Annotated in this window: 110 protein-coding genes, 1 other RNA gene and 2 other annotated features; of the genes, 86 read left to right on the top strand and 25 right to left on the bottom strand. The window is 35.1% G+C overall.

Going from position 1 to position 99,250, the window contains the following annotated elements; all coding sequences use genetic code 11:
- Window positions 1-478: transposase (locus tag G4Z05_RS08965; RefSeq protein ID WP_205597402.1), on the bottom strand; the 478-nt coding region annotated here is incomplete at its 3' end.
- Window positions 479-675: 197 nt separating this feature from the next.
- On the opposite strand from G4Z05_RS08965, the gene G4Z05_RS08960 reads away from it, so the two are divergent.
- From G4Z05_RS08960 to G4Z05_RS08940, 5 genes are all read left to right on the top strand, one after another.
- Entirely contained in the window at window positions 676-1,236 is a 561-nt protein-coding gene (locus G4Z05_RS08960) for an SLOG family protein (protein WP_163251622.1), read from the top strand.
- A gap of 89 nt (window positions 1,237-1,325) precedes the next feature.
- Window positions 1,326-1,628, top strand: coding sequence for a cell division regulator GpsB (gpsB, locus tag G4Z05_RS08955; RefSeq protein ID WP_038535789.1), 303 nt, complete (start codon window positions 1,326-1,328; stop codon window positions 1,626-1,628).
- Window positions 1,629-1,708: 80 nt separating this feature from the next.
- An RNA gene (rnpB, locus tag G4Z05_RS08950) (RNase P RNA component class B) lies at window positions 1,709-2,103 on the top strand.
- A gap of 130 nt (window positions 2,104-2,233) precedes the next feature.
- Window positions 2,234-3,370 carry a THUMP domain-containing class I SAM-dependent RNA methyltransferase gene (locus tag G4Z05_RS08945; protein WP_163251620.1) on the top strand — a complete coding sequence of 379 codons (1,137 nt, stop codon included), beginning with the start codon at window positions 2,234-2,236 and terminating at the stop codon, window positions 3,368-3,370.
- Window positions 3,371-3,425: 55 nt separating this feature from the next.
- Complete coding sequence (locus G4Z05_RS08940; protein ID WP_163251618.1) at window positions 3,426-5,357, top strand: ATP-dependent DNA helicase; 1,932 nt, start codon at window positions 3,426-3,428, stop codon at window positions 5,355-5,357.
- A 396-nt stretch (window positions 5,358-5,753) separates the two neighbouring features.
- On the opposite strand, the gene G4Z05_RS08935 is transcribed toward G4Z05_RS08940, so the two are convergent.
- The 5 genes from G4Z05_RS08935 to G4Z05_RS08915 form a co-directional block, all read right to left on the bottom strand.
- A complete protein-coding gene (locus G4Z05_RS08935; protein WP_163251616.1) occupies window positions 5,754-6,053 on the bottom strand; it encodes a metal-sulfur cluster assembly factor in 300 nt (99 codons plus the stop codon).
- A 13-nt stretch (window positions 6,054-6,066) separates the two neighbouring features.
- Entirely contained in the window at window positions 6,067-7,311 is a 1,245-nt protein-coding gene (locus G4Z05_RS08930; RefSeq protein ID WP_163251614.1) for a hypothetical protein, read from the bottom strand.
- A 15-nt stretch (window positions 7,312-7,326) separates the two neighbouring features.
- Window positions 7,327-7,533: a DUF2249 domain-containing protein gene (locus G4Z05_RS08925; RefSeq protein ID WP_163251612.1), complete on the bottom strand. Its 207-nt coding sequence runs from the start codon at window positions 7,531-7,533 to the stop codon at window positions 7,327-7,329.
- A gap of 21 nt (window positions 7,534-7,554) precedes the next feature.
- Entirely contained in the window at window positions 7,555-7,788 is a 234-nt protein-coding gene (locus G4Z05_RS08920) for a DUF2249 domain-containing protein (RefSeq protein WP_163251610.1), read from the bottom strand.
- Between the two features lie 148 nt (window positions 7,789-7,936).
- Window positions 7,937-8,092 carry a hypothetical protein gene (locus G4Z05_RS08915; protein WP_163251608.1) on the bottom strand — a complete coding sequence of 52 codons (156 nt, stop codon included), beginning with the start codon at window positions 8,090-8,092 and terminating at the stop codon, window positions 7,937-7,939.
- 121 nt (window positions 8,093-8,213) lie between these two features.
- Here G4Z05_RS08915 and G4Z05_RS08910 point away from each other — a divergent pair, with 121 nt between their 5' ends.
- Window positions 8,214-8,447 (top strand): DUF2249 domain-containing protein, encoded by a 234-nt coding sequence (locus tag G4Z05_RS08910; protein ID WP_163251606.1) that lies wholly within the window; start codon window positions 8,214-8,216, stop codon window positions 8,445-8,447.
- A gap of 240 nt (window positions 8,448-8,687) precedes the next feature.
- On the top strand, window positions 8,688-9,581 hold the full coding sequence (locus G4Z05_RS08905) for a DMT family transporter (protein WP_163251604.1): 894 nt from the start codon (window positions 8,688-8,690) through the stop codon (window positions 9,579-9,581).
- 20 nt (window positions 9,582-9,601) lie between these two features.
- On the opposite strand, the gene G4Z05_RS08900 is transcribed toward G4Z05_RS08905, so the two are convergent.
- Genes G4Z05_RS08900 through G4Z05_RS08890 form a run of 3 tightly spaced genes read right to left on the bottom strand, consistent with a single transcriptional unit; the run spans window position 9,602 to window position 11,906 of the window.
- On the bottom strand, window positions 9,602-11,260 hold the full coding sequence (locus G4Z05_RS08900; protein ID WP_163251602.1) for a b(o/a)3-type cytochrome-c oxidase subunit 1: 1,659 nt from the start codon (window positions 11,258-11,260) through the stop codon (window positions 9,602-9,604).
- Window positions 11,257-11,736: a cytochrome c oxidase subunit II gene (locus G4Z05_RS08895; RefSeq protein ID WP_038535770.1), complete on the bottom strand. Its 480-nt coding sequence runs from the start codon at window positions 11,734-11,736 to the stop codon at window positions 11,257-11,259. Before G4Z05_RS08895 ends, G4Z05_RS08900 begins: the two co-directional genes overlap by 4 nt.
- Window positions 11,737-11,756: 20 nt before the next feature.
- Complete coding sequence (locus G4Z05_RS08890) at window positions 11,757-11,906, bottom strand: cytochrome c oxidase subunit 2A (RefSeq protein WP_163251600.1); 150 nt, start codon at window positions 11,904-11,906, stop codon at window positions 11,757-11,759.
- 656 nt (window positions 11,907-12,562) lie between these two features.
- On the opposite strand from G4Z05_RS08890, the gene G4Z05_RS08885 reads away from it, so the two are divergent.
- The 5 genes from G4Z05_RS08885 to G4Z05_RS08865 all read left to right on the top strand — a co-directional run bounded on the left by G4Z05_RS08885 (window position 12,563) and on the right by G4Z05_RS08865 (window position 20,032).
- Window positions 12,563-13,654: a type III polyketide synthase gene (locus G4Z05_RS08885; RefSeq protein ID WP_163251598.1), complete on the top strand. Its 1,092-nt coding sequence runs from the start codon at window positions 12,563-12,565 to the stop codon at window positions 13,652-13,654.
- Complete coding sequence (locus G4Z05_RS08880) at window positions 13,651-14,220, top strand: isoprenylcysteine carboxyl methyltransferase family protein (protein ID WP_163251597.1); 570 nt, start codon at window positions 13,651-13,653, stop codon at window positions 14,218-14,220. The genes G4Z05_RS08885 and G4Z05_RS08880 overlap by 4 nt, the downstream gene beginning before the upstream one ends.
- A 333-nt stretch (window positions 14,221-14,553) precedes the next feature.
- Window positions 14,554-18,228 (top strand): dynamin family protein, encoded by a 3,675-nt coding sequence (locus G4Z05_RS08875; RefSeq protein WP_163251595.1) that lies wholly within the window; start codon window positions 14,554-14,556, stop codon window positions 18,226-18,228.
- A gap of 25 nt (window positions 18,229-18,253) precedes the next feature.
- Window positions 18,254-19,081: a sulfurtransferase gene (locus G4Z05_RS08870; protein ID WP_163251593.1), complete on the top strand. Its 828-nt coding sequence runs from the start codon at window positions 18,254-18,256 to the stop codon at window positions 19,079-19,081.
- 57 nt (window positions 19,082-19,138) lie between these two features.
- On the top strand, window positions 19,139-20,032 hold the full coding sequence (locus G4Z05_RS08865; RefSeq protein ID WP_163251591.1) for a 5'-3' exonuclease: 894 nt from the start codon (window positions 19,139-19,141) through the stop codon (window positions 20,030-20,032).
- A gap of 224 nt (window positions 20,033-20,256) precedes the next feature.
- Here G4Z05_RS08865 and sspL read toward each other — a convergent pair whose 3' ends face one another.
- Complete coding sequence (gene sspL / locus G4Z05_RS08860) at window positions 20,257-20,397, bottom strand: small, acid-soluble spore protein L (protein WP_163251589.1); 141 nt, start codon at window positions 20,395-20,397, stop codon at window positions 20,257-20,259.
- Window positions 20,398-20,480: 83 nt separating this feature from the next.
- Between sspL and G4Z05_RS08855 the strand changes: the two genes are divergently transcribed.
- Window positions 20,481-20,972, top strand: a complete 492-nt coding sequence (locus tag G4Z05_RS08855) for a divergent PAP2 family protein (RefSeq protein ID WP_163251587.1) — start codon at window positions 20,481-20,483, stop codon at window positions 20,970-20,972.
- A 39-nt stretch (window positions 20,973-21,011) separates the two neighbouring features.
- On the top strand, window positions 21,012-21,281 hold the full coding sequence (locus G4Z05_RS08850) for a DUF6123 family protein (protein WP_163251585.1): 270 nt from the start codon (window positions 21,012-21,014) through the stop codon (window positions 21,279-21,281).
- A 45-nt stretch (window positions 21,282-21,326) separates the two neighbouring features.
- On the opposite strand, the gene G4Z05_RS08845 is transcribed toward G4Z05_RS08850, so the two are convergent.
- On the bottom strand, window positions 21,327-22,247 hold the full coding sequence (locus G4Z05_RS08845) for a DMT family transporter (protein ID WP_163251583.1): 921 nt from the start codon (window positions 22,245-22,247) through the stop codon (window positions 21,327-21,329).
- Between the two features lie 170 nt (window positions 22,248-22,417).
- Here G4Z05_RS08845 and G4Z05_RS08840 point away from each other — a divergent pair, with 170 nt between their 5' ends.
- Window positions 22,418-23,074, top strand: coding sequence for a reverse transcriptase-like protein (locus G4Z05_RS08840; RefSeq protein WP_163251581.1), 657 nt, complete (start codon window positions 22,418-22,420; stop codon window positions 23,072-23,074).
- Between the two features lie 24 nt (window positions 23,075-23,098).
- Window positions 23,099-23,296: a zinc-finger domain-containing protein gene (locus G4Z05_RS08835; protein WP_163251580.1), complete on the top strand. Its 198-nt coding sequence runs from the start codon at window positions 23,099-23,101 to the stop codon at window positions 23,294-23,296.
- Window positions 23,297-23,347: 51 nt separating this feature from the next.
- Here the strand turns inward: G4Z05_RS08835 and cspD are convergent, their stop codons facing one another.
- Complete coding sequence (gene cspD / locus G4Z05_RS08830) at window positions 23,348-23,548, bottom strand: cold-shock protein CspD (protein WP_038535749.1); 201 nt, start codon at window positions 23,546-23,548, stop codon at window positions 23,348-23,350.
- Window positions 23,549-23,829: 281 nt separating this feature from the next.
- On the opposite strand from cspD, the gene G4Z05_RS08825 reads away from it, so the two are divergent.
- The 3 genes from G4Z05_RS08825 (at window position 23,830) to mntR (ending at window position 27,386) form a co-directional block, all read left to right on the top strand.
- Window positions 23,830-24,102 carry a hypothetical protein gene (locus G4Z05_RS08825; protein ID WP_163251578.1) on the top strand — a complete coding sequence of 91 codons (273 nt, stop codon included), beginning with the start codon at window positions 23,830-23,832 and terminating at the stop codon, window positions 24,100-24,102.
- Window positions 24,103-24,387: 285 nt separating this feature from the next.
- A complete protein-coding gene (locus tag G4Z05_RS08820; protein ID WP_163251576.1) occupies window positions 24,388-26,553 on the top strand; it encodes a type IA DNA topoisomerase in 2,166 nt (721 codons plus the stop codon).
- A gap of 407 nt (window positions 26,554-26,960) precedes the next feature.
- A complete protein-coding gene (gene mntR / locus G4Z05_RS08815) occupies window positions 26,961-27,386 on the top strand; it encodes a transcriptional regulator MntR (protein ID WP_163251574.1) in 426 nt (141 codons plus the stop codon).
- Window positions 27,387-27,419: 33 nt separating this feature from the next.
- Here mntR and G4Z05_RS16705 read toward each other — a convergent pair whose 3' ends face one another.
- Window positions 27,420-27,614 carry a DUF3892 domain-containing protein gene (locus tag G4Z05_RS16705; protein ID WP_395534595.1) on the bottom strand — a complete coding sequence of 65 codons (195 nt, stop codon included), beginning with the start codon at window positions 27,612-27,614 and terminating at the stop codon, window positions 27,420-27,422.
- A gap of 117 nt (window positions 27,615-27,731) precedes the next feature.
- Window positions 27,732-28,640 carry a homoserine O-acetyltransferase MetA gene (gene metA, locus G4Z05_RS08810; RefSeq protein WP_163251572.1) on the bottom strand — a complete coding sequence of 303 codons (909 nt, stop codon included), beginning with the start codon at window positions 28,638-28,640 and terminating at the stop codon, window positions 27,732-27,734.
- 212 nt (window positions 28,641-28,852) lie between these two features.
- On the opposite strand from metA, the gene G4Z05_RS08805 reads away from it, so the two are divergent.
- The 18 genes from G4Z05_RS08805 (at window position 28,853) to tatC (ending at window position 47,014) form a co-directional block, all read left to right on the top strand.
- The gene (locus tag G4Z05_RS08805; protein ID WP_163251570.1) at window positions 28,853-30,544 is read left to right on the top strand and encodes a formate--tetrahydrofolate ligase; all 1,692 of its coding nucleotides are present in this window, start codon (window positions 28,853-28,855) and stop codon (window positions 30,542-30,544) included.
- 14 nt (window positions 30,545-30,558) lie between these two features.
- Window positions 30,559-31,095 carry a hypothetical protein gene (locus G4Z05_RS08800; RefSeq protein ID WP_163251568.1) on the top strand — a complete coding sequence of 179 codons (537 nt, stop codon included), beginning with the start codon at window positions 30,559-30,561 and terminating at the stop codon, window positions 31,093-31,095.
- A 109-nt stretch (window positions 31,096-31,204) separates the two neighbouring features.
- The gene (locus G4Z05_RS08795; RefSeq protein WP_163251566.1) at window positions 31,205-32,053 is read left to right on the top strand and encodes a DegV family protein; all 849 of its coding nucleotides are present in this window, start codon (window positions 31,205-31,207) and stop codon (window positions 32,051-32,053) included.
- An 82-nt stretch (window positions 32,054-32,135) separates the two neighbouring features.
- Complete coding sequence (locus G4Z05_RS08790; protein ID WP_163251564.1) at window positions 32,136-32,786, top strand: HD domain-containing protein; 651 nt, start codon at window positions 32,136-32,138, stop codon at window positions 32,784-32,786.
- Window positions 32,783-34,654: an ABC-F family ATP-binding cassette domain-containing protein gene (locus tag G4Z05_RS08785; protein ID WP_163251562.1), complete on the top strand. Its 1,872-nt coding sequence runs from the start codon at window positions 32,783-32,785 to the stop codon at window positions 34,652-34,654. The genes G4Z05_RS08790 and G4Z05_RS08785 overlap by 4 nt, the downstream gene beginning before the upstream one ends.
- 86 nt (window positions 34,655-34,740) lie before the next feature.
- On the top strand, window positions 34,741-35,877 hold the full coding sequence (locus tag G4Z05_RS08780) for a conserved virulence factor C family protein (protein WP_163251553.1): 1,137 nt from the start codon (window positions 34,741-34,743) through the stop codon (window positions 35,875-35,877).
- A 61-nt stretch (window positions 35,878-35,938) separates the two neighbouring features.
- Window positions 35,939-36,373, top strand: coding sequence for a BrxA/BrxB family bacilliredoxin (locus G4Z05_RS08775; protein WP_163251552.1), 435 nt, complete (start codon window positions 35,939-35,941; stop codon window positions 36,371-36,373).
- Window positions 36,374-36,552: 179 nt separating this feature from the next.
- Window positions 36,553-37,134, top strand: coding sequence for a TerD family protein (locus tag G4Z05_RS08770; RefSeq protein WP_163251551.1), 582 nt, complete (start codon window positions 36,553-36,555; stop codon window positions 37,132-37,134).
- Between the two features lie 73 nt (window positions 37,135-37,207).
- Window positions 37,208-37,987 carry a TerC family protein gene (locus tag G4Z05_RS08765; RefSeq protein WP_163251550.1) on the top strand — a complete coding sequence of 260 codons (780 nt, stop codon included), beginning with the start codon at window positions 37,208-37,210 and terminating at the stop codon, window positions 37,985-37,987.
- Window positions 37,988-38,707: 720 nt separating this feature from the next.
- A complete protein-coding gene (locus G4Z05_RS08760) occupies window positions 38,708-40,345 on the top strand; it encodes a YceG family protein (RefSeq protein ID WP_163251549.1) in 1,638 nt (545 codons plus the stop codon).
- A 3-nt stretch (window positions 40,346-40,348) separates the two neighbouring features.
- On the top strand, window positions 40,349-41,449 hold the full coding sequence (locus G4Z05_RS08755) for a toxic anion resistance protein (RefSeq protein ID WP_163251547.1): 1,101 nt from the start codon (window positions 40,349-40,351) through the stop codon (window positions 41,447-41,449).
- Window positions 41,450-41,470: 21 nt separating this feature from the next.
- Window positions 41,471-42,082, top strand: coding sequence for a TerD family protein (locus tag G4Z05_RS08750; RefSeq protein ID WP_163251540.1), 612 nt, complete (start codon window positions 41,471-41,473; stop codon window positions 42,080-42,082).
- Window positions 42,083-42,156: 74 nt separating this feature from the next.
- Window positions 42,157-42,735 carry a TerD family protein gene (locus G4Z05_RS08745; protein ID WP_163251628.1) on the top strand — a complete coding sequence of 193 codons (579 nt, stop codon included), beginning with the start codon at window positions 42,157-42,159 and terminating at the stop codon, window positions 42,733-42,735.
- 259 nt (window positions 42,736-42,994) lie between these two features.
- Window positions 42,995-43,693 (top strand): anthrax toxin lethal factor-related metalloendopeptidase, encoded by a 699-nt coding sequence (locus G4Z05_RS08740; protein ID WP_163251539.1) that lies wholly within the window; start codon window positions 42,995-42,997, stop codon window positions 43,691-43,693.
- Window positions 43,694-43,784: 91 nt separating this feature from the next.
- A complete protein-coding gene (locus tag G4Z05_RS08735) occupies window positions 43,785-44,747 on the top strand; it encodes a thymidylate synthase (protein ID WP_163251537.1) in 963 nt (320 codons plus the stop codon).
- 30 nt (window positions 44,748-44,777) lie between these two features.
- Complete coding sequence (locus G4Z05_RS08730; protein ID WP_163251535.1) at window positions 44,778-45,266, top strand: dihydrofolate reductase; 489 nt, start codon at window positions 44,778-44,780, stop codon at window positions 45,264-45,266.
- 720 nt (window positions 45,267-45,986) lie between these two features.
- Window positions 45,987-46,169 carry a twin-arginine translocase TatA/TatE family subunit gene (locus tag G4Z05_RS08720; RefSeq protein ID WP_163251533.1) on the top strand — a complete coding sequence of 61 codons (183 nt, stop codon included), beginning with the start codon at window positions 45,987-45,989 and terminating at the stop codon, window positions 46,167-46,169.
- Between the two features lie 107 nt (window positions 46,170-46,276).
- Window positions 46,277-47,014, top strand: coding sequence for a twin-arginine translocase subunit TatC (gene tatC / locus G4Z05_RS08715; RefSeq protein ID WP_163251531.1), 738 nt, complete (start codon window positions 46,277-46,279; stop codon window positions 47,012-47,014).
- Between the two features lie 23 nt (window positions 47,015-47,037).
- On the opposite strand, the gene G4Z05_RS08710 is transcribed toward tatC, so the two are convergent.
- Window positions 47,038-47,385 carry a helix-turn-helix domain-containing protein gene (locus G4Z05_RS08710; protein WP_163251529.1) on the bottom strand — a complete coding sequence of 116 codons (348 nt, stop codon included), beginning with the start codon at window positions 47,383-47,385 and terminating at the stop codon, window positions 47,038-47,040.
- Window positions 47,386-47,644: 259 nt separating this feature from the next.
- Between G4Z05_RS08710 and G4Z05_RS08705 the strand changes: the two genes are divergently transcribed.
- From G4Z05_RS08705 to G4Z05_RS08685, 5 genes are all read left to right on the top strand, one after another.
- Window positions 47,645-48,241, top strand: a complete 597-nt coding sequence (locus tag G4Z05_RS08705; RefSeq protein ID WP_163251527.1) for a CalY family protein — start codon at window positions 47,645-47,647, stop codon at window positions 48,239-48,241.
- A 167-nt stretch (window positions 48,242-48,408) separates the two neighbouring features.
- Window positions 48,409-49,146 (top strand): amyloid fiber anchoring/assembly protein TapA, encoded by a 738-nt coding sequence (gene tapA / locus G4Z05_RS08700; RefSeq protein WP_163251526.1) that lies wholly within the window; start codon window positions 48,409-48,411, stop codon window positions 49,144-49,146.
- Between the two features lie 59 nt (window positions 49,147-49,205).
- Window positions 49,206-49,784 (top strand): signal peptidase I SipW, encoded by a 579-nt coding sequence (sipW, locus tag G4Z05_RS08695; protein WP_163251524.1) that lies wholly within the window; start codon window positions 49,206-49,208, stop codon window positions 49,782-49,784.
- 80 nt (window positions 49,785-49,864) lie between these two features.
- Window positions 49,865-50,464 (top strand): TasA family protein, encoded by a 600-nt coding sequence (locus tag G4Z05_RS08690; protein WP_163251523.1) that lies wholly within the window; start codon window positions 49,865-49,867, stop codon window positions 50,462-50,464.
- A 230-nt stretch (window positions 50,465-50,694) separates the two neighbouring features.
- Window positions 50,695-50,946, top strand: coding sequence for a DUF2535 family protein (locus G4Z05_RS08685; RefSeq protein ID WP_163251521.1), 252 nt, complete (start codon window positions 50,695-50,697; stop codon window positions 50,944-50,946).
- A 43-nt stretch (window positions 50,947-50,989) separates the two neighbouring features.
- Here the strand turns inward: G4Z05_RS08685 and G4Z05_RS08680 are convergent, their stop codons facing one another.
- Window positions 50,990-51,880: an MBL fold metallo-hydrolase gene (locus G4Z05_RS08680; protein ID WP_163251520.1), complete on the bottom strand. Its 891-nt coding sequence runs from the start codon at window positions 51,878-51,880 to the stop codon at window positions 50,990-50,992.
- 214 nt (window positions 51,881-52,094) lie between these two features.
- On the opposite strand from G4Z05_RS08680, the gene G4Z05_RS08675 reads away from it, so the two are divergent.
- The 5 genes from G4Z05_RS08675 (at window position 52,095) to msrB (ending at window position 55,206) form a co-directional block, all read left to right on the top strand.
- A complete protein-coding gene (locus G4Z05_RS08675; protein WP_163251518.1) occupies window positions 52,095-52,673 on the top strand; it encodes an SCO family protein in 579 nt (192 codons plus the stop codon).
- 111 nt (window positions 52,674-52,784) lie between these two features.
- Complete coding sequence (locus G4Z05_RS08670) at window positions 52,785-53,609, top strand: SGNH/GDSL hydrolase family protein (protein ID WP_163251516.1); 825 nt, start codon at window positions 52,785-52,787, stop codon at window positions 53,607-53,609.
- A 6-nt stretch (window positions 53,610-53,615) separates the two neighbouring features.
- Window positions 53,616-54,191 carry a YpmS family protein gene (locus tag G4Z05_RS08665; RefSeq protein ID WP_163251514.1) on the top strand — a complete coding sequence of 192 codons (576 nt, stop codon included), beginning with the start codon at window positions 53,616-53,618 and terminating at the stop codon, window positions 54,189-54,191.
- A gap of 47 nt (window positions 54,192-54,238) precedes the next feature.
- Complete coding sequence (gene msrA / locus G4Z05_RS08660; RefSeq protein WP_163251513.1) at window positions 54,239-54,775, top strand: peptide-methionine (S)-S-oxide reductase MsrA; 537 nt, start codon at window positions 54,239-54,241, stop codon at window positions 54,773-54,775.
- Window positions 54,776-54,786: 11 nt separating this feature from the next.
- On the top strand, window positions 54,787-55,206 hold the full coding sequence (msrB, locus tag G4Z05_RS08655; RefSeq protein WP_163251626.1) for a peptide-methionine (R)-S-oxide reductase MsrB: 420 nt from the start codon (window positions 54,787-54,789) through the stop codon (window positions 55,204-55,206).
- Window positions 55,207-55,241: 35 nt separating this feature from the next.
- Here msrB and G4Z05_RS08650 read toward each other — a convergent pair whose 3' ends face one another.
- Window positions 55,242-55,835: a DUF502 domain-containing protein gene (locus G4Z05_RS08650; protein WP_163251511.1), complete on the bottom strand. Its 594-nt coding sequence runs from the start codon at window positions 55,833-55,835 to the stop codon at window positions 55,242-55,244.
- A 118-nt stretch (window positions 55,836-55,953) separates the two neighbouring features.
- On the opposite strand from G4Z05_RS08650, the gene G4Z05_RS08645 reads away from it, so the two are divergent.
- Window positions 55,954-56,103, top strand: a complete 150-nt coding sequence (locus G4Z05_RS08645; protein ID WP_163251509.1) for a YjcZ family sporulation protein — start codon at window positions 55,954-55,956, stop codon at window positions 56,101-56,103.
- 48 nt (window positions 56,104-56,151) lie between these two features.
- Here the strand turns inward: G4Z05_RS08645 and G4Z05_RS08640 are convergent, their stop codons facing one another.
- Window positions 56,152-57,513, bottom strand: coding sequence for a TrkH family potassium uptake protein (locus G4Z05_RS08640; RefSeq protein ID WP_163251507.1), 1,362 nt, complete (start codon window positions 57,511-57,513; stop codon window positions 56,152-56,154).
- Window positions 57,514-57,691: 178 nt separating this feature from the next.
- Here G4Z05_RS08640 and G4Z05_RS08635 point away from each other — a divergent pair, with 178 nt between their 5' ends.
- The 13 genes from G4Z05_RS08635 to G4Z05_RS08575 all read left to right on the top strand — a co-directional run bounded on the left by G4Z05_RS08635 (window position 57,692) and on the right by G4Z05_RS08575 (window position 69,552).
- On the top strand, window positions 57,692-59,053 hold the full coding sequence (locus tag G4Z05_RS08635) for an aspartate aminotransferase family protein (protein WP_163251505.1): 1,362 nt from the start codon (window positions 57,692-57,694) through the stop codon (window positions 59,051-59,053).
- The gene (locus G4Z05_RS08630; RefSeq protein WP_163251503.1) at window positions 59,050-59,742 is read left to right on the top strand and encodes a CoA transferase subunit A; all 693 of its coding nucleotides are present in this window, start codon (window positions 59,050-59,052) and stop codon (window positions 59,740-59,742) included. The genes G4Z05_RS08635 and G4Z05_RS08630 overlap by 4 nt, the downstream gene beginning before the upstream one ends.
- A complete protein-coding gene (locus G4Z05_RS08625) occupies window positions 59,727-60,392 on the top strand; it encodes a 3-oxoacid CoA-transferase subunit B (protein WP_163251501.1) in 666 nt (221 codons plus the stop codon). The genes G4Z05_RS08630 and G4Z05_RS08625 overlap by 16 nt, the downstream gene beginning before the upstream one ends.
- A gap of 32 nt (window positions 60,393-60,424) precedes the next feature.
- On the top strand, window positions 60,425-61,693 hold the full coding sequence (locus tag G4Z05_RS08620) for a peptidase (RefSeq protein WP_163251499.1): 1,269 nt from the start codon (window positions 60,425-60,427) through the stop codon (window positions 61,691-61,693).
- A 117-nt stretch (window positions 61,694-61,810) separates the two neighbouring features.
- Entirely contained in the window at window positions 61,811-62,665 is an 855-nt protein-coding gene (gene ablB / locus G4Z05_RS08615; RefSeq protein ID WP_163251497.1) for a putative beta-lysine N-acetyltransferase, read from the top strand.
- A gap of 62 nt (window positions 62,666-62,727) precedes the next feature.
- Window positions 62,728-64,128: a sigma-54 interaction domain-containing protein gene (locus G4Z05_RS08610; protein ID WP_163251495.1), complete on the top strand. Its 1,401-nt coding sequence runs from the start codon at window positions 62,728-62,730 to the stop codon at window positions 64,126-64,128.
- Window positions 64,129-64,496: 368 nt separating this feature from the next.
- Window positions 64,497-65,936: a lysine 2,3-aminomutase gene (kamA, locus tag G4Z05_RS08605; protein WP_163251493.1), complete on the top strand. Its 1,440-nt coding sequence runs from the start codon at window positions 64,497-64,499 to the stop codon at window positions 65,934-65,936.
- A 12-nt stretch (window positions 65,937-65,948) separates the two neighbouring features.
- Window positions 65,949-66,230: a YokU family protein gene (locus tag G4Z05_RS08600; protein WP_163251491.1), complete on the top strand. Its 282-nt coding sequence runs from the start codon at window positions 65,949-65,951 to the stop codon at window positions 66,228-66,230.
- 109 nt (window positions 66,231-66,339) lie between these two features.
- Complete coding sequence (locus G4Z05_RS08595) at window positions 66,340-66,564, top strand: YozE family protein (RefSeq protein WP_163251489.1); 225 nt, start codon at window positions 66,340-66,342, stop codon at window positions 66,562-66,564.
- Between the two features lie 129 nt (window positions 66,565-66,693).
- Complete coding sequence (locus G4Z05_RS08590; protein WP_163251488.1) at window positions 66,694-67,389, top strand: hypothetical protein; 696 nt, start codon at window positions 66,694-66,696, stop codon at window positions 67,387-67,389.
- A 332-nt stretch (window positions 67,390-67,721) separates the two neighbouring features.
- Window positions 67,722-67,895, top strand: coding sequence for a YozD family protein (locus G4Z05_RS08585; protein ID WP_163251486.1), 174 nt, complete (start codon window positions 67,722-67,724; stop codon window positions 67,893-67,895).
- Between the two features lie 382 nt (window positions 67,896-68,277).
- Window positions 68,278-69,048: a sporulation protein gene (locus G4Z05_RS08580; protein ID WP_163251484.1), complete on the top strand. Its 771-nt coding sequence runs from the start codon at window positions 68,278-68,280 to the stop codon at window positions 69,046-69,048.
- A 195-nt stretch (window positions 69,049-69,243) separates the two neighbouring features.
- Window positions 69,244-69,552 (top strand): YodL domain-containing protein, encoded by a 309-nt coding sequence (locus G4Z05_RS08575; RefSeq protein ID WP_163251482.1) that lies wholly within the window; start codon window positions 69,244-69,246, stop codon window positions 69,550-69,552.
- A gap of 38 nt (window positions 69,553-69,590) precedes the next feature.
- Here G4Z05_RS08575 and G4Z05_RS16620 read toward each other — a convergent pair whose 3' ends face one another.
- Window positions 69,591-69,719, bottom strand: coding sequence for a hypothetical protein (locus G4Z05_RS16620; RefSeq protein ID WP_268926760.1), 129 nt, complete (start codon window positions 69,717-69,719; stop codon window positions 69,591-69,593).
- 176 nt (window positions 69,720-69,895) lie between these two features.
- On the opposite strand from G4Z05_RS16620, the gene deoD reads away from it, so the two are divergent.
- The 3 genes from deoD to G4Z05_RS08560 all read left to right on the top strand — a co-directional run bounded on the left by deoD (window position 69,896) and on the right by G4Z05_RS08560 (window position 73,459).
- Window positions 69,896-70,600: a purine-nucleoside phosphorylase gene (deoD, locus tag G4Z05_RS08570; RefSeq protein WP_163251480.1), complete on the top strand. Its 705-nt coding sequence runs from the start codon at window positions 69,896-69,898 to the stop codon at window positions 70,598-70,600.
- 179 nt (window positions 70,601-70,779) lie between these two features.
- Window positions 70,780-72,243, top strand: coding sequence for a lmo1851 family serine protease (locus tag G4Z05_RS08565; RefSeq protein WP_163251624.1), 1,464 nt, complete (start codon window positions 70,780-70,782; stop codon window positions 72,241-72,243).
- A gap of 385 nt (window positions 72,244-72,628) precedes the next feature.
- Entirely contained in the window at window positions 72,629-73,459 is an 831-nt protein-coding gene (locus G4Z05_RS08560) for a hypothetical protein (protein ID WP_163251478.1), read from the top strand.
- A gap of 62 nt (window positions 73,460-73,521) precedes the next feature.
- Here the strand turns inward: G4Z05_RS08560 and G4Z05_RS08555 are convergent, their stop codons facing one another.
- Window positions 73,522-73,767 carry a hypothetical protein gene (locus G4Z05_RS08555; RefSeq protein WP_038535651.1) on the bottom strand — a complete coding sequence of 82 codons (246 nt, stop codon included), beginning with the start codon at window positions 73,765-73,767 and terminating at the stop codon, window positions 73,522-73,524.
- 107 nt (window positions 73,768-73,874) lie between these two features.
- On the opposite strand from G4Z05_RS08555, the gene G4Z05_RS08550 reads away from it, so the two are divergent.
- Entirely contained in the window at window positions 73,875-74,144 is a 270-nt protein-coding gene (locus tag G4Z05_RS08550) for a hypothetical protein (RefSeq protein ID WP_327989771.1), read from the top strand.
- Window positions 74,145-74,627, top strand: coding sequence for a FixH family protein (locus G4Z05_RS08545; RefSeq protein WP_163251475.1), 483 nt, complete (start codon window positions 74,145-74,147; stop codon window positions 74,625-74,627).
- 33 nt (window positions 74,628-74,660) lie between these two features.
- Here G4Z05_RS08545 and G4Z05_RS08540 read toward each other — a convergent pair whose 3' ends face one another.
- On the bottom strand, window positions 74,661-75,134 hold the full coding sequence (locus G4Z05_RS08540; RefSeq protein WP_163251473.1) for an Hsp20/alpha crystallin family protein: 474 nt from the start codon (window positions 75,132-75,134) through the stop codon (window positions 74,661-74,663).
- A gap of 201 nt (window positions 75,135-75,335) precedes the next feature.
- On the opposite strand from G4Z05_RS08540, the gene G4Z05_RS08535 reads away from it, so the two are divergent.
- The 6 genes from G4Z05_RS08535 to dapF all read left to right on the top strand — a co-directional run bounded on the left by G4Z05_RS08535 (window position 75,336) and on the right by dapF (window position 80,700).
- Window positions 75,336-76,118, top strand: a complete 783-nt coding sequence (locus tag G4Z05_RS08535) for an SDR family oxidoreductase (RefSeq protein WP_163251471.1) — start codon at window positions 75,336-75,338, stop codon at window positions 76,116-76,118.
- A 123-nt stretch (window positions 76,119-76,241) separates the two neighbouring features.
- Window positions 76,242-76,400, top strand: coding sequence for a hypothetical protein (locus G4Z05_RS08530; protein WP_163251469.1), 159 nt, complete (start codon window positions 76,242-76,244; stop codon window positions 76,398-76,400).
- Between the two features lie 523 nt (window positions 76,401-76,923).
- Entirely contained in the window at window positions 76,924-77,766 is an 843-nt protein-coding gene (locus G4Z05_RS08525; RefSeq protein WP_163251468.1) for a sialate O-acetylesterase, read from the top strand.
- Window positions 77,763-78,302: a PadR family transcriptional regulator gene (locus G4Z05_RS08520; RefSeq protein WP_163251466.1), complete on the top strand. Its 540-nt coding sequence runs from the start codon at window positions 77,763-77,765 to the stop codon at window positions 78,300-78,302. Before G4Z05_RS08525 ends, G4Z05_RS08520 begins: the two co-directional genes overlap by 4 nt.
- A 562-nt stretch (window positions 78,303-78,864) precedes the next feature.
- Entirely contained in the window at window positions 78,865-79,641 is a 777-nt protein-coding gene (locus G4Z05_RS08515; protein WP_163251464.1) for a hypothetical protein, read from the top strand.
- Window positions 79,642-79,716: 75 nt separating this feature from the next.
- The gene (dapF, locus tag G4Z05_RS08510) at window positions 79,717-80,700 is read left to right on the top strand and encodes a diaminopimelate epimerase (RefSeq protein WP_163251462.1); all 984 of its coding nucleotides are present in this window, start codon (window positions 79,717-79,719) and stop codon (window positions 80,698-80,700) included.
- An 11-nt stretch (window positions 80,701-80,711) separates the two neighbouring features.
- Here the strand turns inward: dapF and G4Z05_RS08505 are convergent, their stop codons facing one another.
- Window positions 80,712-82,553, bottom strand: a complete 1,842-nt coding sequence (locus G4Z05_RS08505) for a DNA ligase D (RefSeq protein WP_163251460.1) — start codon at window positions 82,551-82,553, stop codon at window positions 80,712-80,714.
- A gap of 112 nt (window positions 82,554-82,665) precedes the next feature.
- On the opposite strand from G4Z05_RS08505, the gene ku reads away from it, so the two are divergent.
- Window positions 82,666-83,499 carry a non-homologous end joining protein Ku gene (gene ku, locus G4Z05_RS08500; RefSeq protein WP_163251458.1) on the top strand — a complete coding sequence of 278 codons (834 nt, stop codon included), beginning with the start codon at window positions 82,666-82,668 and terminating at the stop codon, window positions 83,497-83,499.
- Window positions 83,500-83,523: 24 nt separating this feature from the next.
- Here ku and G4Z05_RS08495 read toward each other — a convergent pair whose 3' ends face one another.
- On the bottom strand, window positions 83,524-83,811 hold the full coding sequence (locus G4Z05_RS08495; protein WP_163251456.1) for a DUF6509 family protein: 288 nt from the start codon (window positions 83,809-83,811) through the stop codon (window positions 83,524-83,526).
- Between the two features lie 211 nt (window positions 83,812-84,022).
- Here G4Z05_RS08495 and G4Z05_RS08490 point away from each other — a divergent pair, with 211 nt between their 5' ends.
- From G4Z05_RS08490 to G4Z05_RS08480, 3 genes are read left to right on the top strand one after another with little or no spacing between them, the layout of a single operon-like run.
- Window positions 84,023-84,775 carry a DeoR/GlpR family DNA-binding transcription regulator gene (locus G4Z05_RS08490; RefSeq protein ID WP_163251455.1) on the top strand — a complete coding sequence of 251 codons (753 nt, stop codon included), beginning with the start codon at window positions 84,023-84,025 and terminating at the stop codon, window positions 84,773-84,775.
- Window positions 84,772-85,686 (top strand): 1-phosphofructokinase, encoded by a 915-nt coding sequence (gene pfkB, locus G4Z05_RS08485; protein WP_163251453.1) that lies wholly within the window; start codon window positions 84,772-84,774, stop codon window positions 85,684-85,686. The genes G4Z05_RS08490 and pfkB overlap by 4 nt, the downstream gene beginning before the upstream one ends.
- Before the next feature lie 13 nt (window positions 85,687-85,699).
- Window positions 85,700-87,565 (top strand): PTS fructose transporter subunit IIABC, encoded by a 1,866-nt coding sequence (locus tag G4Z05_RS08480; protein ID WP_163251451.1) that lies wholly within the window; start codon window positions 85,700-85,702, stop codon window positions 87,563-87,565.
- A 43-nt stretch (window positions 87,566-87,608) separates the two neighbouring features.
- Here G4Z05_RS08480 and G4Z05_RS08475 read toward each other — a convergent pair whose 3' ends face one another.
- The gene (locus G4Z05_RS08475) at window positions 87,609-88,883 is read right to left on the bottom strand and encodes an MFS transporter (RefSeq protein WP_163251449.1); all 1,275 of its coding nucleotides are present in this window, start codon (window positions 88,881-88,883) and stop codon (window positions 87,609-87,611) included.
- A gap of 175 nt (window positions 88,884-89,058) precedes the next feature.
- Window positions 89,059-89,306 (top strand) — a binding site (T-box leader).
- A gap of 183 nt (window positions 89,307-89,489) precedes the next feature.
- Window positions 89,490-89,741, top strand: a binding site (T-box leader).
- A gap of 155 nt (window positions 89,742-89,896) precedes the next feature.
- Between G4Z05_RS08475 and trpE the strand changes: the two genes are divergently transcribed.
- From trpE to trpA, 7 genes are read left to right on the top strand one after another with little or no spacing between them, the layout of a single operon-like run.
- Window positions 89,897-91,288, top strand: coding sequence for an anthranilate synthase component I (gene trpE / locus G4Z05_RS08470; RefSeq protein WP_163251448.1), 1,392 nt, complete (start codon window positions 89,897-89,899; stop codon window positions 91,286-91,288).
- On the top strand, window positions 91,285-91,896 hold the full coding sequence (locus tag G4Z05_RS08465) for an anthranilate synthase component II (RefSeq protein WP_163251446.1): 612 nt from the start codon (window positions 91,285-91,287) through the stop codon (window positions 91,894-91,896). The genes trpE and G4Z05_RS08465 overlap by 4 nt, the downstream gene beginning before the upstream one ends.
- The gene (gene trpD, locus G4Z05_RS08460; protein ID WP_163251444.1) at window positions 91,868-92,893 is read left to right on the top strand and encodes an anthranilate phosphoribosyltransferase; all 1,026 of its coding nucleotides are present in this window, start codon (window positions 91,868-91,870) and stop codon (window positions 92,891-92,893) included. The genes G4Z05_RS08465 and trpD overlap by 29 nt, the downstream gene beginning before the upstream one ends.
- Window positions 92,894-93,682 carry an indole-3-glycerol phosphate synthase TrpC gene (gene trpC, locus G4Z05_RS08455; RefSeq protein WP_163251442.1) on the top strand — a complete coding sequence of 263 codons (789 nt, stop codon included), beginning with the start codon at window positions 92,894-92,896 and terminating at the stop codon, window positions 93,680-93,682.
- The gene (locus G4Z05_RS08450) at window positions 93,682-94,305 is read left to right on the top strand and encodes a phosphoribosylanthranilate isomerase (protein ID WP_163251440.1); all 624 of its coding nucleotides are present in this window, start codon (window positions 93,682-93,684) and stop codon (window positions 94,303-94,305) included. The genes trpC and G4Z05_RS08450 overlap by 1 nt, the downstream gene beginning before the upstream one ends.
- Window positions 94,302-95,516 carry a tryptophan synthase subunit beta gene (gene trpB, locus G4Z05_RS08445; protein WP_163251438.1) on the top strand — a complete coding sequence of 405 codons (1,215 nt, stop codon included), beginning with the start codon at window positions 94,302-94,304 and terminating at the stop codon, window positions 95,514-95,516. The genes G4Z05_RS08450 and trpB overlap by 4 nt, the downstream gene beginning before the upstream one ends.
- On the top strand, window positions 95,503-96,288 hold the full coding sequence (gene trpA, locus G4Z05_RS08440) for a tryptophan synthase subunit alpha (protein ID WP_163251436.1): 786 nt from the start codon (window positions 95,503-95,505) through the stop codon (window positions 96,286-96,288). Before trpB ends, trpA begins: the two co-directional genes overlap by 14 nt.
- 67 nt (window positions 96,289-96,355) lie before the next feature.
- On the opposite strand, the gene sda is transcribed toward trpA, so the two are convergent.
- Entirely contained in the window at window positions 96,356-96,478 is a 123-nt protein-coding gene (gene sda, locus G4Z05_RS08435; RefSeq protein ID WP_374717586.1) for a sporulation histidine kinase inhibitor Sda, read from the bottom strand.
- 130 nt (window positions 96,479-96,608) lie between these two features.
- Between sda and G4Z05_RS08430 the strand changes: the two genes are divergently transcribed.
- From G4Z05_RS08430 to G4Z05_RS08420, 3 genes are all read left to right on the top strand, one after another.
- The gene (locus G4Z05_RS08430) at window positions 96,609-98,363 is read left to right on the top strand and encodes an AMP-binding protein (RefSeq protein WP_163251435.1); all 1,755 of its coding nucleotides are present in this window, start codon (window positions 96,609-96,611) and stop codon (window positions 98,361-98,363) included.
- A gap of 93 nt (window positions 98,364-98,456) precedes the next feature.
- Window positions 98,457-98,660 carry a DUF6501 family protein gene (locus G4Z05_RS08425; RefSeq protein WP_163251434.1) on the top strand — a complete coding sequence of 68 codons (204 nt, stop codon included), beginning with the start codon at window positions 98,457-98,459 and terminating at the stop codon, window positions 98,658-98,660.
- A gap of 112 nt (window positions 98,661-98,772) precedes the next feature.
- The coding region (locus G4Z05_RS08420) for a transposase (protein ID WP_205597402.1) at window positions 98,773-99,250 on the top strand (478 nt) is incomplete at its 3' end.

Here is a 99,250-nt window from a genome sequence, read left to right as displayed (position 1 = left end):
ATTTACGTTTATTTGCACTTGCTTTAACATGCGTAGAATCAATAAATACATGTTCAGCACTAATCAACTTTTTATCAGAAGCTTCTTTTAGAATGCGGTAGAAGATTTTTTGAAATAGATCTGTATCCTTGAAACGTCTTTCATAGTTTTTTCCGAAGGTTGAGAAGTGGGGGACTTTATCATGAAACCCAAAACCTAAGAACCAACGATAAGCAAGATTTGTTTCAATTTCTTCAATAGTTTTGCGCATAGAGCGAATACCGAAGGTATATTGAATAAAAGCCATCTTAATTAATACAACAGGGTCAATACTTGGACGACCACGTTCAGATGAATACATATTCTCAACTAATTTATATATAAATGAAAAATCAATAGCAGCTTCTATCTTACGAACCAAGTGATTTTCAGGAACCAGCTGGTCTAAAGTAATCATTTCTAATTGATCTCGATTTACTTGTGTATTTTTAGTAAGCATTTCAATATCACCTCGATATTCTATAACATAATTATACAAAAAATGTCGACAAAATCCTTTAAAAAAGGATTTTGTCGACAGTCTGACAAGGGCTATTTAGCCCTTGTTTTTTATTCATGTATTATTTATTAATATGTTATGCTAAATTTAAAAAAAGGTTTGTCCAATTATCAATAATTTTATTAAGGAGGCCGTCCTTGATTAAGGTATTAGCCATATCAGGATATAAACCATTTGAATTAGGTATATTTAAAAATAACGATCCAGCCGTTTATTACATAAAAGCTGCGTTTAAGAAGGCTTTGCAGTCAAAAATTGATGAAGGTTTGGAATGGATATTGATCAGCGGACAACTAGGGGCAGAACTTTGGGCCGCAGAGGTTGTTCTTGACCTAAAGGTTCAATATCCGGATCTTAAGTTGGCGATTATTACTCCATTTTTAGAACAAGAAGCATCTTGGAACGATAACAACCAGGAGTGGTATCATACTATTTTGGCACAAGCTGATTTTGTTAATTCGGTAACCAAAAAAAAGTATGAAAATCCGTGGCAATTACGCTTGAAAAATCAATTTATGATTGAAAAATCAGATGGACTGTTATTGCTATATGATCAGGATAAAGAGGGGACTCCTAAATATATATTTGAATTAGGATTGAAATATCAGGAAAATAATGAATACCCTATCGACCTTATCACATTTTATGATCTACAAATGATTGTCGAAGAAGAGCAGATGAAACAAGTCGATTTTTGATGTTTACTTCCATGTAATTGAAAATTGACAAAAACGAATATTTTTGAAAAAATAATAGGTAATGATTGGCTAAACTTGAGGTGATTTGAATGCTGTCAGATAAAGTGAAATTAACGGCAAAGGACATATTGGAAAAAGAATTTAAAACTGCGGTTCGCGGTTATAAACAAGAAGAAGTGGATAAATTTTTAGATTTAATTATTAAAGACTATGGAACGTTTCATCAAGAAATTGAAGAACTTCAGCAGGAAAATTTGAGACTACGTAAACAGCTTGAAGAGGCCACTAAAAGGCAGCCTGTTGCACAACCTGCTGGAACAACAAACTTTGACATTTTAAAGCGTTTATCCAATCTTGAAAAGCATGTTTTTGGTAGTAAATTATACGATTAACAATGTATACTAATATTTCCAAGTAATAACCATTGAAAAATCATCATTAAATACATATAATATGGATTGTAAAGTTAATAACGTTCGGGTAATCGCTGCAATGAGCGTATGCAAATTGTAGAGGAAAGTCCATGCTCGCACAAGCTGAGATGCTTGTAGTGTTCGTGCCTAGCGAATCCATAAGCTAGGGCAGCTGGTTAATCCAGCTGACGGCTGGGAAAGTACCTAAGTCCTTTTGGATATGGTATGATTACCTATAAAAGTGCCACAGTGACGATGCCTTCTTAGAAATGAGAAGGGTGGAACGGGTAAACCCCACGAGCGAGAAACCCAAATTATGGTAGGGGCACCTTCTCTGAGGAAATGAACGAGGAGAAGGACAGATTCGCTTGAATCTGTAGATAGATGATTACCGCCTTCGTACGAGGCTGAAATGCCGCTTGAAGTACTTAGGAACAGAACATGGCTTATAGAACGTTATTAATAATAGGATAAACTTTTACAGCTCTCCTATATTGGAGGGCTTTTTATTTGTATAACAGGATTGAATTTGCTTGGGGAAATTAGATAATAATGGCTAATAAATACAATATAAGGGTGAAACAATGGGAAAATATCAAATCATTGCGACTGCAGCGATGGGACTTGAAGCTTTAGTTGCAAAAGAAGTACGGGCACTTGGTTATGATTGTCAAGTAGAAAATGGGAAAGTTACATATCACGGAGACGAATATGCGATCGCTCGAAGTAATTTATGGTTACGCACCGCGGACCGGGTAAAAATAAAAGTTGGTGAATTTAAAGCATACACCTTTGATGAATTATTTGAGAGAACAAAGGCTCTTCCTTGGGAGCAATTTATTCCAGAGGATGCAGAATTTCCTGTTATTGGCAAATCTGTTAAATCAAAGCTTTTTAGTGTTTCAGACTGTCAGGCAATTGTAAAAAAGGCTGTCGTGGAAAGATTGAAAAAGCATTATAAAACAAATTGGTTTGAGGAAAAAGGAGCACATTATCGGATTGAAGTGGCCTTATTAAAAGATGTAGCTACTATTACAATTGATGCTAGTGGAAGTGGACTTCATAAGCGTGGTTATCGCGCAGATCAAGGGGAGGCACCTTTAAAGGAAACGCTGGCAGCTGCCCTTGTCATGCTGACTAATTGGAGGCCAGAGCGTCCATTTGTTGATCCATTCTGCGGATCTGGAACCATTCCTATTGAGGCTGCAATGATTGGACAGAATATTGCACCGGGCTTTAATAGGGAATTTGTTTCTGAGCAATGGAAATGGATCCCAGAGAAAGTTTGGAATGATGTTCGAACTGAAGCTGAGGATTTGGCCAAATACGACCAGCCACTTGACATTATTGGATCCGATATAGATCACAGAATGGTGAGAATTGCTCAACAAAATGCATTTGAAGCAGGATTAGGTGATTTAATTCAATTTAAACAAATGCAAGTAAAGGATTTTACTACCGATAAAGAATATGGAGTAATTGTCGGAAATCCACCTTATGGTGAAAGATTGGGAGAGAAAGCTGCCGTAGAGCGGATGTATAAAGAAATGGGTCAAACATTTAGTAAGTTAGATACTTGGTCTATTTATATCCTTACCTCGAATGAGGATTTTGAACATTTTTATGGAAAACCGGCTACGAAGAAAAGAAAGCTTTTTAATGGATTTATTAAAACAGACTATTATCAATATTGGGGGAAAAAACCTCCTATTAATAAGTGAAAACTGTAAATGATTAGCGTCTTATAGACGCTATTCTTTTTTGGGGAGGATTAAGATGCAAAACCGTTTGCCATTTACAATTTCAAAAAATGAAACATTTTATGAGAAATTTAGCGAATGGATTGGTGATATTTTTTATGAAATTTTACCGGAAGCGGGATTTGAACTGCGTGACGAACAGATCTACATGGCCTTTCAACTGGAAAAGGCATTTAAAGACAAAAGGATTATGTTTGCCGAAGCTGGTGTCGGTACAGGAAAAACAATTGTATATCTTTTATATGCAATTATGTATGCCCGCTATACAAATAGGCCTGGGGTCATTGCCTGTGCGGACGAGACGTTAATCGAGCAGCTTGTTAAAAAAGAAGGGGATATTACTAAATTGGAACAGGTTCTTGGGTTACAAATCGATGTTCGACTTGCTAAATCCCAAGATCAATACCTATGCTTAAAAAAACTCGATCATATGAAAGATGCAGACGATTTCGATGAAACGGCATCGATTTATGAACAATTACCAGATTTTGTTCACGTGACAGGTTCAATGCAAAAGTTTGAAAAGTATGGGGATAGGAAAGATTATCCTTCCTTATCTGATGAAACTTGGAGAAAGATCAGCTGGGATCCTCTACAGGATTGTTTTTCATGTGATAAACGCCACCGATGCGGTCTTACATTAAATCGGGAATATTATCGACATGCAAAGGATTTGATTATTTGTTCTCAAGATTTTTACATGGAACATATTTGGACGAAAAACGCTAGGATACGTGAAGGACAGCTTCCGTTGCTACCTGAACACTCATCGGTTGTATTTGATGAAGGGCACCTCCTGGAATATGCAGCCCAGAAAGCATTAAGCTACCGATTTACGGATTATACGCTTGAAAACTTGCTTACAAGGCTAATGGAAAATGATGTTCGGGAAAAGACATTACATACCATTGAAAAAGCATTAAGTGAGAATGAAGTGTTTTTTGATACAATCGCTCAATTTTCAACCAACACCGGCTCTGAAAAACAGGCCATTCAAAAAAACGCCATAGTTATCCAACACTGCTCCCAGCTTTTGACCACTCTTCAAGAACTGGAAGAGGAGCTAGTGTTTGAAAGTGAAATGTATGTCATTAATGAATATGATTTAAAAATTGTTGAGGAATATTTAGACCAAATTACTTATTCACTTTCTCTTTTTCTTCAAGATATTAAGGGGATTTCCTGGTTTGAACAACTGGGCGGGGAACGAACTTTGGTTATCATGCCAAGGATGGTAGAAGAATTTATGCGAGAAGAAGTATTTTCATATAAAAAGCCCTATATTTTTTCATCGGCGACAATGTCAAATCAGAAGAAATTTGACTATATTGCCAAAAGCTTGGGCGCAATTGATTATTTATCTTTTTCTGTTGATTCCCCGTTTGATTATGAAGAAAAAATGAAGATATTTGTTACGAAGTTTAAAGAAGGGAATAATGACAAGAAAATCCATTATTTGATTGAAAACATACGTTATTCAGAGGGACGAGCCTTGGTTCTATTTAATAACAAAGAAGAAATGGAATTAGTCAAGGAAAGGTTAAAAGCAGAACTCCCTTATACAATATATTTTGAAGGAGATGAGGAAATTAGTAATCTCGTTTCCAAATTTCAAAATGAAGAACAGTCAGTGTTATGTTCTATCCATTTATGGGAAGGACTCGACATACCTGGAAGATCACTAGAAAATGTTTTGATTTATTCCCTTCCTTTCCCACCTAATGACCCTGTCTTTACAGCAAAAAGGGAAGGGGTCATAGATCCATTTTCTGAAGTAGATTTGCCGTACATGTTATTACGTCTTCGTCAAGGAATTGGCCGATTGATCAGAAGTGAAAAAGATCAAGGTACAATTCATATATTAATGGATAAAAATATTGAATCTGAAGTTGTTGAAAAAATATTCAACGTATTGCCGACTTGTCCAGTAGTGAATGATATCGAATAGGGCTGGCCCCAAAGGTCCCAATAAGCGGCTTTTTAGGATTTTAGCCTCTATTTTTAATAATTTATGGATACAAACGTTTGATGAGTTATTGTTTCTAAATATTCAATGTCACACGGATTCTTTTTGTGTCATTTCTTTTTACATAAGAAGCGTTATAAAGGTTCTATGGCCACTTTGTATATATAAGTTCCTTTTTCCTTCGTAACATTGGTCGTGGTGACAAAAATCTTCCGAAAAGGAACAATCTACTTTTTGCACAAAGTTTTAGGCTATATTTTTCTCACTCAATTGTTTGGAAGGTGGATTCGCTTGCGCGGAATACGAGTAGATAGAATGGAAATTTACAGAAAAGGTTTAGAATAAAACAAAAAGAGGGTGGATACCCTCTTTTTTTCTCTATCTGCTTAATGCTCTGCGGCCCTCATCAGTCATTTTATCCGGTGACCATGCAGGCTGCCATACAAGATTCACTTTGACGTTCTTAACTTCTTCAATCGCTTCTACACAATGACGGACTCCACTTGTTATACTGTTATGGAGTGGACAACCAGGTGTTGTTAAGGTCATGTTGATGGTAACATCTTTTTCATCGGAAATATTTATTTGATATATTAAACCTAAATCAACTACATTTATACTTAATTCTGGGTCATAAACACTTTTTAATGCTTCAAGAATTTTATCTTCTAAACACATATAAAACACCCCTTTATTTCCTTAGAACATTAACAATAGAAATGGCAAAGATAATGAATGTAATAGAAAGTAAAAATTGTCCAATAGTAAAAAATATAGTTTGTTTGAATATAATCGCAAAAAATACGATGAAAACATTAACAATAAATAGAAAAAGAATTGGAGAGATTATTTTCTCATTCATCATCTCTTTTAAGGTAGGAACTTTTGTTTTACCAATATCCTTACTATATTTATGTGTCCACCATAGAAAAGGAACAATTTTATATAAATATCCGACAATACTTAGTACAATCCAAAGCAAAATATAGGTATAGATAATTGGACCTGCTAAATTTTCAAATTGTCTTATTAAAAGTAAAATTAAGGCAGTTAGATGAATGAGATTTCCGAATCCAATGGCAACTAATGCAAACAGAAATGGTTTATCCAATTTTTTCTTCATTCTTTTTTTGATAATGATGCTAATATGCCAACTAAAAGTAGAAAAGCCGATAAATAATAGAAGAAAACCAGTTATGAACAAGAAATATTGACCATTGAAAAAGGAAATGAGTGTAATCAATAATCCTGTGATATACATTCCATAAACATATCTAGCCTGGGTCATTGGATAACCATGGGAAAGTGAAAACATGGGCACCATTTTATAAGAAAATCCAAAAATTAAGAGGGTAAACCAGCCTGCTAATCCTAATAACAAATGACTCTTAAATATGGAAGTATAATATTCTGAACCAGTACCTGCATTCATCATGTATAGTAATGTGAGTCCTAAACCAATTGTTAAGAGTAAGCAAATTAATGCAGAGCCAACAAAGGCAGTTAAAATATTGGGGGATTTTTGTGTTTTTAGTGTCATCATCATTTGAAATAAAAACATAAGTATCCCCACAAGTGTAAGAATTCCAGGAATCATTGCATAATGAGGAGACAAATATAGCATAGAAGAAAAACTAGTGATACCTGCTGCTGTAACAAAAAATTGGATAAACCCAAATTTTTCATTCCATATTTTTGTTAAGAATGCAACTGGTACTAGTTGATACATTGCCCCCATGGCAACCATTAATGCCCATCCAAGAATTAATAAATGGGCCACTGACCAAATGGGTGGAATTCTGAAACTACCGTTTGCGATTAGTTGACCGTCAATAAGTAACATGAACTGTGAAAAGACAAGAGCGGCTAAACTAAAAAGAATAAATGAAAAGGGGAGTTTAATATTAGTTTCACTCCCTAAATTTTGCGGAAACATTATTTCTTCACCTTCCTAACGGAAGATTTCAATTTTAAAACTTCCGTCTTCTTGTTGTTCTGTTCGCTGTTGGTAACCTAATTCTTCAAGTTGTTCATATAGAAACATCGGTCGTCTGTCATTGATGATTGTTAAAACTTCACCTTCCTTTAAATTTTCTAATGCAGCCAAAGTACGCATCATTGGCTGAGGAGGTTCTAACCCACGATTATCAAGAATCATAATAAATCCCCTTTCTTTCATTTAATTTTTCTTAGTAAATGTTACTTTCCAATGTTTCTTCTCGATTTCTTCTGCATCATGAGTAAAGCCCTTTGCTTTTAATACCGCAAATAAAGGTACTGGTTTAAATGGTGCATGCAAAATAAAAACATCATCTTTCTCTAACGCTTTTACAGCATCCATAATTTTTTGAAATGGTTCAATTTTATTTTTTAAATCTTCTCGAACATCCAGTTCAACGATTTTTTGTGCCATGATTAATCGCCTCTTTCTTTATCATTCCTATTATTTAACTACATTGTAACAGTGGAATCCTGTTATAAATGTGATGCGTGTCATAGTTTATAAATGAAAACCATTCTCATTATGACAATTTTGTGAATGAATATAAAAAAAATCCGCATTAATTCATTTGCGGATTGTCGGTGTTGCTTTTTAACGTTGCATAGCATTCAAAGCAATAAATTCTTTTTTCATCTGTAACTACTCCATTAAAAAATCCCTCTAAACAGAAAATTTCTTTTGAACAAGAATGACATGTTCCGATTAACTCTTTCAAAAGATTACCTCCAAGCAATTAAGTATGCATAAGATCATGTTTTTGATGTGACAGAACTCACTAAATGAAGGATCAGTATTATTTATAATGGAAAAGAAGTTACATAGAAGGAGTGAAAATAATGGAAACTTATGAAAAAGTGATTCATGTACCAGATTATCCTCCAAAGGAAAAACATCCAACCATTTTTAAAGCCTTTGATGAGTTAGCATCTGGTAAAACAATGCAAATTGTTAATGATCATGATCCAAGACCACTTCTCTATCAGTTTATGATGGAGAGACCTGAGCAGTTCACTTGGGAATACCTTGAAGAGGGCCCTGAAATCTGGAAAGTGGCAATCAGTAAAAAGTAATTTCTATTGGCACAAAGTGTACGATAACTCACACCCTCTCTAGTTACATTCATTTATAATACTATGCATCCTCTTTTTCTATCATTATTTTACAACAGAATCTATTTCTGTTGTTTTTTTTTATATTTATCCCAAAACCTATTTTTTGAAAAGTATGATAAAATTATTGAGATATAAGGGGGAATTTTTCGTGAAAGTAGAAAAATTAGGGAAGTATAGTAGAAAGGTAGATCAGTTAAATTGAAAAAAGCTCTGCCAATATTATTCATTGCCATAAGTGCTTCTTTATGGGGGATTATTGCCATTTTTGTAAGGAAACTATCGTTCATTGGTTTTTCTTCTATGGAAATTGTCACTATAAGAGTGGTAATAGCAACCTTGTTGCTTACCTTCATCGGTATAAGAAAATACCGTTCACAAATGGCGATTTCAGTTAAGGATGTGAAATTATTTATCGGGACAGGAATTTTTAGTATAGTTTTGTTTAATTGGTGCTATTTTTCTTCGATAAATCAAATGAACTTGTCGATGGCTGTGATTTTATTATATACAGCACCGGCATTTGTCACAGTTTTATCTTATTTCTTTTTAAAGGAAAAAATGGATTGGATTAAGGTTGTTTCTGTTATCGGAACAATTCTGGGGTGTATTCTCATCACGGGTGTGCAGGTTGGAGATACTTCATCTATTAATATGATAGGTATTATCACAGGACTAGGTGCAGGTTTTGGTTATGCTTTATATACGATATTTGGGAAATTTGCCTTATTAAAATATCCCCCTTTTACAGTTACATATTATACTTTTATAGTCGCTTCTTTAGCATTAATACCATTAACAAGTCTTTGGGAAAAGGGCATGATGCTCTTTAGTAGTGATGTACTTATTTATGGGGTTGGTTTGGGTCTAGTTCCTACGGTAATCGCATATTTATTTTATACTAAGGGACTTGAGCAGCTGGATGGAAGTAAAGCAGCAATTGTAGCAACAGTGGAACCAGTTGTGGCCACATTATTAGGTGTTTTTTTGTATGAAGAAGGTTTTGGTATCATTCAAGCATTTGGATCAATAATTATCTTAATTTCAGTCACGCTTATTAATATTCCAAAAAAACAAAAGGCTTCAATCCATTAGATTGAAGCCTCATTATTACTTTACCATGTTTTGAACCCTTTGGATCCCGGTGGTGCATTTTGAATAATGTCTATAAATGGAACAGTATAGGCAAAAAGAATGAGGGCTGCTGTAATACCAAGCCATAATTTCCAGTTTTCAAATACCATAGGAGCTTTCTCTGATAAGTTCTCTGCTTCCCCAACTGGGAATTCCTCTTCCCCTTTTGGTGCAAAGAAGGCAAGATTGATAAATATGATGAGTACTAAAATGATTCCAAGGAATAAAATCGTTCCTCCAACTGCCTGTGCAATTTGATAAGGAATCCATTCAAGCGCTTGCTGTGAATTGCCGTAAGTTGAGAATGAGGAACGTCTTGGTCCTCCAAGTAATCCTTGAAAGTGCATGGCACCTGACATGAAAGCCATACCGATAAACCAAACCCATGCCTGAATGATACCCAATTTATTCATGGCTTTAGTTAATTTTCGACCAGTAAGATGAGGTACTAGCCAATAGGAAATTCCAAAAAATGTTAATACTACAGAAGTGGCAGCCGTTAAATGGAAGTGACCGGTTACCCAAATTGTATTATGAACAACTTGGTCCATTTGGTTTGAGGCATTAATAATACCACCTGCACCTGCTGGAATAAATGAAACCATACCGATAAAAGGAACAATAAATCGAGCGTCATTCCATGGGAGCACTTTTAACCAGCCAAATAATCCTGTAGCTCCTTTGCTGCGACCATATCTTTCAAATGTAGCAAATAAAGAAAATGCTGTCATTAATGATGGAATTACAACCATAAAGGTTAAAATTACTTGAATAAATTTCCAAACCGGATCAATACCTGGCTCAGTTAATTGGTGGTGAAATCCGACAGGTATGGAAAAGAGTAAGAAAAGAATAAAAGATAAACGAGCCAAAGAATCTGAGAAAATTTTTCCACCAATAATTTTTGGAATAATAGCATACCAGCACATGTAAGCTGGAAGTAACCAGAAATAAACTAGCGGATGGCCAAAATACCAGAATAGGGTACGGCTTACTAGCACGTCAACTGTTTCAACCAAACCGAGTGACCAAGGCAATAATTGGAATAAAACGGTAGCAGCAACTCCTAATGTTGCAACAATCCACATGACCGTATTAATGACAGCCATAAAGCTCAATAAAGGGCTTGGTTGTCCTGGATTGTTTTTTCGCCATTTTGCATAGGTCATAATTTGTGCAGCACCATCAATCCAGCTCCCTATTACAACGAAAGTTAAGCCTAAATAAAAGATCCAATGTGCTTGAAGTGGTGCGTAGAATGTATATAAAACAGTTGCTTCATTTAATAATACCATTGTGGCAGACATAAGCGTTCCAATTGTCATTAACCAAAAGCCAATCCAGCCTGTACGTCTGGCTGCATTTGAATGAGTGCCGGCAGTTCTTGAGACGGCAGCATATTGAAATCCCATTATAAAGAAAGTTGTAAGAACAAGCCCCATTAATACACCATGTACAGTTAGTACTTGATAATATCCAATTCCAAAAGGTAGTTCAAATTTGCCTGATCTAACAAGCGTTTGTAGGAGCCCCATTAATCCACCAAGAGCAAGTGCAGTGAATGCAACAAAGAAGTGAGCCATGGAAAGCTTAGCATCACGAGGGTCAACCTTGATTTTTGCTGCTGTTACATTAATCATTTTTCTACCACCTCAATCTTTGAGAACATTAAATGGTGACCAGTTCCACAGTATTCATTACAAACGATTAGATATTCACCAGCTTTATCAAATGTCGTAGTATATTCATTGATATAGCCAGGTTCAAGCATCATGTTAATGTTCGTTCCCGCTACTTCAAGACCATGGACGACATCAGTTGTTGTTGCAATCACCTTGACTTTTGCTCCTAACGGTACCTCTACTTGTGCAGGTTGATAGGAAAAGGCAGATGCAACAAAAACTAATTCATAATCCCATTCTTTTCCTTCGACTTTATGGAGTCCTGGTTTATCAAAAGGTTTTGTTTGTGTAACCTTTTCAGGATCAATTGTAGTTAAACAGCTCGCAGGTTTATTGCCTAGGTAGAAGGCGCTTACGCCAACGACTGTTAAAAAAACGACAAGACAGCCTATACCAAAAGTCAGCCAAATTTTTTCAAATTTATGCATATGCATAAACTTTCCCCCCTTAATCATTAAAAACGATCTACGAATAAGTAGTAGACACTAACCCATGAAACGATAATAAATAGTCCCAATAAGAAAACGGATGCTAATGTTCCCTTGAGTGAAGAACGATCTTCCACTTGAGTTTTTTGATTTGTTTTAAGTTCTGGTTTCGCCATAATCCACACTCCCTTCAAAACATGTAAAAATAATTGAGTTAAGTTCACTTTCATCATACAAAACAATTGTGAAAGGAAAAGATAAATTCCATAAAATCCACAAATTGTTCATTCCTTAAGTAACTACAATGTTAATGTTAAAAACTTGATGTAACAGTGATATATATCACTTTTGACCTAGGTAAATATGAATAAAGTGTGAACAATCACACTTTATCTGTGATACAGATAATTGATTTAAATTGTCTAAAGAAAAATATGTATCCTCATTTTTTAAGATTTTTTCTCACCACTTCGAATGGATGAAAATAAGATAAACATATAATCTATTTTTTTTGGAAACGGTGGTGGTTTAATTGGTGAAATACTATTGCCATCAATGTTGTCTTTTATATAGCAAAATAGAATATTGTAAAATTTGTGGGAAATTGGTGAAAAATAAAATAATAATAGAAGTTCAAAAACAGCCTGATAGATAAATAAATTGGAAATGTTTATGTAATGAAGGTAGTTTTATTTCAGGATATAATAAAAATGCACAACAACAACCTTCAAAACGTCTGCTTCTCCTTAAGTAGGAGAAGCTTTTTTTATTTTGAATAATGAACAAACAATGGGGAAAATTATGGTTACCTATGTTATGAAGGAGAATGAGAATGCCCACAATTCTTTCAGTTGCAGAGGTTATTCCACCAGTACAAATTTCACAAACGCAGGTAGCAGAGTTTGTACGAGAGCTATTTGGGGCTGCTTATAAGGATATCGACCGCTTACTGATGGTTTTTAAAAATGGTGAGATCAAAAAGAGGCATATACTACATCATATTGACTGGTTTCACGAAAACCATAGTTTTGAGGAACGGAATCGTATATTTATTGAAGCAGCAGTATCTCTTGGTACAAAAGCAATTTCCGCATGTTTAGGCAAAAATAGTTTTTTAAAAAAACGAATTCCTTATGAAGAAATAGATGCCATCTTTTTTATTACATCCACCGGATTTGCGACTCCCAGTATAGAAGCAAGGATAATGAATCATCTTCCATTTCATAAGCATACAAAGAGGATTCCAATCTGGGGACTTGGTTGTGCTGGAGGAGTGGCTGGACTATCGAGGGCTTATGAATATTGTCAAGCATTTCCGAAGGCAAAAGTGCTTGTCCTTTCAGTAGAGTTTTGCAGTTTAACATTCCAAAAGAATGATCTTTCAAAAAGTAATTTGATCGGGACATCTCTTTTTGCCGATGGGGTGGCATGTGCTTTAGTGTGCGGTGATGAAAGTAATATGGATGAGTATCGGCAAAAAGAGACGATTCCCTCGATTATGGCGACTCAATCAACGTTGATGCCAAATTCATTGGATGTGATGGGATGGGACATAAAAAACGATGGTTTATTTGTTATTTTTTCGAGGGACATACCTCATATTGTAGAAAGCTGGCTAAAACCCAATGTGAATGAATTCTTGGAGAAACATCATATTGAGTTAAAGAAAATTGATTATTTTATTGCACATCCTGGTGGAAAAAAGATTATAGATGCCTATAGGCATGCCTTAAATATACCAGCATCCATTTTGGAAGATTCCATGTATGTATTACAACAGTATGGAAATATGTCATCAGCGACCATATTTTATGTGCTTAAACAGCATTTAGAGAAGAAAATCCCAAGAGGATCTTATGGACTCTGTGTAGCTCTAGGGCCAGGCTTTAGTTCGGAATTAATATTGTTAAGGTGGTTTGAATGAATGATATTTTTCCTTTTATTAACATGATTGGTATTCTTATCTTTCAGCGGATGGGTGAACTCTTAATTGCTAGAAAAAATGAGAAATGGATGAAGCTGCAAGGAGCTATAGAATTTGGAGAAAAACAATATCGCAGTATAGTGTTGATCCATGTATTATTCTTTATCTCACTAATTATTGAAAAAATAATGTTCAATAAAGAGTTATCTCCATTTTGGCCGGTAATATTGATGATCATTATTATTGTTCAATTCCTTAGAATATGGGTTATTTTCACATTAGGAAAATATTGGAATACGAAAATTATTGTCCAACCCTATGCAAAAGTAATACAAAATGGACCGTACAAGTATATGAAACATCCCAATTATTTAGTTGTAATCACAGAGATTATGATGATTCCAATATTGTTTCAATGCATTTGGACATCTTTAATATTTACCATTATAAATCTGTACTTGTTATCAATCCGCATACAAGAGGAAGAGAAAGCCCTAAATAGTTTAACTGAATATAAAAAAGCATTTCAGGATTGCAACCGCTTTATTCCGAAAATTGTTAAATAATTGTTTTCATATACGGGAGGAGTATTGAAAATGATTATCACCTGTGATAAAATTTGATTAAGGATGAAAATCATTCTCAACACAACCTTAAAAAAGGTAGGTGTCTACATATGACCTATGCGTTCGTAGGCGGGACCATCATTATCTATGCATTTATTATGAAATACGTTTTAAAGAATGTTACGCAATAACCTTATTTAAAGTTAAAGCCGAAGAGACTTTTGTCTTCGGCTTTTTTGTTTTTATTTGGGAATATACATGTCAAGATAGGAAAAGTTTGAATTATCGTATAAAATAAACGTATCATAACGTTCTTAAGGGGTATTAGTATAAATGGCAAAAACAACAGTTCAACAAGAAACGGTCCAAACATTAAAACAAAAATTAATTTCATTCCATGAATACTATTTAGAAAAAGAAGATTTTCTGAGTGCTGAAAAAGTGAAACAGCTTGCTGTAAAGCTTAGAAATCGTGAGTTTTCCATTGCTTTTTGTGGGCATTTTTCCGCAGGAAAATCAACCATGATAAATCGGGTAATTGGGGAAAATTTACTACCTTCAAGCCCGATCCCAACCAGTGCCAATTTAGTAAAAGTAAAATCTGGTGATGAATATGCTAAAGTGTTTTTTAAACATGAGAAACCTCGTCTTTATTTAGCTCCATATGATTATCATTTAGTCAAAAATTATTGCAAAGATGGGGATGCTATTGAATCAATTGAGATCAGTCATCGCCATTCCAAATTACCGGAAAATACAGTCATTATGGATACACCTGGCATTGACTCAGCGGATGATGCACACCGAATTGCCACTGAGTCTGCAATTCATCTAGCTGATTTAATTTTTTATGTTATGGACTATAATCATGTTCAGGCTGAATTGAATTTTCTGTTTACCAAGGAATTAACGGAAGCGGGGAAAGAGATCTACCTTATTGTTAATCAAATTGATAAGCATAATGAGGAGGAACTAAGTTTTTTTGAATTTCAAAAAAGTGTAGTGGAATCGTTTGCATCTTGGGGAGTAAATCCTTCTAAAATTTTTTATACTTCACTGAAGAACCCTGAGCATCCGTTCAATGAATTTCAAAATCTAAAGTCATTTATAGATGATAAATTGGCGGCTAAGGATGAATTAATAATACCTTCCATGTATCACTCTTTAAAAAAGATTGCACAAGATCATTTGCAACAATTAAATAAAAAAATGGAAGAAAAGATGAATCCATTAATTAACACTTTAACTGAATTGTCAGAGCAAGAAAAAGAAGAATTGGAAGAAACTTACCAGAGGCTAGAAGGACAGATAAACACATTCACTGAAGATGGAAGAAATGAAGGAAAAGAATTGGATGAGGGAATTAGCCAAATATTAAAAAATGCTTATATAATGCCATTTGAAACAAGGGCATTGGCAGAAAGTTATTTAGAGGCTTGTCAGCCGGAATTTAAAGTAGGCTTCTTATTTGCCAAGAAAAAGACCGAAGAGGAACGAATAGCAAGACTTGAGAAGTTTTATCAGGATATATTAGAAAAAACGAAAACTCAAGTTGAGTGGCATATACGTGAATTCCTTTTGCGTACGATCAAGGAATATGGGCTTGATCAAGGAGATCTGCTTGTTTTGGCTCAATCTTACTCCATTACATTCAAGAAAGATGTGATAATTAATTCAGTTAAGCCGGGTGCCCGTTTATCTGGAGAATATCTACTTCATTACACAGAAGATGTTGCAAATGAAATTAAGAAATTGGCTAGAAATGAATTGACAGAATTTAAAAATCAATTTTTAGAAGCGGTAAAACTGCAATCAGTAAAATTAAAGCAGCAGTACGAGAAAGAATATATAAAACTTGAAAAATATATTAAAGCACGTTCCGAACTTCAAAAATACAAAGATACTCTGAATGCAGTGGAATCTGACATTAATAAACTGCTTAACCAAACCGAAACATACTCTGTAGATCCAAACAATCTTTTTTCTAAGGAAGAAGAAGAGTTTGAAGTCATTAAACCTAAAACGGCACAAGAATTGGTGTCTAGCACAATGGAAAAAATGGAGACGAATGGTATCTATCCTGTATCGGAACAACCAAAAAATTTGGTTGTGAAGGAAGGAAAAGATGTTGAAAATGCGGAGGCACATTTAAAGCCGACGGTGAAGAAGCTTCTGCATGTCGCCAAGTTGATTCAGGATTTACCGGGTTTTCAAAAGCTAGCTGAAGAATTGGTTGAGAAGGCTTCAAGACTTGAAAATAAAGGATTTACAGTAGCCTTATTTGGTGCATTTAGTGCAGGAAAATCTTCTTTTGCCAATGCATTAATAGGGGATAAAGTTTTACCGGTTTCGCCTAATCCTACAACAGCCGCTATTAACAAAATTAAACCTATAACAGCAGACTATCAGCATGGAACAGTTCTAGTAAAATTTAAAGAAAGAGAGTCGATGTTAGAGGACATAAACCGTTCCTTAAAGGTATTTGATTTACAAGCTAAGGATTTTGCGGAGGCGTTTAAATTAATTGATCAGATTTTTATCGAGGAAGGGCAGAAAGGTGTATTAGAAAAAACGCATTATGCCTTTCTAAAAGCTTTTCATAAAGGGTATGACACTTATGTGAATAGGCTTGGAGACGTCTTACAAACAGATGTGACTGAATTTCACGAATTTGTAGCTAAAGAAGAAAGATCCTGTTTTGTTGAATGGATCGAGTTTTACTATGATTGTGAGTTAACTCGTAAGGGAATTACCTTAGTCGATACACCAGGAGCAGATTCTATCAATGCACGTCATACCGGTGTTGCCTTTGATTATATTAAAAATTCAGATGCCATTCTTTTTGTTACGTATTATAACCATGCCTTTTCAAAAGCTGACCGTGAATTTTTAATCCAGTTGGGACGTGTGAAAGAATCATTCCAAATGGATAAAATGTTCTTTATCATTAATGCGATTGATCTGGCTGAAAATAAAGAAGAGAAAGAGGCTGTGGTTCAATATGTCACAGAGCAGCTTGTTAAATACGGGATTAGAAAACCACATCTCTATCCGTTATCCAGTTTGAATGCTCTAAAAGAGAAGACTATCCATAATAGTGACTTTAATTCGGGCATTAACCAGTTTGAGAAAGAGTTTTATTATTTTATCAATCATGACCTGACAGATGTGGTAATTACCTCTGCCCAAAAAGAAATTGATCGTGTGCGGGAATTAATTGACCGACTGATTCACAATGCAAAAGAAGACCAAACTGTTAAAGAGCAGAAACGTATGAATATAGAGAAACAAAGAGCCACAATCAATCGGATCTTTAATAATGAAACGGTTGAACCGTTAAAGAATCACCTTCATCAGGAGGCTGAAGAATTAATTTATTATATAAAACAACGTGTTTTCTTCCGTTTTAATGATTTCTTTAAAGAATCTTTTAACCCTTCGATATTGAGAGTGGATGGACGGAATTTGAAAAAAGTCTTGCAATCGGCATTGGAAGAATTTTTAGAAAGTCTTGGTTTTGATTTTGCACAAGAAATGAGGGCTACTACTGTAAGACTAGAACGATTCATAGAAAAGATTATGTCGGATTACCAATCAACGTTAGTGAGAAAATTGAAAGAAGTAAATCCAGATTTATCTTTCTCCATCTATGAAAAGAAAAAAGGAAGAGAAATTGATTTTCCTATTGCATTCCAAAATCTCGATCAACACTTGTTTACAAAAGCAAAATCTTACTTTAATAACCCAAAATCATTTTTTGAAAAAAATGAAAAGAAATTCATGAGTGAAGAGCTTAACCGTGTCTTAAATTCTCCTGCAGATAACTATCTTAAGATAGAAGGGGAGCGCATGATCCACCATTTCACAGAGGAATTGTCAGAGGAATTTAACCTCCTTATAAATCAAATGATGGAGCAAGTAAATGATTTTTATTTAAGTCTACTCGCTACATTAGATGGTGGTGTATCTGTGGACGTATTAACAAAGATTCAAAGTGAAATTGGATAATAGAACTAGAATAGGGGTGAGGATCGTGAAATACGTTGTGGAGAAAGAATGGCTAAAAGAAAATTTGGATGACAGTAACATAAGGATTGTCGATTGCCGTTTTACATTATCAGTTCCTGAAAAAGGAAAAAATGAGTATTTAGAAGGCCATTTGCCGGGTGCGGTTTATTTTGATTTAGAAAAAGATTTATCTGGTCCTGTTCAAGTTCACGGTGGACGACATCCAATGCCAGATATCGAAGTATTATGCCGTAAACTTGAGAAAGCGGGTATTGATCAAACGAAAACAATTATTGCTTATGACAACGGCGAGAGTGCGTTTGCAGCGCGTTTTTGGTGGTTGTTGCAGTACCTAGGTCATGAAAAGGTTTATGTATTGAATGGTGGATATAAACAATGGTTAAAGGCGGGTTTTCCAGTTTCTACTGAGTTACCATCCTATGAAATGGCAAAATTTATTCCCCAACCAAAACCTGAATTAAGGGCTTCTATGGAAGAAGTCAGAGAAGCAGTACTTGGCAATAGAGAGGACATTCTATTAATCGACTCGCGCGAGGAGAAAAGATTTTTAGGCATAGAAGAACCAATTGATAAAAAGGCAGGGCATATTCCTGGGGCAATAAATAAGCCTTGGTTAAAAGGGCTAAATAACGGTATATTTAATTCCTTAGAGGAACAAAAGAAACGTTTTTCAGACGTAAATCCGGCCAAACAAATCATCGTATACTGTGGTTCAGGAGTTACTGCATGTCCGAACTTTTTAGCTTTAAAAGAAGCGGGATATAAAAATGTGAGGCTATATGTCGGTAGCTTCAGCGATTGGATCTCCTATGATGAAAATAAAATAGATTAAGTTAATTATGGTATAATGAATCGCATACCATTTTTCGAATCATTTGGGAGGACATTGATGAATCAACATAAATCTACACTCATGCTGGTTGACGGTATGGCTCTATTATTTCGAGCCTTTTATGCAACGGCTGTTTCTGGCCAATATATGATAAACTCAAAAGGTATTCCGACGAATGGAATTCATGGCTTTATAAAGCATATGTTTACTGCTGTATCTAGGTTTAAACCGACTCACTTGGCTGTTTGCTGGGATATGGGAAGCAAGACCTTTAGAACAGAATTATATCCGGACTACAAAGGAAATAGGGGAGAACCTCCAGTGGAATTAATCCCCCAATTTGACTTAGCAAAAGAAGTAGTTGAATCTTTTAATATTCCTAACATTGGATTGGAAGGCTTTGAAGCGGATGACTGCATTGGGACAATTGCCAAAAAAATGAAGGAACATGTACATGTTTTCATATTAACGGGGGACCAAGATATTTTACAACTTTTAGATGAACGGATTTCAGTAATCATGTTGAAAAAAGGTTTTGGAAATTACCAAGTGCATACCCCTCAATCTTTTTATGAGGAAAAAGGAATATTCCCAAGTCAATTAATTGATTTAAAGGCATTGATGGGAGATGCAAGTGATAATTATCCTGGAGTACGCGGAATTGGGGAGAAAACGGCTCTTAAATTGCTCCAACAATTTGAGCATATTGATGGTATTATTTCCAACCTTAACAAACTAACTAATTCACAAAAAACGAAAATTGAGCAGGATATGGACATGCTCTATTTGTATAGAAAGTTGGCTGAAATAAAATGTGATGTTCCAGTTAGCTGCAGTCTAGAAGAATCATTGCTAATAATTGAAAAAGAAAAAGCAATGAAAAAATTAATGGATTTAGAGCTTCGCAGTATCAACCGTCTTCTTCCAATGGAAGAAAAATTTATTTCCTAAACGCAACAATTCACTGGCTGTCTTTTAGACAGCCAGTTTTTTTAAAATATAAGTTATTTGACCATAGTGTAAGCTCGTTCACATTGTGATGTTTCACTTTTCTCCCGAAATGTCTTAGGGAGAAAAGGATAGTTTGGGAACAAGAGCGTTGTTAAACCTCAATGTGAAAGCTTTAGGAGGAAATCATACTCTGCTGTTAAAAAGACACTAGCACCTGTTAAAATTTAAATTTTTGTATTTGATTTTTTGGCTCTGTTTTCTAGTTCACTTTTGGGTGATTCAGCAAATTCAGCATCTTGGCCGTACCCTTGTGGATTTACACCTGGAGCTTTTACTCCTCGGCTTGCTCCTTTCTTTTTACCCACATTGATTCACCTCCATATTTGTAGTATTTCCAGTTAGAATAATAAAACTCACGCTTTCTCACACTAACATAAGGGGGGATAAAATGAACAAAGGTGTATATTTAGCCTTGCTAAGCATTGGGCTTGCTCAAGGATTAAAAATTCCCATTCATTATTTAAAAAAGAAGGAATGGAGACCAGACTTGTTTTTTGGTACTGGAGGAATGCCTAGTTCACATTCTGCAGGAGTCTCTACCTTAACAACGTATATCGCATTAAGAAGGGGACTATCGACTGTAGACTTTGCTTTATCATTAATTTACGGATTGATTGTTATGTATGATGCCCAAGGAGTAAGAAGACAGACAGGGGAATTAACATTAAAAGTTAATTCCTTAAATGAGCTAATTGAGAAAATTCATAAGAAAGAAAGCATGGAATTTAAAGAGAAATCTCCAAAAAAATTAAAAGAAATGTTAGGCCATGAACCTGAAGAGGTCCTTGGAGGAGCCGTTCTAGGTATTCTAGTTGGACTAATCGGACACCATTTCACAGAAAAAGATAGAAAATTGTCGAAATTTAAGTTAAAATTTTAAAGGGATTTTCAACATAGTTGGAGAGGGTTGGTTTTTTCCATGCAAACTGTGGATGATTATTTGCAATACTTGAGAGGGAAAGGGTTTCAATTTCAAGAAGACGTTGTCGGTTTTATTTACTTTGGAAAGCATTATACGAATGCATCAGATGAAATGATCAATACGGCAATCGAATTAACGTTAAAAGCACAAAAAAAATTTGATGGCAGTTTTTATGTTTCTTTGCTGGAAACGTTTGTTAAGAATCAAATTCATACTAGAAAGGACGCCATTAAGTTTGTAAAAGACCACGAACTACTTGCCATATAAAACAAACAGAACTCCACTTTTTTCGAAAAGGGAGTTCTGTTTTTATTATCCTCCTATACTTTTGTCTTTGGATAGAATGGAAAAATTCTTTTGAGGAAGTTCTGCAAAGATCATTCCGGTAAAAATGAGAAAACATCCAATAATAGCACTGGAAGATAGGTGTTCATTTGCCCAATAATAGCCTGTTATGGCAGCAAATACAGGCTCCATAGCAAAAATTATCGCCACCCGAGTGGTAGAGGTATATTTTTGAAAATTAGTTTGGATAAAAAAAGCTATTGCTGTCGCAAATACACTAGTAATAAATAGTGCAATGATTACAGATTTGGTAAATAATATGTCCATACTCATTGATTTTTTCCAATCTTCGAATATAAAAGAGGATATTAGGGATAATATTGAAACTGTCGAGATTTGTAAAATAGTCAATAAAAGTGTAGGATATTTACTCGAAAATTTACCAGTAAAAATAATGTGCAGGGCGAAACTTATGGCACAAACAAATACAAATCCATCTCCTCTGTTCATTGCTGTCACATCGACCATCGTTAGAAAGAAAAGACCTACAGTTGCTATAAGTACACCGAAAATCGCGTTTTTACTTGGAATCTGTTTTAATAAAATCATGGAAAACAATGGTACTAGTACAACGCTTAGTCCAGTTATAAAACCTGCCTTGGAGGATGTGGTGTATTGTAGACCAATCGTTTGTGTGACATAGCCAAGAAATAGCCAAAAGCCAATAAATATCCCAGTCATAATGATTTTAAAATCGAATTGTTTAAGTGCTTTGTTATCAAAAATTAGTAGAGTTGCCAATAGTATTAGGGCTGCAAGAAGGAATCGTATACCATTAAAGGCAAACGGTTCTAAATATTCTATTGCATTTTGCACGAGAACAAAGGTCATCCCCCAAATTAATGCAACAAAAAGTAAGCTAAAATCTGCAATCATTGTTTTTTTCATTTGGTATATGCCTCCGATTCTTTCCTTTATCTTATATAAATGGAAGTTTATCATATATTAACACTATAAGGATAAATAATGTTTCGTATGTAAACTTACGTGAAATATGTAAATTTAAATTATGAGTTAGGATAAAATTAGTTAGTTTAATTAAAGAAGGGCTGAAAGCAATGAATTATAGGATTGAATGGAAACAAATCTTAAAGAATAAGGAAAAAGTCCAATGCTCCTCGGATTGGATTTCTGCTGAATCAGCCATTCAGTTGGGTGAGGAGCTTGAACGCAATGGAAAAGTAACTGATTTGTATTTTTACGATGAAATGGGCGTCAGCTGGAATATGAAGGAAATGAGAAAATTATTATTAGAAATAGAGGAAGAACCTCATGATATTACCCTCTATTTTGACGGTGGATTTCAGAAGGAAACTTATCAAGCTGGCCTTGGTGCGGTAATTTTTTATCATCAAGGAAAAAAGAAATACCGTATCCGTGCTAACAATTTATTTAATGAAATGGAAACGAATAATGAAGCAGAATATGCCGCCTTATATTTCGCATTAGGGATTTTGGAAGAATTGGGGGTTGAATATAAAACGTGTGAAATAAAGGGGGATTCCCAGGTTGTTTTAAAACAGCTTGAAGGAGAATGGCCATGTTATGAAGAGGTTCTAAACCGATGGCTTGATCGAATCGAAGAAAAGATAAATAAAATGGGGATTAGGCCACGATATACAGTTATATCCAGAAAAGATAACAAAGAAGCGGATAAGCTTGCAACACAGGCACTTGAAGGAAAGGAGATCTATGCTAAAACAATTATTCTATAAGGAGACGGAGGTTTCGATTTATTTGTGGAACGTGAAGTCAGAAAGGAACTTTTAAGTCAGGTAGAAAACATTATGAACGAATTCTGTGTAGGATGTTTTGTGCACAAGCAATTAAGGAAAGAATGCGGTAAAAGAACGGCCCATCGTTTTTGTATCTCACAATGTACTGTTGGAGAAAAAATTAAGGAATTTGGGAAAAAATTAAATGAATACGGAATTTAAGAAACATAAAAAGGCTGACTTAGGTCAGCCTTTAATCATCATGATTATCAATTATAGTTTAACTACGTTTGCAGCTTGTGGCCCACGGTTTCCTTGAACGATTTCAAAAGAAACTTCTTGGCCTTCTTCTAATGATTTATAGCCTTCGCCTTGGATAGCGCTAAAATGTACGAATACATCGTCGCCGCCTTCCACTTCGATAAAGCCGAAGCCTTTCTCATTGTTAAACCATTTTACTTTACCGTTTTGCATTTACTTCGTCCTCCTAAGCCTTTCAAGACACCAAATAAAGGTGCCAAAGATAAAAATTACCATGTAATAAAAAACGCAGCGAACTTGCTATGTATTCGATTACATGATGATTTAAATATACAATATTGGAAATAGACAGTCAAGAAACGAAAGGTCTTTTTTAAGAAAAGAGGATGAATTCTCAATAAAATGAAAAATAATTCAAGAAGGAAAATGGCTAACATAATTCCTTGTCACTCTCATATTGTAAATTAATAACGTTTCCGGGTGGGGTGGAATTTATGTTCCGATTTTCAATAGAGGGTGTGGAATGGATCTTACGATTCTCTCCGCAAGTATCGATAGAAGATGCAGAAAAACAAGCGATTTTCATGTCATTACAGCAAATAGGTACAAGATTAACAAAGTTTTCTCATGGCAGTGCCTTTATTATGTTTACCAAAAATTTTGGTGCTATCATTTTTGAAATTGAAAGGATCCCATCTTTTATCATTACCGTATCAAATATTATTTCTGAGGAAAATTGGTATAATAAAGAATCCCTTTTCAAATGAATCTATATGAGGAGCAGTCAATTGGTTGATTTGATTTTATTATTATAATAATTTTGAAAAACCGGAATTATTTTTGTTTTATTTTAAAATGGTAAATTTAAATGATTTTACAATGTATTTATCATTCTTTACTTATAATTTAATTAAAGAATAAAATAAAGGGCATAGTTTTGTTCTTTTGTTAAAGATACAAATACATGATTCCTGAAAAATTAGAGAAAAGGACCCAAATTGGCATCCACGTTATATATATGAAACACAGAAGGGGAGAGATGGAGGTACTTCATGGTTAGATTGATTATTACAGAAAAGCCATCAGTCGCAAAAAATATTGCGGATGCCTTAAATATTAAAAATAGGAAAGATGGTTATTTTGAAGGAAAAGTTTATATTGTTACATGGGCATTTGGACATTTATTACAACTTTATGATGTAAAAGATTATGATGAGGGAATGACAAGGTGGAGAATGGAAAACTTCCCATTTATCCCTTCTCAATTTCGATATAAAGTAAAAAGTGACCCTCGTAATAAAGATAAAGAAGATCTTGGTGCCAAAAAGCAGTTAAAAATCATATACCAGTTAATCAAACGAAATGATGTAGATGCAGTCATATCCGCTTGTGATTATGATCGGGAAGGACAAGTTATTGGAGATACAATTATTTATAATCTCAAGACAAAAAAACAAGTCTATCGGTTATTATTGAACGAATGGACTCCAGATGAAGTTTTAAAAGGACTTCAAAAATTAAAGCCAAATACAGAAATGAGGCCACTTCTAGACGCAGGCATTAGTCGTCAGTGGGCAGATTGGATAATTGGTATAAACTTAACCTCTGTAGCAACATTGAAGTATCAGAAAGGTTCTGGAAAGGCACTAAACATTGGAAGAGTGCTTCTACCAACTTTAAAAATTATTTATGATCGAGATAAGGAAATTGAAAACTTTGTATCTGAAGAATATTTTAAACTCACCGCCACATTTATAACTAAGGATGGTAATGAGTACAGTGGTATTTATGTGGAAGATGAAGAGGATAAATTTAAGAATAAGGAAACATTGGAATTTATCCAACAAGCACTAAAAAATCAAACCGCCACAATTATTGACAAAAAGGTTGAATTAAAAAAGGAAAATCCGCCCTATTTATTTAACCTTTCGAATTTGCAAGGTTTCATAACTAGTAAATATAAGGGGTGGACTTCTGATAAAGTTTTAAATGTAGCTCAATCCCTTTATGAAAAAAAATATATTACATATCCACGTACGGCAAGTGTCGTATTAGAAGAAAGTTTAGTAGATAAGGCAGCAAATGTACTTAATCATTTAAAAAAAGGTTTACCATATGAGAATGAAATTACTTTTGTAAAAAAGAAACGTATTTTTGATAATTCAAAGGTAGAAAGTCACAGTGCGATTATTCCGACATATTTACTTCCAAAATCTTTATCGAGGGACGAAGAAATTATTTATAATGCGATTAAAAATCGATTCATTATGCAGTTTATGCCTAATGCTGAGTATGAAGAAACGAAAATTATCACGAAAGTGAATAATGATGAAATAAAAGGACTGTTTACATCAAAAGGGAAAGTACAGTTAGTTGAAGGATGGAAAAAGGTAGAGAAAGTTGAATCTAAGGATACTGTACTACCGTTCATGAATATTAATGAGGTTGTTAATATTGAAGATAACCAATTGACCACACATGTGACAAAACCACCGAAACATCATACAGAAAAAACATTATTAAGAGTAATGGAAACATGTGGTAAGGGTAGAGACAAAGAGGATGAAGATAGTGAAGAAATGATGGCAGCTATTTTAAGTGGTTTTAGCATTGGTACTCCAGCTACAAGAGCTGAAACTATTAAAAAGTTAAAAGATGTCGGCTATATTACTACTCAAAATAAAAATTTAATATGTACGGAACTGGGAAGAAAGTTAGTTGAAACATTTCCGGTAAAGGAATTATTTGACTTAGAATTTACCGGTAAATTAGAAAAAACATTATCTGATATTGAAAAGCAAAAGTTTAGTAAAGAAAGTTTTTTAAATTTCATTTTTAATTTTACAACAGAGGCTGTTAAAACAATAAAAAATGAAAGAGATATCATAATAAATGAAGTATCAAAGGAAAAGAAATCTGTTGAGATTCTTGGTAAATGTCCTGTTTGTGGACATGGAATTATTGAAGGACAAAAAGGCTTTGGATGCAGTAATTGGAAAAACGGTTGCAAATTTGTGATTTGGAAAAATGATAAATATTTAGCTGCTATGAAAAAGAAACCTACAAAAACGATGGTAAAGAGTCTATTAAAAAATGGAGTGGTTTTGGTCAAAGGTCTAACGAGTAAAAAAGGGAATAAGTTTAACGCTCATTTACGGTATGAGAAAAATTCTGATAACGAATATTTTAGTTGGAAGATGGAATTTCTTGAAAAGTAGAACGTTAAAAGTGTAAAAAAGTATGGATCTGGAAAATGGTTATTGTATCATCCACTCAAGTAAATCCTAGCTGGTACTACAATTTCTATACCTGATTATAAATGACTACATGTCTAAGGTAACCGATTGCTCATGATTATTTATAAAATGGGAGCAAGTGTATTTTTAAGGTGGTCGATAATTATCGTGAACTATTTAAAAATATTAGATGATGTTCTTTTTAAGCAATTTTGAGAGCTTTGTGCTAACCTTAAACAAATTTTTAAAATAAAGATATTGGTTGAACCCTAACCTAAACATAGGCTAAAATAATATAGCGTCAATAAACCTTTTGAGTAAGATCAATACTTGAAGGTATATTGTCAATAGGAAACTTTTTTATGAATACGGAATTTGGAGGGTAAGGGATGCCAACACCGAGTATGGAAGATTATATTGAACAAATTTATAATTTAATTGAAGAAAAAGGATACGCCAGGGTATCTGATATTGCCGAAGCGTTATCTGTACATCCCTCCTCAGTAACAAAAATGGTTCAAAAGCTTGATAAAGATGAATATTTAGTTTATGAAAAATATAGAGGGTTTAGTTTAACTGCAAAAGGGAAAAAAATTGGGAAGCGCCTCGTTTTTAGACATGACTTGCTTGAACAATTTCTTAAAATTATTGGTGTCAAAGATGAAAATATTTATAAAGATGTGGAAGGAATTGAGCACCATTTAAGCTGGGATGCCATTGACCGGATTGGTGATCTTGTTCAATTTTTTGAAGAAGAACCAAGCCGAATGGAAGCCCTAGCAGAAATTCAAAGACAAAATGAAAATGCTGAATGAAAAAAGCACCTGGTTAAGAATTGCCAGGTGCTTTTAAAATAAATTCGGATAGTGATCAAAGGTTTGAGCATGATCAGGTAATAGGGATACGTGTCCTTCTGAGTCAAAATGAGTATGTACCCCATTAAGTAAGCCATTTTCAGCCTCGATAATCGCTTTTTTGTATGATATAACTCTTCCTTCTGATGTGACGAAACTGATTATTTCCCCAAAATGATTCCTATGTATTGCGACAATCGTTTCCAGAGAAAGTCCTCCTTTCTACAATTCATTTTTATTGTTTCTAAAGAAACTAGAATTTAATCTAAAAATGACAAAAAAACTCGCCTCAATATGACGAGTTTTTTATTCCCATATATATGGTGTTTCCTGATATACATAATAGTTAAGCCAGTTTGAAAAGAAGAGATGACCGTGAGAACGCCAGCGATTAACAGGAGGTTGGGATGGATCATTGTTTGGAAAATAGTTTTCAGGGATATGAATCTTTAATCCTTTGTTTAAATCCCTTTTATATTCTTGTGCTAATGTATCTGAATCATATTCCAAGTGCCCTGTAATCATAACATGTTTTCTATCTTTGGATGCGATTAATAAAGGCCCCGCATCATCAGAAGCTGCTAACAATTTTAATTCTGGATGGTTGTTGATGGCATCAATCGATACATCGGTATACCGTGAATGCGGTGCATAAAAATGGTCATCAAAGCCCCTTAATAATATTTCATTTTGTTCAAAAATGCGGTGGGCATAAATTCCAGAACATTTACGAGGCAGCTCAAATTTTCCGATACCATAATGATAGAATAGGGCTGCTTGCGCACCCCAGCAAATATGTAGAGTTGATGTGATGTTCGTTTTTGTCCATTCCATGATTTCAGTTAATTCAGTCCAATATTTAACTTGGTTAAATTCTAATAACTCTACTGGAGCGCCGGTAATGATCATTCCATCGAATTTTTGATGATGTACATTGGAAAAGGTGGTATAAAACTGTTCTAAATGTTGTTTGCTAGTATGGGTCGATTCGTATGAGATTGTCTTTAAAAACTTAACATTAACCTGTAATGGTGTATTCCCTAGTAATCTTAAAATCTGTGTTTCTGCTTTTTCCTTTTCAGGCATTAAATTCAATATCAGAATATTTAAAGGTCGAATATCCTGGCTGACAGCTCGTTCGTCATCCATGATAAAAATATTTTCTTTTTCTAAAATTTCCCTAGCAGGCAAAAGTTTTGGAATATTAATAGGCACTTGAAATTCCCCCCTTATTTGGTTGTATGATACATTCATTAATACAACGATACATTCAATAAGTCAATGAATATTTAAAAAATTTAATACACTTATAATAAACTGGAAAATTCATTTGAGTAACCCTATCTCAAATTTTTTGTCGGAATGAAAATACTGTTTTGTTACAATATAGAGGTAGATCGATTTTATGTTGAATGCGGGGGATTATGTTGGGAATCGGAACAATTGTTAAGTCAGACATCGAAATTGCACAGGCAGCAAAAATGAAGCCAATCACTGAAATTGCTAAAAAAATAGGATTAGCAGAGGAAGACCTTGAACTATATGGTAAATACAAAGCAAAAATTTCGAATGAGGCTTTGGCAAGACTTCAAACGAAGCAATCAGGAAAGATTATTTTAGTGACATCTATTAATCCTACACCGGCTGGAGAAGGGAAATCAACTGTAACAGTTGGGCTCGGTGATGCATTTAACCGGTTAGGGAAAAAAGCGATGATTGCGATGCGAGAACCATCGCTCGGACCAACGATGGGAATTAAAGGTGGAGCTACTGGAGGAGGATACGCGCAAGTATTGCCAATGGAGGATATTAATCTTCACTTTACCGGAGATATGCATGCAATCACAACAGCCAATAATGCCTTGGCTGCATTAATCGATAATCACCTCCAGCAAGGGAATGAATTGAAAATTGATCAGCGCCGTATTGTATGGAAGCGTGTGATGGATTTAAATGATCGTGCCTTAAGAAAGGTTATTGTAGGACTTGGTGGTCCTCTTCAAGGTGTCCCTAGGGAGGACGGATTTGATATTACAGTAGCATCCGAAATAATGGCTGTCTTATGTTTAGCTAAGGATTTAAAGGATTTAAAACATCGGTTGTCCAAAATAGTGGTTGCTTATAATATTCATAAAGAACCTGTGACTGTTGGGGATTTAGGGGTAGAAGGTGCGTTAACTTTATTGCTGAAAGATGCTGTTAAGCCAAATTTGGTTCAAACCATTGAGCATACACCTGCTCTTATTCATGGTGGTCCTTTTGCGAATATTGCACATGGCTGTAATAGTGTTATTGCCACTATGACTGCTTCTAAGTTGGCTGATTATGTCATAACAGAAGCTGGTTTTGGTGCTGATTTGGGGGCAGAAAAATTTTTACATATCAAATCAAGAAGTGCAGGTATTTATCCTGCTGCAGTGGTGGTCGTGGCCACTATACGCGCATTAAAAATGCATGGTGGTGTTCCAAAACATAAACTAGCAGATGAAAATAGTGCTGCATCATTGACAATTGGAATTGCCAATCTCAAAAAGCATATTGATACGATTAAAAGTTTTGGCCTTCCAGTAGTTGTTGCGATTAATAGATTTATGACCGATACGGACCAAGAAATTCAAACATTATTAGAATGGTGTAAAGAAGAAAATGTCCCTGCAGCCATTACTGAGGTTTGGGAAAAAGGCGGTGAGGGTGGTCTTGAATTAGCTAAAAGACTTCTTTCAACGATAGAATCAGCTGAAAATAACTTTAAACCATTATATAATCTTTCTGATTCTTTAGAAGAAAAGGTCAGAACGATCGTTCAAAAAGTTTATGGTGGAAAGGATGTTGAGTTTTCAACGAAAGCGAAAAAGCAATTAATGGAGTTTGAAAAGTTTGGGTGGTCTAATTTACCAATTTGTATGGCGAAAACTCAATATTCATTATCAGATGATCCTTCCAAACTAGGCCGCCCGTATGATTTTACAATTACCGTCAGAGAATTTAAGCCATCAATTGGTGCAGGGTTTATTGTTGCTTTAACGGGAGAGGTTATGACAATGCCTGGTCTTCCGAAGGAGCCAGCTGCCTTAAAGATGGATGTAGATGAAAAAGGAAATGCGCTTGGTCTTTTCTAAAGGAGTCGAAGGAAATGTTTGATCCAACAGCCTTTGATAACATGAAGGTTATTATTGAAGGTGCCCTGTATGATCATGACATGGCTGGGGATATTAATATTATAGATAGAAATGATTGGGTTAATATAGCCAAGATGTCCCGACAGTTTAATATAAGTTTTACATTTCCCCAAGATAGCAAAAGAACTACATCAGCAACAATAGAATTACAATCAGGGGTCTCTAATTTGGCAGCAGAACTTACTCCTGAATTCGTGACAAGTAAGCTTTCAGGTGCGTTCGTTAAACTGTTTTTTACTCTACATCATCCTAATGAAACAAATTACTATCAAGTAATAGAAACGATTATTTTAGATATTTGGGGACATTCTAGAACAATTACACAGCAAGTAGAATGGAACCCATTAAATAGTCAGGAAACAATCAAGAATGTAGTAACCATTGATTTTAACAGAATGATTACCGAAGAACAAATGGAAGATTTACTTGAAATGACTAGATATATGATCATCACCTTAGAAAAATTGTATGAATTTCTTCGTGTTAAATGAAACCAGTTTTATAACTGGTTTCATTTTTTGTCTTTTACAATATTTACACCGTTAAATTTAAAAGTTACTATTAGTAGTAGGTACTAAAAATGACGAGGAGGCATTTCGATTGTTAAAAACTGCCTGGGTTACGGATAGCACGGCATATTTAGATGAAAATTTAATGAACCATCCAGATGTATATTGTGTTCCTTTATCAGTTATCTTAGATGGTGAGGAATTTGTGGACGGTATTAACTTAACTCCAAAACAATTATTTGAAAGGTTAAAACAGCTTAAAAGCCCGCCAAAAACTTCTCAGCCTTCAGTAGGGGCATTTCATGCATTGTATGAAAAGCTGGAGAAAAAATATGATCAAGTGATTAGTGTTCACTTATCAGGAAAACTAAGTGGAACTGTATCATCCAGTCAGCAAGCTGCCAAACTGGTGCGAATTCCAGTGACTGTATTTGATTCCAACATTCTTTCACTTCCAATGTCAGCTCTAATGAAAAAAGGGATGGAACTCCTAGAAGCCGGGAAAAATCTTCAAGAAGTTATAAAACGAATGGAAGAGATTAGAGATACGAATGAAACCTACGTTTTAGTCGGAAGTTTAGAGCAGCTTCATCGAGGCGGTAGGCTGTCGGGGTTAAAATTTATCCTTGGCAGTATGTTAAATATAAAGCCAATCATCTCTTTTGATAAAGGCTCCTTATTCGTCAAAGATAAGGTTAGGAGTGAAAATAAAGCAAAAGAACGAATTTTAAATTACTTTAAACAAGCATATGAAAAACATTCTTTTAAAGAAGTATATCTATTGTACGGTCTATACGAAGAGCAAGCAAATGAGTGGCGCAGCGAGTTGGAGCTAGCATATCCTGAACTTAAAGTTTCGACAGCACCTTTAGGGGCCGTTATAGGTGTTCATGCAGGAGAAAACACCCTAGGCATTAGTTGGTTCAATGGTATGAAATAAAGAGTTTCAAAATAAGACCTCAATATATTTTGAGGTTATTTTTTTATGTTAAAATATCAGAGATAAAGGCAGGTGGATCAAGTTGAAAAAAAATATTATTGAAGAAACAGAAAGATTTGTTCGAAAAGAATTAGGGGATGATGTCACAGGCCATGATTGGTTTCATGTGGACCGTGTTCGGAGAAATGCATTACATATTTGTAAACAAGAAGGAAAAGGTGACCCATTTATTATTGAAATGGCAGCATTACTTCATGATATCCCTGATGAAAAGCTAAATGAAAGTATGGAAAAAGGGGAACAAAAGCTTCATTCATTTCTAGAATCCTTGCCGATTGGAACAATTGCAAAGGCTCATATAAAAAAAATAGTTAATACCATTTCATTTAAGGGTGGTCACACTTCAAAATTAGAAACGGTTGAGGCAGAAATTGTTCAAGATGCAGACCGGCTGGATGCTATTGGCGCCATTGGTATTGCTAGAGTTTTTGCTTTTGGCGGGAAAAAGGGACAACCGATCTATGATCCGGGCATCCAGATTAGGCGAGAAATGAGCTTAGAAGAATACAGAAATGGAAAATCCACCAGTATCCATCATTTCTATGAAAAGCTCTTAAAATTGAGAGATTTATTAAATACAAAAACAGCGAAAGATATGGCTGAAGAGCGTCACAGAATGATGGAGGCCTTTTTAGATCAATTTTTTAGTGAATGGAATGGACGAGAACTATGAAAATACTATCAGTTGAAAATATTTCAAAAACATATGGAGAAAAACAATTATTTAAGCAGATTTCCTTTACCATTGCTGAAAAAGAACGGGTGGGGCTGATAGGGATCAATGGTACAGGCAAATCGTCTTTGTTAAAAATTGTTGCAGGATTGGATTTCCCAGATGAAGGGAAAGTGATTTCAGGAAAAGATTATTCAATTGCTTATTTGAGTCAACAGCCAGATTTTGATGTGAATCGAACGGTGCTTGAGCAGGTTTTCGATGGCGATGCTCCAATCTTAAAGATTATGCGGGAATACGAAAGGACGTTGACATTACTAAATAATTCCCCAAATGATACAAGGGTTCAAGAGGATCTTTTTCGCTTGCAAAAACAATTGGATGCGAGCACAAATGCAAAATCAATCCTGACAAAATTGGGAATTGATGATTTTAATCAACAGATTGGTCATCTTTCAGGTGGGCAAAAGAAAAGGGTCGCCTTGGCGCAAGCGTTGATTGCTGAACCCGATTTGTTGATCCTAGATGAGCCAACGAACCATTTGGATTTTAATACCGTTAAGTGGCTTGAGGACTACTTGAGCAGATATAAAGGTTCTATTCTCCTTGTTTCTCACGATCGTTACTTTTTGGATCGAGTCACGAATAGAATGTTAGAACTGGACGGCGGTAAACTATACAACTATAAGGGAAATTATGCTGATTTTTTAGAAGCAAAATCGATTCGTGAAGAAAATGAAGCAGCCACGTATGAAAAAAGAAAAAACTTATTTAGACAAGAACTCGAATGGATCCGGCGTGGGGCAAAAGCTCGTACAACGAAACAAAAGGCTAGAATTCAACGGTTTGAAGAATTAAATAAAAAGCTCTCTAGTGGCAAGCCGACTACGGATAAACTGGATTTGTCAATGAATGGAAGTAGGCTTGGTAAACAAGTGTTTGAACTAAAAAATGCTTCCAAAAGATTTGGCAATAAAACGATACTTCATCAGTTTAATTTGATTATTAAACCTGGTGATCGGATTGGAATTATCGGACAGAATGGTGCCGGGAAATCTACATTATTAAATATTCTTGCCCAACGAATACCATTGGATGATGGGGAGTTCATCATGGGTCAAACGGTGAAAATTGCCTATTATACACAAGAAGGCGAAGATATGGATGAAAATATGCGGATGATTGAATATATCAAAGAGACCGCTCAAATTGTGGAGACATCGGATGGAAAAATGGTAACAGCAGCACAAATGCTTGAACGTTTTTTATTTCCATCGTACACCCATGGAACACCTATTCGAAAGCTTTCCGGAGGAGAAAAACGAAGACTCTATTTATTAAAGATTTTGATGACAGCTCCAAATGTGTTACTACTCGATGAGCCGACAAATGACCTTGATACACAGACATTGACAGTACTGGAGGATTATTTGGAAGATTTTCCTGGAGTCGTCATCACTGTATCTCATGATCGTTATTTTCTTGATAAGGTTGTTGAACAACTTTTAGTCCTTAAAGGGGAAGGAAGAATAGAAACGTTTTATGGAAATTATAGTGAATACATGGAAAATAACACTTTATCTGTTACAGAAAATACACCTCCTTCTACAGTGAATGCAACGAAGACTCAGGAGAAAATAAAAAGGAAAAAAATGACTTATATGGAGAAAAAAGAATGGGAGGAAATTGATCATACAATTGCTCAAACGGAAGGTTTGTTGGAAGAAGTTGTTAATGAGATGGCGAATGCAGGTAGTGATTTTGTGAAATTAGAGGAATTAATGAAGAAGGAAGCAGAATTAAATATGAAATTGGAACAATTAATTGAACGGTGGACTTATTTAGCCGAGCTTGCAGAAAATGAGTAAAAATGATTGAAAAGCATTGTATATGATTGTACCTTATTCAATATGTTAAACTTGAAATTAGAAATTATAAGAATAAGGTGATTGTATTGAACATTATATCCATAGAGCCTACGCCAAGCCCTAATACAATGAAAATTTCTTTAGATCAAGAACTTCCAATGGGCAAGAGCCATAATTATAAAAAAGAAACAGCAGGAGATGCACCTGATGTTATCAAGAAAATCCTTGAAATAGAAGGTGTAAAAGGTGTTTACCATGTAGCGGATTTCCTTGCTGTTGAACGGAATGCAAAATATGATTGGAAAGTGCTATTACCAAAGATTCGAATGGCTTTTGGCGAAAAAGCAGTTGAACAGGGAGATACGAATACTGCTATTGATAGTCATTTCGGAGAGATTAAAGTTGAAGTTCAAATGTTTAAAGATATTCCCCTTCAAGTAAAGCTGACAGATGGTTCTAATGAAAAACGATTTGGTATGCCTGAGTACTTTTTAAAGATGCGGGAAAAAGCACAGCTACCAGAAGAGAACTATATTTTGTTAAGAAAGTGGAAAAACCTTGGAGTAAGGTATGGAGACATTGAGCAGGTAGGTCAAGAGGTAGTGGAAGAATTGATTGCAGCTTATCCGAAAGAGCGACTGGAGGAATTGGTCAAAAAGGCACAAACAACAGTATCGGGATCAGAATCGAAAACTAAACATCAGTGGAGAAAAGTAACATTAGAAGATTTGAATCACCCTGATTGGCAATACCGATACCAGCTACTTGAACAAATGGATGATCCTCAGCTAGAGGAATTGCCTGTTCTTGAAAAAGCTTTGTCAGATGTAAAGCCATCCATTCGAAGACTGGCAGTCGTTTATCTAGGAATGATTAAAGATAAAGCCGTTTTACCACTTTTATATAAAGCGCTTAAAGATAAGACGGTTACAGTAAGGAGAACTGCAGGAGATTGTTTGTCTGATTTAGGATTTCCCGAAGCACAGGATGCTATGTTGGAGGCCTTAAAGGATCCAAGTAAATTGGTCCGCTGGAGGGCGGCAATGTTTTTATATGAGGTGGGAGACGAACGAGCCCTTCCTGCTTTAAAACAGGCCGAGAACGATCCTGAATTTGAGGTAAGCATGCAAATAAAAATGGCTATTGAACGGATTGAAGGGGGAGAGGATGCCAAAGGGTCAGTATGGAAGCAAATGACGGAAGCAAGAAAATCAAGTGAATAATTTGGATAATAGGTAAAGGCTATAGTAATATTAGAGTGACCATTGAAACGGAGTGAAAATTATGTTAAATGCTTATGAAGAGTATATGAGACAAATGGTGCAGCCGATGCGGGAAGAACTAACAAGAGCTGGGTTTAAGGAGTTGACAACCGCTGAAGAGGTAGAGGAATTTATGGAAAATGTGGAAGGTACAACTTTAGTGGTAGTTAATTCCGTATGCGGTTGTGCTGCCGGGCTAGCTCGTCCTGCTGCAACTCAGGCTGTATTAAACAGCGAAAAGAAACCGGATCATCTTGTTACGGTATTTGCAGGACAAGATAAAGAAGCAACAGCAAAAATGCGTGAGTATTTTGAGGGCATTGAGCCATCATCCCCATCCATGGCTTTATTAAAAGGAAAAAAAGTCGTTCACTTTATTCCACGCCATGACATCGAAGGAATGCCGATGGAATCAATCATGAATAATTTACTCGGTGCTTTTGAAGCACACTGTTAATATAAAAGGACGAATTTGTTTCGTCCATTTCTTTTTGTATAAAGTGAAATAATATGTTTTCAATCAATTTTACTAAAAAATGGATTAACTAAAACATAGAAAGAAATATAACGAACATATGAAACTTTTCTTAAGAAATTTCGTAAATAAACTATTACGAAATTAGGAGGAATGTAAAAATGGCAGTAAGTTTATCAAAAGGACAAAAAGTAGACCTTACTAAGACAAATCCAGGTTTAACAAAAGTAGTTGTCGGGCTGGGTTGGGATATTAATAAATATGATGGTGGATATGATTTTGACTTAGACTCTTCTGTATTTCTATTAGGAGAAAATGGGAAAGTTACAACTGAAACCGATTTTGTTTTTTATAATAATCCTAAAGGGGGAAATGGTGCTGTCATACATAATGGAGACAACCGTACAGGTGAAGGTGACGGCGATGACGAACAAATTAGTGTAAACCTTTCAATGGTGCCAGCAAATATTCAGAGAATTGCTTTTACCATTACCATCCATGAAGCTGATATTCGAAAACAAAATTTTGGACAGGTATCTAATTCCTATGTTCGTATTTTTAATGAAGTAACTGGAGAGGAATTAATTCGTTATGATTTAGGAGAAGATTTCTCTATTGAAACAGCCATTGTTGTGGGCGAGCTTTATCGACACAATGGCGAGTGGAAATTTAGTGCCATCGGAAGTGGTTATCAAGGTGGTTTAGCAGCCCTGGCTACTGATTTTGGATTACAAGTGAGCTAACTTGAAAAGAGAAGAGACCCAGCTTTAGCTGGGTCTTTAGAAAAATTGGTTACATCTAGGAGGAAATACTTGAATGTCTGTTTTACAAGATATATTAAATACTTATGCACAGTTTTTTGATTGGAAAATGTGGGGTGAGGTATTAACAGATCCAGTATCCTGGGGATTAATCGGTACGCTCGTTATACTTGAAGGTTTACTTTCAGCAGATAATGCCTTAGTTTTAGCTGTAATGGTTAAACATTTACCTGAAAATCAACGAAAAAAAGCGCTCTTTTATGGATTATTAGGAGCCTATCTTTTCCGTTTTATTGCTATTGGAGTAGGTGTGTACTTAATTAAACTTTGGTGGGTAAAATTATTAGGTGCAGGTTATTTGGCATGGTTGTCTATTAAATACTTTATGGATAAACGAAAAGAGGCACTAACGACAGAATCGGAAGAAGAACATGGCATAAATAAAAACGGTTTATTCATCCGTTTATTTGGAACTTTTTGGGGTACAGTGGCTGCGGTTGAGTTAATGGATATTGCTTTTTCTGTTGATAGTGTTCTAGCAGCATTTGGAATAAGTGAAGAAGTATGGGTACTATTATTAGGTGGAATGCTTGGAGTTTTAATGATGCGAGGCATTGCCGGTATCTTTATTACGTTAATTGATCGGATTCCAGAACTTGAAACGACTGCGTATATTTTAATTCTATTTATTGCAATTAAAATGTTGTTGAAAGTATTCCACATTGATATAGGGCATGTCACATTCTTCGTCATTTTATTAGTAACATTTGGAGCCACATTTATTGTTCACTTTATGAATAAAAAGGAAAAAACGAGCAATGAAAATCAATCATAAGGTTTAAATGGGAGAGTTAACGTATGGACCTCCCATTTTTTTATTTCGTGGCATAGCTAGACCATGGTATCTATATATGCCTATGCCTTAGTACAGCGCAAAATAATTGCCTAGTGTTTTCAAATCAGGTGATTATTTATCGTTCTTAAGAAAGATGTAGTTTGTAAAACATTAGATAATAAGGATCAAGTGAAAAACTTGGAGGTTAGGGCAGGGGATAGAAATTCACATTTTTTGTGAAGGGATTCCTCTAAAAAGTCTAGCTATTTTCCACTTTCATCTTGAAAAGAAAGATATAAATAATTGAAAAAATACTATAGCTCGACACTAGAAATACAATTACCATGGTGATTGATTTTATTACAGGTGAAAGAAGTAGTGTAAAAATAATACTAAATAGAAATAAGTCGAGGTAAATAAAAAGTTCTGATCCCATAACTTCGAATACTGTTTTTAATTCTTCTTGGACTGTTTCTGCTTGCGGTCGTTTATATAAAAATCGCAATGTTAGTCACCTACTTTATCTTGAGTACTCAATACTATGTAGGGACAAGGAAAAATGTGAACAAAGGTGAAAAAATCTTGTTTTTATGAAACATTTTTTATCGATAATCGTATATACGAATGTAGGAATTTCTAACAGTGTTAGGATAAAGAACAAATTTTACATAATTTATTAAGTTGAAATGAAGCTATCGCTTTAGAGGGAAGGGAATTGGATTGCTACCAACAAACAATCAATTAAACATCCGGCAGGTATCCCTTACATACGATAATTGGATTGGAATGTTGAAAAAGCCACTCTCAGAGCGACCAAATTATTTACTGCAAAATGGGGTTATTCAAATTGGCCAGGTGTTGGGGAAATTCCTCGGGGTTCCAATCGATACGGATGAGTATTATAATCAGTTATTTGATTATGTCCATTTGCCGGAGACAAATCTTCGACTATTAAGTAAAGATTCCTTAAATAAGGCAATAAATAATTTGCATTTTCAATCGATACAGAGAGTAATCAATATTAATCAGGAACAGAAACTATCTCCCAACCGATTTACCGCTTTTCTGGAAGGAGAAGAGTTATTATTAAAATCCAGTGTGCCAGCGGTCCACCGCAAATTGAGGGAAGCTATGAAGGAAACATTGGAATTATTTGCTGCACGTGAAAGCAATGGGTTAAATAATTCCGAATTAAGGCGTGTTCTTGTAGATCTTGTTAAGTGGTCATATAACCACCTACAACCTCTACTCAAAGATGCTAATCCCGAAAAAGAAATGCCAAAGTTTTTATGGTATGGCGATTTTAAGAAAAGTCATCAGTATTTTCTTTATTATTTAATTAAGCTTGGTTGCGATATAGTTATTTTTCATCCGGAAGGAAAAGACATCCTAGAAGGAATGGGAATCGATGATATTTTTGAATATCGCTACCCAAAAACGTCAACTCCTGAACCATTTCCAACGAAAAGGCGCAGCCGGAAAACAACAGTAGCGTATCGAGCTTCAAAGGAAATTGAAATGGTATTAAACCAGGAAGGTTCAGGTCTATATAAACCATGGCAATTAAGAGAATACATCCCGTCATCATTGACCTTGAAAACGACTTTCGATGAATTGTTTATTTTGGGAAAAGAGATGGCGATGATCCGCCCTGAATTTGAGGTGAAAAATGGACAGGTGAAAATACCTTCTATTTTCGCAAAAGTTCAAGGTGTTAGCAGAAACAGAAAAGAGTACTGGGATCGAATTCATTCTCTTAACCAACTCGAGCATACCCTATTTATTCAAAGACTTCCGTTTTCAATTCCTAGTTCAAGCGACTTTCGATTTCATTACCGTAATGCTTTAGAAAAGGATGGTCGAATTAATCCGGAAAAAATTATTCAGGCACATTATTGGCCTTATTCCTATTTGCCAAAGGGTTTACAATACGGCTTGGCAGAAGCCATCAGGAGACTTTGTGAAAATCCAGGATTAAAACCATTTTCTAAGGAAAACATGGAAGAAGTTAAAATTTATCTGTTTACTCAATCCATGTTTATACCGAAAAACATCATCCAGTTGCTAGAGAAGTTCGATTATTCTCAACATGTACCTAAATTAATTATCTTTAATAATGAGAGAACCGGAACGCTTTCTAGGTCAGATGCAGCTTTGATTCTATTACTTAATCAATTTGGAATTGATATCATTCTATTTAATCCAACTGGTCATAACGACATTGAGAATTACTTAGACAACCAATTATTTGATATCCACTGGCTTGAGGATGTTGTATTTGATTTGGAGTATAAGGAGCCGTCCATCTTTCAAAAAGGGCTTATCCAAGGAATCTTGAAAAATTTTAGGGGGGACTAACCATTGAATTTATCAACAAATTCCTCTAATGATATTACTTTGCAGTCCGCTGAAGATAAATTAACAGAAACAAAGGTTTCTGATATTAAGCTAGCACTTCGAAAAGAACCGGAAATTCAAAATTTAGCCCGATCAATAGACGAAAGGGACCAAATCCAAATATTGGAGTTTGGGAAGGAGCCGGCAGAGCAAATCTCTAGTTTTTCTGATCAAATTCTAGGAAATATGAGGACGACGAAGGTTGAGGATTCCGGTGAATTATTGAAACAACTAGGAAGAATAATGGATAAGTTTGATCCAAAAGATTTTCAAAAAACATCAGGTGGCTTTTTTGGTAAGTTATTTAAAAAAGGCGAAAAGATGATCGAAAAGCTGTTTGGAAAATATCAGACGATGGGCCATGAAATTGATAAAGTATATGTAGAAATTTCTAAGTATAAACAGGAAATGGTCGAAGCCACTAATATGCTTGAAGAGATGTATGAACAAAACTACCAATACTATTTGACCCTTGAGAAGTATATTGTTGCTGGTGAAATAAAAGTCGAGGAATTGAAAAATCATCAACTTCCTCAACTGGAGACTAGGGTTGCTTCAGGAGATCAGCTAGCTTCGATGCAGCTGGATTCATTAAAAAACGCGATTGAGGCATTAGAACAAAGAATTTACGATCTTGAAATGGCCAAAATGGTAGCTTTGCAGACGGCTCCACAAATCAGGATGCTCCAGCGTGGAAATACTAAATTGATAGGTAAGATAAATTCTGCATTTGTAACTACTATCCCAATATTTAAAAATGGCTTAATTCAAGCCGTTGCAGCTAAGCGTCAAAAGCTGGTTGCAGATTCCATGAGTGAACTCGATCGCCGGACAAATGAGATGCTGCTTAGAAATGCACAAAATATTTCACAACAAAGCACTGAAATTGCAAGACTTGCTGGTGGACCGAGCATTAAAATGGAAACAATTGAAGAATCTTGGAACATTATCTTAAAAGGATTGCAGGAAACAAAAGCAATAGAAGAAGAAAATAAACGCTTACGCCAGGAAGGGACAAAACGCCTGGAACAACTTCAGGAAAACTTTAAAAAGATGAAGCTGTAATATATTAATGAGGTGAGAGAAATGGCTATTAATTTACAAAAAGGACAGCGTGTAGATTTAACGAAAGGAAATCCGGGACTGACAAAAATTATGGTAGGCTTAGGTTGGGATCCTGTTCAAAAGAGTGGTGGTGGAGGCTTTTTTAGTGCTTTATTTGGTGGTGCGAGTGCCCCGAATGTGGACTGTGATGCTTCCGTACTTATGTTGGGAGACAATGATAAATTGCAAAATAACAAAGATGTCATTTATTTTGGTAACTTAAGAAGTGTAGACGGTAGCGTACAGCATTCCGGTGATAATTTGACTGGAGATGGTGACGGTGACGATGAGCAAATTATGATTGATCTAAGTCGAGTACCAGCTCATATTAAAAAACTAGTATTTGTGGTAAATATTTATGATTGTGTAAAAAGAAAACAGCACTTCGGTATGATTCGAAATGCATTTATTCGTGTCGTGAATCCTAATACCCATCAAGAATTAATTCATTATAATTTGACGGATGATTATAATGGTAAGACATGCCTTGTAGTTGGTGAAATTTATCGATATGGGAACGAATGGAAATTCGCTGCTGTTGGTAATGGAACAAATGCGACTGGATTGGCTGAAATTGTTCGTTCATACAGCTAATACTTAGTAATACTGTACACCCATTTATAAGGATGTAGCTGTTAATGAATAAAGATCAGGATGAGGTGGTACAATTGGCTATTAATTTAACAAAAGGACAAAGAATTGATTTAACCAAAACAAATCCAGGATTAAAAAAAGTCATTATCGGTCTAGGATGGGATACGAACCACTACCATGGTGGGCATGATTTCGATTTGGATGCTTGTGCGTTTTTGACCGATGAAAATAGTCGGGTGATTAATGAATTAGATTTTGTTTTCTATAATAATTTATCTGATCCTTCTGGGGCAGTTGAACATACAGGAGATAATCGTACAGGATATGGAGATGGCGATGATGAACAAATTCGTATTGATTTTAGCAGGGTACCTTCCCATGTTCATCGCATCGCTATTACTGTAACGATTCATGAGGCAGAGGCAAGAAAACAAAATTTTGGTCAAGTAAATAACGCCTTTGTTCGTGTCGTTGACGAAGAAACAGGACGTGAGATCCTGCGCTTTGATTTAGGAGAGGACTTTTCGGTAGAAACAGCAGTGGTTATCTGTGAGCTGTACCGTCATAATGGTGAATGGAAATTCAATGCTGTTGGAAGCGGATTTTCAGGTGGACTTGCTGCATTATGCCGGAATTTTGGATTACAAGTTTAATAGTTTTAGAAGGCTGCTTAGTTTTAGCAGCCTTATTTGTTAAAAAAATTATAATTGATTTCGAGAATGATCTAAAATACGTCCATTTCATTATGCTGTGTATACTTATCTCATTTTTAGTGATCTGATCATTTGAAGCTGACCAGAGAGATTGCTCTCTTCTTCCATTTTTCCTCAAGTTACCTATTTTTATAGAAAACTATCAATCTATTTAGCATGTTATAATTATAGTAATATTATATAAATTGGGGATATAATCATGCGTAAATGGGTTATTCTATTTTTCATCATAAGCTTATACCTGCAATCAATTCGAACATCCCAGGCATCCATTGAAGGGGTTGCTTTAGGCGATTATCCCAATGATACGATTCTCATTCATTCTCTGAATTCCAATTTACCAGAACAATTAAAGGAAATCATCTATCTCCCACGTGAGTCATTTAATCATAAAGATGTTGCTTTGATGATTAATCGAATTGGTTCAATAAGGTCATCGATTATTGAAAAAATTTATCAAGAGGGTATCATCGTCAATCTATTTTCTGGAAAACTTACGGACCACACGACTACCCGCCATTTATTAGGAAAAACACCGAGGGGTTATCAAAACGGGGTAACTTGGGATAATGTACCTGGTATTGGCGGATCTAAGGTTGTACATGTGAAAATTGGTGCGAGTGAAAAAGGAAATGGACATGGTTCTGTGAATTTGGAATTACATGAATTGGCTCATTCTATAGATAATCTCGTATTTAATCATATTAGTAAAACAAAGAAATTTAATGAAATATGGAAGCAGGAGTATGAAAAATTATTTCCTAATAATGAATATTTTCAATATCATGAGGAATATTTTGCTGAAGCCTTTGCCATGTATTATTTAAATAACCAAACTAATGAACAACTAAAAACGAAGGCACCATTAACCTATCAGTTGATGGAAAGTCTTCATTAATCTCTAGATGATTTCATCAGTGTTAGATGGAGCGTAATATGATATTCTATTAATGCATTGGTGTTTCAATAGAAATGGAGAGTGATTCTTTTTGCAACATCCAGAGTATGCCTATTTAGACTTGTGTCAGTATGTACTTGATAATGGAAATAAAAAAGATGATAGAACAGGAACAGGGGTTTTATCGGTTTTTGGTTATCAAATGAGGTTTGATTTGAACAAAGGCTTTCCTTTATTAACAACGAAAAGGGTTCCTTTCCGTTTAGTGGTAAGTGAATTACTGTGGTTTATAAAAGGTGATACCAATATTCGCTTCTTACTTCAACATAATAATCATATTTGGGATGAGTGGCCATTTAAAAAGTATGTTGAGTCTGAGGAATATAATGGTCCAGATATGACAAACTTTGCCCATCGTTCACAGCAAGATGAAGAATTTGCTAAAGTTTATCAAGAGGAAAAAGAGAAGTTTTGCAATCGGATATTAGAAGATGATGAATTTGCAAAGAAATGGGGCTCCATCGGTCCTGCTGCATATGGTGCACAGTGGAGAAGTTTTCAAGGCCCTTATGGATCAACTGATCAATTAAAAGAGGTCATTGAACAAATTAAATCCAATCCTGATAGCCGTAGGCACTTAGTTGTAAGCTGGAATGCAAATCAATTTTCACATGGGGAGGCACTGTTACCACCATGTCATACACTTTTTCAATTTTATGTTGCAGATGGGAAATTGAGTTGTCAGTTATATCAGCGTTCGGGTGACATCTTTTTAGGAGTTCCTTTTAATATTTCAAGCTATGCGCTTCTCACCCATTTAATTGCCCATGAATGTGGTTTACAAGTTGGTGAATTTATACATTCATTAGGTGATGCCCATATTTATTTAAATCATATTGAACAAGTAAAGACCCAGCTTAGTCGTGAACCAAAACCACTCCCTACATTAAAACTTAATCCTGAAGTAAAGTCTGTATTTGATTTTAATATGGACGATATTCAAATTATTGGATATGATCCTCATCCTACCATTAAAGCACCCATTGCTGTTTAATTTTTTATTTAAGAAGAGAGGTATCTATATATGCTTTCCTTTATTGTCGCAATGGACAAAAATCGGTTGATCGGAAAAAATAATCAGCTTCCTTGGCATTTGCCGGAGGATTTAAAATTCTTTAAAAGGGTAACGATGGGGCATCCGATTGTCATGGGGAGAAAAACACACGAGTCGATTGGACGAATTCTACCTGGTCGAGAGAATATCGTTATTACTCGTCAGCAGGATTACATATGCAAAGGCTGTACGATGTTTTATTCTGTAGAGGCATTTGTTAACTACAGTAAAGAGAAAATCGATGAGATATTCGTAATAGGTGGTGCAGAAATTTTTAAAGAAACATTCCCTTATGCCGATCGGCTCTATATCACATTCATCAACGAAGAGTTTGAAGGAGATACCTATTTTCCGAATTTTAATGAAGAGGAATGGAATCTTGTCTCCGTTGAAAAAGGTATCAAGGATGATATGAACCCATATGATTATGAATTTAGGATTTACGATCGTAAAAAATGAGAAGTTAGTATATTTGAATTAGTTTTAGGTATCATAAGTTACACAGTGATTGGATTAATACAAAAGGATTAAACTTAAACAATCAATAACCCGAACTATTGATGGACTCTTTTTCAGAGTATTACAAAGTAGTTCGGGTAATTTTTAACTCCAACACGAAGTACCTAGTCTATATTGAATTAGTATGTTAATCCATATAAATCATATTCTGTCAACTTTACTAACATCCCTTTAAATTCGTGCGGGTGGCAAAATTCCGCCTCACGAAAATTTGTTTTTACCTAGGCAATTAATTCTTTCGGACTAATAAAATATTCTCCGCTTCGAACGTTTTTACGAATAGTATACCTCCTATTGTTATCGTCTATTGTAATTTCTACATAGAGAGCACTATCCAGACTAGCAAAGAGTAAATTCTATTCCACACACCTCCTTTTATTAACAAGTATTTGAATGTTTCAATTATAAGTAATAATTGATTAATAGTCATAATTTTCAAAAAATATAGTTTGTAGAAACAAGATTGACATTCGATATAGGTTATTGTTACATTCATTTATAGAGATGAAATTTGTGCAAGTAAGTAAACGAAATTATATTATTATAGTTTATTGAAATGGATATTGTGAATTTCCTATGAATTATTGCGGAAAAATGCCCCAAAATAAATTTACAATACTATAATCACAATGAGAAATTAATTTGAAGGGGATGCAGATCATGCTATCGAATATTGGAGTACCTGGATTAATTTTAATTTTAGTATTAGCACTTATTATTTTTGGTCCAAAAAAGTTACCGGAAATCGGTCGGGCATTTGGGCAAACATTAAAAGAATTTAAAAAATCCACTCGTGAATTGACAGAAGATGTGAAGGAAGAAAAGGAAAAATTAAGCAAATAGGGTGTAAGATATATGTCTTGCACCTTTTTCTTCCTGAGAATAGTTTAATAAGAATGTGAGTCACTTAGTTATTCACATCTTATCTTTAAAAGTTGGTAGGGGAAAATATGGAAGATAAAGAACTATATTTAGTCGATCATCTTGAAGAATTACGTAGAAGAATTATTATTTCAGCCATTGCCTTTATTGTTTTTTTCATTGTTGGTTTTATCTATGTAGATGATATTTATCAGTGGTTTGTAAGAGATTTAGATGGGAAATTGATGGTTTTAGGTCCAAGTGATATTATTAGCATCTATTTCATGCTGGCCACTGTTGTAGCAATAGCCGGTACTATTCCTGTTTTAGCTCTGCAAATTTGGTTGTTTGTCAAACCGGCATTAAAACCATCGGAACGAAAAATTACCCTATCTTATATTCCGGCTTTATTTATTTTATTTATAGTCGGGCTTGCTTTCGGGTATTTTATCATCTTCCCAATGGTATTAAATTTTTTATTAAATATGGGAGCCGATTTGTTTGTCACCAATTTCACGGCCGACCGCTATTTTCGTTTTATTCTATATATGAGTCTTCCTTTTGGAGTGTTATTTGAATTGCCGGCGATTGTTATGTTTTTAACATCTATAGGTATTATTAATCCATTTGTGTTGGCAAGGATTCGTAAATATGCCTATTTCGTTTTAGTCATTATTGCGATCGTAATAACTCCTCCTGATTTCATGTCTGATTTTGTTGTGACATTACCGTTATTGTTGCTATATGAAATTAGTATTAGCTTATCTAAATTTGTGTTCCGAAAACGATTAAAAAAGGAACAAGAAGAAGAAAGAATAGAAGCTTAAATTCTGACCTTTAGTAAGAATTACTAAAGGTCTTTTTTTGTATTTCTCCATTTTTGATATTTCAAAAAGTTTAAATACTCTTTGAAATCCTCTTTATCAATTCCATTCTGTATGGCTTTTTGAATCAATAATTGCCATTCACTATCTAATGTATTTTGGACATTGACTTGATCCTCTTTTTCTTCTAATAAATAGTCCAAACTCGTTTCGAGAGGTATTGCAATTTTTTGTAAAAATTGGAGAGAAGGATTGTTTTGTTTTCCACGTTCAATTTGACTTAAATATGACTTTGAAACACCTGCAATTCTAGCTAAATCTGACATAGAAAATCCTTTCTCTATTCTTAATCGTTTTATTCGTTCACCTAACATCACCTTTACCTCCTATAAATATAAAAACAACCACTATTAATATTTCATTATAAAGAACAAAAATTTCTTTATAAAATACAAAAAAGTAAGAAAATAAGAGAGAATTAAAGAAAAACGAACAATAACGTTCTTTATTAAGAAAAATTAGCGAATTTTAGACTTTTTAATGTTCGTTATTATGAAGTATACTCAACTTGTGAGTTCGTTATTATGAACAGGACTTACTAAAGATAGAATTGGGTTAAGAGGAGGAAGAAAAATGAAAATTAAAAAGAAATTGGGAATGGGGATTGCATCAGCAGCTATGGGATTGGCATTAATCGGCGGAGGTACATATGCATATTTCAGTGACTCTGCTCAAACTACTAGTAAATTTGCAAATGGTACATTAGATTTAAACGCAAATCCAACAACCATTATTGATGTAAAAAATTTGAAGCCTGGTGATTGGATGACTCGTACTTTTAAACTTGAAAATAAAGGAACTTTAGACATTGCAAAAATTTTACTAAAAACGGATTATACGGTCACAGATGCTAAAGGGGATAATGGTGGAGAAGATTTTGGTAAACATATCCGCGTTAACTTCTTATACAACCATGATAAAGGAGATACAGTAATTTATTCTACTACTTTAGATCAATTAAAAGGCATGTCTCCCGATGCAATTGAAAATAAACTTTGGGTTCCATTTTTTGAAGAAAGGGGTGGCAGCTTAAAACCAAATACATTTGATACATTATCAGTTCAATATCAATTTGTTGATAATGGTCAAGACCAAAATATATTCCAAGGTGATTCATTAAATTTAACTTGGACGTTTGAAGGTAAACAAGGAAATGGTGAAGCAAAGTAACATAATCCAAAAGAAGGGAGGGGATTACCCCCCTTCTTTTTAGAAAAAGATTAGTATTATCACCTTAGATAAAGAGTTCATCTTTCTTTAAGGTGATTAATATTAATGAATATTTTAAATACAAGATTTTTGTCTAATAATTAATATTTTTATAGAAAATAAGGGATGTGATTAATATTCGATATACAAGAATAAGAAAATTTGGTAAAAAAAATAGAAAACTAAGGATGGTCATTCAACTTTTTCTAACTTGCTATCTGTTAATACTATCGATTGGTTATTTTACTTCGAACACCGGTGCATATTTTAATGATCATTCTATGGTAACAGGAGTCATACAGGTAGCAACTTGGGATAACGAATGGGATAAAAGTTCACTTAAATTTCCTAATAAATCAGATCAAAATATAGAGTCTTGTGAAGCTATAGAGATTTCAGTGGTGATTATGAATAAAGGAAGTGATATGAAAGGTCCATCACAATACGAAGTTTATTATAGTGAAAAAGGTAATCCGAAGAAGGGTGAAAAAATCGGTGAGGGAAGTATTGATCCCATTTTAGCAAATAAGGAAAGTATATTAAAATTCATTGTTGAAAAACCGGGTTCGTATAAATTTAGAGCTTTCCAACGACCAAACCATGCCTTCAAAGACGAAAGACAGGATTTGTGGAGTGAAACGGTCCATGTAACTTGTATAAAAAGTAAAGATCAAAAACCAAAAAATGATAATTTGATAGATCAACAAACACAAAAAGACCAAGCGAAAGTTCAACAATCAAATAAATCATTCACTCAAAACAAAGAACAATCCACTGAATTAAAAGATTCGGATAATGGTCAGAACAATGATTCGATTCAGTCAATGAATGCGCAACCAAATAATGTTGAAACAAACTCTAATTAGTCAACAAGGAGCGAAAATTTAGCGAAAACTGAAATACAAACCCAAAAATAGGTGATATCATGAAATTGAAAAGATTAATTAGTAATTCAGTAACGATAATAATGTTTCTTATATTAATTTTATTTTTTATTGCTGTTATAACTTCTAAGGCATCCGGAGGAGAACCTTCTATATTTGGTTACCAATTAAAAACGGTGCTTTCAGGTTCAATGGAGCCTGATATTAAAACAGGTTCTATTATAGTAGTAAAACCAGGTGGAGATATGAAACGATTTAAAAAAGGAGACATTATCACATATAAAACTGGTGATGATGTAGTTGTTACCCACAGAGTGATAAAGGTATTAAAGGATGGTAACGAAGTCAGTTATCAAACAAAAGGGGATAATAATAAAACAGTGGATATGACTCCGGTTCCTTCAAACATGGTTGTAGCAGAGTATACTGGACTTACGATTCCATATTTAGGATACTTGGCAGATTATACAAAAACGAAAACGGGTAGTGCTCTTCTCTTAATTCTTCCAGGAATTTTATTAGTTTTATATTCGGGAATTTCAATATGGAGAACATTATCTCAACTAGAGAATAAAATACGTAAATCTTCTGATGCAGACAACATTGAAAAGCCAATATAAACTCAAAAAATATATATAAGGGGGAAGTGATACTTCCTCCTATTCTATTATTTCGGATGTTCCGTGAAGGAGGTTTAACCTTGATAAAAAAGTTAACTAGCTTATTCCTATGTTTTTTATTAATATTTCTTTTTTCTAAAAATACGAAAGCTGAATCAATGAAAAAAATTGATATTGCCACCTTCCCAAAAGATATTTTATTTAATGTTACAAATCTTAAACCAGGGGATTGGATGGATCGAACATTAACGATCCAAAATAATGGACATCAGGATTTTAATTATTTTCTTACTAGTGAAATGGTTAATGGTTCTGATAAATTCTATAATGAATTACAGTTGAAGGTTGCTGATAAGGATAATGTTTTATTTGAAGGAAAATTAAAAGATTTTAACAAATTGGAGCCAAGGTTTATTGGTAAAAACGATTCCGATCAATTATTTTTCACTGTAATTGTACCTGAAGAACTAGGAAATGATTACCAAGGTCTTGGATGTGAAATTCAATTTAAATTATTTGTAGAAGGAACATTAGGTGAACTATTCCCAATGGATGGGGCAAAGTTACCTAAAACAGGTACCAATTCATTTAACTTAATTATTTTAGGGGCAGCCTTCGTATTAATTGGTATTGTTATGGAATTTATTCATAGGAGAAAAAGGATTACTCGAGAAGTATAGTTATTTACTTTCAATGTTAATTGTTATGTATAAATACAAACTGTTTACAGGTTGATAAGAAATACAAATATCTAGTAGATTTTCAAAATTTAATAGTGATGAATAACATCTTTGTACCGTTAGTAGTATTCAATTACAAAAATAATCTCTACCTCAAGCACATTTAGACAGATTTCGATAGGGAAAAGGTGTATAATATAGTCAAACGGGTGAAAAAGAGGATTGATATTTTGTTATTGAAAAGCCTGGAGTTCAAAAATGTAGTTGGACAGAAGGTTAAAGTTATGGATATTCCTGTATTGGAGGACGATAGTACTTTTAAATTTTTAATCCAAGTCCGTTTGCAAATGTTTATTAAATCCATCTATAAGGAGCAAAGCCCGAAGAAGTGCTACTCCTTTAAGGAGTACTTGAAGAAGGTTATGAAATGGAGAGATTATGAACAGCTGTTTCGAATGGATGAATTAAAAAATAATGCATAAAGAACGAAAGAGCATCGGATTGACCGATGCTCTTATTTATGTCTTACATCTTTATAATCTCATTTGCCTTTTCTTCAATGGAATATCCAAGACGCTTTAAGTGCTTACGGATTCCGCTACGCTCCCATGTTTTTAGTATTGGATTTTTTTGCAACGCATTTTTAGGATAGAAAATACCAATTTCCGAAATTTCATTAAAATTTAAACCTTGCTGAACATATCGTTCAATGATTTCATCACGTCGATCAATGATGGAAAGATAAGTTTTCATCGCCTGATGATATTCATTTTTGGTAAATACTCCTTTTTGGTGACCCGTGATATATGTTTTTACATCAAGGGACAGTAGCCGTTGTCCAGATGCAATAAAATCTTCTATCTCACCATCGGCACCGTTATACCATGGACCAAATGAGGTCATGTCATAATCTGCAGTAAAGACGACACCTAATTCAGGAAAATATGGGCAGGAAAAACCACTTGTATGTCCAGGAGTATGTAAAAAAATGATCTTTTCTTTACCAAATTGATATTCGGTTTCATATTCATACGACCCGGAAATTTCACGAAGGCTTTCCATCCATTTCTGTGGAATGGATGATTTCCATTTTTCTATTGCTGATTGGCCCCATTCTTGAAAGATTCCATAGGCACGGGCGATACCATCTAACGTTCTTGTTGTTTCATATTCAATTGGGTTGATTAGTTTTACAGCATTTTTGAATAAATAGTTGTGCTGTGTGTGATCTGGATGGTAATGGGTGTTGAAAATTAGATTAACCCCCAGTTCATGATCGAGATGGAGAAGAGTGGTAGCATCTGCACCAGAATCAATTAAAATTTTTTCAGAACAATCTAGATAAAGACTTCTGGAATAAGGGACTTTACTGTTGTTTGGTCCTTCCACAATGAATATCGGTCCGATTCGATCCATCATTGAATCACCTCACAAATTTGTAGAAAAGATTAATAATTTTCTTGAAAAATGACTGAATGTTCATTCATCATACCATAAATTGAGGGTTCCTGAAACATTTTGTTCAAATTTTAAAGATAAATAATGTTGACTAAAATTCTTTTCCTTTTTTCTTATTTGAAACTTTGTTACACTAATCACGGATGTAAATGAAGTGGATGAAGGTGATAATATGAAATATCGTTTGGCTATGTTATTAATTGTTATTTCTACTCTGTTATTGGCTGCATGTGGTCAAAAAGAAATCAAAAATGCCCTAAATTGGGATGTTGAAGATTTTTCAGCAACAACCAATCATAATAAGACATTTTCCCTAAAGGATTTGGAAGGGAAAACATGGATTGCAGACTTTATATTTACGAACTGTGGAGATGTGTGCCCTCCGATGACCGCAAATATGGCGAAATTACAGAAAATGGTTAAAGAGGAAGGGTTTGAAAACGTTGAATTTGTTTCATTTAGCGTCGACCCTTCAGTGGATACACCTGAAATATTAACAGCTTATGCGCAACAATTTAATGCAGATTTAAAAAATTGGACTTTTTTAACAGGTTATTCCCAGGAATTTATTGAAAGCTTTGCAAGGAAGACATTCAAAACAATCGTGAAAAAACCAGAGGAAGGCAATCAGGTTATACATCAAACTTATGTATACTTGGTCGGACCTGATGGAAAAATTAAAAAAACATATGATTTATATAAGGACGTACCTTACGAAACAATTATTTCTGATATTAAAAAGTTACAATAGACCAATACAATGGTCTATTTTTTTTATTGGGAATAAGATATAGTATATGTTTGTTCTGTATAAAAATTGTCATGTTATAATAAACATAAGCTAAAGAAGGCAGGTGATAAAATGAAAAAATTACTCCCCCTTCTCATAATCTCCACTATTTTCTTAAGCTCTTGCTTTAAAATTGAACAGAAAGCCATTCGACAATCGAAGGAAACGACAGCAAAAGCTTATGAAACGATTCCTGCAAATGAATCTCCATCTACCTTAACGGTGCTGTCAGCAGGGGACTCATTAACACTTGGCGTAGGTGATAGCACAGGTCAGGGTGGATATTTACCATATTTAGAATCCATGTTGGAAGAAGAAGAACATATCAAAGAGGTAGATTTTTATAATTACGGTGTAAAGGGAAACCGTTCTGATCAGCTATTAAAAAGACTTCAATCAAATGAAATGAAAGAAGTATTGCAAAAGGCAGATTTGGTCATCCTTACTATTGGTGGAAATGATATTATGCAAGTGGTGAAGGATAATTTTTATCATCTTCAAATTGATGAATTTATGAAAGGGAAGGAAGTTTTCGAAAATAACCTAAGTAAAATTATGGAAACAATCCTACAAGAGAACCCAGATGTATCGATTGTATTAGTAGGTTTATATAATCCATTTTCTAAATGGTTCTCGGATATTAAAGAATTTGATGAAATTGTTTCTGAGTGGAACAATACAGCGCAATTAGTGATTTCAAGATATCCAAATGCATATTATGTCGGTATTAAAGATTTGTTTACTAATTCAGATGAAAATTTACTTTATAGCGATAATTTCCACCCAAATGACAAAGGATATGAATTGATTGCCCATAGACTCAATGAAACACTAGAAAGTAAGGTTCTGCCGGATATGGAAAAGAAGCCGTATATGGTAACTAAAGAGGAGAATTAGATTTTTATGAAAAACAAATGGAAAATAGGGTTTCTAATCCTGTTGGGAGCAAACCTTTTATTTGCAATAATTATTTTTTCACTTGTTTTAACTCCGGATCAGGAAATAAAGAATGTGAAATCCAAAGATGATAATAATTATGTTTCATTCCAAGTACATTCAAATAAATATGATTTAAATCAGCTCATCAATCATTATATAAAAAAAGAGGCAGCAGATTCCCCAATTGAATATAGGGTATTATTAGGGGATGATGTGGAATTATATGGATCATTGCCAGTATTTAGTCAAGAAGTAAATATGAAATTAACTTTTGTACCTAAAGCACTTGAAAATGGAGATTTGGTCCTTATACAAAAATCGATGTCCATTGGGAACCTGCCTCTTCCGATTTCTTATGTACTGAAATTTATCAGTGAAAATTATAAACTGCCAAAAGGTGTTGAAATTAGGCCAAATGATAAACAAATTTATGTTCATATGCAACAGTTAAACCTCAAGAGTGATATGAAAATTCAAGTAGATCAGATTGATTTAAAAAATGATCGGATTTCCTTTTTCATTTTTGTTCCAGTAAGTTAAATAAAATAGAGATGGCAATATTTTTGCAAAAAATGGGGTGTAAAACGATGAACGAAGAATACGAGCTAGCGACGTTTGCAGGCGGTTGTTTTTGGTGTATGGTAAAGCCATTTGATGAACAGCCCGGTATTAAAAGTATTATTTCCGGTTATACAGGAGGGCACGTAGAAAACCCAACCTATGAGCAAGTATGTTCCGATACAACCGGTCATTATGAGGCTGTCCAAATTACGTATGATCCGAAAGTCTTTCCGTATGAAAAACTATTAGAGATATTTTGGCAGCAAATTGATCCGACAGATCCGACTGGCCAGTTTCATGACCGAGGGCACTCTTATCGGACTGCTATTTTTTACCATAACCCAACCCAGAAAGAGCTTGCGGAGGAATCAAAAAAAGCATTGGAGGAAAGCGGCAGGTTTAACAAACCTATTGTCACACCGATATTACCAGCAAAGCCGTTTTATCCAGCTGAGGAATACCATCAGTATTATTATAAAAAGAATCCGGCTCATTATGAAAGATATCATATCGGATCAGGGCGTGCAGGTTTTATTCAAAAGCATTGGGGGAATAACAAGTGAAAGAAAAAGATATGGAAAAGCTGAGAAAAAAATTAACACCCATGCAATTTGAAGTGACGCAAAAAAATGGAACGGAACCTCCATTTCATAATGAATATTGGAATGAAACCAGAGAAGGCATTTATGTTGATATCGTGTCTGGAAAGCCGTTATTCAGTTCACTTGATAAATTTGATGCTGGCTGCGGTTGGCCAAGCTTTTCCAAGCCTCTCAATAAAGAGGAAATCATTGAGAAGGCAGATTACAGCCATTCTATGATTCGGACAGAAGTGAGGAGCAAAACAGCTGATTCTCATTTGGGACATGTGTTTAACGATGGACCAGCTCCAACCGGTCTCCGTTATTGCATTAACTCTGCAGCCTTGAGATTTATCCCGAAAGAAAGGCTTGCTGAGGAAGGGTATGGGGATTATATAAAGCTATTTGAGTAAAAGCCGCTATAATCAGCGGCTATTTTTTCTATTTATTATTCAGTTACTTTTTGCTTTCTGATCGAGGTCATTCCTCCGGAAAGGATAAATTTCATTGCATCTTCAGGTTTTACATTAATAATTTCCACTTGATCTTTAGGGATTAAAAATGTAAAACCTGCTACTTGAAAGGTTTGCGGGATATAGACAGCGATATGATCCTTTAATGGGCTGTATAGGTCTTCTAATTGTTCAGAAGTAATAAAACCGATACTACGCATTTCTGTACCAGGTATCGTTACTAATGCAACTTTTGAAAATGATTTTTTATCTCCAAGAAAACTTTGAATGGTATCCTTTATCACGGAGTATATAGTTTTTACGACAGGAATTTTTTCAAGTAGACGATCAATGATTTTAATAATTTTTCCCGTAATATATTTTGTAGAGAGCCATCCTAAAAGTGTAATAAGGATGATAGTGGATAGTAAGCCGATACCGGGAATATAATCTTCCTTCAAGTATGGTTTTAAAGTATTGCCGAGCAATCCATCTAAAAAAATAAATGTTTTATAAATAACATAAATAACGAGAATTATTGGGACGATCGTTAAGATTCCGTTAATAAAACTCTTCAAGATGCTTTTCATGATTTCACTCCCCAATTCATAATCGTATTCATCATATAGGCGAATACATAGACAGGTCAAGCACCTATAACATAAAGTAACAAGGAATAGAAATATGATTGAGGAGTGATATGTAATTATGCATTATGGATATGGATATGACGGAGGCTGCGGATATCCTGCTTATGGGTATGGCTATGGATATGGCTTCGGTTATGGTGGATTTGCGTTAATTGTTGTCTTATTCATTTTATTAATTATCATTGGTGCAGTGGTAGTAAAATATTAATGAATGAAAGAAGAGGGTGTTCCTTTGGAACACCCTCTTTCAAATTTCTTATCCAATAATGACTTTTTCCTTTGGGTAATGGAAGGTTTCTTTTCTTCCTTTCCCTCTTAGCATTAAGAGACAGGTAACTATTCCAACCCGACCAATAAACATTAAAATAATAATCAAAAATTTTCCAAAAGTTGTTAGTTCGGGGGTTAATCCCATAGATAATCCATTCGTACCAAATGCCGAATTGACTTCAAAAATAATTTCTAAAATGGTCCCTTTTTCTGTGACGGACAAAATGATAATCGATATTAAACATAAAATGGAACCGGTCATTATTACAACAAAAGACTTTAAGACATCCTCTGCTTTTAGTTCCCTCTTGAACACTTTTATGGTCCCTTTTCCCTGAGCATAAAAGATGATTGCCAAGACAACGATGGCAAATGTTGTCGTACGGATCCCACCACTAGCACTACTTGGAGAACCACCTATGAACATTAAAATGGAAATAAAGAGTTGGTTACTTGGTGTGAATTCATTCAAATCGGTCGTTGTTAGGCCGGCACTTTTCGTTGTAACTGAATGGAAAAAGGAATAAAAAAACGCTTCATGCCAATTTTTATCAGCAAAAAAATGATTTATATCTAAAAGATAAATGAATATGCCGCCTAATACAGTAAGTATAACAAAGGTTAGTGTTGTTAACTTTGTAAACAGGCTAAAATGAAATTTTTTCTTGTTTTTTAAGGTGATTAAGAATTCATAAACCTCAATAATGACTGGGAAACCAATGGCTCCAATGATAACTAGGAAAATCACTATGATTTGAACAAAGTAATCATTTTTAAAAGGAATTAATGACTCACCCGTAATATCAAAACCTGCATTTGTTGTGGCACTAATAGAAGCAAAAAAGCCGTGCTTCATCGCTGTTAAGGCATTATCATAATAATTTAAAAAATGAACCCCTAAAATAATTCCCCCTATGAATTCAATTGTAACAATGATAATAAAGATTCGCTTGGCTAGCTGAACCAACCCAGATAAATTGGATTGATTATGGTCAATCATAATTAGTTGTCTTTCTTTTAAGCCGACTTTTTTCCCAAGCATTACCCAAAGAAATGTACTTAAGGACATAACTCCAAGGCCGCCTAATTGAAGTATGAGACATAATAAGAAGATCCCAAAATTACTAAAAGTATCTTTCACAGAAATGACACTTAAACCTGTTACACTTATCGCGCTTGCTGCTGTAAACATGGCATCAATAAAGCTTAAATGTACATTTGGGCGATGGGCAAAGGGTATCATTAATAAAAGTGTAGATATGATTAATGCTGATAAATAAAAGATCACTATTAATTGGAACGTGGATATTTCTCTTGATTTTGATTGAATTTGTTTAATTGCACTCATCTATTTCATTCCTTCTTTATTCTCTTTGATATTCTATAATAACCCAAATAAAAAGTAAAAGATTGGATTGATAGAAGAAAGAAACGAAAAAATCCATCATACAATTTTATAAGGGACCATCTTATTGGTGTACAACCTATTGTACCTTTGTATTTTTATAAAGGATGTGGTATTCGAAGTGAAACGTTCCCATTTAATCAAACCAATACTCGACCAGGTGTACCCTGTAATTGACTATGGAAAAGGGGTCTATTTATTTGATAAAGAAGGGAAGAAATATTTGGATGGTGCTTCTGGCGCAGTAACAGCCAATATCGGACATGGGGTCCCGGAAATTATTGAGGCAATGAATGAACAGGCCAAAAAAATATCTTTTGTGTATCGCTCTCAGTTTACCAGTGAAGCAGCTGAGCAGTTAGCTAAGAAAATAGCTGCCCTGTTACCTGGTCAGCTTAATTGGTGTTTTTTCGTAAATAGTGGTTCCGAAGCGACTGAGACGGCTATGAAAATGGCTATTCAGTATTGGCAGGAAAAAGGAATCCACACAAAAACGAAAGTGTTATCCCGATGGGTCAGTTATCATGGAATTACAATGGGAGCGCTTTCGATGTCAGGGCATACGAGTAGAAGAGCAAGGTTTGTTCCTCTCCTTGAGGATTTTCCTGTTATTCATCCTCCTTATTGTTATCGCTGCCCTTATAATCTTGAAGCACCATCTTGTAGTTTCCTATGCGCAAAGGAACTTGAAACCGTTATTCAGCGAATTGGTCCAGAACACATCGCTGCTTTTATCGCTGAACCAATTATTGGAGCAGCTGGAGGAGCAATTTCTCCACCTGAAGGTTATTTTCAAATTATCCGACAAATATGTGATAAATATGAAATCCTCTTTATTGCCGATGAAGTCATGACAGGGTCAGGACGAACAGGAAGAATGCTTGCTTGTGAACATTGGGGAGTACTACCTGACATTGTTACTTTAGGAAAAGGATTGGGGGCAGGATATGCTCCGATTGCGGTTGCTGTTGCCTCGGATAAGGTAATGGAGCCAATACTCAATGGTTCGAAATCGATTATGAGTGGACATACTCTTAGTGCAAATCCACAGTCTTGTGCCATCTCACTAGCTGTACTTGAATATCTTGAAAAACATAAGATTATGAGACAGGTAGAAGAGAAGGGAAATTATTTAAAACAACAATTAGAAGAAATGAAAGATTCCTATTCGTTTATTGGTGATGTTCGAGGTAAGGGGTTATTGTTAGGTATTGAATTTGTGGAAGATCAGCATACTAAAAAACCTTTTCCACGAAAAGCATTTGTTACTCAAAGAATGGTGGAACTGGCTAAGGAGATTGGTCTCATCGTATATCCATCTGGTTCAGGTATTGATGGTGTAAATGGTGATTCCATTATTATTTCGCCACCATTAACCATTAATGAGCAGGAATTAATGGAGTTGATCCAATTAATAAGAGATACATTTTCAGCCTTTTCAAAGTCTATGAACCTATCAGGAAAGGCTGGTGACTATGAATGAATAACCAATTTGGCAAAATCACAACATTGGAGAGGGTATTGGAATACTTCCATGATGGCATGACCATCATGTTTGGCGGGTTTGGAGGAGTAGGCTCCCCACCTACCCTCATTGAAGGAATCTTAAAAAAAGGAATTCGGAACTTGACACTCATTGGGAATGACACTGGGTTCCCTCATATTGGGATAGGAAAATTAGTTAGTCAAGAACGAGCGGCAAAGGTGATTGCTTCACATATTGGTTCTAATCCGTTTGCGGGTAAGTTTATGCAAGAAGGAAAGCTGGAGGTAGAGTTTTCACCCCAGGGGATATTGATGGAGAGGATCCGGGCCGGCGGGGTTGGAATCCCTGCAATACTTTCAGATATTGGGGTAGATAATGAAATTGTTGCGAAAAACAAACCGGTATATACATTAAATGGAAAGAAATATTTGGTGGAAGCGGCCCTGACTGCAGAAGTATCGATTGTCTATGCAAAAAAGGCGGATGAATATGGAAACTTAATTTATGATAAAAGTGCTCGAAATACAAATCCTCTTGTAGCAATGGCAGGAGATATTACCATTGCAGAAGTTGGGGAAATTGTTCCACTTGGAAGATTGAATCCAGAAGAAATTGTCACCCCAGGGGTTTTCGTTGATCACGTGATACCGTCAAAGGGGGGCGACTGGAAATGGGCATGGGAGTAGAAATACGAAACAAACTCGCACGTAGGGCTGCAGAAGAAATAAGGAATGGCATGGTTGTTAATCTTGGAATTGGTATTCCATCGCTTGTCCCCAATTTTCTTTCCGAAGATATCAATGTCATGTTCCATGCAGAGAATGGTATCACAGGGATGGGACCAAGCCCGCAAAAAGGGGAAGAAGATGAAAATCTTTGTAATGCTGGAGGCTTCCCAGTCACATTAAAACCAGGAGGATCCTATTGTGATAGTTCCATAGCTTTTGGAATGATCCGTAGGGGACGAGTAGATATGACGATATTAGGTTCCCTTCAAGTTAGTGAAAAAGGAGACCTTGCCAACTGGATCGTGCCAGGAAAAAGGGTTCCAGGAATGGGCGGTGCAATGGAGCTGGCTCAAAAAGCAAAGAAAGTGATTGTCGTCATGAATCATTGTGATAAACAGGGAAACCCAAAGATTGTTAAACAATGTACGTTTCCATTAACATCATCAGCTTGTGTGGACATGATTGTAACGGAACTTGCTGTTTTCCAAGTTACGGAACACAACTTGGTTATGACAGAAATATTTCCCCCTTACAATATTGAAAACATAGTTAAAAACACGGGCTGTGATTTTAAAATAAGCGATAATTTGAGGTATATCCCATATTAATCGATGTATTTATCCAAAAGGAGGGATGCAATGTGAAAAATCATGAAATAAGAATTAGAAAATGGTTGAAAGAGAATAGGATAAAAGGTGCAAGGCTGTTACAAAGATTGGTTCAAGAAAACAGTACACGTGGAAATGAAAGTAGTGCTCAAGCTGTAATAATAGAAAAGTGCCGCCAATTAGGGATGAAACTGGATATTTGGGAAATTGGTGGAGATGGGTTGAGAAATCACCCTGCTTTTTGCTGTGACCGGAAAGATTTTGAAGGTAATCCCAATCTAGTTGCCGTACTAAAAGGGACCGGGGGAGGAAAGTCGATGATCCTCAATGGTCATATTGATGTAGTTCCGGTAGGGGACAGGAATAGATGGGAACATGATCCATTCAGTGGACATATTGAATCCGGAAGACTCTACGGCAGAGGTGCGACAGATATGAAGGGCGGTACGGTAGCACTCCTTATGGCTATAGAGTCCATTATAGAAACGGGGACAAAATTAAAGGGAGATATCATCTTTCAAAGCGTTATTGAAGAAGAAAGTGGAGGAGCCGGTACATTGGCTGCAGTACTTAAAGGTTATCGAGCTGATGGAGCAATCATACCAGAACCAACAAATATGAAAATTTTCCCAAAACAACAAGGCTCTATGTGGTTTAGAATAACTGTAAAAGGTAAGGCAGCTCATGGAGGAACAAGGTACGAAGGTGTTAATGCCATTGAAAAATCAGTAAAAGTTATTCAGAGATTACAACAGTTAGAGAAAGATAGAAATGCCAAAATAACAGATTCCTTATATGAAAATATCCCGATTCCCATTCCCATTAATATTGGAAAAATTACGAGCGGAGAGTGGCCTTCCTCAGTGCCTGATACTGCAGTGATTGAAGGGAGGATGGGGGTTGCACCGCAGGAAACCATTCAAGAGGCTCAACATCAAATGCACGCATGTCTGGAAGAATTGAATGAACAAGATGAGTGGTTTAAACAACACCCGATAAAAATTGAATGGTTTGGCGCTATGTGGCTACCAGGTAATTTAGAAAGTGATCATCCTTTAATTGAAGAACTGTCTAGAAGCTTTAAATCAGTGAAAGGAGATGAACCTATTATTGAAGCGAGTCCGTGGGGAACAGATGGGGGGATTCTTTCTAATATTGGAGGAACGCCAGTCGTTGTGTTTGGACCAGGAATCACGGAATTAGCCCACGATGCGAATGAACATATTATTTTAGAAGAAATGTTTGCTGCCAGTGAAATTATTGCATTAACACTATTAAAATGGTGCGGGGTTAACGATTAGTTCTTTTCATGATAGACTAAGAGGTAAATTGGAAATTAATTGATGTCCGGCTGATTGATAGCCGGACATTATACTAGTATGGTTCAGAGGATGTTCCATCAGAGCAAGGGGGAAATTATGAGTCAATTAGCTTTTACGTTAAGAATTAATGAAGATCATTATTATTTGGAGGTTTATATTGATCCATTTAACAAAAGAATTCGAGTTGATGATTATCGAGGGAATCTCAATCAAGTTCTTTCCAAAGCAGAGGATCTTGTCAAACAAAATCAAGCGGAAAAATTGATTATTAAAGGAAGAAAAGAAGATACTATTGGGTTTTTTGAATGGGGGCTTCAGCCGGAGGCAATGGTTGACCATTATTTTCTCGGATCTGATGCTTATTTTTATTCAAAGTATTATTCGGCAGATCGCAAGAAAAATGATCATTGGATTACGGAAGACGGAATTATCAAGAGCATCTATCAGTTAAATAAAACAGAAACAAAGACGTTACCACCTAAAGAATACGAATTAATAAGGTTGGATGAATCTCATGCTTCCATGCTTTCTGGCCTTTATCGCCAGGTATTCCAAATTTATCCGACTCCATTGAATGATCCGGATTATATTATTAAGACGATGAAGGATGGGACAATCTATTATGCCTATTTTCATCAAGGGGAAATTGTAAGCGCTGCTTCAGCAGAAATCAATGATTTTTACAAAAATGCAGAGTTGACAGATTGTGCGACACTACCAGAGCATAGAAAATATGGCCTCATGAAAATGATTCTAAAAGAACTTGAGGGTGAGCTGAAGAGAAGAGGAATATTTTGTGCCTATTCCATTGCTAGATCGCTTTCCTTTGGGATGAATGCTGTTCTTTATCAGCTTGGCTATGCATATCGGGGCAGATTGATGAATAATGTTTATATTTATGACAAGCTTGAAAACATGAATATGTGGGTGAAAAATCTATCAAGTTGCTAAAAAGTTGGCAGTTAATGACAAATTTTTGGCACTATTGAAAAAAAGCAAGGGCAGGTGAAAATTTGGATCCATTAACCTCGTTGACCAGGGAAGTTCTTGCTGCCATTTTAAAAAGTATTGATGAAGGAATCCATGTAGTTAATACAGAAGGAAAAACGATTTTTTATAATGAAGTGGCAGCGAGGCACGATGGTATGGAAATAAATGAAGTACTCGGCAAACATCTGCTCGAGGCATTTCCTTCACTAACAGAGGAATCAAGCACATTGTTAAGGGTAATAAAAACAGCAAAGCCAATCTATAATCAGACACAAGTTTATGACAATTTGCACGGCAGAAGAATTGATACCATTAATACGACTTTGCCCATTCTCGTAGACGGTGAAATAATTGGCGCTGTTGAAATTGCGAAAGACTACTCTCGAATGAAGCTGTTATCTGAAAGACTGTTGGATTTGCAAAAAGGCTTAAACAAAGGGAGAAAGAAGAAAGCAACAAAAAAAGTTAAATATACGTTTGATGACTTGAAAACGACAAGTACCGCCTTTAAAAGAATGAAAGATGAAGCGATCAAACTATCAAAATCGGATTCTCCTATTCTTGTCTATGGAGAAAGTGGAACGGGAAAAGAATTATTTGTACAAGGTATACATTATGAATCACTCCGTTCAAATGGACCATTTATTGCCCAAAACTGTGCAGCTATTCCTGAAACGCTTCTTGAAAGTATTTTATTTGGTACGGCAAAAGGAAGCTATACTGGGGCGGTAGAACGAAAAGGTTTGTTTGAACTGGCAGATGGGGGAACACTTTTCTTAGATGAGCTTCATACGATGCCAATTGAACTACAGGCTAAACTTTTGAGAGTTTTAGAGGATGGGATGATTAGAAGGGTTGGGAGCTCCGAAAATATTTCGGTTGATGTCCGTATCATTGCTGCTGTAAATATCCATCCCAATCTGGCCCTCCAAGAACAGCGTCTTCGATCTGATCTTTATTATCGTCTAAATGTATTCACTTTTTCCCTACCCCCATTAAGGGAAAGGAAAGAAGACATTTTGTTTTTGGCGGAATTTTTTATTCATGATTATAACAAAAGGCTAAACAAGAAGATAAAAGGCTTAACCAAAGACTTGAAGGTACTTTTCTTAGAATATCATTGGCCAGGCAATGTCCGTGAATTAAAACATACGATTGAATATATGGTAAATATTTGTGAAGGTGATTTACTAAGTACCGATGATTTGCCAATTATGTTAAAACACCTTTTAGGAAATAATCAAAAACAAAGAAATAAGGTTGAAACTCTGTCATTAAGGAAAAACTTAGAAGAACTAGAAAAGAGGTTAATCTCAATTGCGATGGAGAGAAGTCAAGGAAATGTCAAGCAAGCTGCTGAACTATTAGAGATCCCGAGACAGACTTTACAATATAAATTAAAAAAACAGAAAAAAGTGCCGTAATTTCGGCACTTTTTTATTTTGAAGTTTATGTTCAAATTGGTCAAATAACATGTACAGGTGAAATAGTGGTGTTTGGCCTTTTTGCCCTCATTTAGCATTTAGTCAACGTCAAATTAACTCTGATTTATCGAGTTTCTCTGATTTTAGTTGATAGAATCTCGAGCGTATAAGCAATGTACAACCAAAGTGGTCGATTGGGAGGGGGGTTTAGACTTTGCAGACCATGGCATCTTCGCCTTGCTTTTACCAAGTTGATTCATTGGTGTTTGGATCAAAAGGCAAGAAGAATCCTTGAAACTGCAATTCACAGGCAATTGGCATGAATCTTGCATATTATCTTAATAAAGCCAGATAGGGAGGAATGAAATATGAAATCGTTTGTTTATAAACCGAAAAGGCATTGGAAAGATATTGAATTATGGAAAGATGTAACAGAAGAACAGTGGAATGACTGGCTTTGGCAATTAACGAATACCATTCGTACATTGGATGACTTAAAAAAGGTGATTAACCTTACTCCAGATGAAGAAGAAGGGGTAAGAATTTCTACAAAAACCATCCCCTTAAATATAACACCCTATTATGCTTCTTTAATGAATCCTGATGATCCACGATGTCCGATAAGAATGCAATCTGTTCCAATCTCAAAAGAATTGAACAAAACGAAATACGATTTGGAAGACCCTTTATATGAAGATGAAGATTCTCCTGTACCAGGATTAACTCATCGATATCCGGACCGAGTACTTTTCCTTGTCACGAATCAGTGTTCTATGTACTGCCGATATTGCACACGAAGACGTTTTTCCGGACAAATCGGTATGGGTGTACCGAAAAAACAACTCGATGCTGCTATTTCTTATATTAGGCAAACCCCTCAAGTAAGAGATGTATTGATTTCAGGTGGGGATGGTCTTTTAATTAATGACAATATTCTCGAATATATTTTAAAGAATTTGCGTGAAATCGATCATGTGGAAATCATCCGTATAGGTACAAGGGCACCGGTTGTGTTTCCGCAGCGAATTACTGAAAATCTTTGCAATATATTAAAAAAATATCATCCAATTTGGTTAAATACTCATTTCAATACATCCATTGAAATTACGGAAGAATCGAAAAGAGCATGTGAAATGCTAGCCAATGCAGGTGTGCCGGTTGGAAACCAGTCTGTTATTCTTGCAGGTATTAATGACAGTGTTCCTATTATGAAAAAACTGATGCATGACCTAGTAAAAATTCGAGTTCGGCCATATTACATTTATCAGTGCGACCTTTCAGAAGGAATCGGTCACTTCAGGGCACCTGTTTCAAAAGGGCTGGAAATTATTGAAGCATTGCGTGGTCATACAAGCGGTTATGCGGTACCAACTTTTGTCGTCGATGCACCAGGCGGGGGTGGAAAAATTGCACTTCAACCAAATTATTTAATTTCCCAAAGTCCAGAGAAGGTTGTTCTAAGAAACTTTGAAGGTGTAATTACTTCTTATCCTGAACCAGAAAATTACATTCCTGGAAGGGCAGAAGAGTATTTTAAAGAAATCTATCCGGATATGGATGAGAAAAAATCATTAAACGGAATTGCCGGCATCATGAATGATCAGCACTTTAATCTTATTCCAGAGGGCTTGTCACGCCTCAATCGACGTGTTGCTTATAGTCAAGATCCAAATCATGCTACATTAAAAGATAAACGTGTGAAACGGGATGAATTAAAAGAAAAGAAATATCAGGCTTTAATGCAAAAAGAAAAAAAGGGAGATGCCAATTCCGACATCGGAATAGAGCCTGAGTCAAAAAATGCTTAAGGAGGGGGAATCATGCTTTGTGATTGGTGTGGAAATACAAATGCAAAAAACCATTCATGTTCCGTTTATTGGGAACTTCCAGATGGCACAAGGGCTATTGAAATAACGGAAACACCATCTATATCATGTCCGGACTGTTCGATGGTTTATCAAAAGGAAGAATTGGTAAAGGAAATTGAGGATCAACTCTTCTTAATTGATTGCAAAAGCATTGAGAAGGTCATCTCTTTTCAGGAATTAATGAACAAACCAAGGTTATTGAAACGAAACTATTTCGATTTTTCTACAGACTAAGGAGATGAGAAGGAGAATCATACACTCATAAGGCTAGACGTCACTTTTACAATTCGCTATAGTATGATTAAGAATGCAAAAAAGTGATAATGAAGAAAGGCGACAAAAGATGAGTAAATCCTTTTATCATTTCCTGATGAAATATCGGCACCCAGCTCCAAACGATCCAATAAGCAAATTTGCTAATCATGCCTATTTAGACCATGATTTTCCTAAACATTCAACTGATTATCATGAGCTCACATCATATCTAGAGTTAAATGGATATTACTTAGAGTCTATGTCTGTTTTTGATGATGCTTGGAATCAATATGTACTTGTACAAAAAGATTAATTGATGAAATGGAATCGTCTTCATTTTGGAGGCGATTTTTTCATTTTATGTATGCCATGCGCTTTTAAAAAATATCTCGCATATACTATTGTAATCATACTTACGACTATTTTAAAAGGGGGGGAGGAAATGGCAAAAAGGAAAAAACCAAAGTATCAAATTGGAGATACAGTCGTGATTACTATTTACGGGACAGTAGGCAGAATTACCGATGTCAAATGGCTGGACGGAGATTATTTATATGAAGTAAATAAGAGCCATGGGCTTTTTATTGAATCAGCACTACAGCTTTTTTCAGAGTATGATGGGAAAATAATGGAACAGGAACATATTGACATCGAATATAAATTCTTTATCGGTGATTTGGTTCAAGTAAGCGGTTATGGTGCAGACTTATTTAAGGTGATTGGTTTTCGGACAGAAATTTGGCGATATAAAGAAGATGCTTGGGAAGATGTAATATATGAATTGTCAAGAATTAATGATGGTCAATGGCTGGAAGTAGGAGAAGAAGAGATGACACTTGTAGCAGATGCGGAGAGTGCCGAAACGTTTATACAGAAACTAGGTCTTCTATACTTAGTGGATCAAGAAAAATCTACGAAAACCCCCGCGTTACAAAATATGGTAAGAAAAGCAGAGTATGAGGAGATTAATCGAAAAAAAGAAAAAAATGAACTAATTGATCATCTATTAGATATTTATAACGATTACCGAATTCTTTATGAATTATTTTCAGATCCGGAATATTATCATGTCATGCGTGTAGTATTGAAAAAATTAAAAAGTCTGGTCAGTAACGATGGAAAAAACAGCCATGTTTAGCTACCATCTGCATATTTCTATCAGCAAATAAAGTAGGAAAGGAATCCCAGACCATTTGATAAGGAGAAACATATTGTCTAGAATTTTCTCAATGATTCGGAGAAAGTTGCTATTTTCTTGATTGACGTCCATAATAAATGCCTCGAAATCCCATTTTAAAATTTTCATAAGATCACCTCAAAATTTTTTATTATATCCTATGCTTGTCCATGGGAAACATAACTAAAAAATGGGGGCAACCGAAACATTTTTCCATTTCGTTCGTTGGTTTCTAAGAATGTAGCATGAAACAGCCAATGAACTCATACATTCTGTAAAAAGGGGGCGATAACTTGAAAGAAATGGAAGTATTTATTGATACGGAAGAAATTGCTGAATTTTTCTTTCATGAGCTTGTTAAAAGGGGATACGTTCCTAGCGAAGAAGAATTAGACGAAATCGCTGATATTACGTTTGAATATTTAATTGAAAAAAATATTATAGATGAAGAAATGCAAAATGAATAAGGAAGGAAATCCATCTTTTTTGGTTAGAAAGGACTAGAAAGTCGAGCAGCACATGCTCGCTTTTTTATTAGATAAAAAAATATATACCATAATTGAGAAATGCCTTGCGCCAAGGTCCTAGTTTCGAATCGCCTTTTTAATCTTTGGTGTTTTCTGTGTATAATCGAAGCGGTTTTTAATTTGTTTTAAAAAATTGAAATTTGTAATAGAAAACGAAACTTAATAGTTGATACATTCGTATAAATGATAGGAAAGAAAAATAGGTTTTATTAAAGTAAACCAATCATATTATAAGAAGGTTGCAGACTGTCTGTACTTATGCTAATTGCTTCTGAGAAAGAACATAGGTAGAAAAATTTTATTAAAAAATCGGAGGAAAAATATGTCATTTTTTAACAAGGTATTTGCTAGTATAGGGATCGGATCAGCAACAGTTGATACAAAGATGGAAAAAGATACGTATATGCCTGGTGAGACAGTAAAAGGTGTTGTTGAAATAAAAGGTGGTAAGGTAGAACAGAAGGTAGATGAAATTTATCTCACCTTAAATAGCACCTATTTAAAAGAATCTGATGATAAAAAATATACAGTTACTGCAGTTATCGAACGTATTAAACTCATAACACCATTTACAATAGGTGTAAATCAACGCAAAGAAATTCCGTTCTCGTTCCAACTTCCATATGATACTCCACTTTCAATTGGCAGAACAAAAGTATGGGTGTCAACTGGTCTGGATATTAAAGGAGGAGTCGATCCTAGCGACAAGGACTTCTTAAAGATTGTTCCAAATCCTTTAATGGCAGCAGTATTTAATGCTGTAGAAAACCTGGGTTTTAGGATTAGAGAAGCTGATTGTGAAGAAGCACCTAGAAGATTCCGTGGTCGCCTACCATTTGTTCAAGAATTTGAGTTTGTTCCTTTTTCTGGACCATTTCGTGGCCGTTTAGATGAGTTAGAAGTGGTATTTTTCCCATCGGGGAACGGCAGCTTAGACATTATGCTTCAGGTAGACCGACGTGCGAGAGGTTTAGCTGGGCTATTTTCAGAAGCATTAGGTACAGATGAAACATATGTTCGATTTAATGTTTCAAATGCTGATATTCCATCTATTCAAAAGCAAATTGAAAATATAATAGAGCGTTATTCTTAAAAGGGCTTCGTTTGAAGTAATTATAAAGTAAGGAAAAACCCGAACTATCTTGTAAACTCTAATTTTGAGTTTTACAAAAGTTCGGGTTTTTTATTGAATATTTTGATTTTTCGACAAAATAAACAAAAATTCTGCGAAGGATTCGACAAAATGAATATCTAATATTTGACTTAATCGAAAAATGGGAGGGGTACGATGATCAAATTGTTAACAAGACGAAGTAGTATACCATATGATGTGACGATCTTTCAAACTCCGAAATTTCGTGAAAGAAAAGGACACAAACAAGTATATCGAACAATAATCGAGGCTAATAGCCGAGAAAATTGCTTAGAGGAAATCTTTAGTCAATTTAATGTAACGGATCGAATTCCTGCAGATTATAAAGGCAGATTTTTGTCTACATGGGATATTATATTAATTGATGAAGGAAGAGGGGGGCAATATTATTATCAACTTCAACCCGGAGGTTGGTTTCCAATCAATCGAATTTTACTGCTTTAATCAAAACAAGAAAAAACCTAAGGATATCCTTAGGTTTTCTAATGCTTTCTACCGCCAGCGGCACTATCTTCCTTGGCATGGGCATTATGTTCTGCAATAATGGCTTCTGGAGGAACATGATTATTTTTTTTCTTACCTTGTATTCGATTGCGATGTTTTTTACCCATCTCAAATCCCCCTGTTTCATACTTCTTTTGACAACAATAGTGTCTACATTTAGTCTCCCACAAATGAGAGAATTCATGCCATATTCATTTTTTGTTTTTCCTTATAAAACGTTTATGATATAGTGTTTTTGGTATAGATTAAAATTGTACTATGAAATTTTGGAGGATTGAATGATATGAGTATACATATTGGTGCGAAAGAAAATGAGATAGCTGAAACAGTACTCCTTCCTGGGGATCCACTTCGAGCAAAATACATTGCTGAAAACTTTTTAGAGGGAGCCACTTGCTATAACGAAGTACGTAATATGTTTGGTTTTACCGGTACATATAAAGGGAAGAGAATTTCTGTCCAAGGAACGGGTATGGGCGTCCCATCCATTTCTATTTATGTGAATGAGCTAATTCAAAGTTACAATGTACAAAATTTAATTCGAGTAGGTACATGTGGAGCCATTCAAAAAGATGTTAAGGTTCGTGATGTCATATTAGCCATGACTAGTTCCACTGATTCCAACATCAATCGTTTAACTTTTGGACATGTGGATTATGCCCCAGCTGCTAACTTTCAGTTATTAAAAAATGCTTATGATGTAGGTATTGAAAAAGGACTAAATCTGAAAGTGGGCAGTGTCTTTACGGCTGATTCATTTTATAATGATAATGCTGAATTAGAAAAATGGGCAAAGTATCAAATTTTAGCAATTGAAATGGAAACTTCTGCCCTTTATACATTGGCAGCAAAATTTAATCGCAAAGCATTGTCTATTTTAACAGTAAGTGACCATATTTTAACTGGTGAAGAAACAACAGCAGAAGAAAGACAATTAACATTTAATGATATGATTGAGGTAGCTTTGGAAGCTGCCATTAAAGATTAAAGGGGGCAAACCTCTTCCAATTGGAAGAGGTTTTAACATATTCTTTGTTAATTTAATGAAAAAGATGTTATCCTTAAATCTAGGGGCATTTTTTTCTAAAATAAAATAAATATGCTTCTGCTGTTAAGCAAATGTATTTTTGGTGAATGAAAGTGGTGAAGGCTTTGGAAGAAGAGAAAATGGAACGAGAAAAGCAAGAACAAGAACAAACTGCTGAAAACAAATCTGGCTATATTCGATTAAAAAAATTTCATTTTATTATGTTGTTGTTTTTTATTGTCTTTATTTCAGCTGGTATAACAACAGTAGCCCTTTCATTTGGAGAAGAAAAGGTAGTTACAGTAAGTAATGACAGGGAAGAGTTTACGAAATTATATAAGGCATTTGATACGTTAAAGAATGGATATTATAAAAAAATAAACGAACAAGAGCTGATTAATGGTGCCATAAATGGTATGGTAGAATCTCTTGATGACCCATATTCTGATTATATGACGAAAGATGAGGCGGAAAGTTTTCATAGTACGATTTCCTCTTCATTTGAAGGAATTGGTGCTGAAATTCAAGAGAAAGATGGACATATTATGATCGTTTCTCCAATAAAAAATTCTCCTGCTGAAAAGGCTGGACTTAAACCGAACGATATTATCCTATCCGTGGATGGAAAGAGCCTTCAGGGAGTTACATCTACAAAAGCCGTAACAATGATTCGCGGAAAAAAAGGTACAAAGGTAGAGCTTTCTATACAACGTCCAGGTTCTGATGCTCCTATAACTGTACCTATTATTCGTGATGAGATTCCAATTGAAACGGTTTATGGGGAAATGGTAGACGATCGAATCGCAAAAGTTCAAATTACGAGCTTTTCAACAAATACGACGAAAGAACTTACTGACAAATTAAATGAATTGAAAAGTAAAGGAATGCAAGGGTTAGTATTGGATTTGAGACAAAATCCTGGTGGGTTGTTAGACCAAGCAATTAATATTTCCAGCATGTTTGTTCCAAAAGGTAAAATTATTGTGAAAGAGCAAGATCGCAATGGTAAGGTAAAAGAAATTGCTTCACAAAATGATGGAAATCCTGGATTTCCTTTAGTTGTTTTAATCGATAAAGGTAGTGCCAGTGCCTCAGAAATTCTTGCAGCTGCTGTAAAAGAATCAGCAGGTGTACCACTAGTAGGGGAAAAATCATTTGGAAAAGGAACTGTACAAACAGCAGCAGATTTCTCCGATGGTTCTAATATTAAGTATACGATTGCTAAATGGTTAACACCAAACGGTAATTGGATTCATAAAAAAGGGATTAAACCTGATATGGAAGTAGCACTTCCTGAATATGCTAACCTTCCAATTATCAACCCAGAAAAAGAGCTTACATTGTCAACTTCATCTACTGAGGTTCAAACTGCACAAAAAATGTTAAAGGCCCTCGGTTACGATCCTGGAAGGGAAGATGGATTTTTCGATGAAAAAACAAAAAAAGCAGTGATGAGTTTTCAAACAGCTAATCAGCTTACCGCTGACGGCATTTTAAAGGGCGAAACAACATTGAAATTAATGGAGAAAATAAGAGAACTTATCAACAACAATGATACTCAGCTGAATAAGGCCATTGAAGTCTTAAAAGAAAAAATGAAATAGTTAATAAAAGCTGTCTCATAAGCAGATTCATACATGCTTTAGAGATAGCTTTTTTATTAAGTATGAATGAATATTTCCCACTTTGACGTTGCTTAAAACGATTTACTGTGGTGACTCGCTTTACTTAAGAGCGGTTCCTATTTAAATGCCTTTACTTTTCATGGCCCTCTTTTTGCTTAAAGAATAGTACATCTATGGCACAAGTCTTACATGAATAAAGCAATTGCTAATGAGAAGAGCCATACACTGCCAACTAAATTTGTTTTACTTTTCTAATTCCATATTTTCCATTTATTTTCCTTGCAGTTTCCTTCATTGTTTGAATGATGAATGGTTCTAAAGGCAACTCTTTTAAATGTAGCTCTTTACATGGAAGGGGAATTTCATGAAAAGGACAGTCATTCTATTTGTGAATTTAATACTATATATTTTTTTATTTGGCAGTGGTGTTCAGGCATCATCTAGCTATGATAAAACAGGAGAAATGCTTGATTGGAAGAAGGTTGACAAACTTTTTCCTAAATATTCAACATTTACAGTTGTAGATATAGAAACAGGGAAAAGGTTTAAAGTACAAAGGAGAGCTGGGAGCCGTCATGCAGATGTTCAGCCTATGACAATAAAAGATACAAAAATAATGAAGCAAATATATGGTGGTAAATGGAGCTGGAGACGGAGGGCAATAATTGTATTAGGTAAGAATAAAAAAATTGCCGCTTCGATGCACGGTATGCCTCATGGTCGGGGGTCATTAAAAAATAACTTTCCTGGGCATTTTTGTATCCATTTTTCCGGGAGTAAGACTCACCTGACGAATAACATGGATCTATCACATAAATTAATGGTCTTAAAAGCTGCAGGTAAATTAGAGCAATACTTAGATAAAGCCACACCTAATGATGTGATCGATGCTTATATCGCTGGGATGAAACAACAAGATCCAGCTATTATTTCAAGGGTATCTCTACAAAAAATGTCTTGGAAACCTATTTTTAATAAAGTTGAAAACGTCAATATTAGAAATATGAAATTAATGTCTCCCGAAGACCAAAAAAACGAAATAAATTTAAAGGTACCGGTAGAAATAGAGTGGTATTTAAAAGATAGTGGAAGGGAACTGTTTAAAGGAGAAATTCATTTAGTACGTTTTACACCATTAGATTCATGGAAAGTTGATTCTCAAGATTTTTTGAAAGAAAATACTCTTTTAAATTAATGTGAAAAACACCTTTATTTAACGGTTGACCGTTATAAAGGTGTTTTTTATTTGAAATTACATTATAATGGCTGTTCACCAAATTTGATAAATGTCCTTTCATCTTCAATTAACCCGCAAGCTGCACATTGAATGCGATATTCCGGACCAGTATAGGGCTGATGAAAAGGTTCTAATTCATTTTCATTATATTCCTTGATAATTTCCCCTGTTTGGGGATTAAGTTTTACAGAATGAGATACCTGTTGAATTAAATTAAATCGGCTACGATTTGTTTTACAGTTTGGACATCTATAAGGGGTAGCCATAACTTTCTCCTTTCATTACAATTTTATTATTATTTTTGCAATATTGTCATGAAATATGTAAACTTGCAGTGAGGCTATTAGAAAGGAATGTATGTAGTTTGGAAAATGTGAATTTTGATGAATTGTTACAGGAATACCGATCTATATGGAATAACCGTAAATTAAATGCTGAGGGTAATACGAGTAAGGAAATACTTATGGAGGCAATTAAAAGGGAATTGCTTGATGAAAACACTCATCCAAGAGTTAGAAAAGGAATTTATGAAAAATATTTTACAGCGAGTAAAAGAATTATCCAGTCGGTCCTTTCGCAAGAGACGAAACTTTTGTTATTAGACCTTCATTTAAAAGTACTTAAGGATATAAATAAGGAGTGAATGGCAGTGAGAAAAATTAGTTTTATGATTACTGTCCTATTATTAATTCTAACGGCTACTGCATGCAATAAGCAGGCTGACCATCCCAACAATCCTCCAGAAATGATTGAAGTAGATTTAAGCGTTAACCCTAAAAAGGCAAAACCAAATGAACCTGTAGTTTTTGAAGCAAAGGTTACACAAGGAAAAGAAGTGGTAACGGATGCGGATGAGGTTGTTTTTGAAATTTGGAGAGCAAAGGACGAAAAACATACGAAAATTGAAGTAAAACATGTAGAAAATGGTATTTATAGGTTAGAAAAAACCTTTTCGCAAGAAGGAACCTATTATATCATTTCCCATGTAACAGCAAGAGATATGCATAATATGCCAAAAAAAGAATTTGTTGTTGGTAAGCCAAGCGAGCCTGAAATCAACAATGAAAAAGAATCAATGGATGAAATGAATATGGAGGAACATGATCCATCAACTGAAGGTCATTAATGAAGTGAAAAAGACAGCAGTAATAGCTGTCTTTTACCATTTTTCCGTAACGTCAATTTCGGTGTATTGCATATCAATATTTTTGGGGATTTTAATCTCAAGGATTCCATCTTTATGATTGGCTTCGCCTCCTTTTTTTTTGACAATAGCAGGTAGGGTAATGGTATGTTTCTCTCCATATTCGGGAAAATGTTCAATAATCAGTTGATTGGATGTGTGATACAGACGGAGTTTTTTTAATGCGTCGTGGTTATTTATCGGGATCCTTATATACACATGATCATGAGTTTCATAAGTAGAAGCATTTATTCGATTTGCAGAGGAATGTGAATGGGAATCCGAAGGCTGGAATTGCTGAAAAACATCATTAGGATTCATCATTCCTTGCATATTTGGCATCATTTTTTCAAGGAGATCTTGAACATATTTTTCAATCTCTTCTGGTTTCATTTTTTGCAATGTGTCGCGGAGATTTTTATTAAAAGGAAACATATTCCAAGGAAACATCTTTTTTTCATCCTTTCAGCATCCTGTAATTCTTATGCCTACTTTCATTCATATCTATTTTATGCTTTCTTTGACCCATTCGTTATCGTTCCATTATTTATCCAGATTTTTAGCTAGCTTAAGGATAAAATTATTTGCAATACTAATTGAAAATTTTTAACATATAATTAAGGTTAAATAATGTTTAGAGAGGGAATTTTTGTGAAGAATAGAACGGCTTTGATTACAGGAGGAGCTTCCGGAATTGGTAAAAAGACGGCAATTTTACTTGCTGAAAAGGGTTGTCAGGTAATTATTAATTATCGTAATAGTGAAGCGGAAGCAATTTCTTTAGCAAAGCATCTTGAACATTGCTATGGAACTAAATGCCTGGCTGTCCAAGGGGATGTAGCTTTAGAAGAGGATTGTATTCGTATTGTAAATAAATCAATGTCTGTATTTAAAACTATTGATATTTTAATACATAATGCAGGTCCATATATACATGAAAGAAAAAAAATGACAGAGTATTCTTCTGATGAATGGAATTATTTAATTCATGGTAATTTAAGTGCCGCATTCCACTTATCTAAACAAGTTATACCTATAATGAGAAAGCAAAAATGGGGGAGAATTATTACCTTAGGATATGATCGGGTGGAAACATCCCCTGGATGGATTTTTCGGTCTGCTTTTGCGGCGGCAAAAACGGGACTCGCATCCTTGACTAGGACTATTGCACTTGAAGAAGCTGAAAATGGTATTACAGCAAACATGATCTGCCCTGGTGATATTACAAATGATTGGAAAGAGAAAAGTATTCAAGATGCTTTAGTAGCTGAAAAATATACAACTAATACGGGTACTGGTAGACAAGGAACCGGTGAAGATATCGCGAGAGTAATCTCTTTTTTAGTTGAAGAAAAATCTGATTTCATTACAGGTAGTATTATTCCTGTGACAGGGGGGATTGATGTTTTAGGAAAGGCATTAAAACATCATTGAAAAAGGGATATGAGTATTTTTTAGATATAAATTGATAATTTTTTGAACAATTAGATTTCATGTATATGAATTGCTCCTTTTGAAGATACTAGCAAATAATTATTAATGAAAGGAGCAAAGGTAATGAGTTTTAACCTCAATAGAATTAATCCTAACCAAACCCAAGTATTTTTTCATGATGGTCGCTTTGAAACCTTAACTAACGAAGAACTTGAAGACTTTTTGCTCCAAATGGGCCTTAGTGATATACAAGAATCTCTCGAACAAAAAGCAACGGAATAAATTTTGCTAGATGAACATGGTGAAAGTTCCCAATTAGCGGAGCATGCTCCAACCAAAAGTGTTCTTTTTCGGGTAAGAATTATACAATGAGATAAAGAAGTACTTAGTGTCGATCGATGTTAATAGCAAAAATGGAGAACAAAAAATTTTTTACAAGGGAGTCTTGCTCAACGATACTAGAAAATTGAAAATAGACTTGCTTATAAAGGCTGACCCAAAAGGTTCTAAAAAATACCTTATCAGGGGTCAGCTTTTCTTTTTAAAAGTATTTATAAGTTAACACTGGCTATAAAAAATACATTCAAAATCATAATCTCTATTAAATTGAAGGACGATAAAACCCATAAAGAATAACTTTTTATGGGGGTTGCTAGGGGGGTTGTTTATAAGAAAAAATCGAATTGTAATCTTAACGTGGTAAATCCGAAAAAATCTGACAGAAATTAAGTTGACAATAGTCTAATTAGACTATATACTTTTAAAGTCTAATTAGACTAATAGGATATAAAGGAATGAAAATGATATGATAAAATCTTTTTTAATGTTAGGACAGTCGAATATGGCAGGTCGTGGATTCTTACATGAGGTAGAACCTATTTATAATGAAAAAATAAAAATGCTTCGTAATGGACAGTGGCAAATGATGACAGAGCCGATTAATTATGATCGACCTGTTGCTGGTGTAAGTCTAGCAGCATCATTTGCAGAGGCATGGTCGAAAGCCCACCCAGATGAAGAAATTGGTTTAATTCCTTGTGCGGAAGGCGGCAGTTCTTTAGATGATTGGCATCCAGAAGGGACTCTATTCCAGCATGCTTTGTCAGAAGCACGCTTTGCTCTTAAAACGAGTGAAATTAGTGGCATACTTTGGCATCAAGGTGAAAGTGATAGTCATAATTCTTTACATGAAACGTATTATGAGAAGTTATTATTTATCATTGAAACTTTACGTAAAGAATTAAATCTTCAAAATATCCCATTAATTATCGGTGGACTTGGTGATTTTCTAGGAAAAAAAGGTTTCGGAAAGGATTTAACTGAATTTCAAAAAATTAACGAAGAATTACGTCGCTTTGCTTATGAACAGGATAATTGTTACTTTGTAACTGCCGAAGGACTTTCAGCCAATCCAGATGGCATTCATTTAAACGCCGTTTCCCAACGAAAATTTGGTTATCGTTACTTCGAAGCGTATTCGAAAAAGTGTCATATTTTAAAGCCTATTCCAAATGAAAATGAATCACTAAAAGTTAACACCAATTATTCGAAAACAGAACTTATTTATATTAGTATGTTGAATTTAGCTTTAGGTAAAATCACATATGATGAATTTGAATCACAAATGTCAAAGGTGATGCAGCTTTGATTCCCTTACTTATTCTTGGCTTACTGATACAAAATCCTGGCGCTCATGGATACGAACTTTTAAATTTGATGGAGAAACGACATTATAAATATATTGTTAACTTTACTAAAGGATCATTTTATTACAATTTACAACAACTCGAAAAAAAGGGCTTAATTGAACAAATTCAACAAATGAGTTCCATTAATAATCGCGAAGTTAACACTTATAAAATCACATCTCTAGGACTTGAAGAATTTGATAAATTAATGACCAAATATGGAACTAAGTCTGAATATGTAAATTTACAATTCTATGGGGCATTACTATTTGCAAATGAAATCGATAAAAATAAAATATTAGAATTGATTCAATCACAAATTGAACAAACTGAAGCCAAGATTGCTCTTCTCGATCAGTACCTAGCTAACAGTGAAGAATTACCTGGTAAAATTGATTATTTCCGTCGCATGAACGAAAATTCTCGTTCCCACCATTTAGTAAACTTAAATTGGTTTAAAAAATTGAAGGCGGATATAGAAAACGCTGTTGAATAAGTAAAAATAAAAATCACCTATCCATTCTACTTAGTAAAATAGATAGGTGATTTTTTTTGTTAATTACATACTTCACTATATCGATCATTGTTGAATAAAGAAAAGGCACTAAATAGAAAAATGCTATTAAACTTATGGCCGATTGTGGAATATGTAAAATAAACACATTCCATTCTTGAATAGGATTTTGAAAAATTACACAGTTTCATTCATCTATAAAAGTTATTGCGTTAATTGAACATAGTGACTAAACAAATCTAAATAAAACGGTTTTCTTTTAATTTGACTATTCATTTATATACTCTATTGCTTGGCAGTGAGGTGCGCGTATCTCCACAAGTTTTCCCTTTCTACACCACGGACAGAAAAGTAATGAAAAAGAAATCGATAGACAAGGATAAGAAATAAAAGACTATTCTAGTAAATGTCCTTATCAGAATCCACTTTTTTCTATGTCGAATGAACCGTGTGGATTATATTACATGTTAAATTTAATCCCCTATCATTTTTTTACTCCTATCTAAATAAACTACTATAAGAGGATTTGATAAGGAGTTTTTTTATGAAAATATGTGACTATTATCGTGATATAGCTTCGATCCGGTTAAATGAAAGTATTGTAGCACTAGTTCCACCAACGATAATTATTGGTGGGAATCTATCATTTTTTAAAAATCATGAAATCATGCTATTCACTCTCCCGTTTTTCTTTTATAGTTTTATTAGTTTTCATCTCTATCTTCTCCGAATAAAGCAGTCGTTTATCATCCGTAGAAAGATGGAAAAGACTGAACGGAATCCGTGTAATGCTTCATTATTTCAAAGCTCGTCCCTTTTGGTTATGTTCCTAGATGTAGGAACCTCACAACTTCAATTTTATTTTCCCAATGGTCATATGGCAGGAATGATACAAAAGAAACGTAGAATGGGTTTTCCCTTCTTGGGGGCCCCTAATGAATATACCTTTACGAACCAAACAGGAAAGATTATTGGTTTTTATAAGGTTAATCGAAATAATAGAATAAAAATAGAAGTATATGATCGTGAATATAACTTTATAGGAAGTTATGAGAAAAAAAGAAAAAGTTCAGAAATCCTAGATGCTGAGGGGAGATTTGTAGGAAAACTCATAAGTTCAAATGCATTTATGGATGAGCGGATTATTAATAGAGATAATGAACAGTCAGTTCGCTTGAGGAGAGGATGGATGCCTTTACATTGGAGCGAGTTTTTTCCTGAAGCAAATACTCCAGTTCTCTCGTTTTCAGAAAACCTCTCAAAACAGGAAAAGCTTCTTCAAATGTCATTTTTAATTAATGAATTCTTTGTTGAAAGATAATCAATTAGTTCCACATATCCCTATTGTTTGGTATGATAGATTATAATTCAGATACAGCATGATGGGGGTTTTTTTGTGGAGTTAACTTTGATTAAAGGGCATGGATCGGGAAATGATTTTCTGATTATTAATGAAATAATAAATGAAGTCCATTTGACTGAGAGCGATCGGGTGAAGCTTGCACAATTACTTTGTAGTAGGGAAACAGAGCTTGGTGCCGATGGGATTCTATTTGTTATGAGAAGCGAACGAGCAGACGGTAGAATGAGGGTTTTTAATGCAGATGGTTCTGAAGCATCCATGTGTGGTAATGGACTTCGCCTAGTCGCTCGAACGATTTGTGAGTTATATGGAAAAAACGAAGCCATTATTGAAACAATGAAGAAAGATCTTAAAGTTCGTAAACAAGAGGAGCTTTATCCTAACGTCCATACTTACCAAGTGGAAATTTCTCCTGTTTTGTTTGAATTAAAAGTTCTTCCTTTAAATCTAAATAAACCGACGTTATATAATGAAACTATTAAAGAATTATCATCTGATTTAAAGTTTACTGCACTTGCCGTGCCAAACCCGCATTTAATTTCGATTGTGGGCTCGGAAGTTTTAATGAGTGATTTCCAACAAACAATTAGTGAAAAAGTGAATGGACCTAATCATTTGTTTCCTGATGGTGTAAATGTAAGTTTTGTAAAGCCTATTCAATCAAATACTATTTATGTACGAACCTATGAACGTGGGGTAGGCTTTACCAATGCATGTGGAACAGCCATGTCTGCCTCCTCGCTTGTTACATGCCTTCAGGGAATAAACCAATTTGAAAAAATGATTGATGTTTATAATAATGGTGGAAGAGTCCAATGTATGGTTCATAAAGATGGCGAGAAATATTATATTGATTTAATTGGTAATGCTACTTATCTCTATGAAGCATCAGTAAAAGTGGATTTAGAGCAAATGTCGTTTTCAGTGATATCCAAAAATGAGTTCACTGAGCAAGATGCCTATGAGAAATTACAAGTAGAGGCGAAGCAATTCATAAATGAAACCATAAAAGGATAAGGTGACATCCCTTATCCTTCTTTTTTCCCTTTTTTTAATACATCTAGTACTTGGGAAAATGGTTGAATGGCTTTAGTGTGAAAATATGTTCTAAAAGGGTCTCCATGATTTTTTATTCGCTCCAAAACATTTTGCATCGTAAAAGTTTTCGGATTCAGTTTTTCGTCTACTTCATCCCAATACAGTGGTGTGGCAATTCCTCCATATTCATTTCCGCGCATGGAATAAGGGGCAATAACTGTTTTTCCTTCACCATGCTGTACATAATCAATATACAGTTTGTTGCCCCGATTCTTTTTCAATCTTTCAATGGTAAAGGAATCGGGATCTTGGGAAACTAAGTATTCAGCAATAAAGCTCGTAAACAGTCTTGTATCGTCATATGTAAATTTTTCTTCTGGTAAAGGGAGATAGATTTGCAATCCTTTATTTCCGGATGTTTTAATAAAACCGATTAAATTTAAACGGTCAAAAACATTTTTAATCATTAAAGCTGCCTTAATGGCCAAATGAAACTCATCAATTGATGGTGGGTCTAAATCAAAGACAATTTCACTCGGACCTGTGCTGTTAATGGTATCGAATGGTATGTGGTATTCAATTGCTAATTGATTTCCAAGCCAAATAAGGGTTTTAAGATTATTACATACAATATAATTTATCCCATTCGATTGGTGTGTATTTACAAAGTCAGGTGCATACGCGGGACAGTTTTTTTGGTAAAAAGCTTCACCAAACATCCCATGTGGGTACCTAATTACTGTAAGTAGACGATTTTTTAAAAATGTCATTAAGTATGGAGATACTTCCCGCATGTAGTGAATGAATTCAGACTTTCGTATCTTTGGTTTTTCCCATAACGGTTTCTCTGGATGAGTAATCTCTAAGTCTTTAGGTAAGTTTTTTTGTTGATAAATAAAATTATCGTAAGTACAGTCAGCTGGAGTTAAATCAAACCGAAATCGTTCAAAATGAGGCTCACGAAGCTGGTTGTCATAAAGTTCTAAATATTTGACTTCCAAACAAATAGCAGGCTCAACGAAAATAAATTGTTCGTCTTCTCTAACCATGTTTTGCTTCATAATGTTTCTAAGCGCTTGTTTTTCATCTTGTTTAAACCCAAAAAGTACTTGGCCAATGTTGACGATTTCTTCCTCTTTAAAAACGCTAACTGAGAAATATCCATTATTTTTATCATATGAAGTCACAAAGCAACGAACGTATTTCCAATTTTTGTATTTTAACCATTGTGGTGAACGTTTTCCTTCCTCCCAAAGACTGTTTTTGTGTTTGGCAACAATCCCTTCTCCATCGTAAAGAACTACCTTTTCCCATAAATCGTGGAAGTCATTGAAAGCTAGAACCGGCTGTAGCAGTTGATTATTATATGGATCGACCTCAAGATCGAGGCCTATACTTTTAAATAATTGCAACAGCTGTTTTTTTCGGCTTCGCAATGGTTGGTGATGCAAAGGGTTACCATTAATGGTAAGTATATCAAAAACCAATAATCTACATGGGGATTTGGCTGCCATTTCGTTAACCTTTATCCCAGTTTTTAATCTTCCACGTACTTGAATAGCAGCAAAATTTGCCTTGTATGGATTTATTAGGGAAACAAGCTCACCATCGAGAACTAATGGTAAGTATGGTTTGAATTTCTCTTTGTAATCTAATAAAAACTGGTTGATTTCAGGGAATTGCGGTAAAAGTGATTTTTTATTTCGACTCATTAATTTAATACTGTTTTCCGTCCATAAGAGAATAGCTCGAAATCCATCATATTTTACTTCATATAACCAATCTGGATTCACTGGCCGTTCGAATGTAAGTGTCGGGAGCATTGGTTTCATCATTTTTCTCCTTCATTATGTATGCATTAAGAAATATCTTTTCCAATAGTTTTTACGGATTCAATCAAAAGGTATACGCATAATAAAATCAAAAAAGATTGGAGATTTTACGATGCATACAATATGGAAAGGCAGTATCAGCTTTGGGCTTGTCAACATCCCAATCAAACTGCATTCGGCAACAGAGGATAAGGATATTAAGCTTCGAACTCTGCATAAAAAATGTCATGCACCTATACGTTATGAAAAAATTTGTTCTGTTTGTGAGGAAGAAGTAAAGCCCGAAGATATTGTAAAGGCATATGAATATACAAAAGGTAAATTCGTTGTCCTTGACAATGAAGAACTGGAAAAACTGCGGAAAGAAAACGAAGATAAAGCTGTGGAGATTATTGATTTTGTGAAAATAGAAGAAATTGATCCAATTTACTTTGACAGAAGTTATTACATGTCGCCAAATGAAAGTGGGGGAAAGGCTTATTCTTTGTTACGCAAGGCGTTACAGGAATCAGGCAAAGTAGGAATTGCAAAAATTATTATTCGCTCAAAAGAACAGCTGGCTGTTATTCGTGTTTACGAAAACACATTGGTCTTAGAAACAATCCATTTTCCAGACGAAGTTCGGAATGCGGAAGATGTGCCTAATATTCCATCAGATGATAAAGTGACGAAAAAAGAACTTGATACAGCGATTTTATTGATTGATCAATTAACTACTACATTTAAGCCTGAAAAATATCATGATGAATATCGTTCAGCTTTGTTAGAGTTAATTGAATCGAAGCGACAGGGGCAAGAAACAGTCACGGCTGCCACCAAGGAACCTGCTACTAATGTGACCGATTTAATGGCAGCTCTTCAAGCCTCGATTGACAGAACCAAACCAAAAAAAGCGGCAACTCGAACAAAGAAAAAAGCTGCATCCAGAGTAAAAAAAGAAGCATGAAAAAAGCAGGGCTCCCCCTGCTTTTTATTTTTCTATTGCATTTGCTTTACAATAGTTAAGCACCATGTTCTCTTCATCTTCCTCTAAAGCGAAGTCAAGAACTTCATCATTACCTTTTTCGTAAAAGTGATAATTAATAATTTTTCCTTGATTTTCTTCAATTCCAAATAATACTCTTAAACCTACACCCTTTTCAGAGTAAAGTTCATCCTCTTCATCAACCTCTAAATCAAGAAAAAATTCGTAACGTTCACCAGTTAACAGTCCGAATGGATCTTCCAACTTTTCAACAGTGTGACCAATAATCTTCAAGTCGTATCATCCTTTACCAATGTATCATCGGTTCTTATTATACATCATGTATAAAACATTTATAAAGATGGAAGGGAGAACTAGCACAAAACCTATCACAATCAATCAAAAACAATCATTGTTTTGAATGTTTTTAGCAGAAAATGATTGACTTATTGCAATCGTTTTCAGTATGATGTAGTAGAGAAATATGTTTTAAAGGTGGAATAACATGCTTACACCAGAACGTCATCAAATTATCCTTCAATTGCTAAAGGAAAAAGGAATCGTAAAAATTCAGGAAATAATGGAATTGACGAATTCATCGGAATCTACAATCCGGAGGGATTTATCTCAATTAGAAGAGCAAAAGTTTTTAAAAAGAATTCATGGTGGGGCTTCCAGACTACAAGGAAAACTACAGGAACTTAGCATGATTGAGAAATCCTCCAAAAACCTTCAGGAAAAACGAATGATTGCAAAATATGCGGCAAGTTTAGTGGAGGAGGGAGATTGTATTTATTTGGATGCAGGTTCGACCGTATTTGAAATGATACAGTACTTGCCATTAAAAGATCTTGTGGTAGTTACAAACGGTTTTATGCATTTACCTGAATTGATCAGTAAAGGAATTACTACTTATATCCTTGGAGGATTAGCAAAATCCAAAACAAATGCCATAATCGGTAGAAGCGCTCTTGAAAGCCTAGATCTATATCGATTTGATAAATGCTTCATGGGTGTGAATGGAATCCACCCTCAGTTTGGTTACACGACTCCTGATCAAGAAGAAGCAATGGTAAAACAAAAAGCCATCAGTCTTTCGAGAGAGGCATTTGTATTAGCCGATAACACGAAGTTTTCTGAGATTTCATTTGCGAAAATAGCTGATATACACGAAGCAACAATTGTTACGAATGAATTGCCAGATGAATTAGAAAACCAATATTTGAATAGAACTACGATTAAGGTTGTGACAGCATGATATATACATTAACAATAAATCCATCTGTAGATTATATTGTTCAGGTTGAACACTTTCAACTTGGCAAATTAAATCGAACCAAAAGTGAAGCTAAATTTCCTGGTGGAAAAGGGATAAATGTATCTAGAGTTTTAAAACAGTTGGATATTCCAAGTAAGGCACTTGGGTTTGTCGGAGGATTTACTGGTACATATATAAAACAGTTTCTGGAAAATGAAAATATTTTAACTGGCTTTATTAGAGTAAAAGAAGATACACGTATTAATATCAAACTAAAAACGGGTCAAGAAACGGAAATTAATGCCAATGGTCCTAGAATTTCTGAAGAGGATTTTACCGCATTAAAAAAACAAATCAAGAATCTTAAATCAGACGACATTTTAGTATTGGCAGGAAGTATCCCTGGTTCATTACCTAAAACAACATACTTAGAGCTTGTAGAGATTTGTAAAGAAAATGGGACACTATTCGTAGTAGATGCGGAAGGCGAATTATTGAAAAAGGTGCTTCCTTATCAGCCTTTTCTAATAAAGCCAAATCATCACGAACTAGGTCAAATATTTGATACCAATATTTCTATCCCTGAGGAAGTCGTTCCTTATGGAAAAAGACTAATTGAAATGGGCGCTCAAAATGTCATCGTTTCTTTAGCTGACAAGGGAGCTGTGTTTATCAGTGAAGATTTCACATGTTTGGCAAAGGTACCTAAAGGTGAGGTAAAGAATTCTGTTGGTGCTGGTGACTCGATGGTTGCAGGTTTTTTAGCTGCTTTTGAAAAAACAAAAAATAAAGAAACTGCTTTTCGTTATAGTGTTGCTTCTGGAAGTGCGACTGCATTTTCTCTTGAACTTTGTACAAAGGAAAAAGTTGAAGAACTTTTTCATCAAGTTGAAATAATAAAAATTCTCTAAGGGAGAGAGACTTATGAAAATTACCGAATTGTTATCAATAAATACGATTCAGCTTCACTTAGAAGGTAATCAAAAAATAGAAGTCGTTGAGCAACTGGTGGATATGCTATATCAGGCGGGGAAAGTCACGAATCGTGATGAATTTAAAGCCGCCATCTTAAAGCGTGAAGAACAAAGTACAACAGGTATTGGTGACGGGATAGCGATCCCACATGCTAAGACAAAAGCTGTTAAAGAAGCTGCCATTGCTTTTGGTAAATCTATATCAGGTGTTGATTATCAATCATTAGACGGTAAACCGGCCCATTTATTTTTTATGATTGCAGCACCTGAGGGGGCGAACAATACCCATCTAGAAGCTTTGGCGCGGCTTTCAGGGCTGTTAATGAAAGCAGAAGTACGTTATGAACTTTTGAAAGCTACATCCCCGAATGAAATTATTGATATAATCAATCGATTTGATAAAGAAGAAACAAAGAAATCCACAAATTCTGTAAAAAAGGACTTGATTGTAGCTGTTACCGGTTGTCCGACAGGAATTGCTCACACATATATGGCTGCTGACTCATTAAAAGCGAAGGCGAAAGAAATGGGTGTTGAAATCAAGGTTGAAACAAACGGTTCTGGCGGTGCTAAGAATATTCTTACCGAAGAGGAAATTGAGAAGGCTACAGCTGTTATTGTCGCAGCAGATATCAATGTAGAAATGGAACGATTTAAAGGAAAACATGTCATTCAGGCAGCTGTTGCAGATGGAATTCACCGTTCTCAACAACTTATTGAAAAAGCATTGAAACGGGACGCACCTGTTTATAACGGAGGTGACAGACCGAATGAAAAATCAACGGAACAAAAAGGGACCAAAAAAGGATTTTATAAGCATTTAATGAACGGTGTTTCAAATATGCTTCCATTTGTAGTTGGTGGAGGTATATTAATCGCTATTAGCTTCTTGTTTGGCTACAATGCGTTCAAACCGGATGATCCGTCTTATCATCCGATTGCAGAAGCTTTGATGACCATCGGCGGTGGGAATGCGTTTGGTCTCATTGTCCCAGTTCTTTCAGGATTTATCGCACTTAGTATCGCAGACCGTCCAGGCTTTGCACCAGGAATGATTGGCGGATTAATAGCAGCTAATGGTGGAGCTGGGTTTCTTGGAGGATTAATAGCAGGTTATCTTGCAGGTTATCTTGTCCTCCTAATTAAGAAATTGGTTAGTCGTCTACCCAAATCTCTAGAAGGGATTAAAAGCATCCTCATTTATCCTTTATTAGGAATTGCCGCAACAGGATTTATCATGTTATATGTCATCAATAAACCTGTAGCTTGGTTGAATGCTTCAATCACAGAATGGTTAACCGGATTGGGAACTGGAAATGCCATATTATTAGGAATTATACTTGGATTGATGATGGCTTTTGATATGGGTGGTCCAATTAATAAAGCAGCATATGTATTTGGAACTGGACTTCTGGCTAGCGGTGTATATGAGCCAATGGCAGCCATTATGGCAGCAGGGATGGTTCCACCACTTGGAATTGCTATTGCAACAACGTTATTTAAAAATAAATTTACAGCGGAAGAACGCAATGCGGGTAAAGCATGTTTTGTAATGGGCTTATCGTTTATTACTGAAGGAGCGATTCCATTTGCTGCAGCCGATCCATTTCGTGTCATTCCTGCTTTAATGGCTGGTTCCGCAGTTGCCGGAGCATTATCGATGGCCTTTAAAATCGGACTAAGAGCACCACACGGAGGATTTTTTGTTGTGCCATTGGTTGAGAATGGAGCTTTAATGTATACATTCGCTATTCTTGTTGGTGCTTTAGTAACTGCATTATTAATTGGGATCTTGAAAAAGCCTGTAAATTCATAAAAAGGAACAAGCCGGTATATGGATGACCATTACCGGCTTTTTTTTAATCTCCATGCTTCGGTTTAATGGCAAATAAAGCAATCAACGCAGCTATGAAACAAAGTCCACTCATGATAATAAAAATCCAATTATTTGAAAATTTCATGATTAAAGCAATTAACGGAGGACCTGAAGCAACTCCAATAAATCTCATTGATGAATAAAAAGAAGTAATGGTACCGCGCTCCGATTTCTCTATACCATCCATAATAAGAGTATCCAAACATGGGAGGCCTATTCCAATCCCTATACCGACGATCAGAAACATGCTAATCATATACCAAAGTTTCATTGAAAACCAAAGTGCAGCGATGGATAAAGCGGCAATAAGAATCCCGCTAAAAGTTAACCATTTCATTAAAATTTTATTTTTTTTAATTAATTTTCCACTAATAAATGATGATAATGAAAGAGCTACTAGGGGAAAGGCCAAGAAAAAACCTTTTTTAAGTGCATTTATTCCATATTTTGTTTCAAATATCTCTGATAGATAAAATAAGATTCCGAATAGAACTAGCATTAGGATACCACCAATGACAAAAATGGCATAAAGCCATCTTCCTTCATTGGTAAAAGTATTTTTTAATCCATGTAGAAAATCTTTGTAAGGTATTGGTTTTTGTGCCCTTTTTGGAGTTTTAACAAACAAAAGCATCATAATAACAGAAAGGGCACAAAAGATTGGAAAAGAAAAAAAGGGCAGAAACCAAATAAATCCTGCAAGGAGCGCACCAAAAATAGGGCTTAATACTTTACCGAAAGTATTGGATGTTTCAATTAACCCTAAACAAATACTGACATCGTTTTCATTCTTGAACATGTCGCCGACTAATGGAAGAACAATTGGAAATGCTCCTGCGGCACCTACTCCCTGGAGTGCACGGCCGATTAGAATCAACCAATAAGATTGATCTAATTTCCATGCAGCCCAACCAGAAATCAAGCCGCCGATTCCGGCAATAATTAAGCTCGGAATAATGACTTTTTTTCTTCCAATATGATCAGATAAATAACCAGCAATTGGTATTAAAAGGATAGCCACAATGGAATATACGGTTATTATTAAACTAGACTGAAAAGATGAGATCGATAATTTTCTTTCCATAATAGGTAGTACGGGTATAAGCATGGAGTTACCTAAAGTCATAACTAAAGGAATGGAAGATAGTGAAAGTATAGCCCATTTCTGGCTAGATATATTATTGGACCGACTCTTTTCTTTTGAGTTTTTATATTTTCCGGTCTTATGTAGCTTATCTATTTGTTCAATATGTTCCATTTAACTTCTATCCTACCTTAAATAATTTGTATTGTTAATATGGGCATTTATGATAAAAAAAACAATACATAAATAATTCCTTAATATGGAATTTTAAAACGTTTTCAAAAAATTCTTTTTATTCTATCTTGACAATCACTTTTTCATTGTAATATTATAGAAAAAAATAAATGAGCTTTAGGCATTGACGAAGAGTAGTAGCTATTACAGATTCTTTAGAGAGCTGATGGTTGGTGCGAATCAGTGAAGATGTATTAGTGAATGGACTTCCGAGCCTCCAAACCGAACTCCTATGGATAGTAGGCTTTGGCGAAAAATCTCATCGTTACAAGAGATAGGTATTAAAGTGTAAAGCTTTGATACTGGTAAAGTGAGCTAATATTTAGCTAATAAAGGTGGCACCACGGGTCTTCCGTCCTTTTAAGGATGGGAGGCTTTTTTATTTTGTGGGTGTATAAACCAAATAACATAAGTTTTCGAGTGGCAAGACACATTAGATACTCATAAGATGTGATTGCATTTTATCGTGTGTAAGAGAAGAAAACATAATTTCTCCGAGAGATATTTACACCTAAGAAAATTAGAAAGACTAATAAAATTTAATGATGTAAATCGTTGAACAAGAGTAGTACACTTATTCATTTCTTTTCAGAGAGTCGGGGAAGGTGGAATCCGATAAGAAAGGGTAAGTGGAATGGACTTGTGAGAGCCATCTTGAACCATAGTAGGGATGGACGGAATTCCACCGTTAAAAGGATAGGATATCGAGCGCTTTATTCGCTTCTGTATCTGAAATGAGGGAGCAGTTCTTCTGCTTCGAATGGAGGTGGCACCACGGTTGGATAAATCGTCCTCTATATGTATAACAAATGTTATGCATATAGAGGACTTTTTTATTGGATACAAGATTTTTTTAAGGCTTCGAAAGTATGATCAGCGAACCCTGTAAACTGGTAGCTATTTGCCATACTGAGCAGGGCACTTACACTTTTCTTTTTAAAAGGAGATGCATAATGAAAATGAAATCAACCGTATTAATAAAAGAATTAAACGGTGATAGTTTAACACCTATTTTGATTTTGCAGAAAATCAGTGGGAAAAAGAAATTTTTACTTGAAAGTTCACAAAAATACAATGCAAATGGTCGGTATTCCTTTATCGGTGCAGATCCATCTTTTGAACTAATTTCATCAGGAGATGTAAATACGATTGTCACCAAGACTGGCAGAAAGGAAATTAAAGAGAATCCATTAGAGACATTAAAAAAATTATTCCCCTCTCCAATATTGGAAGAAAGTCCCTACCCATTTATTGGAGGTGCGGTTGGATATATTGGTTATGATATTGTCAGACAATTCGAAACGATTGGGGAGGAGTATCCAAATAGTATCAATATGCCAGATGTGCACTTAATGTTTTATGAAGTAATTATTGCATTCGATCATCTTGAGGATAAAGTATACGTTGTTGGTGTGCCGCTATCGGAAGGAAGTGACGAAGAGACCGTCAAACAAATGATGGATTTAAGGATTAAAGAATTAAAACAACCTATTCATTATTTGGAGGAGGAGGCTTTTCATTTTTCTGAATTTCAATCCGAAATGACAAAAAAAGAATTTGTAGAAAAGGTTGCTATAGCCAAGGAGTATATTCTTTCGGGAGATATTTTTCAAGTTGTCCTTTCACAAAGAATGAAATCAAAATTTATTGGTTCTCCTGTTTCAATATATCGAAAACACCGTGCACAAAATCCAACACCATATATGTTTTATATTGATTTTGATGATTATACCGTCATTGGTTCTTCACCTGAAAGTTTAATAAAAACAAGAGGAAAACAGGTGATTGCCAATCCGATTGCTGGAACGAAACGAAGAGGAAGGAACAGTTCGGAGGATCAAATCATTGCACAAGAGCTTTTGAAAGATGAAAAAGAATTGGCAGAGCACAAAATGCTTGTCGACCTTGGAAGAAATGATCTAGGAAAAGTTTGTGAATTTGGATCCGTTCATGTTAAGAGGTATATGGAAATAGAAAAATACCGTCATGTCATGCATATTGTTTCAGAGGTTAGCGGCATACTTCGAAAGGATCAGTCACCACTTGATGCGATTGCAGCTAGTCTACCTGCAGGGACCGTTTCCGGCGCACCTAAGGTCAGAGCGATGGAAATAATCAATCAATTGGAAAAATCTAAGCGTGGTCTTTATTCGGGAGCGATTGGTTATTTATCGGTAAATGGGAATATGGATTTTGCCCTTGCGATTCGAACGATGATTTTAAAAGAAGATACTGCTTATATACAGGCGGGGGCTGGTATTGTTTATGATTCGAATCCAGAATCGGAATATGAAGAAACATTAAATAAAATGAGGTCCTTTTTGGTAGGGGGGACACCACAATGATTTTACTCATAGATAACTATGATTCTTTTACATTTAATTTATATCAATATTTAGGAGAACTAGGAGAAGAGGTAATTGTTTATCGAAACAATCAATTAAATACAACAGATATTAAACAATTAAAGCCAAAGGCAATCATCCTTTCTCCTGGACCGGGAAAACCTGAAAATGCTGGAATTTGTATGGAAGTCATTCAAACCTTTTATAAAAAAATTCCAATTTTAGGAATTTGTCTTGGTCATCAAGCAATTGGTGCTGCTTTTGGCGGAAAGATTAAAAGAGCAAGCATTATTAAGCATGGGAAGACATCAATCATTCATCATAACGGAGGCAAAATTTTTTATAACTTATCCGAAAATTTCGAAGTTATGAGGTATCACTCATTAATCATTGATAAAAACACCATTCCTGAAGAGATTGAGTGTATAGCCTATTCCATAGATGACCAAGAAATAATGGCCATTAAACATAAACATTATCCGGTATATGGCCTGCAGTTCCATCCAGAATCGATTGGAACCCCAACAGGTAAACAAATACTTGAAAATTTTTTAAGTGAAATAGAAGGGATGAGGAAAAATGAAAAAATTTCTGCTTCAATTGGCTGAACACCAATCATTTTCAGAGAGTGAAATGAAGGAAGCGGTCGATTATATCCTAGGAGAAGATATATCCGAATCAGAAATAGCTGCCTTTTTAATGGGATTAAAATCAAAAGGGGAAACCGTAGAAGAAATTGTCGGTATTGTAAAAGCGATGAAAGCAAATACACTTACTTTTAAAAAGAAGATTCCGAATGTTCTGGATAATTGTGGAACTGGGGGAGATGGTTCTTCTAGTTTTAATGTAAGCACCACTTCAGCTTTTGTCATTGCAGGGGCTGGAATTCCGGTAGCCAAACATGGGAATCGAAGTGTCTCAAGCAAAACCGGAAGTGCGGATGTACTTGAGTTTTTAGGGGTGAACTTGAATTTGCCTGCGGAAAGCATAGAAGAAATTCTTCATGAAATTGGAATCGCCTTTTTATTTGCTCCACATGTTCATCCAAAATTAAAGAAAGTGATGATGGTTCGAAGACAGCTAAAAATACCAACAATTTTTAATTTTATTGGGCCTTTGTCTAATCCCATTGACTTAGACTACCAATTGCTGGGGGTTTATCGAAGAGATTTATTACATGTTTTTGCTGAAGTGTTGAATCAATTAGGACGGAAAAGGGCGGTTGTTATCAATGGGGCAGGTTACATGGATGAAGCCTCTCTTCAGGGAGAAAATAGGCTGACTATTTTAGAAAACGGAAGGATTTCAGATCAAATCATTTATCCTGAAGATGTTGGATTACCACAGTATGACAATAGCAGAATTAAGGGTGGGGACCCAAAAGAAAATGCGGACATTTTAGTCAACGTCTTAAAAGGTAAAAAAGGAGCCTATTTAGACACAGTTTTGTTTAATGCTGGTATTGGAATTTATACAGCAGGAAAAGCTCCCACCATTCAGGCTGGAATTCAGCTAGCCAGGGATATTATTGATTCAGGTGTAGCTTATGAAAAACTTATGGCCTTGATAGAGAAAACTCGTTCATTACAGAAGGAGGCAATGTAGGTGACAACGATCCTTGATCAAATTATTGAGAAAAAGAAACAGGAAGTCATCCTGCTTCGTGAGAAACAGGTCCCATTTCAACGGGATGCAAACCAAAAAAAATCTTTTATTGAAACATTGCAGAAAGCGGGAGAAATTTCGGTTATTGCCGAATTTAAAAGAGCTTCACCTTCAAAAGGCATGATAAACAATGCAGTTCATCCTGCAAAACAGGCAGTATTATACGAAAAAAATGGAGCTGCTGCGATATCTGTATTAACGGATGAAACTTTTTTTAAAGGCTCATATTCTGATTTAAATGTGGTGCGAGAAGTTGTTGATCTTCCAATCCTTTGTAAAGATTTTATTATTGACCCGGTTCAAATTCATCACGCTTCCTCCCATGGGGCAGATCTGATTTTATTAATTGCTGCGGCATTGGAAGAATCACAAATCAAAGAGCTTTACGAGTATGCGAAAGATTTAGGACTAGAGGTACTTGTGGAGATTCATAATGAGACTGAATTAGAAGTTGCCCTTAAGGTGGGTGCAAAACTAATTGGTGTGAATAACCGAGATTTAAAGACTTTTCAAGTTTCACTTGAAGTAACTGAAATATTAGCTCCAAAAGTTAAACAATCAGGTGCATTTCTTATCAGTGAAAGCGGGATTTTTGATCAAGCGGATGTAGCTAGGGTGAGAAATGCTGGGGCAAATGGAATATTAGTAGGTGAAGCCTTCATGAGAAGTGAAAACTTACAGCAAGTTTTCAATGATTTTCGCTTGCCATTATTGGAGGAGAGAAAATAATGAAGGTGAAAATTTGCGGGATAATGGATGTGGAAACAGGGGTAGCCTCTGCCGAATATGGTGCAGATGCCATTGGATTTGTATTTGCTGAGAGCAAGAGGAAAATTTCCGCATATAAGGCCAGGGAGATTATTTCACATTTACCAAAAAGAGTGTTTAAGGTTGGGGTATTTGTAAATGAATCCAAAGATGAGATGGAGAGAATTGCAGAGATCGCCGGCCTTACACATTTTCAATTACATGGAGATGAAACGGCATTATTTAGTAAGTCCCTTTCATTACCTGTGATTAAAGCCATTAGCTTTCAAAACAGTCAAAGTTTAATACGTGTTCAACATTTTCCTAGTGAATATATATTACTGGATGGGCCAAAGGGAAAATATCGAGGGGGAAATGGAACTCCGTTTAGTTGGAATGAGGCAGATTTAAGTATTTTAAGAGATAAAAAGGTAATTATTGCTGGAGGCCTTCATATTGAAAATGTGGAAGAGGCTATCAGAATATTGAACCCTTACATGGTCGATGTGAGTTCTGGGGTTGAAACAGACGATGTAAAGGATTTAAAAAAAATTAAAGCATTTATTGAAAAGGTTAAAGGAATGGTGAAGGAGGAAGTAAAATGAGTGTTTATACATTACCGAACGAACAGGGTCATTTTGGGAAATTCGGGGGAAGATTTGTACCTGAAACATTAATGAAGGCTGTTATTGAGTTAGAACAAGCATATGAAGAGGCAAGAAAGGATCCAGGATTTTATTCAGAGCTAACAGGTTTATTAAAACAGTATGTAGGTAGAGAAACTCCATTATATTTTGCTAGTAATCTCACAAAACATGCTGGTGGTGCTTCCATCTATTTAAAAAGAGAAGATTTAAATCATACGGGTGCTCATAAAATAAATAATGCTCTCGGGCAGGCATTGCTTGCTGTCCGTATGGGAAAAAGAAAAATCGTGGCGGAAACAGGAGCAGGACAACATGGAGTAGCAACAGCAACTGCCTGTGCGCTCTTAAATCTAGATTGTATTATTTTTATGGGGGAAGAGGATATAAAACGTCAATCGTTGAATGTTTTCCGAATGGAATTATTAGGAGCTAAGGTTGTCAGTGTGAATTCAGGCAGTGCAACTTTAAAAGATGCAGTCAATGAAGCCCTTAGGTATTGGGTGGCCAATGTAGATGATACACATTATTTACTTGGTTCTGTGATGGGGCCACATCCATTTCCAATGATCGTAAGGGATTTCCAAAGTGTAATCGGTAAAGAAACAAAGGAACAATTTTTCATAGTAAATGGAAGGCTTCCTGATGCCGTTGTAGCCTGCATCGGGGGCGGGAGTAATGCCATGGGGATGTTCTATCCTTTTATCGATAACAAAGAAGTCCGATTATATGGGGTAGAAGCTGCCGGGAAGGGAGTAAATACTTCCTATCATGCTGCAACTTTAACAAAGGGCAAGCCGGGTGTCTTACATGGATCTTTAATGTATTTATTGCAAAACGAAGATGGTCAAATCCAAGAAGCACATTCCATCTCAGCAGGACTTGATTATCCAGGTGTCGGACCGGAACACAGTTATTTAAAGGATACCGGTCGAGCGCAATATTATTCGATCACTGACCAGGAAGCACTAGATGCATTTCAATTACTATCGAAACTAGAAGGAATTATCCCTGCACTTGAGAGTGCACATGCGATCGCTTTCGCAATCAAGCTGGCATCAAAAATGCCTTCTACTCAAAATATCGTTGTTTGCCTATCAGGACGGGGAGATAAAGATGTAGAAACAGTGAAGACTTTGCTGAAAGGGGAAGTGCGCAATGAATCGAATTGAAAGGGCCTTTAAATTATTAAATAAAACGAACAGTAAGGCCTTTGTTCCTTATATGATGGCAGGTGATGGAGGGTTAGATTGTCTTGTTGATCGGCTTATCCTTCTTGAAAAATTTGGTGCCTCAGCTATAGAGGTTGGAGTTCCATTCTCAGACCCGGTAGCAGATGGACCAACGATTCAAAGAGCTGGAATGAGAGCACTTCAAAATGGAACGACACTGAGAGGGATTATCGAAGAACTAGAGAAAGCAAGAGAGCAAGTCTCGATTCCAATCATTCTCATGACGTACTTAAACCCCATCTATGCGTTTGGTATCGATAGATTTGTTGAAGCGATAAATAATGCTGGGATTGATGGATGTATTATACCTGATCTGTCTCTTGAGGAAGAAGAGATGATTGCACCAAAACTCTCGGAGGTAGGGGTCGAACTTATTCGTCTTGTCACCCCAACAACACCTGTTGAGCGCATTAAACAAATATCTTCCAAAGGTAAAGGATTTTTATATGCAGTAACTATTAAGGGAATAACAGGTACAAGAATTGATATGGATAAAGAATTATATTCATTTTTAAATGTAGTAAAATCATTTAGCCCACTGCCGGTTTTAGCCGGTTTTGGAATAGATAATCATGACCAAATAATGGAATTATCCAATTACTGTGATGGAGTTGTTGTAGGAAGTAAGATTGTAGAATTGTTTAATGAGAATAAAATGGATGAACTAAAACAATTACTTTCTATAAATAAAAAAATGTCACAATTGACATGACAAAACAACTAGATTATTGATATGAAAACCGCTGAATGAAGTTCAGCGGTTTTAAAATTGGATAATATTATTTTTTAATTGCCTTTAATCCTCGCCGTTCTATTTCATCCTTCAAAATTCTGATCCATTCTTTTTCCTTCCCAGACTTTAATGCATCTCGATACGAAACAACCAGCTGCTCGTTACTCATAATTTTCAACTTGAGAATGCCCTCCTTGGAAAGTAGCTTTAAATATTTAGTTTTTATTATTGTAATAGTTAATCACAAATTTGAGAACCCTTTCATGTAATTATTTCATAAAATTTCAAACATTCTTATAATGTTATTTTTAATTATATATTCAAAAAATATTGAATATTCATTAAAATGTGTTAACATATTTTTGAAAACGTTTTATATTTTTTTATCGTTCATAGGGGGTAGATGGATGTCGTCTTTATTAAATTTAACAGTAGGCAAATTGCTGGAACAAAAAGCAAATTTGCATCCTGACCAGGAAGCGGTAGTTTATTCCGATCGAAATCTTAGATGGTCCTATCGAGAATTTGACCAAATTTGTCGTAGAGCCGCAAAAGGGTTTATGAAACTTGGTATAGAAAAAGGGGAACATCTAGCTGCTTGGTCGTCAAACACTCCTGAATGGCTGATTACGCAGTTTGCTACAGGAAAGATGGGAGCAGTATTAGTCACTGTTAATACAAACTACCGTACTGCCGAATTGGAATACTTGTTAAAGCAATCTGATACTACCACGATACTGTTAATGGATACATGGAAAGATTCATCCTATATTGATATGTTATATGAAATTGTGCCAGAGCTAAAAAATTCCGAACCAGGAAGATTAAAGAGCAAACGGTTGCCATATTTAAGGAATGTCGTTGTATTAGGAGAGAAACGATACCCTGGTACATTTTCCTGGGAGGATATAATGCAATTGGGGGAGTTAGTCTCGGACAAGGAACTTGATCAGCGAATGAACTCACTGGAAGTAGATGATGTAATTAACATGCAATATACTTCTGGGACTACTGGCTTTCCAAAAGGGGTAATGCTTACTCATTCCAATATTGTGAATAATGCTTTCAATATTGCTGGCTGCATGAAGTTGACAAATAAAGACCGTCTTTGTATCCCCGTTCCATTTTTTCATTGCTTTGGTTGTGTACTTGGAACACTGGCCTGTGTTTCAGTAGGTGCAACCATAGTTCCGGTTCAAGATTTTAGTCCTAAGAGGGTACTGCAAACTGTACAGGATGAAAAGTGTACAGGCCTTCATGGTGTCCCAACAATGTTTATCGCAGAATTGAATGATCCTGATTTCGAAAAGTATGATCTTTCCTCCCTTAGAACGGGGATAATGGCAGGTTCAAATTGCCCAATCGAAGTCATGAAGGCAGTAATCGAAAAAATGGGGATTACGGAAATTACTATTGCCTATGGACAAACCGAATCTTCCCCAGTCATTACACAAACTAGAACGAATGACCCAATTGAATTAAGAGTTGAAACAGTTGGTAAACCTCTTCCAAACGTGGAGGTAAAAATTGTGGAACCGGGAACAGATAAGGAGGTACCACGGGGGGTACAAGGAGAATTATGTACAAGAGGATACCATGTTATGAAGGGGTATTACAAAAACGATGCTGCCACGAGGGAGGCAATCGATCAAAACGGGTGGCTCCATACAGGTGATTTGGCTGTGATGGACGAAGCAGGTTATTGTAAAATCACCGGACGTCTTAAAGATATGATTATTAGAGGTGGGGAGAATATTTATCCTCGAGAAATTGAGGAATTTCTTTATCAACATCCTAAGATTCTCGATGTTCAAGTAGTTGGAGTCCCAGATGCAGTATACGGGGAAGAAGTAATGGCTTGGATCATCTTAAAGGATGGAGAGACCGCTACGGCAGAAGAAATAAAAAGTTTCTGTACTGGAAAAATTTCTAAACATAAAATCCCTCGTTATATTGAATTTACAGATTCCTATCCTATGACCGCCTCCGGAAAAATTCAAAAATATCGACTACGTGAAAAAGCAAAGGAAATGCTAAATATAAAATTCATTTAATTTTAAAGAAATAATTATATTATTGCGCGCCCATCAAATGTATGTTTATACTTAAAATTAGACTATGTACTTTAAAAGGGGCGATATTCATCAATGATTCATTTAACATGGCGTAATCGTGAAACAATTAAAAAAGTGCTATGTACACATACCAATGCACAAAAATATATAGTAAACAATGTATTAACAGCCGGTAAAGTTTACGAAGTAAAAAATGAAACAGATGAATTTTATTATATCATCGACAATACCGATAAAGTCGGAGGATATTACAAAGAGTATTTTCAGGATGCATAAAAATGCCCAGCTATTAGCTGGGCATTTCAGACTGTCGACAAAATCCTTTTTTAAAGGATTTTGTCGACATTTTTTGTATAATTATGTTATAGAATATCGAGGTGATATTGAAATGCTTACTAAAAATACACAAGTAAATCGAGATCAATTAGAAATGATTACTTTAGACCAGCTGGTTCCTGAAAATCACTTGGTTCGTAAGATAGAAGCTGCTATTGATTTTTCATTTATATATAAATTAGTTGAGAATATGTATTCATCTGAACGTGGTCGTCCAAGTATTGACCCTGTTGTATTAATTAAGATGGCTTTTATTCAATATACCTTCGGTATTCGCTCTATGCGCAAAACTATTGAAGAAATTGAAACAAATCTTGCTTATCGTTGGTTCTTAGGTTTTGGGTTTCATGATAAAGTCCCCCACTTCTCAACCTTCGGAAAAAACTATGAAAGACGTTTCAAGGATACAGATCTATTTCAAAAAATCTTCTACCGCATTCTAAAAGAAGCTTCTGATAAAAAGTTGATTAGTGCTGAACATGTATTTATTGATTCTACGCATGTTAAAGCAAGTGCAAATAAACGTAAAT

Source organism: Neobacillus thermocopriae (genome assembly GCF_010975035.1).
Classification (GTDB): domain Bacteria; phylum Bacillota; class Bacilli; order Bacillales; family Cytobacillaceae; genus Neobacillus; species Neobacillus thermocopriae.
This window is presented reverse-complemented; position numbering and strand designations above follow the sequence as displayed.

Bases quoted from the DNA above. Each gene is read 5' to 3' on its own strand.
- gpsB (WP_038535789.1), top strand. From the start codon at position 1,326: ATGCTGTCAGATAAAGTGAAATTAACGGCAAAGGACATATTGGAAAAA.
- G4Z05_RS08945 (WP_163251620.1), top strand. From the start codon at position 2,234: ATGGGAAAATATCAAATCATTGCGACTGCAGCGATGGGACTTGAAGCT.
- G4Z05_RS08940 (WP_163251618.1), top strand. From the start codon at position 3,426: ATGCAAAACCGTTTGCCATTTACAATTTCAAAAAATGAAACATTTTAT.
- G4Z05_RS08935 (WP_163251616.1), bottom strand. From the start codon at position 6,053: ATGTGTTTAGAAGATAAAATTCTTGAAGCATTAAAAAGTGTTTATGAC.
- G4Z05_RS08930 (WP_163251614.1), bottom strand. From the start codon at position 7,311: ATGTTTCCGCAAAATTTAGGGAGTGAAACTAATATTAAACTCCCCTTT.
- G4Z05_RS08925 (WP_163251612.1), bottom strand. From the start codon at position 7,533: ATGATTCTTGATAATCGTGGGTTAGAACCTCCTCAGCCAATGATGCGT.
- G4Z05_RS08920 (WP_163251610.1), bottom strand. From the start codon at position 7,788: ATGGCACAAAAAATCGTTGAACTGGATGTTCGAGAAGATTTAAAAAAT.
- G4Z05_RS08910 (WP_163251606.1), top strand. From the start codon at position 8,214: ATGGAAACTTATGAAAAAGTGATTCATGTACCAGATTATCCTCCAAAG.
- G4Z05_RS08900 (WP_163251602.1), bottom strand. From the start codon at position 11,260: ATGATTAATGTAACAGCAGCAAAAATCAAGGTTGACCCTCGTGATGCT.
- G4Z05_RS08895 (WP_038535770.1), bottom strand. From the start codon at position 11,736: ATGCATATGCATAAATTTGAAAAAATTTGGCTGACTTTTGGTATAGGC.
- G4Z05_RS08890 (WP_163251600.1), bottom strand. From the start codon at position 11,906: ATGGCGAAACCAGAACTTAAAACAAATCAAAAAACTCAAGTGGAAGAT.
- G4Z05_RS08885 (WP_163251598.1), top strand. From the start codon at position 12,563: ATGCCCACAATTCTTTCAGTTGCAGAGGTTATTCCACCAGTACAAATT.
- G4Z05_RS08880 (WP_163251597.1), top strand. From the start codon at position 13,651: ATGAATGATATTTTTCCTTTTATTAACATGATTGGTATTCTTATCTTT.
- G4Z05_RS08875 (WP_163251595.1), top strand. From the start codon at position 14,554: ATGGCAAAAACAACAGTTCAACAAGAAACGGTCCAAACATTAAAACAA.
- G4Z05_RS08865 (WP_163251591.1), top strand. From the start codon at position 19,139: ATGAATCAACATAAATCTACACTCATGCTGGTTGACGGTATGGCTCTA.
- G4Z05_RS08855 (WP_163251587.1), top strand. From the start codon at position 20,481: ATGAACAAAGGTGTATATTTAGCCTTGCTAAGCATTGGGCTTGCTCAA.
- G4Z05_RS08850 (WP_163251585.1), top strand. From the start codon at position 21,012: ATGCAAACTGTGGATGATTATTTGCAATACTTGAGAGGGAAAGGGTTT.
- G4Z05_RS08845 (WP_163251583.1), bottom strand. From the start codon at position 22,247: ATGAAAAAAACAATGATTGCAGATTTTAGCTTACTTTTTGTTGCATTA.
- G4Z05_RS08840 (WP_163251581.1), top strand. From the start codon at position 22,418: ATGAATTATAGGATTGAATGGAAACAAATCTTAAAGAATAAGGAAAAA.
- cspD (WP_038535749.1), bottom strand. From the start codon at position 23,548: ATGCAAAACGGTAAAGTAAAATGGTTTAACAATGAGAAAGGCTTCGGC.
- G4Z05_RS08825 (WP_163251578.1), top strand. From the start codon at position 23,830: ATGTTCCGATTTTCAATAGAGGGTGTGGAATGGATCTTACGATTCTCT.
- G4Z05_RS08820 (WP_163251576.1), top strand. From the start codon at position 24,388: ATGGTTAGATTGATTATTACAGAAAAGCCATCAGTCGCAAAAAATATT.
- mntR (WP_163251574.1), top strand. From the start codon at position 26,961: ATGCCAACACCGAGTATGGAAGATTATATTGAACAAATTTATAATTTA.
- G4Z05_RS08800 (WP_163251568.1), top strand. From the start codon at position 30,559: ATGTTTGATCCAACAGCCTTTGATAACATGAAGGTTATTATTGAAGGT.
- G4Z05_RS08785 (WP_163251562.1), top strand. From the start codon at position 32,783: ATGAAAATACTATCAGTTGAAAATATTTCAAAAACATATGGAGAAAAA.
- G4Z05_RS08775 (WP_163251552.1), top strand. From the start codon at position 35,939: ATGTTAAATGCTTATGAAGAGTATATGAGACAAATGGTGCAGCCGATG.
- G4Z05_RS08770 (WP_163251551.1), top strand. From the start codon at position 36,553: ATGGCAGTAAGTTTATCAAAAGGACAAAAAGTAGACCTTACTAAGACA.
- G4Z05_RS08765 (WP_163251550.1), top strand. From the start codon at position 37,208: ATGTCTGTTTTACAAGATATATTAAATACTTATGCACAGTTTTTTGAT.
- G4Z05_RS08750 (WP_163251540.1), top strand. From the start codon at position 41,471: ATGGCTATTAATTTACAAAAAGGACAGCGTGTAGATTTAACGAAAGGA.
- G4Z05_RS08740 (WP_163251539.1), top strand. From the start codon at position 42,995: ATGCGTAAATGGGTTATTCTATTTTTCATCATAAGCTTATACCTGCAA.
- G4Z05_RS08730 (WP_163251535.1), top strand. From the start codon at position 44,778: ATGCTTTCCTTTATTGTCGCAATGGACAAAAATCGGTTGATCGGAAAA.
- G4Z05_RS08720 (WP_163251533.1), top strand. From the start codon at position 45,987: ATGCTATCGAATATTGGAGTACCTGGATTAATTTTAATTTTAGTATTA.
- tatC (WP_163251531.1), top strand. From the start codon at position 46,277: ATGGAAGATAAAGAACTATATTTAGTCGATCATCTTGAAGAATTACGT.
- G4Z05_RS08710 (WP_163251529.1), bottom strand. From the start codon at position 47,385: ATGTTAGGTGAACGAATAAAACGATTAAGAATAGAGAAAGGATTTTCT.
- G4Z05_RS08705 (WP_163251527.1), top strand. From the start codon at position 47,645: ATGAAAATTAAAAAGAAATTGGGAATGGGGATTGCATCAGCAGCTATG.
- sipW (WP_163251524.1), top strand. From the start codon at position 49,206: ATGAAATTGAAAAGATTAATTAGTAATTCAGTAACGATAATAATGTTT.
- G4Z05_RS08680 (WP_163251520.1), bottom strand. From the start codon at position 51,880: ATGGATCGAATCGGACCGATATTCATTGTGGAAGGACCAAACAACAGT.
- G4Z05_RS08675 (WP_163251518.1), top strand. From the start codon at position 52,095: ATGAAATATCGTTTGGCTATGTTATTAATTGTTATTTCTACTCTGTTA.
- G4Z05_RS08670 (WP_163251516.1), top strand. From the start codon at position 52,785: ATGAAAAAATTACTCCCCCTTCTCATAATCTCCACTATTTTCTTAAGC.
- G4Z05_RS08665 (WP_163251514.1), top strand. From the start codon at position 53,616: ATGAAAAACAAATGGAAAATAGGGTTTCTAATCCTGTTGGGAGCAAAC.
- msrA (WP_163251513.1), top strand. From the start codon at position 54,239: ATGAACGAAGAATACGAGCTAGCGACGTTTGCAGGCGGTTGTTTTTGG.
- msrB (WP_163251626.1), top strand. From the start codon at position 54,787: ATGGAAAAGCTGAGAAAAAAATTAACACCCATGCAATTTGAAGTGACG.
- G4Z05_RS08650 (WP_163251511.1), bottom strand. From the start codon at position 55,835: ATGAAAAGCATCTTGAAGAGTTTTATTAACGGAATCTTAACGATCGTC.
- G4Z05_RS08645 (WP_163251509.1), top strand. From the start codon at position 55,954: ATGCATTATGGATATGGATATGACGGAGGCTGCGGATATCCTGCTTAT.
- G4Z05_RS08640 (WP_163251507.1), bottom strand. From the start codon at position 57,513: ATGAGTGCAATTAAACAAATTCAATCAAAATCAAGAGAAATATCCACG.
- G4Z05_RS08630 (WP_163251503.1), top strand. From the start codon at position 59,050: ATGAATAACCAATTTGGCAAAATCACAACATTGGAGAGGGTATTGGAA.
- G4Z05_RS08625 (WP_163251501.1), top strand. From the start codon at position 59,727: ATGGGCATGGGAGTAGAAATACGAAACAAACTCGCACGTAGGGCTGCA.
- ablB (WP_163251497.1), top strand. From the start codon at position 61,811: ATGAGTCAATTAGCTTTTACGTTAAGAATTAATGAAGATCATTATTAT.
- kamA (WP_163251493.1), top strand. From the start codon at position 64,497: ATGAAATCGTTTGTTTATAAACCGAAAAGGCATTGGAAAGATATTGAA.
- G4Z05_RS08600 (WP_163251491.1), top strand. From the start codon at position 65,949: ATGCTTTGTGATTGGTGTGGAAATACAAATGCAAAAAACCATTCATGT.
- G4Z05_RS08595 (WP_163251489.1), top strand. From the start codon at position 66,340: ATGAGTAAATCCTTTTATCATTTCCTGATGAAATATCGGCACCCAGCT.
- G4Z05_RS08590 (WP_163251488.1), top strand. From the start codon at position 66,694: ATGGCAAAAAGGAAAAAACCAAAGTATCAAATTGGAGATACAGTCGTG.
- G4Z05_RS08580 (WP_163251484.1), top strand. From the start codon at position 68,278: ATGTCATTTTTTAACAAGGTATTTGCTAGTATAGGGATCGGATCAGCA.
- G4Z05_RS08575 (WP_163251482.1), top strand. From the start codon at position 69,244: ATGATCAAATTGTTAACAAGACGAAGTAGTATACCATATGATGTGACG.
- G4Z05_RS16620 (WP_268926760.1), bottom strand. From the start codon at position 69,719: ATGGGTAAAAAACATCGCAATCGAATACAAGGTAAGAAAAAAAATAAT.
- deoD (WP_163251480.1), top strand. From the start codon at position 69,896: ATGAGTATACATATTGGTGCGAAAGAAAATGAGATAGCTGAAACAGTA.
- G4Z05_RS08565 (WP_163251624.1), top strand. From the start codon at position 70,780: ATGGAACGAGAAAAGCAAGAACAAGAACAAACTGCTGAAAACAAATCT.
- G4Z05_RS08560 (WP_163251478.1), top strand. From the start codon at position 72,629: ATGAAAAGGACAGTCATTCTATTTGTGAATTTAATACTATATATTTTT.
- G4Z05_RS08555 (WP_038535651.1), bottom strand. From the start codon at position 73,767: ATGGCTACCCCTTATAGATGTCCAAACTGTAAAACAAATCGTAGCCGA.
- G4Z05_RS08545 (WP_163251475.1), top strand. From the start codon at position 74,145: ATGGCAGTGAGAAAAATTAGTTTTATGATTACTGTCCTATTATTAATT.
- G4Z05_RS08540 (WP_163251473.1), bottom strand. From the start codon at position 75,134: ATGTTTCCTTGGAATATGTTTCCTTTTAATAAAAATCTCCGCGACACA.
- G4Z05_RS08530 (WP_163251469.1), top strand. From the start codon at position 76,242: ATGAGTTTTAACCTCAATAGAATTAATCCTAACCAAACCCAAGTATTT.
- G4Z05_RS08525 (WP_163251468.1), top strand. From the start codon at position 76,924: ATGATAAAATCTTTTTTAATGTTAGGACAGTCGAATATGGCAGGTCGT.
- G4Z05_RS08515 (WP_163251464.1), top strand. From the start codon at position 78,865: ATGAAAATATGTGACTATTATCGTGATATAGCTTCGATCCGGTTAAAT.
- G4Z05_RS08505 (WP_163251460.1), bottom strand. From the start codon at position 82,553: ATGAAACCAATGCTCCCGACACTTACATTCGAACGGCCAGTGAATCCA.
- ku (WP_163251458.1), top strand. From the start codon at position 82,666: ATGCATACAATATGGAAAGGCAGTATCAGCTTTGGGCTTGTCAACATC.
- G4Z05_RS08490 (WP_163251455.1), top strand. From the start codon at position 84,023: ATGCTTACACCAGAACGTCATCAAATTATCCTTCAATTGCTAAAGGAA.
- pfkB (WP_163251453.1), top strand. From the start codon at position 84,772: ATGATATATACATTAACAATAAATCCATCTGTAGATTATATTGTTCAG.
- G4Z05_RS08480 (WP_163251451.1), top strand. From the start codon at position 85,700: ATGAAAATTACCGAATTGTTATCAATAAATACGATTCAGCTTCACTTA.
- G4Z05_RS08475 (WP_163251449.1), bottom strand. From the start codon at position 88,883: ATGGAACATATTGAACAAATAGATAAGCTACATAAGACCGGAAAATAT.
- trpE (WP_163251448.1), top strand. From the start codon at position 89,897: ATGAAAATGAAATCAACCGTATTAATAAAAGAATTAAACGGTGATAGT.
- G4Z05_RS08465 (WP_163251446.1), top strand. From the start codon at position 91,285: ATGATTTTACTCATAGATAACTATGATTCTTTTACATTTAATTTATAT.
- trpD (WP_163251444.1), top strand. From the start codon at position 91,868: ATGAAAAAATTTCTGCTTCAATTGGCTGAACACCAATCATTTTCAGAG.
- G4Z05_RS08450 (WP_163251440.1), top strand. From the start codon at position 93,682: ATGAAGGTGAAAATTTGCGGGATAATGGATGTGGAAACAGGGGTAGCC.
- trpB (WP_163251438.1), top strand. From the start codon at position 94,302: ATGAGTGTTTATACATTACCGAACGAACAGGGTCATTTTGGGAAATTC.
- trpA (WP_163251436.1), top strand. From the start codon at position 95,503: ATGAATCGAATTGAAAGGGCCTTTAAATTATTAAATAAAACGAACAGT.
- sda (WP_374717586.1), bottom strand. From the start codon at position 96,478: ATGAGTAACGAGCAGCTGGTTGTTTCGTATCGAGATGCATTAAAGTCT.
- G4Z05_RS08430 (WP_163251435.1), top strand. From the start codon at position 96,609: ATGTTATTTTTAATTATATATTCAAAAAATATTGAATATTCATTAAAA.
- G4Z05_RS08425 (WP_163251434.1), top strand. From the start codon at position 98,457: ATGATTCATTTAACATGGCGTAATCGTGAAACAATTAAAAAAGTGCTA.